Source organism: Flavobacterium sp. KH_035, assembly GCF_057839565.1.
Genome location: NZ_CM174492.1, coordinates 3574418 through 3689760 on the forward strand (window position 1 = coordinate 3574418; position 115343 = coordinate 3689760).

A 115343-nucleotide genomic window follows, 5' to 3' on the forward strand; every position below is an offset into this window, starting at 1 on the left:
ACGGTCATAAATAACAGGTCTGTTGGCCTCTAAGCCAATTAAGATAGGAGTGAAGTTTCGGTTGTTTTTCTTCTGATTTAAAAAAGAAGAGTAGGGCTTTTGAGTTCCGATACACACTTCGGTAAAACGCATCATTCTTTGTGGATTTTGAAGCGTTTGTGGGTTTTCTATAGTCAGCCTCTGATAATAATCGGGATCAAGGTTTTTTAATTGATCCTGCAAATAAGTAATACCCAGCTTTTCGTAGTTGGCGTTTATTTCAAAACGTACTTCAGGATCAATTTCCGGAAATTCATCGAATCCTTTTAGAATGGCATCAACATATAGTCCTGAACCGCCAATTAGAATAGCGAAGTCATTCTTTGCAAACAATTCCTCTAATTTTAAAAGTGCTTCTTTTTCGTAATCCCCAACAGTGTAATTTTCAAAAATAGATTTATTCTGTATAAAATGATGTACAGCAGATTGCAGTTCTTCCTGAGTTGGGACTGCCGTACCAATTGTCATTTCTTTAAAAAACTGACGACTGTCGCAAGAGATTATCTCACAATTAAAATGTTGCGCCAAAGCAATGCTCAAAGCTGTTTTGCCTATTGCTGTTGGTCCGACGATGGTAATTAGATATTTCATATTTGGGAGTCTTTACGGTTGCAAAAACCTTAGACTTGTATGGATTAAAGTAAGGATTGTGGTACCCTTTCTGAATTAATTGTTAGGTAATTTTGTTCCGCATTCAAAACAATATTGAGCATGATCAAAATGTACCTGTGAGTTGCACTTTTTACATGTTTTTTTGCTGCTTACGACACTGTTTTTTAGACTACTTTTTGCAAACTCAGCTGTTACGATTCCGGTTGGAACAGCTATAATTCCATAACCCAGAATCATAACAAAAGCAGCAATAAATTGTCCGAGTGGTGTCTGAGGAGAAATATCACCATAACCCACTGTGGTTAAAGTAACAATTGTCCAGTAAATACTCATAGGAATACTTGTGAAACCGGATTCTTTACCTTCGACTAAGTACATGACAGAACCAATTATTATGGTGCTAATAAGAACGAAATAGATAAAAACAAGAATTTTTTCCTTACTGGCTTCAATGGCTTCCCGAAGTTGAATAGACTGATGGGATATTTGCGGAATATGGAGGATTTTGAATAATCTGAAAAAACGCAGGGCTCTTATGATCGACAGTACACTTGCTCCCGGGAAAAAGATGGATAAATACATGGGTAATACTGCCATAAGATCAATAATACCGTAAAAACTAAAAACATATCTGATAGGTTTTTGAATTGAAATTATTCGCAGTACATATTCAATGGTAAAAAACACAGTGATAATCCATTCGCAAATAATAAGCTGAGAGTGGTATTTTTGATTGATTCCCTGAACGGTTTCCATCATAATCAAAATAACACTTAGCAAAATTAATCCAAGAAGCACCAGATCAAACATTCTTCCCAAAAACGTATCCGTTCCATAAAGGATGATTTTGATTCTTTCCCGGAAGATGTCGTATTTGGATTTTGTTTTTTTCATCTCCACGAAGATAATGAAAGTTTAGCAGTGTTAAAAATGAAGGGTCTTCAGCGATTTGCTTTTTCGAATATAATTTTGAATTATATTTTTGACATCGCGATTGTGCTGCATTGGAATTAAGATATTTTTCAGAATTTCAATATTGGTAATCTGGTAGTTCAAATCGTAGAAGGCATAACCTTTGTAAAGACCATTTTCGATTAAAATAGCACTTCTTTCATTTACATTTCGACCTCTGTCGAGTAAAATGATGCTTTTATTTTCGAAACTGTTTTCAGTAATAAACTGCTGTACACGGGCATTGTAAATCTCAGGAGTTACTTCTTCAATACAGGCACCGTCACACTCTTTAATTTTGTATTGAAAACATTCTTTTTTGGTTTGATACAGTCCTGTTAGTTTTTGGCATAAATGATATTTTGCTGTAAACCTGAAAAGAGCGTTTTTACCTTCCTGCAAAGTAGCAAATGAGGTGATCTCTTTTTTACGGCCATCGGCTTTTTCGAGCTTTAAATTCAGGTAGCCATTTGTATCTTTCTCTGCATACAAAGCATATTGAAAGATGGTTTTTCGTTGGGAGCGATTGTATCTCGGACGGTTTATTTTTATTTCTTCGCTTTCTTTTAAAAGAGCAATTAATTCGCTTCCGGTTTCATCATAAGTTATGGTGAAAACTTCTGCCTGTATTTTTTTACTTTTGGTAGTAATTCCTGTAAAATGCTGATTGACTCTTTTTTTTATATTTTGGCTTTTTCCAATATATATAAGAGTTCCGCCTTCATTGTAAATATAATAGACACCCGTTTTTGCAGGCATTTGAGCTAGTATATCCAGAAACTTTGGAGCAATTCCTTTTTCTACCTCGAGTTTTATAAAATCTTTTACAATGGTTTTTTCCAGATCTTTTTCTAGAAGCATCTTGAATAGCTTGGTTGTTGCCATTGCGTCACCGCTGGCTCGATGTCTGTCTGCCATTGGAATCCCGAGTGCTCTCACCAGTTTTCCTAAACTATAGGAAGGCTGGTCGGGAATTAATTTTTTGGCAAGTTCAACTGTACAAAGGGTTTTGGCTTCGAAATTGTAACCTAATCGTCTGAATTCCGTGCGCAGAATTCGGTAATCAAAAGAGGCGTTATGCGCTACAATAATACAATCAGTGGTGATTTCGATAATTCGTTTCGCAACTTCAAAAAATTTCGGAGCAGAGCGCAACATAGCATTATTGATTCCGGTTAATTTCACCACGAAGGGTTGAATCGGAATTTCAGGATTAACCAGACTAATGAACTGGTCAATTACCTCATGCCCATCAAATTTATAAATGGCGATTTCGGTAATTCCTTCTTCATTAAACTGGCCTCCAGTGGTTTCTATGTCTAGTATTGCGTACATTTTCAATGTCAATATCAATTTCAAAAATCAATGTCAATGCTAAAAATCAATTTTAAAAATTGAAATTTGCAATTGCTATTGTAATTGTCATTGAAAAATTATCTTTTATTTATTATCATTTTTGATGAAATTGCGATAAGTTGTTCAACTTCAATCAGAAGTTTGTCCCTTTTGTCATTATCACCTTCTTTTATATAATCTAAAATTTTTAGCGAATTTCTGGATTCCTTCAATTCTTTTACAACTAAAGAAAGTTTAAAAATAAAATCTTTGTTTGTTATTGTACCTTGAGCTTCTCCAAAATTTAAAGAAGCACTTCCGGATGATCTAATCAATTGATTTTTGTAATATTCATTTTCGAATGACTTCTCTAATTGTCTTGTAAAGAAAATACATTCTCCGGCAAAACGAATTAATCGATCCTCAAAATTGAATATTTTTTCCATTTATATAATTGATTTTTGAAATTGCGATTGATATTGAGAACTTATCTTCCTCCAAAAATGCTGCTTCCAATGCGAACCATTGTGCTTCCGCATTCTATGGCTAATTTGTAATCTCCAGACATTCCCATAGAGATTGTTTTTAGATCGCAGTTTTCAGTTTTTAGCTCTTTAATCGAATCAAAAATATATTTTAAATGTATAAATTCTTTTTTAATTTGGTTGTAATCTTCTGTAAATGTTGCCATTCCCATTAATCCTAAGATACGAATGTTTTTCATTTCTTTAAACTCTGGTGAAGATAGTAATTCATTTAACTCGTTTTCATCTAAACCAAATTTAGATTCTTCTTCGGCGATAAATATCTGAAGTAAACAATTGATAATTCTATTGTTTTTTAAAGCTTGTTTGTTGATTTCCTGCAATAATTTCAAACTGTCAACACCATGAATCAAACTTACAAAAGGCGCCATAAATTTGACTTTATTCGACTGTACATGACCAATCATGTGCCATTGAATGTCTTTAGGCATCTGTTCGTATTTGTCAACCATTTCCTGGATTTTGTTTTCTCCAAAAATACGCTGACCGGCATCATAAGCCTGCATTAAATCGGAGACAGGTTTGGTCTTAGAAACGGCAACTAAAGTTACATTTTCAGGCAAACTTGCCTTGATTGTATTTAAATTCGATGCTATCGACATGGTATTTTTTTATTTTATTAGGAAAGAATAAATTGCTTAGAGATTTTTTCTGCTTTTTTACTTTCGCTATAGTCGTAAAAACCTTCACCAGATTTTACGCCCAATTTTCCGGCTCTTACCATATTGACTAATAGAGGACAAGGTGCATATTTTGGGTTTTTGAAACCGTCGTACATTACATTCAAAATGGCAAGGCAAACATCAAGACCGATAAAATCAGCCAATTGAAGAGGTCCCATAGGGTGTCCCATTCCTAACTTCATTACAGTATCAATTTCGTAAACTCCGGCAACTTTGTTGTATAACGTTTCGATAGCTTCGTTTAACATAGGCATTAAAATTCGGTTTGCTACAAAACCAGGGTAGTCGTTTACTTCAACAGGAACTTTACCTAGTTTTACAGATAAGTCCATGATAGTTTTGGTAACTTCATCGCTGGTGTTGTATCCGCGGATGATTTCGACCAATTTCATAATTGGCACCGGATTCATAAAGTGCATACCAATAACTCTTTCAGGATGTGCTACAACAGCTCCAATTTGAGTAATAGAAATTGAAGAAGTATTGGTCGCCAGAATAGTATTATGGGAACAAGCTTCGTTTAATTGTTTGAAAATATTAAGTTTTAACTCTACGTTTTCAGTAGCGGCTTCAACTACTAAATCCACACCAACAACGCCGTCTTTAATATCAGTATACGTAATAATGTTAGTGATCGTTTTGGTAACTTCTTCCTGAGTGATGGTTCCTTTAGAAAGCATTCGATCTAAATTGGCAGCAATAGTTGCCATTCCTTTGTCTAATGATTTTTCTGAAACGTCAATTAGTTTTACAGTAAAACCACTTTGTGCAAATGTATGAGCAATTCCGTTACCCATTGTTCCTGCACCAATTACAGCTATAGTCTTCATTTAAATTTGATGTTATATTTATGATTTTAGCCACGAGTTCTCAAATTAATTGATGAACTCGTGGCTAATTTATTTTTAAAAGTTTTCAATTATTTATCGAAGCAATCAATTATCTGATAAGCCACTCTCAAGGCGTCTGTTGCCTGTTCCAACGTTACAACTGGTGTTGTGTCAGTTTTTATAGCATTGGCAAATGATTCCAGTTCGTCTAAGATTGCGTTGTTTTGTTCGACATCAGGATTTGTAAAATAGATTTGTTTTTTTACGCCTTCTGCATTTTGCAAAATCATATCAAAGTCACCCGGAATTTCCGGAGCGTCTTTCATACGAACGACTTCGCATTTTTTCTCCAGAAAATCCACAGAAATGTAGGCATCTTTTTGAAAAAATCTCGTTTTACGCATATTTTTCATTGAAATTCTGCTCGCCGTTAAATTGGCTACGCATCCATTTTCGAATTCAATTCTCGCATTGGCAATGTCCGGAGTTTCACTAATTACAGAAACACCGCTTGCATTGATGTTTTTTACTTTTGAATTCACAACGCTTAAAATGGCATCAATATCATGTATCATTAAATCGAGAACTACAGGAACATCTGTACCACGCGGATTAAATTCAGCCAAACGATGTGTTTCTATAAACATTGGATTTTCAATCATGTTTTTTGTAGCAATAAACGCAGGGTTGAAGCGCTCAACATGACCTACCTGACCTTTTACATTGTGTTCTTTGGCTAAAGCAATAATTTCTTCGGCTTCTTCAACAGTATTGGCAATAGGTTTCTCTATAAAGATATGTTTTCCGGATTTGATGGCTACTTTAGCACATTTATAGTGTGAAAGAGTTGGGGTTACGATATCGATAACATCCACAGCGTGGATTAATTTTGCAATGGTATTGAAGTTTTTATAGCCAAACTCTTTTGAGATTCTTTCGGCATTTTCCTGATTTTCGTCGTAAAATCCAACTAATTCGTATTGGTCAGATTGTTGTAATAAGCGTAAATGTATTTTACCAAGATGACCTGCACCTAAAACTCCTACTTTTAACATGAGAATGTATTTTAAACAAAAATATAATTTATTTGTTGAAAGTAAAAGTTTAGTTATGACAAAGTCGAAATTATTTGAACAATTTTAAATGTATTTACATACTTAACTTTTCTTTGAAGTTATTGGTCTGTCTTCGCGATATTTCGACTTTTACTTCTTTTGGAAGCTGTACGAGCAAGTTACCACTAAACCAAGGGTCAATTTTGAGTATATATTCTATATTGATAATTTGGTTTCGATTGGCCCGGAAGAAATAATCATCAGGAAGTTTTTCTTCAATGTTGTTTAATGATTTATTAAGTACAGCTTTTTCATCCTGAAAGAATATTTTGGTGTAATTGCCATCAACTTCAAATAGAAAGATATCAGCAATTTTTACGAGCCAGCATTTTTCGCCATCGCGAATAAAAATCTGATTGTTTAGTGTCAGTTTCTTACTGCTTTTTTCTTCTTTTTCAATTAGATTTTGACTTGCTTTTTCGATGGAATGAGCAAATCTTTTTGGATTTATCGGTTTTAGTAAATAATCTAAGGCGTTGTATTCGAAAGATTTAATGGCGTATTCGTCAAATGCTGTTGTAAAAATCGTAATAGGAACTTTGTCTAGCATTTCTAACAGCTCAAAACCGTCTTTTTCGGGCATATTGATATCCAGAAAAAGTAGATCCGGTTGGGTTTCCTGTATCAGTTTAAAGCCTGAATCTACATTTTCTGCTTCTCCGATAATTTCAATTTCAGGGTGATTTTTAATTAATTCTTTAAGCTCATTTCTGGCCAGACGGGAATCTTCAACAATAACAGCTTTTATTTTTTTCATACTTAAAGTATTGGAATAATTATTTTTGCAATTACTTTATTTTCTATTTCCTGCAATTTAAAATTAGCTTTTTCACCATAGATTAAATGCAATCTTTTTTCGATATTTTTAATTCCTAATTGTGTAGAATCTTTTTCAATGGTAAGCATTCCAGTATTCGAAACCAGAATGGTTAAATTGTTATTTTCCAGCTTGGTTTCTAATGATATTTGCCCTCCGTCTTTTAATTTTGCAATTCCATGTTTAACCGCATTTTCGATCAACATTTGGATGATCATAGGAGGGATTTGCATGTTTAAAGTGTTTTGGTCTATTTGAGAAATAAAATTCAAACGTTCTTCCATTTGAATTTTTGAAATTTCAATGAAGTTTTCTACCATTTCAATTTCTTCTTCCAATGCAATTGTTGTAATCTCGTTTTTGGTCAGGGAATACCGAAGCATTTCGGACAATCGGGTTATCATTTCTCTTGATTTTTCAGGATTTTCCAGAATTAATCCGCGAATATTATTTAAGCTGTTAAACATAAAATGGGGATTAATTTGTCCCTTTAAAGCGTTCAATTGAGAATCTTTTAAAGTGTTTTCAATTTCCATTCGATCCATTTTATTATTCTTGATTTGCAGGGTTGTTCTGTAAATGGTATAAATAACTATCCAAAGAAAGAAAAGAAATCCCATCACAAAAATAAAGGCGATTTGGTTTTTTTGAGATTGAGATGGATGGTCAAGAACTTCAGGTCTTTGATAAACGTAATGAAGCATTAGATAATTGTAAGCCATTAGCACCCCATAATAAAAAAGTGCCGCTGCGAAAATTAAAAAAAGCATTTTAATAATCTCCCAAAGTTTAAAATCATCCAGTTTTATGTATGGGTCATATAAATATTTTAAACTTATTGAGAGTAAAGTAAGCAGACATACACTAAAACAATAGTCCAGTAAAAGTTGCCAATTTTTATATCCTAAAAAATTTAGTTCCGGAATGATAATCTGAGGAATAAAAATTATTCCTGAATAGATAGTCCATATGATGATCTGAACTAAAATGAAAACGTGATTCTTTTTTTGAAACATTTTTATAAGTTATTTTGTCTTCAGCGGTGCGTGATACCCATAATACATTCCTGCGATAAAAGCGCCTACAAGGAGCAGGCAGATTACAACAATTATAGTCATTAGAATTTTTGTGGTTAATTTCATTAAGATAAAATTTTAAATAACAAATGGCTTATTTCAATAGTCAAAGCTATAATTATTTTGATCATAATTTTAAGTTTTAAAAACTTTGGCAATGTTGACATTGCCAAAGTTACATTTTAAATAATTAATTTTTAGGTTGAAAATCAGGGTGGCCTACTTGCCATAGTGCAAAGCTTAAAACATCAGCAACTTCTTCATACGATTTCGCTTTTGAAGCTCCGCCAAAATGACCTGCTTCATAATCTACTTTTAATAAAGTTGGTTTTTTAGACGCATTTACCTCAAGCAATCTAGCGGCAAATTTAGCAGGAGACCAAACAATGATTCTAGGGTCGTTGAATCCTGCTGTTGTTAAGGTTGCGGGATAGTTAATACCTTCTTTAAGTTGTAAATAAGAATCCATTTCTATGAGAGCTTTGGCTTCATCTTCTATTTTTACGGTTCCAAATTCAGGTGTATTTGCAGGTCCGTTTGGTGCATTTTCACCTCTAACGGTATTCATGCTTCCTACTCCGGGAATGGCTACTGCATATAAATCGGGTCTTTCTGTAATGGCTCTTCCTACCAGAATTCCCCCAGCGCTTCTGCTGTAGATTGCCGTTTTTGTCGGATTTGTATATCCTTCCTTAATCATATATTCGGTGCAGGCAATTACGTCTTTCCAGGTATTTTGTTTTTTACTTTTTTGACCATCCAGATGCCATTTTTCGCCTAATTCTCCACCGCCTCTTACGTGAGCAACAGCAAGTATTCCGCCTCTTTCTACCCATAAAAGTAAACTTGGATTAAAACTAGGAGACATAGACATTCCGTAGGCACCGTAACCATAGAATAAAACGGGATTCTTTGTGTCTTTTTTAATTCCTTTTTTATAAATAATTGATAGTGGAACTTCAACACCATCATACGATTTTACCATTAATTCTTCAATTTCAAAATTTTCAAATTCTGGATATTCAGTAATAGTAGAGAGCTCTTCTCTGATAAAATTGTTTTTCTTTACATCGTATTTATAGCGTTCTCCTTTGGTTGTCCAGCCAGTTGTTCGAACCCATAAGTCTGAAAATTTGCTTCCTCTTGAAGTTAAAACAATGGTAGCAGATTTTTTTGGGGTTTTAATTTCCTTGTGGTTTTTTCCTTCAAAATCAGTGAAGAATAATTTACTTTCGATTCCGTTTTTTGTTTTGGTATAAAAAATCCCGTCTTTGGTAATCGTAATAGGGTTTAGATTGGCTTCCTTGTCTTCAGGGATTACAAGTGTTGCGGTTGCTAAATTTGGGTTGGCAATACTAGTTTTTGTTACTTTAAATTTTGGAGCATTAAGACTTGTGAAAAAATAAATGTCTTTATCGCTAAAAGCGAAATTTTTAATTTCATCTTTCCTGTCTGTCAATAATTTCCAGCTAATTTTGGCACTATTCAAATCAGAGCCTTTGGCAATAAACATTTTCATGTTCGGATTTACAGAATAAGGCATCAGAAAAAGCATCTTACTGTCTACGTCATAGCCCATAATAGGAATTTCTTCATCTGCAATTTTTAATTCAGGATACATGACTTTCGAAAAAATTACTTTATCCTTTGTAATATCATTGCCTACAATGTGCAATTTGGTTACAATATTTAATTGCGCTTTTGCATCATGGATATCGGCTGTTGGTGATTGTGCATACAAAAATGATTTGTCATCGTTTAACCAATTCGCATTTCCAAATCTTAACTTATCGATTTTATCTGCCAAAATTTTATTATCTGATACATTTATTAAAAGCATTTCGCTCATTTCGCCGCCATTTTTCGAAATATTTATAGCAATTAGTTTTCCGCTCTTATTTGGAGAAAAAGAGCTAATAGTAAAGATATCTTTTGCTTCGCCTTTTAGGGTTTGTGGATCAAAGATTAACGTTTCTTTTCCTTTTAAGCCAGCTCTTTTATACAGTTTTGCAACCTGATCTTTTGGAGTTGTTTTTTGATAAAAGTAAGTTCCATCTTCCATAATTTGTGTTCCACTGATTGCTTCAGTGACTCTGTCATTTATAGAAGTTAATTCATCAATAAGCGTTTGTTTTCCCGGAATTGAGTTTAAAATATTGTTTGTATAATCTGCCTGAGCCTTTAACCAGCTTAGTGTTTGTTCATTTTTTAAATCCTCAAGGTTTCTGTATTTGTCTTCCACTGTAATTCCAAAATAAATATCTGTAGCGGGAACAGAGGGTGCTTTTTCGGGTTTGTTTTGTGCAAATAAATTTCCTGTAGAAATAATTCCAAGAGATAGAAAAGCGATCTTTTTAAATGTATTGGTTTTCATGATTAATGTTTTTTGATTGAGGATTAGATTAATTGAATACGATTACGGTGATAAATTTATAAAGCGCAAATCCGATTATAAATCCTACTATAAATGACTTAGTAATTTTGTAAACATTTACTTCTTTTTTAGTTTCCATGATTTTTAGGTTTAATGATTTGTTAATTTTAATAATTAATTAATTGATTGATTGATTGATTGATTTTTTACAAGTGAATTAAAAAACTAATAATATTGGTAATAAGTCCGATTGCGAAACCAATAGCCAGTGGTTTTAGAATTTTGGTCGGAGTTTTAAAATTTATTGTGTTCATAATTTTGGTTTTTAAATTATTATTTCCTGTTTGATGTTTCAAAAGTAGCAACACATCAGCTGAAAATTTTTAAAAAAATGACGAACGGTTGATACAAGCATTTGAATGGTAAATGGTTCGGATTATATTAATTTGAAAGAAGTTTCTGATTTGAAAACATTCTGTATGAAAGCATTTAAAATTGATTTACTTTCCTATTTTTGCAAAAATAAAACCAACCTATTTTGAAAGATACTGCCAAACATCAAGGACTTCGTAATCAATTAGTAAGCACTTTAGAACAAAAAGGGATTACTGATAAAGCAGTTTTAGATGCGATAAAAAAAATCCCGAGACACCTTTTTTTAAATTCAAGTTTTGAAGATTATGCGTACCAGGATAAGGCATTTCCTATAGGAGCGGGGCAAACGATTTCTCAGCCTTACACAGTTGCGTTTCAATCACAATTATTAGAGGTTAAAAAAGACCACAAGATTTTAGAAATTGGTACAGGATCAGGGTACCAAACAGCGGTTTTGTTTATGTTGGGAGCAAAAGTGTATAGTGTGGAAAGACAGAGTGAGTTGTTTAGAACAACTTCTAATTTATTTCCGAAATTAAACATTCGTCCAAAGCATTTGTCTTTCGGAGATGGCTATAAAGGATTACCAAGTTATGCACCCTTTGATAGTATTATCGTTACAGCAGGAGCTCCATTTATTCCGCAGCCTTTAATGGCACAGCTTAAAATAGGAGGAAGGTTGGTTATTCCGTTAGGAGAAGATGTTCAGATTATGACTTTATTAATTCGAAAGAACGAAACACAATTTGAAAAACATGAGTTTGGAGAATTTCGATTTGTTCCTTTATTAGAAGATAAAAATTAAAGCGAGAGCCCACTATGTATAGCGGGCTCTGGTTTTTTATTGCCCTATAATACTAATATAGCGCTCCAGGCTTTCTTTTTCAATTCTGGCGATAAAGAATAAAAAATCTTCTTTATCTTTTTTTGTTTGAGCGGTTTCCAGAGATTGATAGTATTGCATTCTGTTTTCATAATCTCCTTTTATATTGGCGATCAGATAGCCTTTTTGCATTAGAATTAAATTCATGACTAATCTGGAGGTTCTGCCGTTTCCATCAATAAAAGGGTGAATAGTAACTAGTCTTTCGTGCATTTCGGCTGCAAGAATAACCGGATGTAATTTATTTTTGTTGATTTCATACCAAATAAAATACTCTTCCATTTCCTTTGCAACTAAAAAAGGCTGTGGAGGCATGTGATTGCTTCCCTGAATCATGATCTGTACTTTTCGATAACGGCCTGCATCTTCAGGAATTATACCTCTTAAAATTAAATTATGTATAGATAAAAGATCGCGTTCATTTAAGCTGTTGTTTTTTTGCATTAAATCTTTTATAAAACCTATCGCTTCCTGATGATTAATGGTTTCAAGATGTTCTCTCATACTTTTCCCTGAAATGGTCAAACCTTCGTTGATGACCATGTCTGTCTCGCGAAGCGTCATGGTATTTCCTTCAATTCGATTGCTTTCAAAAGTATATTCGAGTTCAAGTGCCTGACTGATTTTATAGCTATCAAACTGTCTGTAAGTATCCAGTTTTTCTTTTAAAACATCTATTTCACTAAGGATTTTTTCTAAAGTGGTTGATAATTTTAATTTGGAGACTGTTTTATTGTATTTGATTTCTTTCTCTGCAACTTCAAGCGCTTTTAGAGCAAATTCATCATCACCAATTTCATGTAGAATTTTTTCTTTCAGCCATGCGATCATTAAAGTCTCATAGTCTATTCCTAGAAGTTGAGATAGCTTAACAATTTGATCTTTGGTTGGTTTTCGCGAACCGCTTTCAAATTTGCTTATTAAAGCTTGATCGATGCCAAGTAGTTGTGCTACTTCGCGGGTTTTTAGACCTTTTTGTTCTCTTGCATTTTTAAGGAGCGATTTCATTTCTACTTTATTTAAATTGTCTTGACAAATTTAGTCATAAATTTTAATAGAAAAAAGCAATATCAAAATATTGCTTTTCAAAATACTATTTAGGAGGAAGTGAGCCGTCTTTTCTCATTTCTTTTACAACAGTTTGCATAATTGCATCAACTGTTTGGCCAAGATCTGTAACATATTCGGATTTGGTAGTTCCTGTCCAGATCAGTTTATTGTCCTTTAATGAAAAAACATTGGTTTCTACCATATAAGCAGTGGTTTCCTGATAATATCCGGGATCATAGAAATAGGGCGAGTACATTCCGTACCAGTTTCCAAAGCCATAACCATACATTCCGCTATATAAGCCATCGAATCCGCCGTAGTACATTCCTGTATAAGTTCCGGGAACATAATTGGTTTCTTTTTCTTTGCTTACTAGTCGCATTGTGATAACGCCATCAAAATTTTCGTCCTGCAAAATTTTTAATTTCTGCTCTTTGGTTAGTTGTGTAGTAGTTTCGTTTAAATATTGGTAAGAAGTTTTGAAAATAGGATTACCAGTGGCAATTCTATTTTCGACGGTTCTTCTTGAAGCCTCATCTTTTACTAAAGCGACAACTAAAACTTTTTTAAAATGCTCCTGAGCTACGGTTATATGAGGGTCTCTCCAACTGCTAACAATAGATGTATTGCTGCCACAACTTGAAAATATCACAACAGTCATGAATAAAATTAAGTACTTTTTCATATTCTAAGGTTAAATTGTTTGTAGTAAAAATAACGATAAAATATAAGTAAAAATCTCTTTATGAGTGATTTGGAAATATATTTTTTAGTTGTATGCTTTTTTTATCCGATCTAAATCGCGTTTGGTATCCTGTTCTTTCAGAGATTCGCGTTTGTCGTAGTTTTTCTTTCCTTTACAAAGGCCTATTTGAAGTTTTGCAAGTCCTTTTTCGTTGGTGAATAATTTCAACGGAACAATAGTAAGTCCTTTGGCCTGAACATTTTTATGCAATGTTTTAAGCTCCTTTTTATTTAAAAGTAATTTTCTCTCACTTCTGGATTTGTGATTGAATTGATTACCAAAAGAATACTCTTCAATATAAGTATTGATGGCAAAGAGCTCCATATTGTTAAATTCGCAGAAGCTTTCGGTAATATTTGCTTTACCCAGGCGTATAGATTTGATCTCGGTTCCTGATAAAACAATTCCGGCAGTATAAGTATCGATTATCTCATAATCAAACCGGGCTCTTTTATTAAGTATATTGACTGTTTTTAACATAGTGTACAAATGTAAAACAAAAATGAAAAACTTTAATAGAATCTGAAAGAATTAAACTTTTTTTTTAATCTATGATTTTAATCATATTTAAAGAAAAAGCTTACATATAAGTTTGTTGAATAATTTAAAACAAACTAAAACATGAAAAAGATTTTAACACTAGTAAGTATTGCATTTATTGGCTTAACAGCAAAAGCTCAGGATACAAACCAGGGTTTAAAAGGAACCTGGTTTGCAACATCGCAATTTGGTTACCAACAAACTAAAACAGGAGATGTTAAAAGCACAAACCTAACTGTATTGCCAGTTGTTGGAACATTTGTAACGCCTTCTGTTGCAGTAGGAGCGGGATTTGGTATTATTAATATAAAATCTGAGGAAAAAGCCGGAACCGTAGCAAAAGCAGATTTGCTTGTTATTCAGCCATTAGCCAGAAAATATTGGAATGTGGCGAGTTCGTTGTATTTCTTTGGACAGTTGGCAGCTCCTATTATTACAGGAAAAGAGAAGGAAAGTGATTTAAAGATTAGTCAATACGGGCTATCAGTTTCGGGTGGATTTGATTATTTTATTAGTAAAAATTTCTCAGTTGAGTTCTCTTATAATCTGGCAAACTTTACATCTACCACATTAGATCCAAAAAATGGAGAGAAAACCACAGTAACTAATTTTGGACTGGCTCATGTCGCAAATGTTGAGCCTTTTTACAATACAGCTTTAGGGGGAAGTGCACCAAATTTGACTTCTCCGCTTTCTTTCGGATTTAAATTTTTATTTTAATAAACATCATAGAGAAGACTTTTATTGGCAGAAAGTTCATAAGAATTGAATAAAAAAAGATTTTATGACTTTTTTGTTTTTTTAATTGTAGTCTCTAGAGTTAGAATAATTGTAGTTTAATTTACTAGTTTTGTAAAAAAAAAGAAAGACCGTGCTTTTAAAGTACGGTCTTTTAGTATAATTATTTTAAAAATATAAAATGCAAAATAAATCGAAAGATCCTTTACATGGTATAACGCTTCAGAAAATAGTAGAAGCATTAGTAGAACACTATGGCTTCGATACTCTGGCAGAATTAATTCCGATTAAGTGTTTTATTTCAAATCCAAGTGTAAAATCAAGCTTGACTTTTTTAAGAAAAACCGATTGGGCACGTAAAAAAGTGGAAGATTTATACATAAAATCACTGCCTAAATTGGCGAAGTAATTTATAATTTATAAGAAATCATAACACCTCCGCGGTAGGGAAGCCATTCACCACTTTTGTTCCAGTTTTGTGCTTTTTCGTATCTACCAGGAGTTCCATCATTGTAATAACCGTGATAAAAACCTTGATGCCAGCCACCTCCAGCGAAAATATCCAATAAAAATTTATCGCTTAATTTGATATTGTATCCAACAGTAACTCCTAAGCGATAACCAAAACCATGTTCATAATGGTTAGAGCCCCAGTAGTTCCATTTCTGAATTTCATAAACGTCTGGTCCTGCGTGACCACCTACATAAAAACCGTTATAATTTTCTTTAAAATGATAACGAAGTTCAGGTGTTAGCGTGTAGAATTTCATCGGACTATGTCCGTTAAAGGACTCCCAAAATGACGCCATTACGTCAACACTAAAAGTTAGATTTTTTCCGATACTGGTTTCAATTCCAACATTTGGTACAGCTAATAAAGCGGTTGCAGCATTGAATTTAATAAAAGTCTGGCTTTGAGACTGAACCGAAAAGAAAAGAACAAGGGCAATAAAAAAATTTTTCATAAAATAGGCTTTCGTGATGTCGAAATAAGCTCTTTTTTCTTATTTCGACTGCAAATATAACGCAAACCAATAGTTACTATTATCCAGAACTATTAATTTAACAGGAATATTTTTTTACCAAAAAGGTTAAGGCTTCTTATTGTTTAATAATGAGTAGATTACGCTGTCTAGATACTTACCGTCATAAAATTCACATTCTTTAAAATGTCCTTCTTTGATAAAGCCGCATTTTTGTAATACTTTTTCTGAAGCATAGTTTTCGGGGTCAATCACCGCTTCAATCGAGTGTAATTTTAATTCGTCAAATCCGTAAGTAATAAGTCGGTTGACAGATTCCGGAATGATTCCTTTTCCGTGAAATTCCGGTAGCAAGATATATCCAATTTCGGCGCGATGATGCTCGGGTTGCATTCTGTAATATCCTATAATACCTAGTAGTTTAGGATTGTCTTTTAAAGTAATTCCCCAATTGATTCCTTCATTGGCCACAATTTTGTCTTCAATCATTGCAATATGTTCTAAAGCTTCTTCAGAATTTTTGACTAAGGGACGTGGAATGAATTTCATCGTTTCAGGATTTGAACGCAATTCGAAAACTTCATTTACATCGTCATTTGTTATTCTTCGTAAAAGCAAACGTTCTGTTTCAATTACGGGGAATGGAGTAAAATTAAATTCCAGCATTTATTTGTAGATTATAATATTGATATACTAAATTTTGAATTAAAGGTTTGAAAGGATTCTAAAATTAAAACACCTTCTTTTTTGAATAAATCTCCTGAATTTTCAGCAGTATCCGAGTAGCCCAGCCAAGGTTCGATACAAATAAAAGGAGCTTGTGTTTTTGTCCAGATGCCTAAACTCGGAAAGTCTTCAAACTCAACCTTAATATAGGGTTTGGAGTTTTGAAGGAGGGTTAATGAATTTGATTCTAAGGTTTTAAAAATCAATGCGTCGTTTTTAAATAATTCGTAGTGTAGAGGAATTAGACTATTTTGACTTTCCAGGACTTTTGTTTTGTTGGAAATTAGATCATTTTCCAGAAGGTAATATTCGAGAACTTCCTGCTTTTCGAATTGGAATGCATAATTTTCAAAATTTTGAGGCAAAGCAATCGCGGGGTGAGCTCCTATAGAAAAAGGCATTTTATTCTTACCTGTGTTAATTACTTTGTATTCAATGCTTAATGTTGTATTTTCAATAGTGTAAATAAGCTGCAGTTCAAATTCAAAAGGATATTTTTGTAATGTTTCGGGATCTGATTTTAAAGAGAAAATGGCCTTGCTTTCTGTTTTGTCTATTAATTGAAAATCCATATCACGTGCAAAACCGTGTCTCGGCAATTGGTACTCCTTTCCATCAATCGTATAAGTATTGTTTTTCAGAGTACCTACGATAGGGAAAAGTACAGGAGAATGTTTGCTCCAGAAGCTTGGATTACCTTCCCATATGTATTCATTATTTTGATTGTCTTTTAATGAAAATAATTCCGCTCCGAAATGTTTTATTGAGACGCTTAGTGCTGAATTGTAGATAGATGTATTCAAAGTGCTTAAAAATGAAAAGAGTTAGTTTTATGTTGATGTAAATATATTTTATAAATTTTAGTTTTTTAAGAAAATGGCTTAAAATATTTTTGAATAAAATTTAATTTTCATTTCAGGATTTCTATTTAAATAGCTTTTTTTTTCATTAATTTGCTATATAAACAGCTAAAAAATATGAAAATACAATCCTCAAAAGCCTTATTAACTATGGCTTTGTTTGTTGGAATTTCCTCTGGTTGGGCACAGCAAACGCCTGCAACAACAGTAGCAAATCCCGTTAATAACTACAACTATCACGATGCATTTGGACCAAATTTTTATACCAAAAACGGTACGCCAACACGTTCTGCAAATGGCCAGCCAGGAGTTGAATATTGGCAAAACAGAGCCGATTATCAGATAACTGCAAAATTAAACGGAACTACAAATGAGATTATCGGTACAGATGAAATTACCTATACCAATAATAGCCCGGATAAAATGTCATTTGTATGGTTGAATTTAGATCAAAATTTATTCAAAAGCGATTCAAGAGGAAATGCGGTAGTGCCAGTTTCTGGAAGCCGTAATGGGGCTCAGGGACAGGTTTTTGATGGAGGAAATAAAATTAAATCGGTTAAAGTAATTTCAGGTGGAAAGAAAAAGACCGAAATCGAGGCAAAATACGTAATTACAGACACCAGAATGCAAATATTCCTTCCGGAAACACTGGCATCAAAAGGAGGAGCTGTAAAAATTAAAATCGAGTTTTCGTTCATTGCACCTTTTGAAGGCTCAGACAGAATGGGAGTTTTAGAAACTAAAAACGGTAAAATTTTCACTATTGCACAATGGTATCCGCGTATGTGTGTGTACGATGATGTAAAGGGATGGAATACTGCACCTTACCTGGGAGCTTCTGAGTTTTACCTGGAATACGGTAATTTTGATGTTAAACTTACGGTTCCGGCAAACCATTTTGTTGTAGGTTCAGGAGAATTGTTGAATGGATCTGAAGTGTTGCCAGCTGAGCAGTTTAAACGTTACAAGGAAGCTTCTTTAAGTGATAGAACAGTTTCGATCCGTACTGCTGAAGAGGTTGTGTCAACAGCAAATTTGAATGCTTCGGGACAGAAAACATGGCATTATCAAATAAAAAATGCTCGTGATTTTTCTTGGGCATCCTCTGCAGCTTTTATTTTGGATGGAGCAAAAATTAATTTACCTAGTGGTAAAAAAGCATTGGCTTTATCAGCTTATCCAGTAGAAAGTGCAGGACAAGATGCTTACGGACGTTCAACGGAATATGTAAAAGCATCGATTGAAAATTACTCTAAAAGATGGTTTGAATATCCTTATCCGGTAGCGACAAACGTTGCAGGAAATGAAGGTGGAATGGAATATCCGGGAATTGTTTTTTGTGGTTGGGAGTCAAAAGGACAAGATTTATGGGGGGTAACAGATCATGAATTTGGACATATCTGGTTTCCTATGATTGTGGGTTCGAACGAAAGATTGTTCGGCTGGATGGATGAAGGTTTTAATACTTTTATCAATTCATTGAGTACAGCAGATTTTAATAAAGGAGAGTATGTTGAAAAACCAACAGACTTGCATAAAGGGGCAGAGTCTTTTACAAGACCTGACTTAGAAACGGTGATGAGTTCTCCTGACAATATGAAAGAGGCAAATATTGGTATGTTATGTTATTTCAAGCCAAGTATAGCTTTAATAATATTGAGAGAACAAGTATTAGGAAAAGAACGTTTTGATACTGCTTTCCGTACTTATATTGAACGTTGGGCTTACAAACATCCACAACCGGATGACTTTTTCAGATCGATGGAAAATGTTGCAGGTGAAGATTTAAGTTGGTTTTGGAGAAGCTGGTTTGTGAACAACTGGCGTTTTAATCAAGGGATTAATTCAATTAAGTACATAAAAAATGATCCGGCAAAAGGAGTTGCCATTACAGTTGAGAATTTCGATAAAATGGCAATGCCAGTTGTTTTGGATGTGAAAACAAAGAGTGGAAAAGTTTCAAGAGTAAAACTACCTGTAGAAATTTGGCAACGTAATAATGTTTGGACTTTCAAACACGATTCTACTGAAGAAATAGATAGTATAACACTTGATCCTGATCATGTTTTCCCAGATAATAATGAAACAAATAATGTTTGGACAGCTGCAAATGGTAAAATAGAAAAAGATGTAGTTTTAGATGGTTATTTAGGAACATACTCAACTTCAAGAGCACCTTTGAAAATTGATTTTACAGAAAAGAATAATGCATTGAATGTTCTGATAACAAACTATCCGAAGTTTACTGTAAAGGCTGTAGAAAATGAAAAAGATGTCTTTCAATCAGCTGAAGCCGGATTAAAATTCAAATTTAACGAGGCTAAAACAGGTTTTGATATGATTATTTTAAGTAGTGGTGATGCAATACCGTTTACTAAAAATTAGAAATATAAAAAGTAAATGCTTAAGAACCCGATAGTTATTTGTAATTATCGGGTTTTTTATTGTCCAATTCTAACATTTCATTAAAAAAATGTTAGAATTTTATTTTTTTGTTTCATAAATAAAAAATTAGTGTACTTTTGCAGTCGATGAATAAAATAAGTTTACATATAACTTCTTTGTCACGGACAAAATCACCTGTAACTTCTCCCGAAGTACGGACACTATCTCTATAGTATCCACAGAGTTTTTCGCCGCGTATTTATTTATATTCATTTTTCATTTTGAAATCACATCATTTGTCCATTGGACAAACATATCCTAAAAGTATATCTTATTTTTTGAATTTTCTTGGTCAAGTTTTTGATTTTGAGAATCTTACTGCTATTTTGTTTATTTTTATTGGATTGAATTCAGGATTTCAAACTAAACATTACGTTTTAATTTTTAACTCTAACTTCAACTATTGAAATGAAAATCTCTATTGTTGTTACTCAGGAAGAACACTTCAAATTCGCACAGGAAATTTGCGATACAATAGAATCATCTGCCTTATTAAGAGGTACTGGGATTGCTAAAAGAACTCCTGAATACATTCAGAAAAAAATGTCGAACGGTGATGCGATGATTGCTTTGGCAGATGGGAAGTTTGCAGGTTTTTGTTACATCGAAAGTTGGCAGCACGGAAAATTCGTGGCGCATTCCGGCTTAATTGTGCATCCGGATTACAGAAGTTTAGGTTTAGCCAAAAAAATCAAGTCAAAAGTTTTCGATTATTCTCTTGAAAGATACCCGGATGCCAAGATATTTGGTATTACAACTGGTTTGGCAGTAATGAAGATAAACTCTGATTTAGGATATAAGCCTGTTCCGTTTTCTGAACTAACTACCGATCCAAGTTTTTGGGCGGGTTGTAAAACCTGTACAAATTATGAAATACTAAAAAGCAAGGAAAACAAAATGTGCCTTTGTACAGGGATGTTGTACGACCCAAAGGACAAACAAAAAGAACCGCCGAAACACCCTTTTAACGTGGCTGTTTTAAGCAGGTTAAAAAAAATTAAACAGGCTTTGTTTCTGAATAAAACCTTGTTTTTCGGGTTCTTATCTTAAGAATCAAACTAAAAATGAAATCTCAAACTTGCTATATACGAAAGTATTAGCCTAAATTATAAAAAAATGAAAAAAGTTGTATTAGCTTATAGTGGAGGATTAGATACCTCGTATTGTTTGAAATATTTAAAAAATGAAAAAGGATACGAAGTTCACACTGTTCTTGTAGATACAGGAGGATTTGATGAAGAAGAATTATCAGCTATCGAAAAAAGAGCTTATGAGCTAGGGAGTGCACAACATGCTAACCTTACAATAGTTGACAAATATTATGATAAAGCTATAAAGTACTTGATTTTTGGAAACGTATTAAAGAATAATACATATCCTTTATCAGTGAGTGCTGAGCGTGTTTTTCAGGCAATCGAAGCGATTAAATATGCTAAAAAAGTAGGGGCAAATGCGATTGCACACGGGAGTACAGGTGCGGGGAATGATCAGATTCGTTTTGATTTGATTTTTCAAACTATTGCTCCTGAAATTGAAATTATTACACCAATAAGAGATTTAAAACTTTCCAGACAGGAAGAAGTAGATTATTTGTCTAAAAATGGTGTTCATTATTCTTGGGAAAAAGCACAATATTCGATCAATAAAGGACTTTGGGGTACCAGCGTTGGAGGTAAAGAAACTCTAACATCAAGTGAGCCGTTGCCAAGTGAAGCTTATCCTTCTCAATTGCAAAAAGAAGGAGAAGAAAAGGTGACGTTGCATTTTGAGCAGGGAGAACTGGTGGCATTAAATGGAAAGAAAGATGTTCCTGAGAAAAATATTGTCAAACTTGAAAAACTGGCAAATGCTTATGCTATTGGAAGAGATATTCACGTAGGGGATACTATTATCGGAATTAAAGGAAGAGTTGGTTTTGAGGCTGCTGCACCGTTAATTATCATCAAAGCACATCATTTACTGGAGAAACATACGCTTGGTAAATGGCAGCAATACTGGAAAGAACAATTAGGAAACTGGTACGGAATGTTGTTTCACGAAGGTCAGTTTTTGGATCCGGTGATGCGTAACATCGAAACCTTTTTGCAGGATACTCAAAAAACAGTTAATGGAACTGTAACAGTTTCATTGAAACCCTATCATTTTTCACTTGACGGTATTGAATCTAATAACGATTTAATGAATACAGGCTTTGGTCAATATGGGGAAATGAATAATGCGTGGACATCTGACGATGCAAAAGGATTTATTAAGATTTTAGGTAATGCTCAAAACATATTTTCATCTGTAAACCATTTAGATCATGATTAATGTTGGAATAATTGGTGGTTCGGGCTATACAGCCGGAGAACTCATTAGAATTTTAATGTATCACCCCAATGTAAACATAGATTTCGTTTACAGTACTACAAATGCCGGAAAACCACTTTCTGTGGCACATCACGATTTGATGGGAGATATTGCAATGAACTTTACGGATGTTGTAAATCCAAATGTAAATGTGGTGTTTTTGTGTCTTGGACATGGAAAATCTATTTCATTTCTAAAGGAAAATCAATTTGCAAGCCACACGAAAATCATTGATTTAGGAAATGATTTCAGATTAAACAAAGATGCTCATTTTGAAGGAAAAGATTTTATATACGGCTTGCCGGAATTAAATAAAGCAGCGATCAAAAAAGCAAATTACATTGCAAATCCAGGTTGTTTTGCTACAGCGATCCAATTGGCTTTGCTGCCTTTAGCAAAAAGCAATCTGCTGCTTAATGATGTACATATTAATGCAACAACCGGAAGTACCGGAGCGGGTGTAGGGCTTTCAGAAACCTCACATTTTAGCTGGAGAAACAATAATATGTCTCATTATAAGGCTTTTGAACATCAGCATTTAGGTGAAATTGGAAAGAGTCTGGTTCAGTTGCAGGAAGATTTTGAGAGTGAATTGCTTTTTATTCCGAACAGAGGAGATTTTCCAAGAGGAATTTTCGCTACTTTATATACAATTTCTGATGAGAGTCTGGAGCAAACAGTTGCTAAATACGAAGAGTTCTATAAAAATGAACCTTTTGTTACCGTGACAACGACAAACATCAATATGAAACAAGTCGTTCAAACGAACAAATGTATCATTAGTTTATTGAAAAAAGGAAACCGGATTTTGATCACTTCAATTATTGATAATTTAACCAAAGGTGCTTCTGGACAAGCTATTCAAAATATGAATTTAATGTTCGGATTAGAAGAAACCACCGGTTTACATTTGAAACCAAGCGGATTTTAGAGAAAATTGAAAGATTAAATAATTACAAGATTGAAAAATTAATCTTATAATTTATTTAATGCAGAAATCTTTAAATTCTTCGATTTTTAAATCTTTTAATAATAAACAAAAATGAACTTATTCAACGTATACCCACTTTACGATATAACCCCTGTAAAAGCAGTAGATTGTACCATTACAGATAATAACGGAGTAGAATATTTAGACTTATATAGCGGACATGGAGTGATCTCGATTGGACATACACAACCGGATTATGTAGCCAAATTAAAAGATCAATTAGATCATTTAGGATTTTATTCCAACGCTATTCAGAATCCATTACAGGTAGAACTGGCTCAGAAATTAGGAAAGCTTTCAGGATTAGAAGATTATGAATTGTTTTTATGCAGTTCTGGTGCTGAAGCCAATGAAAACGCTTTAAAATTAGCTTCTTTTCATAACGGAAAATCAAGAGTTGTTGCTTTTGATAATTCTTTCCACGGAAGAACTTCTGCGGCAGTTGCAGTTACCGATAATAAGAAGATCATAGCGCCAATTAATGCACAGCAGGAAGTTACTTTTTTACCATTAAATCAAATCGAATTAGTTGAAGCAGAACTGGCCAAAGGTGATGTTACAGCGGTAATTATTGAAGGAATTCAGGGAGTTGGAGGTTTAGACGAGGGGACAACCGATTTTTTTCAGGCTTTAGAAAAAACGTGTAAAAAACATGATGTGGTCTTGATTTTAGACGAAGTGCAATCAGGATACGGAAGAAGTGGAAAATTCTTCGCGTTCCAGCATCACGGAATCAACGCTGATATTATTTCGGTAGCAAAAGGAATGGGGAACGGATTTCCGATAGGGGCTATTTTAATCTCGCCAAAATTTGAAGCAAGTTTTGGATTATTAGGAACTACTTTCGGAGGAAGCCATTTATCTTGTGCTGCGGGAATTGCGGTTTTAGATGTAATTGAAAAACTAGATTTACAGAAAAATGTGAACGAAGTTTATGAATATTTCTTAGAAAAAATTAAAGAAGTAGAAGGCATCAAACAAGTAAAAGGAAAAGGTTTAATGCTTGGAGTAGAGTTTGATTTTGATGTTGCGGCTTTAAGAAAAAAACTAATCATCGAAAAACACATTTTTACAGGAAGCGCCAACAACAAAAATCTACTTAGAATTTTACCACCGCTTACAGTAAAGAAAGCTGATATTGATACGTTTGTAAAAGCTTTAAAAGAAAGTTTAGAAGAATTAAAAAACTAATTCTCATCAAATAAAAACCTGTCGGGTTTAGAGCTCTCAATTTGAGTTTGAAAACAAACCAAAAACAACCAACCCACTATAAATTATGAATCCATTATCAATTGAAAAACGCAATTTGGTTTTGCGGTCTATGGCAAAGCTGGTTGAGCTAGAACGGAATCAGATTATCTTGACCAATCAGGAAGATCTTGCTGACTACGACGGTTCAGATTTAGCGATGGAAGAACGACTGAAAGTAGATGATAAAAAAGTAGATGAGATGATTTTATCTCTCAACCAACTGGCTTCGCAAGAAGATCCTGTTGGAGTAGAGCGCTTTCATTTTGTTCATGATAATGGTATAAAAGTGATTAATAAAACAGCCGCTTTCGGAACGATCTTAATCATTTACGAATCCCGCCCGGATGTTACAATTGAAGCTGGAGGAATTGCATTTAAATCCGGAAATAAGATTTTATTAAAAGGAGGAAAAGAAGCTTTAGAATCGAATTTGAAAATTGTGAATTTGTGGCACCAGGCTTTAGAAGATAATGGAGTTTCGAAAGAATGGGTGGAGTATTTGAATTTTAATCGTACAGAAACTCAGGCTTTTTTAGAAAAACCAACTCAAAAAGTAGATTTAATTGTTCCCCGAGGAGGAGAAAAACTAATAGAGTTTGTAAAAGCTCATGCTACTTGCCCGGTTATTGTAAGCGGACGAGGAAATAACTTTGTTTACGTTCATGAAAAAGCAGATACGGATTTGGCTTTGAAAATAATTTTAAATGCCAAAACCTCTAAAATATCGGCTTGTAATGCGGTCGATAAGGTTTTAATAGATTCTAAGTTGCCCAATTTTGAAGGTTTTACAGCTATTTTGATCGAGACTTTAAAAGAATCTAATGTAGAAGTAATCGTCGATGAATCTTTAAAAAGCTTTGAAGATACAGAAACACTTCAAAACGAAGATATCTGGTACGAAGAATTTCTGGATTATAAAATAGTAATAGGTTCCATCGATTCTGAAGAAAATGCAATTGAGAAAATAAATAAATATTGTGGAGGGCATTCGGCAGTAATTATTACGAGAGACGACAAAGCAGCGCAGGAATTTATGGATGCTGTTGATACCGCCGCTGTTTATCAAAATGCTTCAACCCGTTTTACAGATGGAGGACAATTTGGTTTAGGAGGAGAATTAGCGATAAGCACCGATAAATTGCACCAAAGAGGGCCTATTGGTTTACAACATTTGGTAACCAACAAATGGTACGTGTACGGAGAAGGACAAATACGATAATTTTAGATTTTAGAGTTCTGATTTTAGATTTTTGGAATTTGGATTTTATAAAATTGGAATTTATAGAAAGATAGCTTTGCGAACTTAGCGTTTGTAAACACAAACAATATAAAAAACCTTGCGCCCTTTGCGGTAAAAAAAATACAGCATGTCAAAAAAGCGGATTTTATTAAAAATTGGAAGTAATACCTTAACCAAAGAAACCAATCATATTTCGCGGGGAAAGATTGAAGACCTCGGGATGCAGATTGCTGCTTTAAACAAAAATTACGAGTTTGTAATTGTGAGTTCCGGAGCAATCGCGGCAGCAAAGCAGTTTGTAAAGCTTGAAAGTAAAGGAAAAGAAATTGTAGTTAAACAAGCACTAGCTTCAATTGGTCAACCCCATTTAATGCGGATTTTCCATGAAAACTTCAGCGATTTAGGTTTATTGACTTCACAATGTTTATTGTCCTATTCTGATTTCGAAAAAGAACAGTCTAAAGTCAATATAGTCAATACCATAAACGTTTTAGTCGAGAATAACTATATTCCGATTATTAATGAAAATGATACCGTTGCTACAGATGAGATACAGTTTGGAGATAACGATAAGCTGGCAGCATTAACAGCAGTGTTGCTAAATGTTGATATTCTGATTATTGCCACTAATACAAACGGAATCTATACGAAAGATTCTATTCACAATGAAAATCCTGAAACGATTACATTAGTACATGATTTAAAAGTATTAGAAAAAGAAATTGGAGAATCAAAATCATCGCATGGAACAGGAGGAATGCAGTCAAAAATAGAAGCGGCCGCAATTGCAAAAGCAGCCAATATTGAAACCTGGATCGTAAACGGATTAAATGATAATTTTATTCTGCGGGCATTAAAAGATGAAATTCCTTTTACGAAAATCGTGTAGTGGAACGCAGATGACGCGGATTCGCTTTGCGAAAATGCGGTTTTAGTAGTGGAAGATTTAATTATTTTAGAATTAAAAGCAGCTGATTATATCGCAGTGGAGTTTGAAAATCAGATCTTAAACTATTTAAAAGGCACAGACTGCGAAGTAGGTTTACTTCTAAATTTTGAAACAAAACCAGAATTTAGACGAAAAATATTTGAGAATAATAGAAAATTAAGAATATAAAAAATCCGCGTTAATCTGTGTCTTCGCGAAGCGAATCAGTTTAATCCGCGTCTAATTTTAGACAACAAATAAAAATCAAAAAGACATGAATTATATTTCAATACAAGATATCGACTCATTATCAAAATGGGTAAAAAGTGCGCTAAAAATCAAAAAGAACCCACTTAAAAATCAAAACTTAGGGAAGAATAAAACCTTAGGAATGTTATTTTTTAATCCGAGTTTAAGAACGCGTTTGAGTACTCAAAAAGCGGCTTTAAACTTAGGAATGAATGTTATGGTAATGAATTTTACCAACGAGGGCTGGACCTTAGAGTTTGAAGATGGGGCTGTTATGAATTCCGGTGCTTCAGAACACATCAAAGAAGCTGCCGAAGTAGTATCTCAATATTGTGATATTATTGCCATTCGTGCTTTTGCCGGTTTGGAAGATAAAGAAAAAGATTATGCCGAAACAGTAATTTCGGGCTTTTTAAAGCATGCAACAGTGCCAATCGTGAATATGGAAAGCGCTGTTCGCCATCCAATGCAGTCTTTGGCGGATGCCATTACAATGGAAGAATACAAAACTAAACATAAACCAAAAGTAGTACTTTCATGGGCGCCTCATCCGAAAGCATTGCCTCAGGCTGTTGCTAATTCCTTTGTAGAAATGATGCAGATGCAAAAAGATATGGATTTTGTAATCACACACCCTGAAGGTTATGAGTTAAGTCCTGAAATTACAAAAGACTGTAAAATCGAATACGATCAGGATAAAGCGTTTGAAAACGCCGATTTCGTTTACGTGAAAAACTGGAGTAACTTCAACGACTACGGAAAAGTAACCAACATAGATCCAAATTGGACCGTTACGGCCGAAAAAATGGCTTTAACGAACAATGGAAAATTCATGCATTGTCTTCCGGTTCGTCGTAACGTAATTGTAAGTGACGAAGTTTTAGACGGAGAAAATTCAATCGTAATTCAGCAAGCAAATAACAGAACTTATTCGGCACAATTAGTTTTACAGAAGATTCTTAAAAAAATATAATTTTTTTGAGGCACTAAGGTTCTAAGTTTCTAAGATGCTGAGAAACTGTTGAACAAAAATCTTAGTTCCTTAGTACCTTAGCAACTTAGAACCTCATGGAAAAAGTTTCAGTAATAAAAATTGGTGGAAACATCATCGATAATCCACACGAATTAGAGCAATTCTTAACCGATTTTTCTAAAATCGAAGGACATAAAGTTTTAGTTCATGGTGGCGGAAAATCGGCTACAAAAATGGCACAGAGTATTGGTTTGGTGCCGCAAATGATTGATGGACGCCGAATTACAGATGCTCCGATGCTTGATGTTGTGGTAATGATCTACGCAGGTCAAATCAACAAGCACATTGTAGCGCAATTGCAAGCCAAAGATAATAATGCAATTGGTTTTTCTGGAGCCGACGGGAATCTGATACAATCGGTGAAACGAAATCATCCTACGATCGATTATGGTTTCGTAGGCGATGTAAAAGGGGTTAACACCAAATTGTTGACTACCTTATTAGAAACCGGAATTGTTCCTGTTTTTTGCGCGATAACACACGACAAAAACGGACAATTGTTGAACACTAATGCCGATACCATTGCAAGCGAATTGTCCATTGCCTTGTCTGAAGTTTTTGATGTTACACTAACCTATTGTTTCGAAAAACAAGGAGTTTTACAAGATTCAGAAGATGATTCATCTGTAATAACCGAAATCAATGAAGCATTATATAATAAGCTAAAAGCTGAAAAAGTAATCCATTCCGGAATGATTCCAAAACTGGATAATTGCTTCAACAGTTTATCAAGAGGCGTACAGAAAATCAAAATTGGGCATCATAAAATGCTTCAAAATCCTAATGTTCTGCACACCACCATTACGTTATAAAAGTTATAGCCACAGATTAACGGATTAAAAGGATGAAAATCTGTGAAAATTCTGTTAATCTGTGACAAAAAAAGAACACCGCGCAAAGCATTTTAAATATTAATTTAAGAAATTTGCGCAAACTAAAAATGTCACAGATTCAATTAAAAACTTTGTGACTTCGAGCCTTCACGGCAAAGAAACCATAACTATGAAAAATATTGCAACGCTTACCCAGGAAGCAATTAATTTATTAAAAAGCCTTATCGAAACTCCTTCCTTTTCAAGTGAAGAAGACCAAACAGCCCTTTTAATCGAAAATTGGTTCAATCAAAACGAGATTCCATTTCAAAGAGAAAACAATAATGTGTGGGCTTTCAACAAGTATTTCGACGAAAACAAACCAACACTTTTATTAAACTCACACCATGATACCGTAAAACCCAATCAGGCTTATACAAATGATCCGTTTAAAGCCATCGAAAAAGAGGGGAAATTGTTTGGTTTAGGAAGTAATGATGCCGGAGGATGCTTGGTTTCATTACTGGCCACATTTGTGTATTTTTACGAAAATCAAAACTTATCACATAATATTGTTGTTGTAGCTTCTGCTGAAGAAGAAAGTAGCGGAAAAAATGGTTTAAACAGTGTTTTAAAGCATTTGCCGGAATTAGATTGCGCTATCGTTGGTGAGCCTACTTTAATGCAATTAGCTGTTGCCGAAAAAGGGTTGCTGGTTCTAGATGTAAAAGTCAAAGGAACCGCAAGCCATGCTGCACATCAAAACGATGATAATTCCATCTACAAATCAATTCCTGTAATGGAATGGTTTAAAAACTATAAATTCGATAAAATCTCTGATGTTTTAGGTCCCGTAAAAATGACTGTAACACAAATCAGCGCAGGAAAACAGCACAACGTAGTACCGTCTGAATGTGATTTAGTGGTTGATATCCGCGTAACCGACTGTTATTCGAATACGGAGATTCTGGAAGTGGTGAAAGCCAACATAAATGCTGAAGTAACACCAAGATCCATGCATCTTAACGCTTCATCAATTCCGATTGCACATGGCTTGGTGCAAGCCGGAATCGCTTTAGGAAGAACGACTTATGGTTCGCCAACACTTTCAGATCAATCTGTTTTGAGTTGTCAGTCCTTAAAACTAGGGCCTGGAGAAACACTACGTTCACATTCAGCTGACGAATTTATTTTTGTAAATGAAATCGAAGAAGGAGTCGATTTGTATATCAAAATACTAACTGATTTCTTTAAATTATAATATTAATTAGGAGCTATTTCCCGCTATCCGTTCCAAACGAAGTTCACTGAACTCCGATTAAAATGAGAATTAAGTGAAGTAATCTTTTATTTTTTTAAAGGAAAAAAATAAAAGGATTTCCACTACTATCGGGGCTATGGCAATCAGGAAATAAGAAACATACAATAAAACAAGAACTTTGTGAATCTCAGAGACTCTTTGAGTAGCTCTGTGAAACAAAAAACATACATCTTATGAAACTTTGGGAAAAAGGAATACCAACAGACAAACAAATCGAACAATTCACTGTAGGAAACGACCGTGAACTGGATTTAGTTTTAGCAAAATATGATGCTTTAGGTTCAATTGCCCATGCCAAAATGCTCGGTCAAATTGGTTTATTAACTCAGGAAGAAACCACTTCTTTGGTTGATGCGTTAAATGAAATCATCGCAGATATTGCAATTGGAAAATTCGAAATAGAAGATAGTTTTGAAGATGTACACTCCAAAATAGAGTATTTACTCACCATAAAACTGGGCGATGCCGGGAAGAAAATCCATACGGCACGTTCGCGAAACGATCAGGTTTTAGTGGATGTACATTTGTATTTAAAAGACGAAGTAAAAGTAATAAAAGAACAGGTAAAAACACTATTTGATTTGTTGATGGAATCGGCAGAGAAACATCAAAATGTTTTATTACCGGGATACACACATTTGCAGATCGCAATGCCATCGTCATTCGGAATGTGGTTTTCTGCTTATGCTGAAAGTTTAATTGATGATATCACGATGTTAAATGCAGCCTCAAAAGTGGTAGATCAGAATCCGTTGGGATCAGCTGCAGGATATGGAAGTTCGTTTCCTATCAACAGAACCTTTACGACTCAGGAGCTAGGATTTGAAACATTAAAATACAATGCCGTAGCAGCTCAAATGAGCCGTGGTAAAGCAGAGAAAACTGTAGCTTTTGCTATGACAAGCGTTGCGGGTACATTATCAAAATTTGCAATGGATGTTTGTTTGTATATGAGTCAGAACTTTGACTTTATTGGTCTTCCGGCACATCTTACAACAGGTTCCAGTATCATGCCTCACAAGAAAAACCCGGATGTATTCGAATTAATCAGAGGAAAGTGTAACAAGATTCAGGCACTTCCGTATGAAATTACGTTAATTACCAATAACTTGCCAAGTGGCTATCACAGAGATTTACAACTTTTAAAAGAAGGTTTATTTCCTGCAATTCAAAACTTAAAAGCGTGTTTGGATATTGCTATTTTTTCTGTAAAAGACATTACCGTAAAAGACAACATACTAAAAGACAAAAAATACGATTATTTGTTCACAGTAGACACTTTAAATGAAATGGTAGTGGCAGGTATGCCTTTCAGAGACGCTTACAAAGCAGTTGCCGAGCAGTTGGAAGCAGGAACCTACCAATCTCCTAAAGAGACCAAACACACACACGAAGGCAGTATCAATAATTTGTGTTTAGATGCTATCAAAGTTAAAATGAAAGCAGCTTATTAATTGTTAAATGTGAGATGTAAAATGTTGATTGTAAAATGTTGATTGTAAAATGTGAAAAGTAAAATATCTCAATTACTATAGATAAAAAACGAGATCCCGAATTTTTTAAATTCGGGATTTCGTTTTTTAGCTCACATCCAGCATTTCACATTTTACAATAATCATCTTACAAATAAAAGAAAAACACTATTTTTGATTTACAGTTTTATAAAAGTAACTATGAATAAGTTTGATGATCAAGCCACTAAAGCGCTTTTAGAAAGAAATTTAGTAAGCGAAAAGCAGTATCAGGAAATAACTTCCTATCGGAGTTTGACTATTTTTTCGCTAAATGCGGAACTAAAGCTATTTCTGTACTTGTCTGTACTATCATTTACTTCAGGAATCGGAATTTTAATTTACAACAATATAGATACAATCGGACATATTGCGATTCTGTCCTTACTATTGATTGTTATAGGTGTTTGTTTTTACTTTTGCTTTAAAAACGCAAAAGGATTTCAAAAAACAGAAACGGTTTTTGAGCATCCGGTTTTAGAATACTTAGTTTTGGCGGCCAATATACTTACCTGTATCTTTATTGGTTATTTGCAATTTCAATACAAGCCTTTCGGAACACATTACGGTCTGGCTACCTTGATTCCAACCCTGGTTAGTTTCTTTTGTGCCTATTACTTCGATAATAAAAGTGTTTTAACAATCGGAATTACTGGTTTGGCGGCTTATGTCGGGCTTTCGGTTACGCCACGGGATTTATTCAACAATAGTAATTTCTATGCTGATCAAAATTTGAGTTATTCAGCAATTCTGCTGGGTATTCTGCTTGTTTTGTGGACCGTTTATAGTTCGAGAATTCAGTTAAAAACACACTTCAGTATCATCTATCTTACCTTTGCTTTGCATATCACAAGTATTGCACTAATTCATAATCTGACAGGTTATTATGAGGATGGTATCTGGTTGCTTTTTGCAGTGTTATTGGCCGGTTCTTCCTACTATTTTTACAAGGTCAGTTATCAGTTTAAAGCAATTTCGCTGTATGTTTTTACAATCGTCTACGCCTATATTGGTCTTAATATAATTCTGTTTAGAATTTTTGAGCATATTGACTTTTCGGACGTTTGGGAATTACTTATTTTACTTCTACCATTGTATTTTATTGGCTCCATCATAATGTTCATTAAACTGATTAAGAAATTCAATAAAGAAATTACAGCATGATAGTATACGATAAAAGCGCATTAGATAATTTAGCTTTAATTGAGGAAGCTGCTTCTCTGCATTCAGCCGGTTTTATAGGCAAGGAACAAAAGGATCAGATTAAAAAAGAATTGACCGTTTTTAAAAGGCAAAAAAACATATTGGTCCGATTGGGATTTTTCCTGCTGGGCTCATTTTTATACCTCTCCATTTGCGGTGCAATTTCGTTATTGGGACTTAGCGGAGAGGATACCTTTTTTAAAATCTGCTGCTATATTTTTGCTTTGGTAGGTTTAGGTGGCGCAGAATTTTTAGCGAATCAAAAGTATTATGGACATGGACTGGATGATGCTTTTATTTTGGGAGCTATTTTAAATACAGGATTCGCTATTGCTATTACAACAGAAGGTTATGAGCTGATGATTGCCATTTTTGTTGCTGTTATCTCGTTCTTGCTTTATAGTAGGTATTTGAATTTGCTGTCGATATTGGTGTTTTGTTTTGCTTCAACTGCTGTTTTGTTTTTTGGGCTATTTGAATTTGGAGATACCGGAAAAGCCATTTTGCCATTTGTTACAATGCTGTTTGCTGTAGGGCTTTATTTTTTTACCAAAAAAGCAATTCAAGATCTAACAAAGAGTTATCATTATAATGGACTTTTGTTGGCCAATAGCTTTTGCTTGATTCTATTTTACCTTTCGTGTAATTATTTGGTGGTAAGAGAGCTTTCTTCAGAACTTTTAGGAACGGATGTTCTTCCGGGACAAGATATTCCGTTTGCTTACTTTTTTTATGCTTTTACTTTTATTATACCAGTTGTTTATTTGTTTCAGGCTTTAAAAAACAAAGACCGAATCATGTTGTGGGTCAGTTTTTTAGCCATCGGTTTTTCGGTTTACACCATTCGGTTTTATTACTCGGTTTTACCAATAGAAGTAGCACTGACACTGGGTGGAGTAGTTTTATTTGTAATAGCCTATTTTTCCATCAGAAAATTGAAAGACAAAGAAAGCGGTTTAACTTTTAAACCGGACAGAATTAATGCATCAAATGCCATTTTAAACGCGGAAACTTTAATTGTTGCTTCTGCTTTTGGATTAAAACCTGAAGTTAAACCAACAGATTCTCCAATGGATTTTGGAGGTGGTGGTTTCAGTGGTGGCGGATCTGAAGGAAATTTCTAATATGTAATATGTGAAATGTGAAAAGTAAAATTTGAATAAGATAGTTTTACTTTTCACACACAAGGACTAAATTTTACTTTTCAACGCCTCTGCATCAATATCGCTGTGCGAAACATCATAAACAGCTTTTCCGTTTCGGATTAAAATTAATTGTGGAGATTCATGATAAACATTGAATCTGCTCGCGATTTCATTCGAAATATCTCTGTGTGCAATTAAATCCAGGAAATAAGCGTCTACCGTATCTTTTAAATCGTATTCACGTTCAAATTGTTTCAAGGCCATACGGCTGATACTGCATCTGGTACTGTGTTTAAAAATAACTACCGGTTTTGCATTGGATATCGCTTCGATTTCCATTAATTGGGCAATATCGGTTAATTCTGTCCAATTTACATTGCTTTTTGGAGCATCTGTTGACTCTGAATTTCCGAAGATTGAATTTAAAAAACTCATATTTGACTTGTTTTATGACTTTTTGACGTTAAAAATAAGCTAAAAACTAATTTTAAGCGACATTTTGTCTGTATTTTTAGTATGGAATATAATTTGAATGTTCTCAAGCAAAGTTAGAGTATTTAAAGTTAAAAAATTAATTCAATAAATAGTAATTTTAAGGACATCAGACTAAATAACTAATAATCAAACCTAAATCGTATACATATGAACATAAATAAATTTACAATTAAATCGCAGGAAGCCATTCAGCTGTCACAGCAATTGGCCCAACGCAACGGACAACAGCAGATAGAAAACGAACACATTTTTAAAGCTATTTTTGAAGTAGATGAAAATGTGGCTCCGTTTATTTTGAAAAAATTAAATGTAAATGTTCCGTTGTTTTTACAAATATTAGACAGTACAATTCAAAGCTTTCCAAAAGTTTTCGGAGGTGATATATTGCTTTCCAGAGACGCAAACAAAACACTGAATGAAGCGGAGATTATAGCACAAAAAATGAACGATGAATATGTTTCTATCGAACATTTAATTTTGGCTATTTTCGATTCAAAAAGCAAAGTTTCTCAGATTTTAAAAGATCAGGGTGTTACTGGAAAAGGCCTTAAAGCGGCTATCGAAGAACTTCGTAAAGGTGAGAGAGTAACATCGGCTTCAGCTGAGGAAACCTATAATTCACTAAACAAATACGCTAAAAATCTGAACGAACTGGCGCGTACCGGAAAACTTGATCCTGTTATCGGTCGTGATGAAGAGATTCGTCGTGTATTACAGATTTTGACGCGCAGAACAAAAAATAACCCAATGCTAATTGGAGAGCCAGGAGTTGGTAAAACGGCTATTGCAGAGGGATTGGCACATAGAATTGTGGACGGTGATGTGCCGGAAAACTTAAAAGATAAGATCGTTTTCTCACTTGATATGGGAGCATTGATTGCAGGTGCTAAATTTAAAGGAGAATTCGAAGAACGTTTGAAAGCGGTAGTAAAAGAAGTTACATCTGCAGAAGGAGATATCGTTTTATTTATTGACGAGATTCACACACTTGTAGGTGCTGGTGGAGGAGAAGGCGCAATGGATGCGGCCAATATCTTAAAACCGGCTTTGGCTCGTGGTGAGTTAAGAGCAATTGGTGCAACAACTCTGGATGAATATCAAAAATATTTTGAGAAAGACAAAGCGCTGGAACGTCGTTTCCAAAAAATCTTAATTGACGAACCGGATACCGAAAGCGCTATTTCGATTTTACGTGGAATTAAAGAAAAGTACGAAACGCATCATAAAGTTCAAATTAAAGACGAGGCGATTATTGCCGCAGTTGAACTATCGCAACGTTACATTACCAATCGTTTCTTACCGGACAAAGCCATTGATTTGATGGACGAAGCAGCTTCAAAACTCCGTATGGAAATCAATTCAAAACCAGAAGAACTGGATGTTTTAGATCGTAAGATCATGCAGTTGGAAATTGAGATTGAAGCGATTAAACGTGAAAAAGAAGAAAGCAAGCTGAAAATTCTACGCATGGATTTGGCGAACTTAAAAGAAGAACGCAACGAAATTTATGCAAAATGGAAATCAGAAAAAGATGTTGTTGACGGAATTCAGGCCGTAAAATTAGAATTAGAAGATTTTAAATATGAAGCTGAACGTGCTGAACGTGACGGTGATTATGGAAAAGTAGCTGAAATTCGTTACGGAAAAGTAAAAGAAGCACAAGGACGTCTGGAAGTTTTGCAAAAACAATTACAGGAATATCAGTCTGGTAACTCCTTGATAAAAGAAGAAGTAACCCGTGAAGATATTGCGGAAGTTGTAGCAAAATGGACAGGAATTCCAGTAATGAAAATGCTTCAGACAGAAAGAGAAAAGTTATTACATCTGGAAGATGAATTGCACAGACGTGTTGTGGGACAGGAAGAAGCAATTGAAGCAGTAAGTGATGCCGTACGCAGAAGCCGTGCCGGTTTGCAGGACATGAAAAAACCTGTTGGAACGTTCTTATTTTTAGGAACTACCGGAGTTGGTAAAACGGAATTGGCAAAAGCTTTGGCTGAGTATCTTTTTGACGACGAAAATGCCATGACGCGTATTGATATGAGTGAATATCAGGAACGTCACAGTGTGAGTCGTTTAGTGGGTGCACCTCCGGGATATGTGGGATATGATGAAGGAGGTCAATTGACCGAAGCGGTTCGTAGAAAACCATATTCCGTAATCTTGTTGGACGAGATTGAAAAAGCACATCCTGATACGTTTAATATCTTGCTTCAGGTTTTAGACGAAGGTCGTTTAACCGATAATAAAGGCCGTTTGGCAGATTTTAAAAACACCATTATCATTATGACTTCTAACATGGGAAGTCAGATTATACAAGATAAGTTTGAAAATTTAAAAGGAAGTATCGAATCAGCGACCGAGGCTGCAAAAGTGGAAGTTTTAGGCTTGCTGAAACAAACCGTTCGTCCGGAATTTATCAACCGTATTGATGAAATAGTGATGTTTACGCCTTTAACAGTTGATAATATCTCTAAAATTGTAGGTTTACAGTTAAAGAGCGTTACAAAAATGTTGGCCTTGCAAGGCATTACGATGGATGCAACACCAGAAGCTATCGCTTATTTATCAGACAAAGGTTATGATCCTCAGTTTGGTGCAAGACCGGTAAAACGTGTGGTTCAAAGGGAAGTACTGAATCAGCTGTCAAAAGAAATTTTGGCCGGAAACATAACAACAGACAGTATCATTTTATTAGATGCTTTTGATGGGCAATTGGTTTTCAGGAACCAGACCCATAAAGAAGAATAATTTATATCAGAGAGATGTAGTACATCTTTATTATTTCAAAAAGACACCAGCAGAAACGCTGGTGTTTTTTTTATGCAATCTCCTCTTAGTAATAATATTCTGTATAAGAATTGTTATATATTTGAATCACTAATCAGTAAATCAACAATATGAAAAAAAATCTACGCACTTTTTTAATTTTATTTATTACAGGTATTTCATTTATAACTAATGGCTATTCACAAGAGAGTGTAGTAGTTTCAGGTGGAAATGCGACTGGGAGTGGAGGTAGCTCGAGTTACTCAGTAGGACAGATCGCCTACACAAGTTTACCTGGAGGAGCTAATGGATTTGTTTTGCAAGGCGTTCAACAGGCTTATGAAATAATCAGCCTTGGGAATGATGAATTTAAAGGTATTACTCTTGCAATGACCGCTTATCCCAACCCAGCCATTGATGTACTTAATTTGGTTGTTTCTACAAATGAGTGGAATGATTTATCATGCCAACTATTTGACAGCACCGGAAAAATGGTATCTAAGAACTTAGAAGTTACCAACCCCGAAACGAGCGTATCCATGCAAGGGTTAAATAGCGGCATTTATTTTCTGACTGTAAGTAACAGCGGTAAAACCGTAAAAACGTTTAAAATTATAAAAAAATAATTTTCTAACAGCAGAAATATATATGAAAAAAATTACTCTGATATTGCTATTATTGAGCTCTTTTACAATTTTATTTGCGCAGGCTCCGCAAAAAATGAGTTACCAATCGGTCATTCGTAAAGCTGACGGAACTTTGGTTGCCGGTACTTTAGTGAGTATCAAAACTAGTATTTTGGCTGGTTCAGCAAGTGGTACAGCTTCTTATGTTGAGACACAAACCACAACGACAAACAGTAATGGATTAGCAACCATAGAAATAGGAGGCGGAGCAGCTGTTACCGGAACTTTTTCCGGAATAAACTGGGGAGCCGGATCTCACTTTATCAAGACCGAAATCGATCCAACAGGAGGAAGTAACTATACCATTAGCGGTACAAGTCAGCTTTTAAGCGTGCCTTACGCCTTATATGCGGGAAGCAGTCAAAGCAAAGGAAAAACCACTATTTTTATAACTGGAAATGTTACGGATGCAGAGGCGGCGGCACAAATATTGGCCGAGTTTGGGCCTCACACAGAGAGGATTTATGTTACTCGTACTACAAACTTGACAACTCTGGATTTAAGCGCATTAAAAAATATATTTTATCTTAATATAAGTTCTAATTCTAAACTAGTTACTGTAAAGTTTGATAATCTTAGTTTAGTTCAGGATGAATTCGAAATAAGATATAATGAAAAATTGAGCTCAATTGTGTTTCCTGTGCTAGAAGCAATACTAGGAGATGATCAGGCTACAATATACGATAATAAGTCATTAACGTCAGTCTCTTTTCCACTACTAACGCAACTTAATAGTTTATACATTAACTCTAATTCGAGCTTGAATACTATTAATATACCTATGTTGTCTCTTACTACTGGAAGACAAATCGGATTTGGTGATAATGCATTACCAAGTTCTCAGGTTAATTCGTTATTAAGTAAACTAAAAGATGTTTTACCTGCTTCAGGAAAATCTATTCAGTTACAAGGACAAAATCCACTCGCTCCACCTACAGGACAAGGGGTAATTGATAAAGCAGCTTTGATAAATACTGGTAATTCTGTTAGTACGGACTAGTTTATTAGTATTCTTTCAAATGAAACTACAAAGAGAATGACGCTACTTCTATTTTAAGTTTCTTAGAATTTCGGTTCCTGGAAGAATATTCAATACTGTCAGTAAAATCAAAAAAAGTAACATTCCAAAATAAAAAAAATATATGAAAAAAATTACTCTGGCCTTACTATTATTGAGTTCTTTTACAATTTTATTTGCGCAGGCTCCGCAAAAAATGAGCTATCAATCGGTTATTCGTAAAACCGATGGGACGTTGGTTGCCGGTACTTTAGTGAGTATCAAAACTAGTATTCTGGTTGGTTCAGCAAGCGGTACGGCTTCGTATGTAGAAACACAAACGACAACGACAAACAGTAATGGATTAGCAACCATAGAAATAGGAGGCGGAACAGCCGTTACCGGAACTTTTGCAGGAATAAATTGGGGTAGCGGATCACACTTTATAAAGACAGAAATCGATCCAACAGGAGGAAGTAACTACACGATTAGTGGCACAAGTCAGCTGTTAAGTGTGCCTTATGCCTTGTATGCCGGAAGCAGTCAAAGCAAAGGAAAAACCAGTATTGTTATATCTGGTAGTGTTACAGATGTACAGGCGGCAGCACAAATAGCAGCTCAGTTTGGGCCTGAAACAGAGAACATTTACGTTACTGGAACGACAAATTTGACAACTCTGGATTTAAGTGTAGTAGAAAAAATAATAAACTTAAATATAAGTTATAACTCAAAATTAGTCACTGTAAAATTTGATAATCTAAGTGAAATTCAAAATGATCTTGATATAAAAAATAACCAAAAATTAAGTGCAATTTTATTTCCTGCTCTAAAAATAGTATTAGGAGATCAAGAGGTTAGTATTTATAAAAATCCATCTTTAGTGTCTCTTTCCTTTCCAATGTTGGCTGAAATTAAGACTTTTTTTCTTAATCAAAATATTACCCTTAGTTCTATAGATTTACCTTCATTAGTTTCATGTAGTTATCTTGATTTTGGTAGTAATGCACTTCCTAGCTCTCAAGTTAATTTATTGCTAAATAAACTATTAAGTATTCCTCCAACTACAGGGAAGTATATTCGATTGTTAGGGCAAAATCCACCTGCTCCTCCTACAGGACAAGGGCTTATAGATAAAGCAACTTTGATAAATACTGGTAATTCTGTTAGTACGGACTAGTTTATTAGTATTCTTTCAAATGAAACTACGTAGAAAATGACGCTGCTTTTATTTTAAGTTTATTAGAATTTCGGTTCCTGGAAGAATATCCAATATTGGCAGTAAAATCAAAAAAGTAACATTCAAAAATCAAAAAAATATATGAAAAAAATTACTCTGGCCTTACTATTATTGAGTTCTTTTACTATTTTATTTGCGCAGGCTCCGCAAAAAATGAGCTACCAATCAGTTATTCGCAAAACCGATGGTACATTGGTTGCCGGTACTTTAGTGAGTATCAAAACGAGTGTTTTAGCAGGATCAGCAAGTGGTACAGCTTCGTATGTAGAAACACAAACGACAACAACAAACAGTAATGGATTGGCGACTATAGAAATAGGTGGCGGAACAGCAGTTACTGGAGCTTTTTCCGGAATAAATTGGGGTAGCGGATCACACTTTATCAAGACAGAAATTGATCCAACAGGAGGAACTAATTACACCATTAGTGGTACAAGTCAATTACTAAGTGTACCTTACGCATTATATGCTGGAAGCAGCCAAAATAAAGGAAAACCAAGTATTGTTATAACTGGTGACATCACAGATGCGCAGGCGGCAGCACAAATTATCGCTGAATTAGGGCCTTATACAGAGAATATTTATGTTAGCAGTACAACAAACTTAACGACTTTAGATTTAAGTGTAATAAAGAGCTTAATAAATTTAAAAATCCAAAATAATTTAAAGTTAGTTAGTGTGAATTTAAGTAACCTTGCTGAGGTATATGACGATTTGGATGTATCAAATAACGACAAACTTACTTCAATTGGGTTTCCTCTTATGAAAACACTGCATGGATACGACACAGGTATTATAAATAATCCATCTTTAACTTCTATTTTATTTCCTTTGTTAAATTCATGTAAAGGGCTTTATTTTAGTAATAATAAGATTCTTACTTCTATCGAACTACCATCATTGGCATTAATTACAGATAAAAACTTATCAATTAATTTTAATAAAAATGCGCTTTCGAGTTCACAAGTTAATCTAATTTTGCACAGATTGCTTAATCTTCCTTCTAACACAGGAAGTTATATTCAGTTACAAGATCAGAATCCTCCAGCTCCTCCTACTGGGCAAGGTATTACCGATAAAGCAACTTTAGTAAGCAGAGGTTATTCTGTAGCAACAGATTAAGTTAACTTATTTCTATAAACAATATTCAAAAAAGACACCAGCAGAAATGTTGGTGTTTTTTGTTTAGATACTGACTCGTAATGCAATAAATGATATAAATTTTTCTGAAAGTAATATAAAATAGTTTGAAATAAAGTCATGATCTTTATGGTAGTGATTTGAAAATCAATTCAAAAGAGAATCAATTTTAAATAAAATGCGATGAACAATATTTTTAGAGGATTAATAGCGGGATACGGTGCGAAAAAATTAGGAGGAGGTTGTTTTGGAACTATTTTCGTTTTTATCATTATTTGGGTGCTTTTAGGGCAATGCAGTTAATTTTTTGATAGAAAAATTAGCAAAAAAGTCTTAGATTCGCGCCAGTAAACAAACCAGAACAGCTGATTAAACAGGATCTTTAAAACCAGTTAATTAAGCAATTCTTAAAAACAAAAAAAAATAATGGCATCAGGTTTTTTCGTACTATTAGACGATATCGCAGCAATTATGGATGATGTTGCAGTAATGAGTAAAGTTGCAGCAAAAAAAACAGCGGGTATTTTAGGTGATGATTTAGCTGTAAATGCTGAGAAAGCTTCCGGATTTGCATCCTCGAGAGAGCTTCCGGTATTATGGGCAATCAGCAAGGGGTCTTTATTGAATAAAGTGATTATTTTACCAATTGCTTTCTTGTTAAGTGCTTTTTTACCAATTGCGATCATTGTGATTTTAGTACTTGGAGGACTTTTTTTAGCCTATGAAGGAGCAGAGAAAATCTACGAATTTATATTTCCGCACAAACACGAAGAATCGGAAGGGATAACAGAAGAAACTTTTACAGAAGAAGAAATTTTAGAGGCTGAAAAAGGAAAAATAAAATCAGCAATCGTAACTGATTTCATTTTGTCGGTAGAAATTGTAATTATAGCACTTGGAACCGTAATTGGTAAACCTCTTGGTCAGCAAATTATAGTAACTTCGATTATTGCCTTGATTGCAACCGTTGGTGTTTATGGCATTGTAGCTTTAATTGTCAGAATGGATGAGGCGGGTTATAAGCTTATTAAGTTCAGTAAAAAAGAAAAAAGTATTTCGAAATTTATAGGGAATATACTAGTAAAGGCACTACCTATGGTAATTAAGAGTTTAACTGTAATTGGTACAATTGCTTTAATTTTAGTAGCAGGGGGAATTTTTGTACACTATATCCCGTTTTTACATCATTTAATGACTGAAATTAATGTTCCGTCTATAATAAAAGAATTTATTACAGGCTTAGTGTTAGGTTTTGTAGTTTTAGTAATTGTAAATGGATTTAAAAAGGTTTTTGCAAAGAAAAATTAAGATACACATCACAAAGAGGTAAACAAAGAAACACTAGTCGAAAGGCTGGTGTTTTTTTTTTGAAGCATTGTAATTCGTTTTAAAAAGAACACTTGTCCCGCTATCCACTATATCTTTTTCCAGCTAAAGAAGCAAGAAAAAGGATGCCGTTTCTATCGGGGCTAAACGATAAAACTTTCTTTTCATAAGAAATTACGTTTTTTTTTTTTTTAAGTATTTTTAGGGGTTAATGTTTTGAATTTCAGGTAGTTATTGATTTTATTGAAAGAATTAACAAATTTAAAAAGCAACCATCGCAACCTAATGACATCTTCATAGTAATTAACAATTAATTATTATTTTATATGAAAAGTTTTAAATTTAAATCAGTTTTTGTAGTATTATTTTTAGCAACAATTTTTGTTTCCTGCAGTAACGATAATGACGCACCAAGTATTCCTGAATCAATTACTAAGGTTGCTTTGGTTACGGAAGTGAAAGGCCCTGCAGCTGGAAAGATTAATGAGGAGTTAAGCTATGATGTGACTTTTGTTGTAGATAACGGTTGTGGGGAATTCAGTAAAATTAGCGAAGTGACCATTGGCGGAGTAAAAGGATTGCAAGTGGAAGCAAAATATCCTTCTAAGATTTGTACACAAGCTACTGAGCTTAGAAAAACAGTTTATAAATTCAAGTCTGCCACCAAAGGAACTTTCGAAATTAAATTCAAAAAATCGGAAACGGAATTCATAACTACAAAAGTGGTTATTGAATAATCAAGTACTGAGTTTATAAAACACATTTGTAGGAAGCCATTTTGCAGGTATTTGATTTTAATTGGATCAGATATCTGTAAAATGGTTCTCTTCTTTACAAGAAGTGGTAGATAACACACTTTGCCATTCCTCTAAAAATTACTATTTTTGCACTCTAAATTTTATGTCATGCCGAAAAGAAAGTATAAAATAGCCGTAATTCAGTTAAATCTGAATGATGTTGCGGAAAATAATCTTAAAAAATGTATCAGCTGGGTAAAAGATGCTGCCAATAAAGGAGCTGAAGTAATCCTGTTGCCTGAATTGTATAGCAGTCATTATTTTTGTCAAAGCGAGGATGTAGATAATTTTGCTTTAGCCGAACCACTTTACAGTACTTCATTTATTGCTTTTAGTGCCCTGGCAAAAGAATTAGGAGTGGTAATTATTGTTCCTTTCTTCGAAAAAAGAATGGCGGGAATTTACCATAATAGTGCTTACATCATTGATACTGATGGAACAGAAGCTGGTTTATACCGCAAAATGCACATCCCGGACGATCCGCATTTCTACGAAAAATTCTATTTCACTCCGGGTGATTTAGGTTTTCAGGCTATTGAAACTAAAAAAGGGAAAGTAGGAACACTTATTTGCTGGGATCAATGGTATCCGGAAGCAGCACGTATTACCGCTTTAAAAGGAGCTGAGGTTTTATTTTACCCAACAGCAATTGGATGGCATCCAAAAGAAAAAGAAGAGTACGGAGACAATCAATATGGAGCATGGATGAACGTGATGAAAGGTCATGCTGTTGCTAATGGAGTTTTTGTAGCAGCTGCAAACCGCATTGGATTAGAAAAATATATTGAAGGAACTGAAGGAATTCAATTTTGGGGAGCTTCGTTTATTGCAGGACCTCAGGGTGAGATTTTAGCGCAGGCTTCTCACGATCAGGAAGAAATTTTAATTGCAGAAGTTGATTTGGATCTACAGGAAAATGTACGTCAGAACTGGCCATTTTTCAGAGACAGAAGAATTGATGCTTTTGGAGATATTACCAAAAGAGCAATCGATTAACTTTAAGGGATATGTATAAAAATAAAAAGGACGAAATGTAAATTTCGTCCTTTTTTTGTGGAGTAAAAATCCACTTCAAAATAAGTTGAAGTGGATCTTTTAAATATATATAGAGATTATTTTACCTGGAAAGTAACTCTTCTTACGATTTGACGGGCTTCTTTAGATTTTTTGTTCACAGAAGTATCTTCACCGTTCGCAACCACATTTAATCTTGAAGCATCAATTCCTGCATTAGTTGCGATTTTTTTCACAGCTTCAGCTCTTTTTCTTGATAATTCAGTATTGTAGCTTGAGTTTCCAATTTCATCTGCATATCCAATAATATCTGCTGATTTACCAGGATTGTTTTTAAGGTATTTCACTAAGAAATCAACACCAGATAGAGAAGTATTGGTTGGTTTAGAAGAATTGAAATCAAAGTATACATTTACATATCCTCCGTTAATTAATTCTTCAACTGTTTTGTTTGTTGGAGCTATTGCTTCGCTGCCTTTTTTAGCATACGTTTTATCTAAATAGCTTTCTAATTCATCCGGAACACCATTTTGATTGGTATCTATAGATTGACCTTTTGTATTTACGGCAACTCCAGAGATTGTGTTAGGCTCTAAATCATACAAATCAGCAACACCATCTTTATCAGTATCAATAAGATTAGTCTCAATAGTAGTAACTCGGTCTTCTAACTTGTTTAGTCTTTCATTGTCTTCAGAATACCAGTCAGCATGTTTTTGGTTTTTACCTAAGTAAAAAGTCAAACCAACAGAAGCGTTTAACATTACACCATCTAATGAACCGGTAGCTGGGACTCCTTTTCCATCAAAATTGTGATTTTGTCTTCCGTTAACAATACCTGTAAGATCTCCTGTTAAAGCAATTCTGTTGCTTAATTTAACTTGACCTGTTAACCCCATAATTCCATGAGCCATGTAATCTTTACCGTCAAAACCTTTATCGCTGCTTAATTGCGAAACACCAAAACCTCCATGTGCCAATAAACCGAAAGTATTAGTCCATGTTTCAAAGTTTAAAGCTCTTCCAAGATTAATAACCCCTTGTAAACTTGCTCTGTAGTATTTACTGTCAAATTCGGGAGTGTCATTGCGTTCCTTAAATTGATCGTATCCAACATCCAGTTTCAAACCAAACTTAGGATTAAACATGTATCTTACCCCTAAATCTGCGTGAAACGGACTAACTGATTCTGTTGAATAACCAGGTGTCATTGCTCTCATAGGCTTATTTAAACCACCATTCAATTCTATAGACCATTTATTGTAAGCGGGTTTGTCAATTGAAGGCTGTGTCGATGTCGTTGCCATGTTTTGTGCGCCGGCAGCGATTGATAGTAGTAAAAGTGATACTGAAGCTAATTTCTTTTTCATGATATCCAAATTTTAATTTAATATGATTATTGAGTTTTAATTTTTAAACTCAGGACAAAATTATACTACGAAATTTAGATAGTGTTCTATTTGCTCTTACATAATTCCCATCTTTTGGGTTTTAATTATGTAAATACGTTAATAGAATCAAAATATTTGGGCAAAAAAAAGGGCAAAATTTAAATTTTGCCCTTTTTTGAATCTGTAAATGTGAAAGTTATTTTAAATCTGGTTGGTATATTTTTACCGTTCCATCTCCCTCACTACTAACGACTAACAGACTTCTTTTTGTTGGACTTTTAGAAGCCGGAATAAAAACCACCCCTTCTGGAGCATCACCCGTTTTCACTGTTTGTAAATATTGTGGAGAATTTGGGTTTGTTACATCATAAGTCATAAAAGCATCTGATCTTTCTAAACCTACAAACAAAATATTTTGAGATCCCATTTTAGCAACAACCACAGCTTCGGGCTCAGAACCCTTGTCGTCACTACGTTTGTCATCGTAAGTTCCAAGTTCGTTTGTTTTTTTATCTGCATCATTTTTACTGTCGTAAACAATTTTTCCTGTGTTTCCGTTCCAGATCGAGAAAGAGCGGCCTCCAAACGCTACCATTTCGTCCAGGTCACCGTCACCATCAGCATCGCCCATATCTGCGATAAGGTTTAGTCTTCCTAAATTAGTTTCTAGTTTTAAGGCGGCGGCATCAGGAAAGGCAGTTGCGTCCAGCTTCATGTCTTTCATTCTTTTTATATCGCTGTAAGCAGTATATTCACGGGCATCACCTTCGTTGGCGGTAACAAAATAAGGGACATTATTGGCAGAAAAGTGACTAATCGCATCCGGCATAAACATTCCTTTTACCTTCCATGGATTAAAAGCAATTTTATCGTCTTTATCACTTACATCGATAGCATTCTCAGCGGTATTGAAATTTTTAAAACCTAAAGGATAAATCGCTGTGATAGTTTTTGAAGTTATATCTACTTTGGCAACACCATTGTTTTCCTGTAAAGTAACCCAGGCTGTTTTAGAATCATCGGATATAGTGATGTATTCAGGTTCAATATCCTGAGCAAAACTCTTTGCAAATTTCGAAATTCTAAAACCATCCTTCTTCAAAGTTTCGGCCTGACTGCTAAACGAACTAAAATCTAAAGTTGTAACAGTGTAAGTCGCTGTTTCGATAATAGAAATTGTTCCGTTTGGATCTTGGGAGTAATCCGTATTTGGTTCTCCTTCATTGGCGGTCATAATGTATTTTCCGTCCGGCGAAAAAGTAATCATATCCGGTAATGCGCCAACGGTAATTTGTTTGATTAAGCTATAATCGTTGGTATTGAAAATAACAACTTTTCCATTTCCCTGTTTGTTTACTGTCGATTCTAAAGCAACAGCGAGTTTACCGTCGTAAACCGCAACACTATTAGAAGCTCCTTGATACGGAGTTAAATCAATTTTACCAATTTTGGTTGGTTTTGTAGGATCGGAAATATCAATTACATCAATTTGATTGGTTCCGCTATTGTTTACTGTAAAAAGTCTTTTTGTTTTTTCGTCGTATGCCGAAATTTCTGCGGCGGCTTCTCCACCAATGGTTATAGAACCAATTTCTTTGAAAGATCCCGGATTTTCGTTTACCACGACTTCAGGTTCCTGGTTGTTTGAAGTTTCATCATTATTACAGCTTGCCATAACAAATAAAGCAGCTAATAATGAAAGGCTTAAATTTTTCATTGTTGTGTTTTTTAGTTTTGCCAAATGTAATTAGCAGATCCTCGTCTTATATTAAGGCTTTATTATTTAATCTTTAACTTAATCTGTTAATTAGATTATTAATTCAATCAGATAATTATCAAATCATTACATGGTCTGATTATCTAATTATCCAATAATCCAATTATCACATTGTCTAATTTTCACATTATCTCATTATCTTTGTACACTTTCAAATTTAGAACCTTTTTATGTCAACAAATAATAGAAGATTTCCAGCGGAATGGGAGAAACAACAAGGAATTGTATTGTGTTTTCCGCATAACGGAAATGACTGGCCGGGAAAATACGAAGCTGTTCAATGGGCTTTTGTAGAATTTATTAAAAAAGTAGCCACTTTTGAAACCGTTTTTTTGGTGGTAGCCGATGAAAAACTAAAAGAAAAAGTAGGCGAAATGCTGGAGAGAGCACGCATAAATTTAGCGAACGTTTCTTTCATTATTCATAAAACCAATAGAAGCTGGATGCGTGATTCCGGGCCAATTATTGTACAAAATGGTTCGAAAAGAGAAGCATTGAATTTTAATTTTAACGGATGGGCTAAGTATAAAAATTACCAACTGGATAAATTTGTTCCTTCTAAGATAGCTGATTTTATTGATGTGCCGCTGACGCAGGTAATGTATAAAGGAAAACCTGTGATTGTAGAAGGTGGTGCAATTGATGTAAACGGAAAAGGAACGTTATTGACTTCAGAGGAATGTCTGATGCATCCTACTATTCAGGTTCGAAATGAAAACTTCACCAAAGAAGATTACGAGGCTGTTTTTAAAGAATATCTGGGAGTTACAAATGTAATATGGTTAGGTGACGGAATAGAGGGGGATGATACGCATGGTCATATTGATGATTTGTGCCGATTTGTAAATGAAGATACAATTGTGACCATTGTAGAAACAGATAAAAACGATTCCAATTATAAACCTTTGCAGGATAACTTGAAACGCTTGCAAAATGCAAAACTAGAGGACGGGAAATCACCAACTATTGTAGCGTTGCCAATGCCAAAACGTGTAGATTTCGAAACTTTAAGATTACCGGCCAGTTATGCTAATTTTCTGATTTTGAATAACTGTGTTTTGGTTCCTACTTTTAATGACAGCAATGACCGTGTTGCTTTAAATATACTTTCAGAGTGTTTTCCTGACAGAGAAGTGATCGGAATAAGTTGTATTGATTTTATATGGGGATTCGGAACGTTACATTGTTTGAGCCAGCAGATTCCTGCTTAATATTGACCACAGATTTAACGGATTCTCACAGATTATAAAAAATCATTTTTAATTCTTTTAATCTGTGGCAGAAAAAAATAAAAAAAACCTTGTTAGCTGTCTAACAAGGTTTTTTGCTTATATATCTTCCGATATGGCAGTTTCTCTTCATTGTCTCACAAAAGGAGGTAACAACTGGCTTGACACTTCTCCAAAACCAATGCGTACTTCGTTGCTTTCACAGAAACCTCTGATGATTACCGTATCTCCATCTTCAATAAATTTACGTTCGCCTCCGTCATTTAATGTGATCGGATTTTTTCCTCCCCAGGTTAGCTCTAACATCGAACCAAAACTGTCAGGAGTTGGACCGGAAATAGTTCCGGAACCCATCATGTCACCGGAGTTAACACGACATCCGTTTGAAGTATGATGTGTTAGCTGCTGGGCCATAGACCAATACATATATTTGAAGTTTGATTTTGAAATTACGGTTTCTTCGTGGTTTTCAGGCTTTAAAGAAACTTCTAAGTGAATGTCAAAAGCTTTTTTTCCTTTGGTTTGTAAATAAGGAAGCGGGGTAGGATCTTGCTTAGGTCCTTTAGTTCTAAAAGGTTCTAAAGCATCCATTGTTACAATCCACGGTGAAATTGAAGTGGCAAAGTTTTTGGCTAAAAAAGGTCCAAGTGGTACATATTCCCATTTTTGCATATCACGTGCACTCCAGTCGTTTAGTAAAACCATTCCGAAAATATAGTCTTCGGCTTCAAAAGTAGAGATGTTTTCTCCCATTATGTTTACGTCTGTAGTGATGAAAGCAGTTTCTAATTCAAAATCTACTAAACGAGAAGCGCCAAATACGGGAGTATCATGTCCGGCAGGTAAAGTTTGTCCCATAGGGCGGTGTACCGGAATTCCAGACGGAACAATTGTTGAGCTTCTTCCGTGATATCCTACCGGAATGTGCAACCAGTTAGGTAATAAAGCGTTTTCTGGATCACGGAACATTTTACCAACGTTCGTTGCATGTTCTTTACTGGAATAGAAATCCGTATAATCACCAATTAACACAGGCAATTGCATTTCGACATCATCAATTTTGAAAATAACGATATCGCGGTCCTTTGCTGAATCTCTAAGTTGTGGATTGGTTTCGTCGAAAATATCAGCGATACGGTTTCGAACGAGTCGCCATGTTTTTTTTCCATCAGAAATAAAATCATTTAGCGTGTCTTGCATGAACATATCGTCAGTTAAATCTATTCCTGCAAAATAGTTTAATTGTTGTAGAGCCCCTAAATCTATAGCATAATCGCCAATTCTTGTTCCTACAGTAACGACATTTTCTTTGGTAAGAAATACACCGAATGGAATATTTTGAATAGGGAAGTCGCTATTTTCTGGTACTTCTAACCATGATTTTCTTTTAGTATCGTTGGCGGTTATTGGCATGTGAATGTTAATTATTTGTTGAAAAATTCTATGTCAAATATATCATAATCTAACAGTTTGACAAACGTTTTTTTGTATTTTTGCAGGAAATTAACGAAAATCAAAAAAATGCAACGCGACGAACAAATTTTTGACCTTATACTAGAGGAACAAGACAGACAAATTCACGGATTAGAACTTATCGCTTCAGAGAATTTTGTAAGTGATGAGGTAATGGAAGCAGCTGGTTCTGTTTTAACTAATAAATATGCTGAGGGATATCCTGGCAAAAGATACTACGGAGGATGCGAAGTAGTAGACGTAATTGAGCAAATTGCAATTGACAGAGCTAAAGAATTATTTGGAGCTGAATATGCAAACGTTCAACCACACTCAGGATCTCAGGCTAATACATCAGTTTACCATGCATGTTTAAATCCTGGAGATACTATTTTAGGTTTCGACTTATCACACGGAGGTCACTTAACGCACGGTTCGCCTGTAAACTTCTCAGGTCGTTTGTACCGTCCTGTTTTTTATGGTGTAGATGCTGAAACCGGTCGTTTAGATTATGATAAAATTCAGGAAATTGCAACGAAAGAACAACCAAAATTAATCATTGCTGGAGCTTCTGCTTATTCACGTGATATGGATTTTGCACGTTTCAGACAAATCGCTGATAGCGTAGGAGCAATCTTATTTGCTGATATTTCTCACCCTGCAGGTCTTATTGCTAAAGGATTAATGAATGACCCAATTCCACATTGTCATATCGTTTCTACTACGACTCATAAAACATTGCGCGGACCACGTGGAGGTTTAATCTTAATGGGAAAAGATTTTGAAAACCCACAAGGATTAAAAACTCCAAAAGGAGAAATCAGAATGATGTCTTCTTTATTAGATCTTGCTGTTTTCCCAGGAAATCAAGGTGGACCTTTAATGCACATCATCGCTGCTAAAGCAGTAGCTTTTGGTGAAGCGCTTAAAGATGAGTTCTTTACTTATGCTATGCAATTGCAGAAAAATGCTAACGCTATGGCTGATGCTTTCGTAAAAAGAGGATACAACATTATTTCTGGGGGTACAGATAACCACATGATGCTTATTGACTTAAGAAACAAAGGTATTTCTGGTAAAGAAGCTGAAAATGCATTAGTAAAAGCAGAAATTACAGTAAATAAAAATATGGTTCCATTTGATGATAAATCACCATTTGTAACCTCAGGAATCCGTGTTGGAACAGCTGCAATCACTACGCGTGGTCTGGTTGAAGAAGATATGGAAACTATTGTAGCTTTAATCGATAAAGTTCTTACAGATCATACAAATGAAGCTGTTATCGAAGAAGTAGCAAACGAAGTAAATGATATGATGAGCGAAAGACCAATTTTCGTATACTAAAAATTAGTCATAAAGTCATAAGGTCGAAGGTCGAAAGTCTTGAAATGGAATGTGAATTTCTATTTTAATTCTTGATCTTCGACTTTTTTGACTTTAGAACTTTATGACTTTTTAACTTTAAGACTTAAAAAATGGGCGTACTAAGATTACAATTGCCAACAGACCCGAGATGGGTAAATATCGTTGAGAAAAATATTGAGGAAATCTTGACAGATCACGCTTGGTGCGAGCAAAAAGCGGCAACAAATGCGATTACTATTATCACCAATAATTCTGAACACCAGGATTTGGTGAAAGATCTATTGGCTTTGGCTAAAGAAGAGATCGATCATTTTGAGCAGGTGCATAACATCATCATTAAAAGAGGATTGAAGCTAGGACGCGAGCGCAAAGACGATTATGTAAACGAACTGTATCAGTATATGAAGAAAAGTGGAGACGGTAGCCGAGTTTCGGGACTAGTTGAAAGGCTGCTTTTTTCGGCGATGATTGAAGCCAGAAGTTGTGAGCGTTTCAAGGTTTTGTCTGAAAATATTCAGGACGAAGAACTGGCTGTTTTTTACAGAGAGTTAATGGAAAGTGAAGCTGGACATTATACCACTTTTATTACTTATGCCAGAAAATATGGTGTGGGAATTGACGTAGAAAAGCGTTGGAGAGAATGGCTTGCCTACGAAGAGTCTATCATTACCAACTACGGAAAAGGAGAGACTATTCATGGGTAAATTTATTGTTTCAGGTTTTTCTTTTGTTTCAGGTTGAGTGAAGTTGAAAATTATAGTGTATAATCTAAAATCTAAAATCTGCAATCTAAAATTCCTTACATTTGAAAGTAACGAAAATTGAAAATCATGAGAATAGAAACTGATCTGAAATTAGGGTTTAAAGATGTAATGATACGACCTAAAAGATCTACACTAAAAAGTAGATCTGAAGTCTCTTTAGAACAAAATTTTAAGTTTTTGCACAGTTCCGCGTCCTGGTTTGGGATTCCGATTATGGCAGCTAATATGGATACTGTAGGGACTTTTGAAATGGCTAAAGTTTTAGCAAAAGAAAAACTTTTTACAGCAATTCACAAACATTATTCTCCGCAGGAATGGAAGGATTTTTTAAAAGATGTTGCTCCGGATTTTTATGATTATATTGCCATTAGTACCGGAACAGGAAAGGAAGATTTTGAGAAGATAAGCCAAATTATTACTGAGAATCCTTTGCTGAAATTCATTTGTATTGATGTAGCAAACGGTTATTCAGAGCATTTTGTGCAGTTTTTAAAACAAACCCGCAAACAGTATCCGGACAAAGTGATTATTGCCGGAAATGTGGTCACCGGAGAAATGGTTGAGGAGCTATTATTAGCAGGCGCTGACATTGTAAAGGTTGGCATTGGACCCGGTTCTGTTTGTACGACTCGTGTGAAAACAGGAGTAGGTTATCCACAGCTTTCTGCAATTATTGAATGTGCCGATGCTGCTCATGGCTTAGGAGGACATATAATTAGTGATGGTGGCTGCAGTACACCGGGAGATGTGGCAAAAGCGTTTGGTGCCGGATCAGATTTTGTAATGTTGGGCGGAATGCTCGCAGGTCACACAGAAAGTGGAGGAGAGATGATCGAAGTAAACGGGAATAAATTCAAACAGTTTTACGGAATGAGCTCCACAACCGCCATGGACAAACATGTTGGAGGTGTGGCAGAATACAGAGCAAGCGAAGGTAAAACAGTACAAGTGCCTTTTAAAGGGCAGGTTATAAATACAATATTGGATATTTTGGGAGGTTTACGAAGTAGTTGTACCTATGTGGGGGCTTCACGACTAAAAGAACTTACCAAACGTACTACTTTTATTAGGGTAAGTGAGCAGGAAAATCAGGTTTTTACAAATTAATAATAGCATTTTAAAATAGAATATGATTACAATTTCAGAAGCTGCAGTAAGCGATATTAAACAAATTCAGAAAATAGTACATATAACATGGCCGATTACATACGGTGAAATCCTGACAAAAGAGCAATTGGCTTACATGCTGGATCTTTTTTACTCTGACGAAGCTTTAACTGGTCAGTTAGTTAAAAAAGAGCAATTGTTTTATATGATTGATGAAGAGGGAATCAATATAGGATTTATCGGAATTGAACATAATTATAAAGGGAAGGCAGTAACTAAAATTCATAAAATCTACCTTTTGCCCGAAACTCAAGGAAAAGGAATCGGTAAAAAAGTTATTGAAGAAATTGAAAAACTTGGATTAGGGAACAATTCTCAGGCATTATCCCTAAATGTTAACCGATTTAATTCGGCTTTGGGTTTTTATAAAAAGTTAGGTTTCGAAATTATCGGAGAGGCAGATCTCGATATTGGAAACGGATATTTGATGGAAGATTATATAATGGAGAAAAAGTTCTAAAATAAAACATAGATACATTTTATGAAGTGAGATCTTTTATGAGAAATGTAAAATGTAAACTGAGACTGTGAACTGAGACTGTAAAAAGTGAGACGCTTTTTTTATACGGTTAACATACAATCACATCATGTTTATATAGTAAACCTTTTAGCTCTTGTAGAGCAAAAACAGCTTTTTTTAGTTTGGTTTTTGAGGGATCGATAGTGTAATTGTAGCTGGTTTTAAAATCAGCTTTGTTTGCAATTGCTTTGTCAAATTCAGAACGATACAGGTCGCAATTGTCGAATAGTACACTTGTGAGGTCAGTAGACATAAAATCGACGGCAATTAAACTGCAATTGGTAAATGTAGTTCCTTTAATCTTTAAGGTGTAAAATTTCGAAAAATCTAAAATGCAATCGTAAAAATGAATTTCAAAGATGAGTTTGTCACACATGGCAAAATTAACTTCTTTAATTTCACAACGATTAAAAGTTGCCGTACGAAAGGCAACATAATTAATTTTTGCTTCACTAAAAACACAATCATTAAAAACACAATCAATAAAAGTAACGGCTAAAAAAGTACAGTCCGAAAAATTACAATTATTGAAAACACAACATTCGAAATCCTTAAAATTGACATCATCTCTACCATAAATAATGGTATTGTATTCTTTATCAAGGAAATATTGAGATTCTTTTTTCAAGGTAATTTTTAGAGATGATTTTGAAGGGGAAAAGATACTAATTATACCTTTAGTATGAAATGGGTATTTCAAATAATTTAGAACGTGTCGTATTGTTTTTATGTGGTAGAAAACAGCAGATTATCATTTTTTATCTTATATAACTGATAGTCTTCTTTTGTGTTGTTTTTTGTGAATTTGATATTTTTTGATTCTTAAAATGACAAGTGTTTAATTTTAGAGTCTAATTTTAAGAAAACCTTAGCAGTATTTGATTTGAAATATTTTCTTTTAAGGGTAATTTAATGTAGCTTTACACTGTTTTTTAACGTTAAACGTAACAATTTATATATATGGGATCAACAAGAAAAGAGCATGATTTTTTAGGGGAATTAGATATTCCAAATCATCTATATTATGGTATCCAAACCTTCAGAGCAGTAGAGAATTTTAATATTACAGGAATTCCTATTTCAAAAGAACCTTTATTCATTAAGGCATTAGGTTATGTAAAAAAAGCAGCTGCTTTAGCAAACAAAGACTGTGGTGCATTAGACGCTAAGATTGCAGAAGCAATTTGTTATGGAAGTGATCAGGTAATTGCTGGTAAATTCGATCAGGAATTTGTAAGTGATTTAATTCAGGGTGGAGCCGGGACTTCAGTGAATATGAATGCTAACGAAGTAATTGCTAATATTGGTTTAGAATATTTAGGACATAAAAAAGGAGATTATAACTTTTTACACCCAAACAATCATGTAAACTGTTCTCAATCTACAAATGACGCTTATCCTTCAGCTTTTAGAATTGCACTTTACCTGAAAATAGAAAGTTTCATTAAAACTTTAGAAGGCCTTGAAGTAGCTTTTGCTGCAAAAGGTGAAGAATTCAAAAGTGTTCTGAAAATGGGAAGAACACAATTGCAGGATGCCGTTCCAATGACTTTGGGTCAGGAGTTTAACTCTTATGCAACCACCATTGGAGAAGACGTCAGAAGATTAAGAGATGCTCAGAGTTTGGTTTTAGAGATCAATATGGGAGCGACAGCTATTGGAACAAGAGTAAACGCACCAGAAGGTTATCCTGAAATTTGCGTGAATTACTTAGCAAAAGAAGTTGGAATTCCATTAACACTTTCTCCGGATTTAATTGAAGCTACAGTAGATACAGGTGCTTATGTTCAAATTATGGGAACATTGAAAAGAACCGCAGTTAAAATTTCTAAAATCTGTAACGATTTACGATTATTGAGCTCAGGGCCAAGAACAGGTTTCAATGAAATCAATTTGCCGGCACGTCAGCCAGGATCGTCTATTATGCCTGGAAAAGTAAATCCGGTAATTCCGGAGGTAGTAAACCAGACTTGTTTTTATGTAATTGGACAGGATTTAACCGTAACGATGGCTGCTGAAGCAGGACAATTGCAATTAAATGTGATGGAGCCAGTAATTGCTTTTGCAATGTTTACTTCATTAGATTATCTTTCAAACGCAATTCAGACTTTAATTGATAAGTGTATTGTTGGAATCACTGCAAATGAGGCTCACTGCTATAATATGGTAATGAACAGTATTGGTATTGTAACACAATTGAACCCAATTTTAGGGTATGAAGAAAGTGCAAGTATTGCAGGTGAAGCTTTGAAATTGAATAAAAGTGTACATCAGATTGCGGTGATTGAAAGAAAATTAATCACACAGGAAAAATGGGACGAAATTTATTCCTTGGATAATTTAATAAACCCAAAATTCATTACGAAATAAGAGAATTACTCTTCGTTTATACAAAGCCGACATTGTTTTAATGTCGGCTTTTTTTATGGAGTAAATATTAGCTTTGTTATTCTCTGTAAATTAGATTGAGAGCAATATTTAACCTTAATTTTAAGAACCGGCACAGCAACCTTTAAAAAGCATTTCTATAGAAAAGCAATTCTTCGAAGTTGCTTTTTTTTGAGGAAAATATAACCTATTGTTCATAATTAAATCATAATTTATAACTATTGTGATTTATATTTTTAAAGTCAATCCCTATTTTTGCTGTTCATACCTGAACTAAGATGAAATTACTTATAGTAGAAGACGAACCAAATCTTTTGTCCATTTTAAGAAAAGGATTTGCTGAAAACAATAATGAAGTAAGTGTGGCTCTAGATGGGAGAACTGCTCTGGAAATGATCCATAATTACAATTTTGATGTTGTTGTTTTAGACGTAATGCTTCCCGATATTAACGGAATTGAGATTTGCAGAAGACTTCGCGCAAGTAAAAATTTTGTTCCGGTATTGTTATTAACCGCTCTTGGAACTTCGGAGAATATTGTTACCGGGCTTAATGCTGGTGCTGACGATTATTTGGTAAAACCATTTAAATTTGGAGAACTTGATGCCAGAGTAAATGCGCTGCACCGTAGAGCTCATCAGGACACCGAAAAGGTAGACACCATAACAATTGGCGATTTAGAAATAAATGGCCGTGCTAAGACCGTGAAAAGAGAAGGAGAATCGATCATTCTAACAGCAAAGGAATTTAAATTGTTGTATTATCTGGCTAAGAACAGCGGACGCATCGTTTCGCGGGACCAGATTTTAGATAATGTCTGGGATATTAATTTTGATATGAATACCAATGTTGTCGATGTTTACATTACTTATTTAAGAAAAAAAATCGATAAACCTTTTGAAACCAAACTTATCCACACCATGAAAGGTTTGGGGTACGTTATACAGCCATAAAATGGATATAAGAAAAAAAATAACATACACTTACGTAGCCCTGTCAAGCTTTAGTACATTACTTCTATGTATTGTTGTTTTTGTTCTATTCAGAGAAAATAATCGTTACCATTTCTTAAAAAGATTGGAAGACAGAGCTAAGATTGTAGCATCTATTCATTTTCAGAATGATCCTGAGAAGATAAAGTACTACAGTAATCTTAAAAAAAATGGATTGGAGGAGCTGATTGAAGAAGAAGAATTTGTTCTTAAAATAAACAGCGCCAATAGTTTTGATTACAATACCAAGCTGAATTTACCGAATGAATTTTACACTAATATTTTAAATACCGGAAGGGACTATTTTGAGGTAGACAACAAGTATTATTTAGGACAGGTTTTTACAGAGAACAATCAAAAATACATCGTAATTGTTGGTGCCCGTGACCGAAAAGGCCCTACAACGACAATTTATATCATAAAAATCATGCTGTTCGGAGGTATAGGATTTATATTCCTGGCTTTCTTTTTAGGTCGTTTTTTAGCAAAAAGAGTTATTAATCCGGTGGCGAGAATTACCAAAGAAGTCAACAGAATTAGTGCATCCAATCTCCATAACCGCTTGCCGGAAGTCAAAAACTCAGATGAGATCTCGGATCTTACGGAAACCTTCAATGATATGTTGGACCGTTTGGAAACGTCATTCGAAATACAGGCCAATTTTATCAATAATGCGTCGCACGAGTTAAAAACACCTATTACAACAATTATTGCGGAGTCGGAAATTATGCTTTTTAAAGAAAGAGAAGTTCCGGAATACATTCAGTCTTTAGAGAACATTTACAGTCAGGCTTCGCGATTAGGAAATCTGACCGAAAGTTTGTTAAAGCTTACCCAGACAGGTTACGACGGTAAAAAGCAGGTTTTGGATATTGCCAGAATCGACGAAGTTCTCATGGATGTAAAGTCGGATCTGGATAAAATTTATCCGGACAACCGCGTCAGCATCAAGCTGAACTTTGCCCCTAAAGATTCTAATTTGCTTTTAATTCCTTGTAATAAACCGCTTTTAGAGCTTGCTATTAACAACATTATTACCAATGGTGTAAAGTATTCTGATAACAATGAGGTTTTTGTAACGCTTTCTGCAAATCAGGACTGGATTAAAGTAGCGATCAACGATATAGGGATTGGTATTCCTCCTGAAGACATTCCGCATTTGTATGAGCCTTTCTTTAGAGGTAAAATTGCAACCAAATACATTGGCTATGGTTTGGGGCTTCCATTGGCTTCAAAAATCATTCGCATGCATGACGGTGAGATTCAGGTGCAATCGGAGCAAAATAAAGGTACTATTGTAACTATCATCTTCAATAAGACTAACACGAAGAAAATTAACATTAAAGGTTCTAATGTTGAATCTTAGAAAATTCTAATTCCAGATTAAGACCCTTCTAATTTGCCGGGAGTTATTTTGTATGTATAAACTAAAAGAGTATACTTATGAAAAATTTCCTTATACCTACGACTTTAAAAGACGATACAATTTGTGCTGTAAAATCAGCTATTGGTCAGGCAAAAGATTCAGACTGTGAAATTATTCTGATGTTGGTTTCAGAAACTCCTGACGCCTATTCGTCCTCTAATTTTTTACGTGAAATGCGTACCGGACTTACAGCAAGTCAGGAAGAAGTTTTAGAAACGTGCCGATATATTATCGAGCACGCACCCAATTGCAAAATAAAAGTACACAATCAATACGGACTTTCTTCTCCAATTTTTAAGCGCATTATTGATGTTTTTGCTATAAAACTGGTAGTCCTTACTAATTCTTATAAACAAGAAACCAAACGAATTCATCAATACCTTGTACAATTAGCCGGAAACCAAAAATGTCCTATTTTACATTTAGGTTCAGAGCAGTACAAAGAAGATTTTAATAAAGCACTTTATATCGAAAACGGACGTGCCAATATGCATGTTAAAGATGTTCAGCAATTTTTGAACAATAATTTTTCGTTTGAGATTGTAAGCCAGACTTCCAAATTTGAAGACGACTACGAGAATTTTGCTCCCTATTTATCAGAAGCGATTTCGAAATACGATATCGATTTACTGGTAGAAACCCGCAAAGGAGAGAAAATTCAATTCAAAAAGAATAAAAAAGAAAATATAAACGATAAACTGGGACTTCCGGTACTGTCGCTGTACGAAGAATTGGTATAAAACCGGGTTTCTTCCCAAAAAAAATAGAAGTTTAATTTAAACTGAAAAATATGTTATTAAAGAAAAGAATTCCAATGAGGTACGTTCTCGGGAAAATTAAAGTGGAATTGGGCCTTGTAATGACTTACACCATTTTATTTGAAATTTTTCACCATTATTTCATCAACGTTGCTATCGAAATACCAATCGCAATTCCAACAATGGTAGGTACCATTATATCCTTATTACTGGCTTTTAAATCAAATCAGGCCTACGACAGATGGTGGGAAGCTCGTATCATTTGGGGATCAATCGTAAATGAGTCCAGAACTTTGGTGCGACAAATGCTAACTTTTTATAAAGATCCGGGGTTTTCGGTTGAAGCAAATGAATTCAAAGAAAACTTTACCAAAAGACAAATAGCTTGGTGTTACAGCTTAGGGCAGGCGCTGCGTAATAAAGATGCCATAAAGCCAATTAAAGATTTGATCAGTGAAGAGGAACTGAATTTTGTGAAAAATCATCAGAATATTCCAAATGCCATATTATTGCTTCACGGTAGAGATCTTAGAATTGCTAAAAAGGAAAAACGATTAAACGCTTACCAACAAGTAGAAATTGACAATACCTTGTCAAGATTATGTGATGCGATGGGGAAATGCGAACGTATTAAGAATACTATTTTTCCAACCACTTACAGCATGTACATCAGAATGACTTTGTGTTTGTTTATACTGCTGTTACCATTTGGACTGATCAGTTTGTTAAGCTGGTTTGCTGTTCCGTTAATTACTATTATCGGAGGAACGTTCTTTTTGATTGAAAAAATGGCAATCCATTTACAGGATCCGTTCGAAAATAGACCAACAGATACTCCTGTTACGGCAATATCGAATACAATTGAAAAGAATCTGATGCAAATGTTAAACGAGTATCAAAGCGAATTTGATATTATCAAAGAGTTTGATCTTAAACCCGATTTAAAGAAAGCGGAAAACAACGCTTATTTTGTTTTATAATAAAAATTGATTTTGGTTTCTCAATTTGTTAACTGGACAACGCTTTGTTAATGCGGCTGTCCAGTTTTTTTATGTATTTTAACCTGTTGGGTGTAAGAAAAAAATGAGTGTGAAATGTGAAATGTGACTGTAAACTGCGACTGTAAAATCTCAAAAGTGAGACGCTTTAATATTTTAGTTCTACTGATCAATCAATTTGCCTAAGGTTTGAATGGAGGTTCTTAGTTCATTGCTCCACGGCAGACCAAAGCTCAATCGCATGCAATTTGAAAATTGATTCTGAAAAGTAAAAATTCGTCCCGGTGCAAAACTAATCTTGTGCTGCATGGCCAAATGATAAAATGCAGCCGTATCGACATTTTTATCGAGCTCAATCCAAAGAAAAAAACCTCCTTGTGGCTGACTTACTTTTGTTCCTTTTGGGAAAGACTCTAAAACCGTATTGATATAATTGCTACAATTATGATTCAGTATCTGACGTATTTTTCGAAGATGATTTTCGTATCTGCCATTTTTTAAAAAGTCACCAACCACTTGATGTGTAATGGTAGGAGTGGAGAGGGTATGATAGATTTTATTGCGCAGAATTTCTTTTTTGAATTTACCCGGTGAAACCCAGCCCACACGATATCCCGGTGCAAGCGTTTTTGAAACCGAACTGCAGCACAGCACAATTCCGCTTTCGTCATAGGTTTTGCAGTTTGTTGGACGACTGGAACCAAAGTACAAATCGCCGTGTATATCGTCCTCAATCAGCGGAATGTTATAAAACTCCATTAATCGAACTACTTCCTTTTTATGCTCGGTGGGCATCATGCTTCCGGAAGGATTGCTAAAATTGCTCATCAGCAAACAGAGTTTTACTTTTTTAGAAGAAAGTGCTTTTTTTAAAGCTTCCAATTCTATTCCCGTGGTCATATTGGTCGGCAGCTCCATAATATACAATCCCAAAGATTTTGCAAGCTGCAGGATGCCAAAATAAGCAGGACTTTCTGTAATAATGGTGTCGCCTGGTTTGGTCAGCGTCATTAAACAATGTGAGATGGCACTCGTACAGCCCGGCATAGTAATGATATCCCTTTCCGTTAAAGAACCACCCCAGGTAAAAGACCAGCGTGCAATTTCTTTTCTCAAATTAAGATTGCCCTGTACCTGCTCATAACTTGTACCACTGTTAGGGAGCTGTCGCATGGCCTGAAGCATTCCTTTGTTTAATTTAGCAATAGGAAGCAGTTCGTTTGAAGGAAAACCTAAAGAAAGCATGGTAATACTAGGATCAGTCATATTACGATACACCTGATCGATCAAATCCTCTCTGTCAATATTTACACATTTTAAAATAGGGCTGCTGGGAGAAGGTTCCGGAATGGTTCTGGCTGAAGTATTACTCACATAATAACCGGATTGTGGCCTAGATTCAATAAGAGACCGGCTTTCAACTTCATAATAAGCTTTGCTTACGGTGCTCATGCTGTAACCCGTTTCGGCACAGACTTCGCGTATCGATGGCAATTTATCACCAACACTTAAAACGCCCGATTTTATTTGCTTTTCAATTCGGTCTGCAAACTGCAGATACAAGTAATTTGAATTTTTCATAAAAAAAAAACTGTTATGGTGCAATTTACAAAAACTGTATCTGTATTGCTGTTTTATTTTTTAGAAATTTGCTTTATTCAATAACGAACCTAAAAAGAATAACTTGTGAAAACAACAAAATATTATCTAGCGGCCATTACTTGTTTCGTCATCTGGGGATTTTTTAGCTTGGCATTAAAACCCATTCACGAGTATCCTTCTTTAGATATTTTATTCTATCGTGTTTTTAGCTGTAGCATTCTGATGTTGCTGATTGCCCTTACTTTTAAAAGAAAAAGAATCAAAGAAACAATCAATACCTTCAAATCATTACCTGCTTTGGAGAGACGCAGATCACTTTTGCTGAATATTGGAGGAAGTGTTTTTTTAATGGCAAACTGGTTTACATTCATTTACGTAATGAACCATGTTAGCGTAAAAGCGACCTCATTGGCCTATTTGGTTTGCCCGATTTTAACCACCTTACTGGCTTATTTTATTCTGAATGAAAAATTAAGTAAAACACAATGGATGGCTGTGGGGTTAAGCGTTTCGGGTTGTTTGCTTTTATCTTACGCCAATATTATGGACATGGTTTTTAGTATCGTGATCGGTTCTACTTATGCTTCCTATTTAGTAAGTCAGCGTATCAATAAGGGGTTTGATAAGTTTATTGTACTCACCTTCCATATTACGTTGGCTGCATTATTTTTACTGCCATTTTACCCTGCTTACAGCGGACCGGTTCCAACGGAATTTAAGTTTTATTTCTGTATCGAAACCATTGCAATTTTGTTTACCATTTTTCCTTTGTTCTTAAATTTATATGCACTTTCGGGAATCAATTCATCAACCGTGGGAATGCTTTTAAATATCAATCCTATGATTGCATTTTTGTTGGCTATTTTCGTCTATCATGAGCCAATCGGAAGTATACAAATCGTAGCTTATAGTATTGTTTTTCTTGCTGTATTGGTTTTTAATTCACATCATCTCTTTGCTATTAGGCAAAAGATACTGCAATATCCAAAGGTTCTGAAATAACATCAGGTACTTTATGTTTTTTATTGGTTTAAAATCTAAAGTATCCGAACCTTAACTGGATGTGTAAACAGGAATGAAGAATATTCATTCCTGTTTTTTTTTAGAATATGCACTCTTTTTTGTTTGCTTTTGCCCTTTCAGGGCGTAAACGATCATTTCTATCATTCATAGTGCTTCGCACTATGCTATGGCTAAAGCTCTTTCAGAGCGGCGATTTTCGAAAACTTGCTCCTTTGTGATGATTCACATTTGTGTATCAGTGTCCGAAATGAGTAAAAGAGGGCTGAAGGCCCAATAGCACAAGCATAGTGCAACGCACTATGATCTAAGTTATAGGGAAGTATTGCCCTGAAAGGGCAAAAGCCTAATTCCAAAGAAAAACAATTCTCTTATTCTGTATTGCAATTTTCCAAAACAAAGTTAAAATTACCACAATCTTAACAAGATATGTAAATAGGAATGAGTATTTTCATTTCTGCTTTTTTATGCAAAATACTGTGTGAAAAAGAGATTACACATTTTGTACTGATTGTAGGAATCGAAACTGATAGAAAAAGAGATTTACTGTGGTGTAATTTGTGGTAAAAAATGCACTTAACGGCACCTAAAACCCTATATTTTTATGAAAAATACCAAACTGCAAGCCTTTATCCCGTTGTTTTATTTAGTATGGTCTGATGATTTACTGACTCAAAAAGAGTTTGTCACCATTCAGAAATTTATCGATAACCTTATATGGCTTTCGCCGGAAGAGAAGCAAGAATTACTTTCAAGAGTTGATATTTCAAATCCGCCTTCGCGAAATGAACTCACACAATGGAAATTAGATATCGAGAAAGGCATTCAGAACAAAGAAGATATAAGATCGATTTTTGATATTGCTGTTGCTCTTTCCGAAAAGGACTTGGATATTTCCAGCTTAAAAACAAGTTTTGTCCAATTAGAAAATGACCTTGGAATTTTAGGCGAAGAAGCACTTCAAAACTTTAAGACAAAAGCAGGTTCTTTTACTGCAAACTCTCAGACCAACAGCGAGTTTGATGTTCAAAAAATTACAGCGCTTCTAAATGGTAAGGAAGCTGCTATCATCAATCGGGTAAAATCGCTCATTTCAAGACCTGAATTCGCTTACGAAACTTCGACAGATATTCACATTTATCGTCAGACGGTGTACAACTGGTGCAAGATACTGGCAGGAGAGAATCTGGGTAATATGGCATACCCCAAGCAATATGGCGGTGGAGAAAACATAGCCGATTATTTTGCGATTATGGAAACCCTAAGTTACCATGATTTGAGTTTAGTTATCAAATTTGGCGTTCAGTTTGGGCTTTGGGGCATGAGTGTTCAGTCATTAGGTACCGAAAAACATTATGCTAAATACTTAAAAGATATTGGAACGCTAAAAATACCGGGGTGTTTTGCCATGACCGAAACACATCACGGTTCTAACGTAAAAGGGTTAGAAACAACAGCAACTTACAATCATAATGATCAGACTTTTACCATTCACACCCCAAACAAAAATGCTCAAAAAGAGTATATCGGTAATGCCGCCGTCCACGGTCAGATGGCGACCGTGTTCGCAAAATTAATTATCGATGATCACGATTATGGTGTAAATGCATTTATCGTTCCATTAAGAGATACCGCCGGAATGACTTTAAAAGGAGTTACGATAGGAGATTGCGGACATAAAATGGGCTTAAACGGGGTAGATAACGGAACTATTAGCTTTGATGAGGTAGTGATTCCAAAAGAAAATATGCTGGATCGTTTTGCTTCCGTCAATGATAAAGGGGAATTTGAAAGTCCGATTCCAAGTGACAACAGACGATTTTTTACCATGCTGGGGACTTTGGTGGGTGGTCGAATTGGGATTCCTCGTTCTGCTTTGGCTGCGGCCAAATCCGGACTGACAATTGCCATTAGATACAGCGATCAGCGTCGACAGTTTGGTCCCGAAGGCGGATCGGAAGTTCCGATTTTGAATTATAGAATGCACCAGCGTCGATTGATTCCGCACTTGGCAAAAACATATGCTGTACATTTTGCCTTGCAGTATCTTACCAATCGTTTTCTAAACAGAACTGAGGCCGAAATGCAGGAAATCGAAGCGCTGGCAGCAGGTATGAAATCATATTCGACCTGGAGTACAAGAGATATACTGCAGGAATGCCGTGAAGCTTGTGGTGGAAAAGGATATTTGTCTGAGAACCGAATTGATGCTTTGAAAAATGACACTGAAATTTATACCACTTTTGAAGGGGATAATACCGTTCTAATGCAACTGGTAGCTAAAAACCGACTTTCTGAATTCAGAAAAGCTTTTGGAGAAATGGGGTCGTTGGGCATAATCAATTACGTGTATGAGAACGCCAAAACGGCTCTTACAGAGAAAAACCCAATTGCCACCAGAAAAACGGATGAGGAACATTTGTTGGACGCAGACTTTCATTTGCAGGCCTTTATTCACAGAGAAAAAACAATTCTGGCCTCAGCGGCACGTCGTATCAAAAAGCTTGTTGACGGAGGTTTAGAACCTTATGATGCTTTTAATGTAGTACAACACCAAATGATCGATGTTGCTCAGGCTTATTTAGAGCGAGTAGTACTGGAACAATTCCAATTGGCAATTCAATCCATAGAAGATACTAAGACAAAAGAAATATTAATCAAACTCAATCAGTTGTACGCACTGGCACAATTAGAAAAAAACAGAGCCTGGTATCTTGAAGACGGGTACATGGAAGCCGTTAAAACCAAAGCAATCCGTAAAATAGTCAATCAGCTTTGTTGGGATATCCGACCAGATGCAGTGGCTTTGGTTAATGCTTTTGATATTCCGGAGGGTTGTCTGGCAGCACCAATTGCAGTTTAGTTGTGTTTTTTAGGGTGAGATGTTGAATGTGGAGATGTAAAATGTAAAAAGTGTACAATAAATAGCCACAAATTCACGAATTTTTAGAGGAAACAGATTAGAAAAAATTCGTGAATTTGTGGCTGCCTTTTTTTAAAATTATAGTTTTTAAAAGTGTTAAATGGTTGTTTTGTTGATGATTAGGTATTTGTTTTTGCAACAACAAAAAAGTGTTTGTTATTAGTTTGGTTATATCATAAAGTACCTGAAATTGTTTTTTAAACCATAGCTTTATTGACATAACTGGCTTTTTCAAAATCCATAATATTGATGGAGATAATAGGAATTTCAGGAAGTATTTCGTTTAGTTTAGTGACAATTCCTTTTGACAAGGCTGCTTTTTGATCGGTATTTCGGCCTTCCAGAATGTAGCCGAAGACGTGGATAAAATCGTCTGAAGAATTTCCATTGTTGTAATAGGTGAAGGGATTGATACGAACCTTAATATCAGTAGGAACAAAAAGATTAGTAGCTAAGGCTGTATGGTAAACCTCTTGCATAATATCGTCTGCAGATTTTAGTCGAATTACATTTTCTGAGCAATCAATAACAAAGTGTGGCATTGGTGTATTATTTAAGTTAGAAAAAATGAAGTGCAAACAAATTTACGAAAATCCAATCGAGAATGGGTGCGGGTGTTTTTTTTGCCCCCCTCTTTTTTAACATAAAAGCTAAAGTTTAGGACTTCTAAATAATTCATTTTTCTATTTACACTTTCTTATATTTGCAAGTCTCATTATATTCCAAATCGGTTTGAAAAATTATCTATTGTTTTTTCTGTTCGTTCTTTTAGGAAGTCCCGTTTATTCATCGGACAGTACAGATGGTATTATCGAAAAGCTGAATGAAGCTTTAAAAAACAAAGGATATTATGTTCGTCTCAGAGAAGAACGCATTCAAAATTTCAAAAAAATCAAATCCGATGATTTAACGAAAGAGCAGGAGTATAATTACAACAAAAGTTTGTACAGTCAATACTTAAAATTCAATTCCGATTCGGCTATTTTATATGTCAAAAAGAACATAAAGATTGCCAAAGAACTTCAAAATGCCGATTTACTAAATCTGGCCAATCTGCAATTGGTAACCCTGTATTCTTCATCGGGAAAATATCGCGAATCTGAAGCCATTTTGAAAAGCATTCCTAAAAAGGAATTGCCAAAAAAACTGATTCCTAACTATTATATTGCGTATCGCGAGTTTTTGGAACATTATGCTGCCAATAGCTATGATATAAAATACATTGAGCAAATTATAAAATACCGTGATTCGCTGCTTACCGTTTTGGATCCTTCTACATTAAACTATCAGATTACCAGAATTCAGCAGAATATGTCGGAGAGAAAGTTTGCTGTAGCTGAAAAACAGCTGTTGGATTTGCTTAAAAATGCAAAGGAAGACCATCCGCAATATGCTATGATGACTTATCTTTTGGCAACGATCTATAAAAAAACGCAGCGGCTGGAGCTCCGAAAAAAATACTACGCCCTTTCGGCCACTGCCGATTTAAAAACCGCAAACAAGGACAATGCTTCACTTCAGGAACTGGCTTTAATTTTTTATGAAGCCGACGACGTTGATATGGCTTACAAATTAACCCAATCGGCTATTGAAGACACTTTGTATTGCAACGTTCAGTTTCGCACACTGTTAATGTCCGAACTCTATTCGATTATCAATACCGTTTACTTGGAGAAAGAGGCCAAAAGAAAAACAGAACTTCAATTGTATCTTTTATGCATCAGCCTGTTGTCAGTATTTTTGATTGTTGCGGTCATTTATGTCTACAAACAAATGAAAAAAGTATCGCGAATCAGGGGTGAACTTTATATTACAAGTCAAAAATTAGCGGAATTAAATAAAGATATTACGGAAACCAACAATCAGTTGCAGGAACGAAATGCTCAATTATCGGAATCCAACCATGTTAAAGAGGAATATATTGCACATTTTTTCAGTCTTTGTTCAACGTACATCAATAAACTAGAAAATTACCGAATTACTTTAAATAAAAAAGCAACAGCCAAGCAATTCGACGAAATCTATAAAATATTAAAATCAACCACCCTGGTCGATAACGAACTGGAAGAACTATACAAGAACTTCGATATGATCTTTCTGAATTTGTATCCCACTTTCGTAAAAGATTTTAACGCGCTTTTAATTCAGGAAGAACAGATCGTTTTAAAGCAAGGTGAACTCATGAATACAGAACTTCGAATTTTTGCTTTGATTCGCTTGGGGATTACCGACAGTGTAAAAATTGCAGCATTTTTGCGTTACTCTTTGAGCACGATTTACAATTACCGAACCAGAGCACGAAATAAAGCCGCAGTTTCCCGAAACGATTTTGAAGAAATGGTCATGAAAATTGGCTTAATATCATTGAAACTTTAAAAAATACATTTAAAGCTACTACTTTTTTTTGCTTTTTGTTTTTGTTAACTATTTGTTTTGTAGGTGTTTAGTTTTTTATTTCACTACTTTTTTTCATTTAAAAATCCAACACGAACTATAACGTTTTAGCTTTACAGTATTCTTAAAAAGAGAGATACTACTTCTACTTTCTTTAGATTGTAAATTAAATGCTTTAATAAATTTATAGTTATGTTTAAAAACGTTAAAACAATTGTTGTTTTACTATTGTTGGGTGCTGTCGGTGCAAGTGCACAGCATAAAATTCCGGTTTATTTAGATGATAAAAAATCGATTAATGAGCGTGTAGAGGATGCGCTTGCGAGAATGACAATTGATGAAAAAATTGCCATGATACATGCGCAGTCAAAATTCAGTTCACCGGGTGTACCTCGTTTGGGAATTCCAGAAAATTGGATGACTGACGGACCACACGGAATTCGTACCGAGGTTTTATGGGACGAGTGGGATCAGGCAGGATGGACCAATGATTCCTGTATTGCTTTTCCGGCTCTAACCGCACTTTCTGCCACATGGAACAAAGAGTTATCTTCGTTGTACGGGAAATCAATAGGAGAAGAAGCACGTTACCGTAACAAAAATGTACTATTAGGGCCAGGAGTTAACATCTACAGATCACCATTAAACGGCCGAAACTTCGAATACATGGGAGAGGATCCTTTCCTAACTTCAAAAATGGTTGTTCCTTACATTAAAGGAGTACAAGCAAACGGAGTGGCAGCCTGCGTCAAACATTTTGCCTTAAATAATCAGGAAACAGGACGTAATTCGGTTAACGTAATTGTTGACGATCGCGCTTTATACGAAATTTATTTACCGGCTTTTAAAGCTGCAGTTCAGGAAGGAGATGCCTGGGCAATAATGGGTTCTTACAATAAATATAAAGGACAACACTGCTGCCATAACGAATTTTTACTAAACGATATCCTTCGCAAAGAATGGGGATTCAAAGGAGTTGTAGTGTCTGATTGGGGAGGAGTTCATGATACCAAACAGGCGATTTACAATGGTTTGGATATGGAATTTGGTTCCTGGACAAACGGACTTTCGTGGGGAACCAGCAATGCCTATGACAATTACTTCTTGGCAAAACCCTATTCAACTATGATTGCAAAAGGCGAAGTAGGGACAAAAGAATTAGACGAAAAGGTACGCCGTATTTTACGTTTGTCATTTTTAACCACAATGGATAAAAACAGACCTTTTGGTTCTTTTGGAACAGAAGAACACGCCAAAGCAGGTTTAAAAATTGCCGAAGAAGGAATAGTGTTGCTTCAAAACAACAATAACATTTTACCAATCAATCTTTCTAAAACAAAGAAAATTGCAGTAATTGGAGAAAATGCGATCAAAATGATGACCGTTGGAGGAGGAAGTTCTTCATTAAAAGCGAGATACGAAATCACTCCTCTTGAAGGATTGAAGAAAAGAATTGGGAATCAGGCAGATATCGTTTATGCTCGCGGATATGTTGGTGATCCAACAAGTAACTATAATGGAGTAATAGCAAAAGTAAGTCTTGAAGACAAACGCTCTCCTGCCGAGTTAACCGCTGAGGCTTTAAAAGTAGCTGCAACTGCCGATGTAGTTCTTTTTATAGGAGGTACAAATAAAAGTGACAAACAAGATGCTGAAGGTTACGACCGTCTGGATTTAGGTCTATCTTATGGTCAGGATCAGTTGATAGCAGAATTGATTAAAGTAAATAAAAATATCATTTTTGTAAATATTTCAGGAAATGCAGTGGCAATGCCATGGGTAAAAGAAGTTCCTGGAATTGTACAAGGTTGGTTCTTAGGTACAGAAGCCGGAAATGCTTTAGCGGCTGTTTTGGTAGGAGATGTCAATCCTTCAGGGAAGTTATCGTTTACTTTTCCGGTAAAATTATCAGATAACGGAGCTCATGCATTAGGTGAATTTCCGGGCGGTGATGACGTAACGTACAAAGAAAGCATTTTTGTAGGCTACCGTTGGGCCGACAAACAAAAGGCAAAACCATTATTCTCTTTTGGTCATGGTTTGAGTTATACTACTTTTCAATATGGAAAAGTAACAGCCGATAAAAAACAAATGGGAGTCGGAGATCAGATCACTTTTTCGGTAAAAGTTAAAAACACCGGAACAAGGGAAGGTTCAGAAGTAGTTCAGCTTTACATCAGCGATTTAAAATCTTCATTACCGCGTCCGATTAAGGAATTAAAAGGCTTCGAGAAAATTTCGCTTCAGGCGGGAGAAGAGAAAACAGTGACTTTTACCATTGATAAAACAGCACTTAGCTTTTTTGACGATAAAAAACACGACTGGGTGGCTGAACCGGGAGCTTTTGAAGCCATCATCGGAGCATCTTCTACGGCTATAAAATCTAAAGTGAGTTTTTCACTTCAATAATTTCATGTTTCTAAAAATGGTTGGTTGTAAAGCTGCAAGTGTAAAAATTTGCAGCTTTACTTTTAGGAATACTGTTGGGTGTAATTATTAAAAAAATAACACATAGAAACATAGTTTTTAGCTGTACGAAGAATGAAAAAATAGAAACATATTTCTTTCACATAGAAAAACTAGGTGTATTTAAATGAAGTGAAACGCCTTTTTACCGGATAGAGAATCTATGTCACTATGTGTTAAAAATGAGTTTTACCCAATAAGTTAAATAAAAAATCTATTACTTAAAATACTACTATGAAAAAAGTTATACTAGGTGCCATCACTTTGTTTTTAGCGCAAAATCTTTCGGCACAAAGCCTGAACAAAATGCAATGGTTTAACGAACCTGAAAAATGGGAAATTAAAAACAATACTTTGATTATGAATGTCACGGCAAATAGTGATTATTGGCGCATTTCGCATTATGGTTTTACCGTTGACGACGCACCATTTTATTATGCTACCTACGGAGGAGAGTTTGAAGCCAAAGTAAAGTTAACCGGCAATTACATCGCCCGTTTTGACCAAATGGGACTCATGCTTCGTATAGATGAAAAAAATTACATCAAAACCGGAGTTGAATTTGTAGATGGAAAATTTAATATCAGCACTGTTGTCACACACGATAAAAGTGACTGGAGCGTGACCACTTTAGAGAAAGCACCACCATTTGTATGGATAAAAGTTGTGAGAAGACTGGACGCCGTTGAAGTCTTCTTTTCATATGATGATAAAAACTATATTTTGACCAGAAATGCGCCTTTGCAGGACAATACTCCGGTTATGGTAGGACTGATGGCTGCATCACCTGACGGAAAAGGTTTTGAAGCCAAATTCGAAAATTTTAAAGTAACCCATTTACCGGACCAACGCAGACTGGAATGGCTTAAAAAGCACCAGGAATAGTAGCGTTAAAAACCAATTTTCTAAGAGTTCAAATTCCAAATTTCAGCTGGAAATGAATGAAGAAAGGATTTTTCTTATCCTATTAGGATTTGCTGTAACTATTGTAACAAATAACCAGACTTTCTTTAGGATTACAAGCTTCAATCCGCCAGCCTGTTAGGGAAATATTGCTATTTTAGCTTCCACCAAAAAATTATCTAACCTTTTAACAACCAAAACTATTTTATGAATTCAAGTTCAATGGAAATTAAACCCAAAAAACATTATGAAATTTTAGACGGCTTACGTGGGGTAGCCGCAATTTTAGTCGTTATTTTTCACGCCTTCGAAGCTTTTAATGAAGGAAGCCGATTTAAACAGCTTATGAATCATGGTTACCTGGCTGTCGATTTCTTTTTTCTTTTGTCAGGATTTGTAGTAGCTTATGCATACGACGATCGCTGGGAGAAAATGTCGCAATGGGAATTTTATAAACGACGTTTAATCCGCTTACAGCCCATGGTTATTATGGGAATGGTCATTGGAGCACTGCTGTATTACCTTCAGGCCTCAAATGTCGCTTTTCCTCAAATTGCCACAATGCCAGTCTGGAAATTAATTTTGGTGATGCTGGCCGGTTTTGTACTGATACCGCTTCCGCCATCAATGGAAATTAGAGGTTGGGGCGAAACATTTCCGCTTAACGGGCCGGCATGGTCCCTTTTCTTTGAGTATATTGCCAATATCCTATATGCGTTATTCTTTCGTAAATTTTCAAATAAAGTGCAGGGCTTTTTAGTGTTGGTTTTTGCCGGAATGCTCGTTCATTATACCGTTTTCGGCCCTAAAGGGGATGTTATTGGCGGTTGGTCTCTAACGATGCAGGAATTATATGTTGGATTTACCCGTTTGTTGTATCCTTTCTTTGCCGGAGTTTTACTTTCCCGTTTGGGAAAACTGATTCATATCAAAGGTGCCTTTTGGGTTTGCAGCGTTTTGATTATAGTTATTTTTAGCATCCCGAGGCTTGGTGATGAAAACAGTTTGTGGATGAATGGCTTGTATGAGTCAGTTTGTATCATTTTGCTGTTTCCGTTAATCGTGGCTATAGGAGCAGGAGGGGAGATTAAAAATCCACTTTCGCTTAAAATCTGTAAAGCTTTAGGGGACATTTCGTATCCAATTTACATTATACACTATCCGCTGATTTATTGTTATATGGCTTGGGTATTTGAAAATAAAATCCCGTTAAAGGATGGTTATGTGGTCGGAATTGGTGTTTTAATTTCGAGCATTGTAATCGCTTACCTGTGTCTGAAATTTTATGACGAGCCTGTTCGCAACTGGCTTCAGAATAAGTTTCAAAAAAGAAAAGTTTCTTAAAAAGAGGTTCAGAGTTGCAAAGGTTCAAAGGGACAGAGGTAAAACCTTTGAACCTTTGTCGCTTTGAACCTAACCAAAAGGGACGAAAACAGTACTGTTTTCATCCCTTTTGGTTTTTATAATAATTCATAGAAATTTCTCTTTCCGATTTTGATTTTTGTTTCTTTTTGCAACGAAATTATTTCAAATGGGTTTTGAATTTTTTCATGATTAATCTGAACTGCACCGCTTTCAATCAATCTTCTGTTTGCGGATTTTGTAATATCATTTTTAATTAAAGAGCAAAGATCAATTAAGGTTATTTGACTCGACTCCGTTTTTAAAGAAGATATTATAACCGGGACAAATGATTTCGCTTCAAAATTCTTATTTTGAAATTGATTAATGAAGAATTCTTCAGCTTGTTCAGCGCTATTTTTATTATGGTATTGCGTGATAATGTTTTTCGCAATCAACTTTTTAATATTCATTGGATTATCATTTCCATTCTTTTCTTGATTTCTAGCTTTTCTTCTGGTGAAAAATCGGTTGTTAATTCCAAGAACTCTAAAATAAGAGCATCAGGAATCGACATCGTTTTGCCAAATATTTCGTTTGGTTTATCAGTTAATCCAATTGTATTGTGCAATGATTTACTCATTTTTTCTTTTCCATCAAGACCTTTTAACAATGGCATGCACATTACGATTTGTCCGGGCATTTTAAAATTTTCCTGTAATTGTCTTCCCATAGTACAATTGAATAACTGATCTGTGCCTCCGATTTCGATGTCAGCATTGATTTTTACGGAGTCAAAACCTTGTAAAATTGGGTAAACCAATTCATGCATTGCAATTGGTGTGTTCTCTGTAAATCTTTTGTTGAAATCATTTCTATGCATCAGTTGAGCAACCGTAACATTCGACATAATCTGAATTATTTCAGAGAAAGATAATTCGTCCAGCCATTCTGAATTAAAAACGATTTTTGCTTTTTCGACTTCAATAATTTTCGCCAATTGCAAAATGTAAGTTTCGGCGTTGTGCTTTACTTCTTCAATACTTAATGGTTTTCGGCTTTTGTTTTTTCCAGTAGGGTCACCAATTCGGGCAGTAAAGCTTCCTACTACAATAACAATTTGATGTCCTAAGTCCTGAAATTGTTTTAGTTTTTTTAAAACAACAGCATGTCCCAAATGCAGATCAGGAGCGGTTGGATCAAAACCGAGTTTGATAATTAATTTTCGGTTTTCTTTTTCAGCAAGATTTAGTTTTTCTTTTAAGCCATTTTCAGGAAGAAAGATTGCGGTGTTTTCTTTTAGTTTTTGAATTGTTTTCATTTTTTTTAAATAAAAAAGCCCGGACAAAAATGCCCGGGCTTAAAGGTTGATATATAATTTATTCTTTAATTTATAATCGCGAATACGTTGAATTATATGCATAGCCTCTCCGAGCAAGTATTATTGCATAATAATAAGTGCTGAAAAAAGGAAGGCGTAATATGCTGTTCAATGATTTCATTCGACTGCAAATATAATTTTTTAATTAATAACTTTTAAATTTATTCTAAAACCAATTGTCCTAACGCTTCTTTGCTAAAACCTTTTAATTGATCAGTATGGCCTGCTTTGATTTTTGCAACCCAGTTAGGATCAGATAAAAGAGGTCTTCCTACTGCAACCAAATCAAAATCGCCTCTGTCGAAACGTCTGTTTAATTCTTCTAAAGAAGTTGGTTCAGAACTTTCTCCTGCAAAAGCGCCAAAGAAATCGCTTGAAAGTCCAACAGAACCTACTGTAATAGTTGGTGCTCCGGTAACTTTTTTAGCCCAGCCTGCAAAATTTAAATCAGACTCTTCAAATTCAGGTTCCCAGAAACGACGTTGAGAACAGTGTAAAATATCTACTCCGGCATCCACTATAGGGTTAAGCCAGGCCTCTAATTCCTGTGGGTTTTTAGCCAGTTTATAATTGTAATCAGAAGGTTTAAACTGAGAGAATCTCATGATCACAGCAAAATCGTTACCGACTTGTCTTCTGATTTCTTTTACAACTTCAATAGCAAAGCGGCTGCGTTCCGGTAGTGTTTTTCCACCGTAAAGATCAGTACGTAAATTGGTTTCGGTTCTGAAGAACTGGTCAATTAAATAACCGTGTGCCCCATGAATTTCGATGGTATCAAAACCAAGTCTTTTGGCGTCGGCAGCTGCTTTTCCAAAAGCAATAATGGTATCTTCGATGTCTTTTTCCGACATGGTGTTTCCGTTGCTGAATCCAGGTCGGTTTAAGCCTGATGGACCTTCAAAAGGTACTGGTGGAACCCAGCCTGAATGATGATTGTCCATAATTCCCATATGCCAGATTTGCGGTCCCATCTGACCACCGGCCGTATGCACTTCTTCGATTACTTTTTTCCATCCGTTTAAGGCTCCATCGCCATAAAAATGAGGAACATTTGCGTCGTTTGAAGACGAAGGTCTGTCAATAACAGTTCCTTCGGATAATATTAACCCAACTTCACCTTCAGCTCTTTTTTGGTAGTAAGAAGCTACTTCGTCAGTTGGAACTCCGTTTGGAGAAAATGAGCGCGTCATAGGCGCCATTACGATTCGGTTTTTAAGATTTAACGTTTTTAAGTTAAATGGCGAAAACAGGTTGTTTGTACTCATAGTAATTTACAAATTAGATTGAATTAATTTACTAAGTGCTTCAAAGGCACCTTCGTTGCGTTTATAATAAGTCCATTGTCCAACGCGTTTTGCCTCGATAAATCCGACGCGTTGTAAAATAGACAAGTATTCGGATACTGTGGATTGCGTAAGCCCGGCTTTGGCCTGTATTTGGCCCACACAAACTCCATGTTCAAATCCTGAGTGCTGGAGCTGATCCGGAAAGTTAATTTCGGGTTCTTTTAGCCATTCCAACATTTGTAATCTGGACTTGTTTGACAAGGCTTTAAAGATTTCTATAGATTCCATAGGGCAAATATATCGACTTTTCCCGATATACCAATTTAAAGAAAGTTATTTAGCATAATTTTAAGAGCAGGGGAGATAATTTGTAGCAGAAGTATTTATATTTGTTTTTACTTTCTTGGCTCAGGTTGCAGAATTTTTAGAAGGAAATATTCTGTGATTCTTTGGTTTTTGAGAGACTTTTTAAAGATAATAACCCCAAATTTATCCATAATGATTATGAAAAAAACACTACTTATTTTGGGCTTCCTATGCTGTGCCGTCACGAGTTCGAAAGCTCAGGTGGTAGGAACCGACATTGGCGACATTGCTCCCGAAATTGACCTGCCGGATCCAAAAGGAAATAATATCCCACTTTCTTCCTTAAGAGGAGAGCTTGTTTTAGTTGACTTTTGGGCATCGTGGTGCGGTCCCTGCATAAAAGAGCAGCCTGAATTGATAAAACTTTATAACACTTATTCCGGTAAGTTTTCTATTTACAGTGTTTCAATGGATACGAAAAAAGCGCTTTGGTTAGGAGCTATTGCAAAGCAAAAATTGGCATGGACACAGGTGAGTGACTTAAAATACTGGAATTCACCTGCTGCAAGCGATTACATGCTTCAATCGGTTCCTTTAAACTTTCTGATAGATAAAAACGGAATCATACTGGCAAAAAACATTCACGGAAATGCGTTGAATGAAATGCTGAAAAGTTTACTTACTGCTCAGTAAAAATAGAAACTTTGAGAATGGTATTGTTTTAAGAAAGAGTGTATGCGGAAAGAATATAAAATGGATTGAATGGAATCAAAATTAAGTATAGCTGAATTTAGAGCAAGATTAAAAAACAATACCGAAATTGGTTCTTTGAAAATAAAATTCAGCCACTTGAGAATATTTCCGAGATTTGGCGAATTAAAGCCTTTTTATGGTCTTTTTGATGATAAAAGTTTTCGTTTGACCATAAATTCGGCAACATCTCCCACCTGTTTTGTTGTAAAAGGAAGCTACAAAAATGTTGATAACAGACTTAAAGTAGATTATACGATTGAGCCAAATAGTAAAATTCAATTGTTCTGGGTGAAATATTCACCTATAGTTACTATAATTGCAATTAACTTGTTTTTTGTTCTATTTGCAAAAGGGCTTAGGAGAGCTTCTACTATTGTGAATTTGTTTTTACTTTTTACCATTTTCTATTCCAGATGGAAAGAAGAAAGAAAGCGGAAGAAATTAGAGAAAAAGTTTCTCAGGATTTTTGAAATAAAAAGAGACTGGTAATACAGTTCTGAAAACGAAACCTTTGTCAAAACATAGAATTGACAAAGGTTTTATTACTTAGATGATGACTTGAAGCTGAAATGAATTTATTTACTTAATTCAATTTGTCCGCGTGATTTCGAACCCCGCCAAAGTTATTTTTTAAAAATTCTCTGACTTGAAATTGTGTTTTGTTTTGGGTGATTTTTTTCCATTCATTGAAATCAAAAATATGAATTTCAGTAGCATTTGGATTGGTTACAAATGAAAGCCTAGCGATAGAATATTTATAATACTTTAATTCGTGAGAAATATGTCGGTCAGGAACAACTATAAGAATTGTTTCCCATTCCAGGAAATTTTTAGGCACATCTGCTCTTTCAGTTAACCCAAGAGCTTCAAAAAAGGCAATAATCTTTTGATCATTAAGCTTGTCGATTTTCTGATCAACGCGCTTAATGGTGCTAATAAGCTTATTTTCATCTTTAATAACACTCATAACTATTAGCTGTGTTTTATGTTAAGGTTAATTTCAATATAAAATTACACCAAAACAAAGTGATTTGTTAAAAGAGAGGCAATAGAATGATTCTAAATTTTATAGAATGATTTTACCGGCTTGTTTATCAGAAAGAAAGCTCTGCCTAGTGATCGGAGAGCATAAGATCGGTTTTTCTCTTTTTCGATTTATTCATTACAAACAAAAGCAAGGGCAGGGTTACCACAAAGAACAATCCAACAAGGAAAAAAGCATCTCGATAGCTCAATAAAGAAGACTGTCTTAAAACAACATTTTCCATAAGTCTGAGTGCTTTAAATTTAGCTTCGTTATACGCAAAACCTTTGCTTTGAAAATATTTGATGTAAGCATTTATCCGATCCATTGCAATCGTATTGTCTGGGGTAACAGTAGAAATTAGTTCGTTTCGGTGTGCTGCAAATCGATGAGCTACATAAGTATTGATAATCGAAACGCCAAAAGAACCGCCCAATTGCCGCATCATATTATTCAAAGCTGCTCCCTGACCAACATCTTTGTCTTCTAAAGAAGAGACAGCCAGCATGGTAAGCGGAACAGTAAGTAGAGCCATTCCTAATGCACGAAAAATCAAAGAAGTTGCCACTTCCGCAGCGCTGGTGTTTAAAGTGATTCCGGACATTCTCCAGTTAAAGTAAATAAACAAAAGAAATCCGGCTGCGATAATAAGTACCGGTGAAACGCCTTTTTGGAGTAAGGTTCCGCACATTTTTAAGGCCAGTAGTGCAAACAGCGCTCCGGGCAACAAAAGCAATCCGGTTTGATAAGGTGAAAAACTCAATAAACGCTGTGCAACAACCGGGCTAATGTAGATGGAAATAAACATACCAAATCCGGTTACAAAAGTTAGGACTGCAGCAATACTTAAAGATTTACTTTTGAGTACCCGAAGGTTTACCACGGGTTTTTCGACTGTAAGCTCCCAATAGATAAACAGGAGCAGGGTTGTAACGGCAATAAAGGTAAGCACAACAATATAGCGGGTTTCAAACCAATCTTCGACTTCGCCTCTTTCGAGAACCGTTTGCAAAGTACCAACTCCTATGGCCAGTAAAGCAATACCAGTCCAGTCGACCTTAGTAATTTCCGGTTTTACAGGAGGTTCCTGTAGTAGAAAGTAACAGGAAATCATAACGAGAATTCCAATCGGAACATTGATGAGGAATATCCAGGGCCAATCGTAATTTTCGGTAATATAACCACCTAGTGTAGGGCCAATAGTGGGGCCAATGAAGATTCCGACTCCAAATATAGCTCCGGCTGCAGATTGTTTGTCTTTGGGGAAAAGCTCAAAAACCACAACTTGTGAGATGGATAACAAGGCACCGCCTCCAATTCCCTGAAAGAATCTGAAAAAGACGAGCATCCAGATGTTAGACGAATGCCCGCACATAAAAGAGCAGAACGTAAACAAAATCACAGAACCAATATAATAATTACGTCGACCGAGATTGGCGCTTAGAAAGCTCGTAATGGGTATTATAATCACATTGGCAATGGCATAAGCTGTAATCACCCAGGATGTGTCTTCAAGTGTAGCGCCCAGATTTCCGCTCATGTGAGAAAGTGCAACATTTACAATCGATATGTCGATTAGTTCCATAATGGCAGCTAGTATGACGGTCAGAATGAGTAATTTTCGGTTTAAAGATGTCATGAAAAGAATATTTTATACCGATCGGTATATTTTTGATTAAAAAAAAGGACTGTTGTTTTTATTGACTTTACTCTAAGTCATCGATTATCTTTTTCAGTGAAAGCATAATAGTAGATAAATTCGACAGGTCGCCCGTTATTTTAGAAATCATAACGGCACCCTCGATAATAGCAATGATGGTTAGGGCGGTTTTTTCCGGATCTATGGATTCAGCTTTAAATTCTCCGGCCGCAATACCCTGTTTGATGAAATAGACCAGTTTTTCTTTCCATGCCAGAATTATACTTTCAACCTTTTTTCGAAGTACCGGATGCGTATCGTCAGCTTCGGTGGCAGTATTGATGATAGGGCATCCACCCTGAGTGATTCTTAACTCATAATAATCGGAGTAGAGTCTTGGATAAACGAGTAATTTGTTTTTAAAAGTAGTTTGCTTTTCGATTTCCTGTGTAAAAGTATCCTGAAGTTTCTTTACATTGAATTTAAAAGCCGCCAGGGCTACTTCGTCTTTGTTTTCAAAGTTACCGTAAATGCTTCCTTTTGTAAGTCCCGTTGCTTCGGTAATATCACTCATAGAAGTGCCGCTGTACCCTTTCATATTAAAAATGGGAGCAGTTTTTTCTATAATAAATTGTTTGGTTTTTTCGGCTTTACTCATGAGAATTGAAAATAAGAATACAAATATATACCGATTGGTATAAAATAGCAAGCTTTTTTTATGAAAAATAAATGCGTGATGGTTGAGATTTGATTATGAAATAAGAAACAGCAGTTTTTTTAAGCAGCGAGCTAACAAAATTGAACTTTAGCAATTTTACAACAAAATTGGTTTCAACCTGAAACTTGAAACAAAAAAACAACTTCAATAATGTTTGTTTGATTTTCATAACTTTGCAACATGAAAGAGCAACTAGAAGAACAGGGTTCAGAACTTGGTATTAGTGATTTAAAGCTAAAAGGTTTTAAAGTATATGAAGTAAATGGGGATGTGAGCAAGATTCCGACTTACAATCGCAGGGATTTTTATAAGATTTGCATTAATACCAGCAAGAGTTTTATTCATTATGCAGACAGGGGAATCGAGACGGACGGGACGATATTGTTTTTCGGAAATCCTCATATTCCATACTCCTGGGAAATCATTTCGCCTTCTTATGAAGGGTATGCCTGTGTTTTTACCGAAGATTTTCTGAAGGTAAAAGACCGTTCGGAAAGCCTTCATGAATCGCCTCTGTTTAAAATTGGAGGTACGCCTATTTTTTCGTTATCTGCTGATCAAAAGCTGTTTATCGATTCTTTATTTCAGAAGATGATCGAAGAACAAGAGACAGATTATATCTTCAAAGATGATTTAATACGCAATTACATCAATTTGATTTTGCATGAATCGATGAAAATGCAGCCTTCTGAGAATTTCTTTAAACCTAGAAATGCTTCTTCCAGAATTACTTCGTTGTTTTTAGAGTTATTGGAAAGACAGTTTCCCATAGAAACCAAAAATGAGCCATTGGTACTAAAAACACCACAGGACTACGCACAAAGCCTTGCTGTTCATGTTAATCATTTGAATCGTTCGGTAAAAGAAGTTACGGGAAAGCCTACAACGGCTCATATTTCAGAGCGAATTGTGGGTGAGGCCAAAGCTTTGCTGCAGCATACAGACTGGAGTATTTCGGATATCGGATATTCGCTGGGATTTGAATATCCAAGTTATTTTAATAACTACTTTAAAAGAATTACAGGAACAATTCCAAAATCACTTAGAGTGTAAATTGTTTCATATTCTTAATTTTTTGTTTGATTATTGTTATCGCTCTGTGTCTTTACCACTGTAAATTTGCATTGAAATAATTAGTATTAATCATTAATCAGTTTTCGATAAGCTAAATAATACTTCACAAAGCACATTCCCGCTTTCATGATTTAGTTTAAACTGGTGGTAAAAAACAAATAATTATGAATACTTCAGAAAATCAATTTGTTAAAACCATTTTTCCTAAAGGAGATTTAGCTTCAGCGGATTACTTTACAGGAAAGGCGTGGGTCGGAATGCTGGTTCCAAGTGATCCGGTTTTGAATACTGCGGTTGGTAACGTGGTTTTTGAAGCCGGAGCGCGCAATAATTGGCATACGCATCCCGGTGGACAAATTTTGATCGTCACCCAAGGTAAAGGCTTTTATCAGGAAGAAGGGAAATCAATTCAATTGCTACAGGAGGGAGATGTTGTGAATATTCAGCCAGGAATAAAACATTGGCATGGAGCTTCTCCGGAGGGTGAATTTACTCATATAGCAATTAGTACCAATATTGAAAAAGGCATTGTAGACTGGCTTGAACCGGTCACTGATGAACAGTACAACAGCTTTAAGTGATTTTAAGTGCAAGTGTTGCGTTGTCCTGCAATTCAAGGGAGCGACTTTTGTCGGATCATGTTAGCTAATAAATCAATCTCAAAAACACAATTTTTATGTCAACACTTTATACTTCTGTTATTGAAGAGGGTAAAATCCCTAATACTTATATGACTGGTGATGTTTCGTATAAAAAACAAACCAGTACTATTCATCCTGATAATACGGTTATTAAAGAGGTTTCTTTTGAACCCGGATCAAGATGCAATTGGCACGTGAATCCAACGCTGCAACTATTTATTGCTACAAACGGAATCGGTTATTTTCAGGAAAAAGGCAGTGCTATTCGATTGCTTCATAAAGACGAAGTGGTTACTATCCTACCGGGAATCGAACATTGGTACGGGGCGACACCATTTAGTTCGTTTTCGCACATTGCTATTATTACTGAAATTGACAAAGGAACCGGAATCTGGCTCGATAGCGTAACCGATGAGGAGTATTACAGTTATGGGAAATAATTTAATTAGAAAATTCTGAATGGGAAGACTTGTGTTTTGATAATGTGAAACTTGAAACTTAAAACAAATAAAACTAAAAAAAACAACAAAAAATGGAAGTAAAAAACATAAAAGCCTTTGGGACGGCGGCGGCAGACGCGCTGTTGCAAACATTAGATATTCAAAGAAGAGCGGTATTGGCTCATGATGTTGAAATAGAAATTTTATACTGCGGAATTTGTCATTCCGATCTGCATTCGGCCAGAAATGAATGGCATGGTACGATTTATCCAATAGTTCCGGGTCATGAGATTGTGGGAAGAGTGACAAAAGTAGGGGATCATGTGAAAAACTTCAAGGTTGGCGACTTGGCCGGAGTAGGTTGCATGGTTGACTCTTGTAGAGAATGTGAACATTGTAAAGGTGATTTAGAGCAATTTTGTGATGCAGGCAGCACTTTGACCTTTAATTCTCCGGATAGTCATTTAGGGGGACAAACGTTTGGCGGGTACTCTCAAAGTATAGTGGTGGATGAAAATTATGTACTGCATATTTCTGATAAATTAGATCTTGCGGGAGTTGCTCCCTTACTTTGTGCGGGTATCACAACGTATTCACCATTAAAACACTGGAATGTTGGTCCTGGACAGAAGGTAGGGATTGTAGGAATTGGTGGTTTGGGACATATGGGAATCAAATTAGCGAAAGCTATGGGGGCACATGTAGTGGTTTTTACAACTTCATTGTCTAAAACTGAAGATGCAAAACGTCTGGGTGCAGATGAAGTAGTGTTGTCTACAGATCCGGAGCAAATGGCGCAACATGCAAAAAGCCTGAATTTTATTCTGGATTGTGTATCGGCAGAGCATAATATCGATGCATATCTAAATTTGCTAAAAGTTGATGGGACTTTGACTCTGGTTGGTGCGCCAATGGAGCCTCTTCCGGTAACTTCGTTCAGTCTTATTTTAGGAAGAAGAAGTTTTGCGGGTTCTGCAATTGGCGGAATAAAAGAAACTCAGGAAATGCTTGATTTTTGCGCCGAACATAATATTACTGCTGATATTGAACTGATTGGTGTGAACGAAGTAAATGATGCCTATGAAAGATTGCTAAAAGGGGATATTAAGTATCGTTTTGTAATTGATATGGCTTCTTTATAGCGGCAAAGGAGCAAAGTTAAAGAGTTGCAAAGGTTTTGTGCTTTGTATCTCTGGATTTTTATGGTAAAAGAAACTCTTAAGAAAATTAATTCTTAAGAGTTTTTTTTTTGTTACCGATATCTTACTCCTAGCGGAGTATCACGTTGAGGTTTCATTTCTGAGTGCGTCGGCATTTTATTCATTACATAAGAAGTGGATGTGTGCGAGTGTTACCGATATCTTACTCCTAGCGGAGTATCCCGCTAAAGTTTCGTCAGTAAATGCATCAGTATTTTGCTTACAGCAAAAATATCCTGGAGAGATCCCGTCTTGAAGGTATTGCTTATGTTGGGTTTGGATATAGTTGTTTAGCTTTTACAGGGCAAGGAAGTGGGTGGGTGTGAGAGGTAGCGATATCTTATATCTAGCGGAGTATCCCACTAAAGTTTCGTCAGTAAATGCGTCGGCATTTTGCTAACAGCAAAAATATCTCGGAGAGATTACATATTGGTAGTTGTTTAATACAAGATAAAATATCCCGGAGGGATTATATATTGATGGCATTATATAAAGATGTCGATGTCGAATAAAACATTTCAGAGTGAATTACATTTCGGGGAAAAAATATCGGCAAATATTGAACAAAAAGGCTGATTTTAAGCCTGACACATTGTCTTGTTTGTTATTGTTGTGTTTTTATTTCCAGTGTTTTAGCTATTGTTATATAAAATAAAACTTCTGTAGGTTTTAGAAGACGATATTGTTTTTGAAAAATATAGAAAAACAGGGCTAAATTTTAAATTTCAGAGAAAAGTGTCTCTCAAAAAGTGTGTTTGTCAAAAAAAGCATGTAAAAGGCTAATCTTTGATTTAATCGTTGTGTTTAGATGAAAAATACACTTTCAAATTATTTAGTTTTTTAGAGGGAAATTGTTGTGGTTTTAACGTTAGAATTTGCTTTGATATCATCAGCTGAATTATTTGTAAAGTGATCTTTTTTGTTTGAATTTTATTTTAAATTATTGCTTTATATGAAATGTGTAATTATCTTTAAATTAATTTATTAAGTTTTTGTTTTAGAGTGTTTTTTGTAACTGATTTTAAATAGAATTGAATTTGGATTTTTTGCGATTGTACTTTATTTAAGTTCATGTTACTTGTTCAAATTTAGATCAATTGGGTTTGCTGTGTGATTTCTGTTTTGTGGATAAAGCAAGAGTTAAAATAAGTGATCTAATGTTTTAAAAATTAGTTTAGTAAAGGTTGGTGGTATTCATTTTTCGTGCAGTATGCTTTAAAAACAAAAAAAAGCATAAATTAAGGAGTCTGGTGATTATTTTTTGGGTTTTGGTTCTTCATCTTCGGGAAGAATGATTTTATTCAGTTCTGCTTCTTTTGCGGCTCTTTTTTGTGCTGCTTTTCCTTTTCCAATAGATAGTTTGACTGTTAGGTATAACGATCTGTTGGATACATTTGGACTGTCTTTTAACAGTTGATTTTTTCCTCCTGCAATTTTATTGCTGTTTATTTGTGAGAAAATTTAGATATTTAAAAATAAGAAAGAGACTGATACTAGTAATTTATTTCTCCTTGATTTTCATACTTATTAATGTTAATGAATAAAATGGCATCAAATAAATTAAGAACTAGTGTGTTTTTACGGGAATTAAGCGTTTTATGTCTTTGTTTTACAGGTGTATAGGTGTTTTTTGTTTTGAAATAACGAACCTGAAAAAAATGTTAATTATTGTTAAGGTTAATTAAAATTTGTAATCGCCGATACTATTTTTTTAAGAAAGTATGTTTTGAAGGAAAGGGGATTTTTGCTGTTTTTTCTGACTCATTTGTCTTTTTTAGAAACATCAAATTCAATTATTTAGATTTTGGAATCGAAATAAATACTATTTTTGCAATGTGAAATGGATAACAATCATATTGTCGATTTATTTACTGGCACTTTCCAATATGCCCTGTGCAGATATGGAAATAAACAGTGCTGCTCACAAAACAGCTCAGTTTTCTTCTGAAGCAAATCACTCACACGATAAAGACAATGATTTGTGCTCGCCCTTTTGTGTGTGCAATTGTTGTGGTGCACAGGTTTTAAGTTATCAGACTTTTGTAAGTTTTGATTTCCCTGTCACACATTCTATTATCTCAAGTCCGTTACCTAATTACATTTCTGTTTTTGCTTCCAATTTCTATGGAAGTATCTGGCAGCCCCCTCAAATAGTATAATGATGCCCGCCCCGGAAAATCGGGATTCGGGTAAGAGCGTTTGCGATTATTCCGCAACAGTAAAATAGGCAATACTTTGCCTCATTTCTCACGTCATTATACCATTAAAATGTTAGATAAAATCATACAGTTTAGTATAAAGAACAAATTCGTTATACTACTTTTTACCCTAGTATTAATAGCTTGGGGAAGCTATTCACTCAAACAATTGCCCCTAGACGCGCTGCCTGATGTAACCAATAATCAAGTGCAGATTATTACTACAGCACCAACTTTGGCAAGTCAGGAAGTCGAGCAATTAATTACATATCCATTAGAACAGGCTGTAAAGACCGTTCCGGATATCATAGAACTCCGTAGTATTTCGCGTTTCGGATTATCGGTGGTTACCGTAGTTTTTGAGGACGATGTCGATATCTACTGGGCCAGAGAGCAAATATTTCAGCGACTCAAACAAGCTGAGGAGAATATTCCTGCTTATGCAGGTTCACCCGAGCTGGCACCTATCAGCACCGGTTTAGGAGAAATTTACCAATACGACGTATATGCCAAAAAGGGCTATGAAGATAAGTACGATGCTATAAAGCTGCGTACCATCCAGGATTGGATCATCATTCCGCAATTGCAGGGTATCAAAGGCGTAGCCGATGTAAGTACCTGGGGTGGAAAACTGAAACAATATGAAATTGCTGTAAATCCAAATACGCTAAATAGCCTTGGAGTTACAATTACAGAAATTTTTGATGCACTTGAAAAAAACAATCAAAATACGGGAGGTGCTTATATCGAAAAAGACCAGTTTGCGTACTTCATCCGTGGTGTTGGTATGGCAAAGGGAACGAAAGACCTAGGAAACGTAGTGGTTAAAAACCGAAATGGTTCACCCGTTCTGGTTCGTGATGTGGCCGAAGTTCGTGAAGGTGTTGCCTTGCGTTACGGAGCTTCAACCAAAGATGGAAAAGGTGAAATTGTTTCCGGAATGGTTTTGATGCTAAAAGGAGAAAATTCCAGCGCAGTGGTCAACAGAATACACGAGAGAATGATTCAGATCAATAAAAGTCTGCCGGAAGGTGTAGTTGCCGAAGCTTTTATCGACAGAGGAAAATTAGTTGATAATGCTATTGGAACAGTTACAAAAAACTTATTGGAAGGAGCTCTGATCGTTATTTTTGTACTGATCTTATTTCTGGGGAATCTCCGTGCGGGCTTAATTGTCGCTTCTGTGATCCCACTGGCCATGCTTTTTGCCATTATTTTAATGAATGCCTTTGGCGTGAGCGGGAATTTGATGAGCCTTGGCGCGATCGATTTTGGAATCATCGTGGACGGAGCTGTGATTATTGTTGAAGCTACGATGCATCACTTGCAGAAACTCAAACGTAAAAAAGAACTATCGCAAAACGAAATGGATGCTGAAGTTTACAATTCGGCTTCCAAAATCAGGAACAGTGCTGCTTTTGGAGAAATTATCATCCTGATCGTGTACCTGCCTATTCTGGCTTTAGTAGGAACAGAAGGTAAGATGTTCAAGCCTATGGCAATGACAGTAGGGTTTGCCGTTGCCGGAGCCTTTATTCTTTCTTTGACTTATGTGCCTATGATGAGTGCTTTATTTTTATCAAAGAGCACAGAACACAAAGAAAATTTCAGCGACAGAATGATGGCCTGGCTGGAATCGATTTACACACCGTTTTTAAAGAAAGCATTACAGTTTAAAAAGACAGTTTTAGGAGTGTCACTGGGTTTATTTGCACTAGGATTAGTCATTTTTAATTCAATGGGAGGGGAATTTATCCCTACCATCGAAGAAGGTGATTTGGCTATAAATGCGACCATCATGACCGGAAGTTCGTTGACGCAGATGGTGGAAACAACCACTAAATACGAGCAGATCTTAAAAGCCAAGTTCCCGGAGATCAAAACCATCGTAACCAAAATAGGAAGCGGGGAAATTCCAACCGATCCGATGCCTATCGAAAGTGGGGATTTGATCATAGTTTTGAAGGACAAGAAAGAATGGAAAGGAAAGTACGATAACTGGGAAGATTTAGCGAATGCCATGAAGGCGGAGATGGAAGTTATTCCGGGAGCTAACATCGAGATCTCTCAGCCTATTCAGATGCGATTTAACGAATTAATGACAGGAAGCCGTAGTGATATCGCCATTAAGATTTTTGGAGACGATCTGGAGATCCTGGATGCTAAAGCGACAGAGTTAATCTCAAAAATTAAGAGTATTGAAGGAATTGGCGACCTAAAAGCCGATAAAGTAACGGGTTTACCGCAAATTACGGTGAAATACGATTACAATAAAATTGCTTTGTACGGATTGAATATTTCAGACATCAATCAGATTATACGTTCGTCTTTTGCCGGTGAAAGCGCTGGAAAGATTTACGACGAAAGCAAAAGGTTTGATGTAGTCGTGCGAATGAATGAAAACAATCGCGCCGATATTACAGACGTGAGCAATTTGTTTATTCCACTTCCTAACGGACAGCAGGTGCCGCTTTCGCAAGTTGCCACAGTAGAGTACGAACAAGGCCCGGTGCAGGTAATTCGTGAAAACGGAAAACGTAGAATTACCGTCGGATTAAACGTTCGTGGCCGAGACATAAAAAGTGTGGTGGAGGAAATTCAGCAAAAATTGGATAAGGATTACAAACTTCCGGCAGGATATTATGTAACCTATGGCGGTCAGTTCGAAAATTTAATAGAAGCCACTAAACGACTTTCGGTAGCGCTTCCAATCGCATTGGGATTAATACTGGTCCTGCTTTATTTTACTTTTAAAAGTTTCAAACAGGCCGGATTGATTTTTACAGCCATTCCGTTATCGGCAATTGGAGGAGTCTTCGCGCTTTGGATGCGCGGAATGCCATTTAGTATTTCGGCAGGTATTGGTTTTATAGCCTTGTTTGGTATTGCAGTTTTAAACGGAATTGTATTGATTTCGTATTTCAATCAACTTAAAACAGAGGGAGTTATCGATCCGCTGCAAAGAGTTTTAATTGGTACCAAAACCAGATTACGACCGGTTTTAATGACTGCAGCTGTTGCTTCATTAGGATTTTTACCAATGGCATTGTCAACAAGTGGTGGAGCAGAGGTACAAAAACCTTTGGCAACCGTTGTAATTGGAGGATTAGTTTCAGCAACTTTACTGACGTTAATCGTTTTACCGATTCTGTATTTGTTGTTAGAGAAGAAATTTAATAATAAAGAGGCAAAGTCTTAAAGCTTTCGGTCACCTATCAAAAGGACTAATAGGATTTTTTTTACGCAGATTGCTTCGCCTGTTCGCTATCGCTCGGGTCTGTAGATTTTAGCAGATTTAATTTAAAAAATAACTTTAATAATCTGCGTGAAAAAAAACTTAAGCCAAAGAAATTTAAAAATATAAAAATGAAAAATATACTAAAGCATATAAACACAAGCTCCTTTGCGCACCTTGCGAAAGATGCATTGCGTACTTTGCGGTTAAACAAGCTGGTACTAGCACTCTTGTTTGCAACGACATTAACAACAGCACAGCAAAAAATCAGTTTGGAAAAAGCAATCGAATTAGCAAAATCAAACAATATCGACTTAAAAATAGCCGATAAGGAAATTGAGAAACAAACGATTTTAAAAAAGACAGCATTTCAGGCCGATCCACTTCAGGTGCAGTACCAGGGCGGACAGTTTAATAGTGCTGATTACGACCATAATATTTCGATTCAGCAGTTTTTCCCGTTGGGAAATATCACAAAAGCCAATCGACAACTACAGGAAGAACTGGCGAAGCTGGCAGAAAAACGAAAAGCCTTATCCTCTTATGAAGTAGAAAAGGCAGTAACGCTTGCCTATTATCAATACCTGTATGGGGTTTCGATTCAGAAACTAAACTCGGAACTTAATGAGATTTATACCAAGTTTTTGAAGAATGCAGAACTACGTTTTAAAACAGGAGAAAGCGGGAACATTGAAGTTATTAGTGCCAAAGCCAAAGTTAAAGAGATTGAAACTCAAAAGGCACAATTAGGATATGATTTGGCGATTTACCAAAAGCAGCTACAGTTTTTTATTCAAACTGATGAGAGTATCATTCCGGACGATCAAACCACATTGCAATATGCAATTGTGAAAGAAGAAGGTACCTCGAAAGTGGAGACTTTAATGACAGATTTTTACCAGCAGCAAATTTCGGTGTACCAGAAAGAGGCCAATACGCATAAAGCCATGCGAACGCCAAAAGTAGGATTGGGTTATTTTGCACAAACAATCAATACCGAATCTTTGTTTCAGGGCTTTACGGCGGGATTGCAAATTCCGTTGTTTGGAGGGGTAAATACTGCAAAAGCAAAAGCTTCGGCAGTAAGTATTTCCCAGTCGCAACTGGCTTTGGATAAGAACAGGCTAACGCTGAATCTGCAAAAATCGGAGTTACAAAACAACTTTGAGAAACAGCAGAAAGCAATGGACTATTATCAGAAAGAAGGATTGCAATATGCTGATCAGATCATTAGTACCGCCCAAAAAAGTTATGCCAATGGTGATATGAGTTACTGGTCGTACATCAGTTTCTTAAATCAGGCAATTGATATTAAAAAACAATACACAGAGGCTACGCATAACTTTAATCAAAGTGCAATCGAATTGCAATTTCCAACCATCAAAAACAATTAAAATGAAACAGACATATCATAATTCAACAGTAAAATTTGCAGCAGTTTTATCGCAAAGGAAGCTAGGTAGTTGGGCATTACTTATAGCCTCTATCGTCGTTTTAACTTCGTGTGGTCAAAAGAAAACAGAAGAAACAAAAGAAGAAGAAAAATCACAAAATGAAGTTGCTTTAAACGAATCTCAATATAAAACAGTTGGAATTGAAACAGGTTTAGTCGAAAATAGAAACCTCAATAAAGTGATAAAAGCCAACGGTTACACCACAGTTCCGCCACAAAATTCAGCAGAAGTTTCGACTTTAATAGGTGGAACGGTTAAGGATATTTTTGTTTTGGAAGGAACGTACGTTAACAAAGGAAAAGTACTGGCGACCATTCAAAATCTGGAAGTGATTGAAATGCAGGAAGAATACCATTCGGCTACAGCCAATATCGAATATCTGCAATTGGAATACAACCGTCAGAAAACCCTGAGTGATGAAAATGTAAATCCAAGGAAAACATTTCAGGAAGTAAAATCAAAATTAGCTGCAGAAAGAGCCCGTGCACAGGCTGCTAAGAACAAACTTGAAGCGCTGCATGTAAGCACCAAGGGAAGTACTTCGCTGGTTCCGGTTGTAGCGCCAATAAACGGTTATGTAGGGAAAATAAGTATCGCAAAAGGTGCTTATGCCCAAACAGGTGTTGTTTTGTTTGAAGTGGTCGATAACAGTCAGATGCACCTGGATTTGAACGTGTATGAAAAAGACCTGGGGTCTATTTCGATTGGTCAGGTCATTGATTTTGTTTTAACCAATCAGTCGAACAAATCAATTAAAGGGAAAATTTTCGGAATCAATAAGTCTTTTTCTAACGAAAGTAAAACCGTTGCAGTACACGCCAAAATCGAATCGGCTGATGCCAAAGGACTGATTCCGGGAATGTACGTTTCGGCAAACATCAACATCACAAACACCACTGTTCCTGCATTACCAAAGGATGCTGTGGTTCGAAATGCCGATAAATATTTTGTATATGTGGAAGAAGAAGCACATGAAGAAAAGAAAGCACCAGCAGAAGGGAATCATGAAAAAGAGGTTCATTTTAGAGCAGTTGAGGTCATTCCGGGTACTACAGATCTGGGTTTTACGGAAGTGAAATTTGTAGATAAAGTTGCTCCTAATGCAAAAATTGTAACCAAAGGAGCTTTTTATTTGCTTTCGGCGATGAAAGGCGGAGGAGAGCACGATCATTAGCCTTTTGTAAAGGCTCATAGGCTCATAGGTTCATAGGAGCGAAGGGACAAAGGGACAAAGTTTTTTTGTAGGGACGCATAACAGTGAGTTCCTGAATAGCCTTCTAGCTTTGATCCAATGTCATAAAGTTAAGTGATTTAAGATATTTGATTAACGATTTTTGATTTAAGATGTATGAAATCTAGAGATAGATAATATTACTAGTGACCAATACAACAATCGTTAATCTTCAATCTAAAATCTTAGATCTCTTTTCTGCGCCTTTGCGAGATTAATTTGTAGTACCTAAAAACTATTAAGACAAAATCCGTAAATTTAGAACATTATTGAAACAAAGTTTAAACTTGAAACTTTGAAACCTAAAACTTTAAATTTCTCATGGAACATCTACATAAAGAAGAAAAGATTAAAAAGAAAAAAACAAACCAACCGTCCTGTAGCTGTGCACATGATGAACCGGTTCATTCTGATGATGACGGACACGATCACGGTAATAATGACGACAGTAGTTTGTTTAAAATGTTTTTGCCGGCCATTATTTCCTTTAGTTTACTGCTGATCGGAATTGGATTTGATAACTATTTTGAACAAAATTGGTTTTCAGGTTATGTTAGAATTGCCTGGTATGTTATCGCCTATTTACCAGTTGGGTTTCCTGTTTTAAAAGAAGCCTACGAAAGCATTAGAAAAGGGGATGTTTTTTCTGAGTTTTTCCTGATGAGTATTGCGACCCTGGGAGCGTTTGCCATCGGAGAATATCCTGAAGGCGTTGCTGTGATGCTGTTTTATACCATTGGAGAGAATTTTCAGGGATTAGCAGTTAGTCGTGCCAAATCAAATATCAAGAGCCTGTTGGATCAGCGCCCGGATGAGGTGAATGTGCTGGAAAACAATATTTCTACCAAAGTCAAAGCTACCGATGTTGCTATTGGAGCGATAGTTCAGCTGAAAGCGGGTGAAAAACTGGGGCTGGACGGCGAATTGCTTTCAGATTCGGCTTCCTTTAACACCGCAGCGCTTACGGGCGAAAGCAAACCCGATACAAAAGTAAAAGGAGAAGCTGTTTTAGCCGGAATGATTAACGGAAGTACCATTGCGCTGGTAAAAGTTACAGCAGCGTATAACGACAGTAAACTGTCTAAAATTTTAGAAATGGTACAAAATGCCGTTACTAAAAAAGCTCCTGCGGAATTGTTTATTCGCAAATTTGCCAAAATTTACACGCCAATTGTAGTTTATCTGGCGATTGCCATTTGCTTGCTGCCCATGCTTTTTGTCTCTAACTATGTGTTTAGCGAGTGGTTGTACAGAGCCTTAGTTTTTCTGGTAATTTCATGTCCTTGTGCCTTAGTGATCAGTATTCCGTTGGGATATTTTGGCGGAATCGGAGCAGCCAGTAAAAACGGAATCCTGTTTAAAGGAAGTAACTTTTTAGATAGTATTTCAACCATTCAGAACGTTGTGATGGACAAAACAGGTACCATGACCGAGGGTGTCTTTAAAGTTCAGGAAGTGATTATTCAGGGAGGTTTTGATAAAGACGAAATTTTAAAACTCGTAAACGTACTGGAAAGTCAGAGTACGCATCCTGTCGCTACCGCGATCCACAATCATGTGGGGCAGATTGACGCTTCAATAGTATTGAAAAATGTAGAAGAGATTTCGGGACACGGGTTAAAAGCAGAAATAAACGGAAAGGAACTACATGTAGGGAATTTCAAATTGATGGATAAATTCAACATCAATTACGATGTTGATCCCAATGCCGTTGTTTATACGACTATTGCCATAGCTTACGACAAAAAGTTTGCGGGTTATTTAACGATTGCCGATGAAATTAAAGCAGATGCACAAGAAGCGGTAACGAAGTTAAAAGAGTTAGGTGTTAAAGTGACCATGCTAAGTGGTGACAAAACCAATGTCGTACAGTTTGTTGCGAAAACTCTGGGAATTACAAATGCTTTTGGCGATTTATTGCCCGAAGATAAAGTCAGTAAACTAAACGAAATTAAAGCCAAAAATGAAACCGTAGCTTTTGTAGGCGATGGTGTAAATGATGCTCCGGTAATTGCTTTAAGTACAGTTGGGATTGCGATGGGAGGTTTAGGAAGTGATGCCACGATCGAAACCGCTGATGTTGTCATTCAGGACGATAAACCAAGCAAAATTCCGATGGCAATAAACATTGGGAAACAAACCAAGAAAATTGTCTGGCAGAATATCACTTTGGCTTTTGTGGTTAAAGCTATTGTTCTTATTCTGGGGGCCGGTGGACTGGCAACGATGTGGGAAGCCGTTTTTGCTGATGTTGGAGTAGCTTTACTGGCAATATTGAATGCCGTGAGGATTCAGAAGATGAAATTTTAATATAAAGAAACCGTTTCAGAACTTAACCTGAAACGGTTTTGTTTTTATGCTTTATTCTCATCCGGAATAACCAGAGAGTTATAAAGACTGTGCTATAAAAATTTATTTTTTTAAATGTGTTGGCTTCTGAATTTCTCCGTTACCAAAGGACCAGTTTTCCAGACCGTTATTTTCTAATAAAACAATAATAACGTTATTAATTAGAATCTCTGTTGTTGCGGCAATTCTTGTAGCAATTAGGTGATATAATTTCTTTTTTTGTTCTACTGTCCGACCTTGCCCTGCGGTGATCTGAACATATACAATTTCTTCAGAATGTGAAACACCAAGATAACTTTCGGGATATTTTATCTGATGCTGTTCTAATTCTTCAATTACATGAAAATAATCAGCACTTGGAATATGAAATTCTGCTATTAAAGATTGATGAATCGCTTCTGAAATATTGTTTTTGGTTTCTAATGAAAGTTTCTTAGGCAAACTGATTCGTACAAATGGCATTTTTTAGATTTTGAGTTTTGTATAAAATTAAAAAAAATAGAAGAGGAGCGGATAAATCTTTAGGAAAACTTCAATTCAATCTGAGCTCCGTTATTTTCTATGCGAACTTCGGTTGAATTGCTTGTAGAAGGCGTTTTCGTAGGATACCAATTTCGACCCGGACGTACCATAATTAGCAGGCCTTCATCATTTCCAACGGCAGCAAAAAGCTCGTCATTGTCATTTTTACCGAATAGTTCCAAACCGTGTTGGGCTATTAACTGTTTTGCTAAATCTAGAGGTTTTTCGTTGACGATTCCAATTTCACTAATGTTTAGTATCGATTTAGAACTAAAGGATTCCGCTTGGGCATTGTCGAGATCATATCGGGCAATGAATTCCAATATATTGCCATTGTTGTCATAAAAATAAACAGCGTTGGCATTCCAGTTCTCAAAATTGGCGATTACATTCGCGTCTTCGATAACAATTAGGTCCAGTTTGTTTGTGGTCCATTCAATTGCCTCTTGTAGTTTGTTTTTGGGTATATTAAAAGCAAAATGATAGATAGAATCAAATTGCGGATTTTCGATAAACTTTAAGACCGATTCACCCGCCTGAATGCTAATCGAGTTGGAATCTTTTTTCAGGATTGGGAGATGGAGAACATTTTGATAGAATGCTGCTGTTTTGTGAATATCGTTTGTTTGAATCTGAAGGTGTTGTAATTTCATGATGATCGTCTTTTACAAAGAAATAAAGCTTCTTTTCGTTTCAAACAAATTTAAAAAAGGATTACTGCATTATGATAGTAATATCATTTTATACTTCAATAAAGGAATAACAAATTATGATGAGAAGTAGGGTAGTGGTATTTTTTTTTAACACATAGAAACATAGATTTATATTCTAAAAATAGAGGGCAAAAGAGAAATTCATTTCTTTCGCATAGTAATGCGTTTTATTTGAGGTGAAACGACTTTTTCAGTATTTAGAACTATGTTTCTATGTGTTAAGATATAGGTTCCGATGATTGGAGCGCTAAAATTTTGAAACATATAAAAACATAGATCCGTATTTAATAGTCTGTGTTAATAGTTTTTGCAAACGAACTGCAATATTCTTTGATCATTTGTCTTACGGTACGAAACTCCTGCATTATTCCTTCATCTGTTCCTGTTGCTTTTGCGGGATCCGGAAAATTGTGGTGCAATTTTAACGCGTTAGAAGGAAAGAAAGGACATTGCTCTTTGGCATTATCACAAACTGTAAGTACAACATCAAAAACAATGTTTTGATATTCGTCAATATGATTAGAGGTGTGTTTTGCAATATCAATGCCGTCTTCTTTCATAGTAGTGATGGCTTTGGGATTTACGCCGTGAGTTTCAATACCGGCACTGTAAACATGAGCTTTGTTGCCCAGAAAATGGCGCAAATAGCCTTCGGCAATTTGACTTCGGCAGCTATTTCCTGTGCAAAGCACGAGAATATTTTTTGTCATAGTTTTAAACGAGTAACCAAATGATATTGATAATGCAAAATTTAGGCTCAAAGCCATAAATCAGTTGCAGCACAATAACAGCTGTAGTGATTATAATTGGTTTTTTGTATTTAAAGAAGAAAGTGCTCATGGCTTAGCAGCAACCTGAATTTGGAGAACAGGAATTTGCTTTGTCTTTGTTTAATTCGATAAAGCCGGATGGTGATGGAATTCCGCATGCATCCTGTGCGAGACAAGCTGTAACCTTGTTTTTCAATACAAAATGATTTCCATTAAACTCTAAATCATATCGGCCAATAGTTTCGTTTTGATATTCGACTTCGACGTTCAGGTCTTCGATATTTAGTTGCTCTTCTGAAAGGTTAATGATGTGCAATAGTTTGCCGGGTTTCAAGCGATGTTCATAATCATCTGCATTCCAAAGTTGAAAGTTTACGCTTTTTTCCTGACGAATTACACCGCCACAATCAATAAAATTCTTAGTAATCATTCCTACTTCGGTAACGTGAAAATGCTCCGGAACAAAAGTTCCATTTTCCAGTTGAAATTCTACATTTTCAAGAGTAGGCAAAACGTTTTTAATGTCTGATAGTTTCATCTTTTTTGTTTTATAGTTATAATGCAATATTGCGATATAGTGAGCTAAAAAAAGCCTTTAACAGCATTTTTGATTTTTTGTAACCGCAATAATAGCGGAAAAATAGGTATTTAGAATATCAAAAGTTTCTTCGTTGATACAGTAACAGATTGCATTTCCTTCAATGTTTCCCTTGATAAGTCCTGCATTTTTTAGTTCTTTCAGGTGTTGTGAAACGGTGGGCTGCGCAAGTGGCAATTCGTTTACAATATCTCCGCAAATACATTCGTTTACTTTAAGCAAATATTCAATAATAGCAATTCTCGCCGGATGTCCCAGTGCTTTGGCGATAGTAGCAATCTGATTTTGTTTGTCGGTAAAATGTTCCGTTTTAGAAGCTCCCATGTGATTTTAAATATAATATTGCAATATTACGATATTAATTTTGAAATTGAAAAAATATTTTAGAATTTTTAAATAGGGTAAATTGAAGTATTGGTTCCTATGTTGGAAGACTAAAATTATGAAACACATAGAAACATAGATTTATATGACTAAAAGAGGATACAAAAGAGAAATACATTTCTTTCGCATAGTTATGCGTTTTATTTGAAGTGAAACGCCTTTTTTCGTATTTAGAACTATGTTTCTATGTGTTAAAATAATCTTCTCCAACTTATTTTAAGTTGAGACAATCCCCTTTAAAAGGTTTTTTTTCTGTTGTTTTTGAAATTCATCCAGCCCAAACCGATTAGTAACAGATTGAAAAACAGTAAAGGTAAAAAAGCGCTCACGTAATTAGTTTTAGAGGGATCTGTAAAAGTTTCTACCTTAAATTTCGACCAGTTTTCTTTAATTACAGGAGCATTATCAAATATTTTTGGATAAAAATACAACCTCATTTTTTCATGAAAATGTTTGGTTTCCTTCAAAAATAAAAGTTGGTTTCCTAAATCGGACTTTGCAATTTCATTCAGTTGAAGCTGTGCATGTAAAGTAGGAAGGAACTGTGCGATAAACTGACTCGATTTGTTGCGCTGCTCTAATTTAGATTGCAATTCTTGAGACTGTTGTGCCGAATCGTCGTCACCCGCCTGCTGCATGGCATAATACCAAAGCCAGTTGAATTCTGTATTTGGCAAAGGATAACGTTTGAATTGCGGATAATGCTGATAGAATTTGTCCATTGTAATTTTCTTATCCATATCCCATTTTTCATGATAGGCATTGCGTTGCTTTACCGTTAACTCCAAAGCTTCGGGAATCGGATATTTATTCACGATATACGTATTGATTACTGCTGGCAGAACGATAATGAGAAACAGCCAGATCGTGAGTAAAATAACCGCATTGAAGTTGGAGTTTTTTTGCAGGGAAACGATAAAAAAGCAGGCTGCAAACCAAAACAAGAGGTATAAAACACCCAGTATGTAAAAGGTGAGAAGCGAGGCATCAAATGGAATCCCTAAGATTAAAACTGCTAAAAGAATTAAAAAAGTCAATAATGCCATAAGATTTAAAATTCGGATGTAAAACAGCTTCAGGATGTATAAAAATGTATTTTCACTTTGTGTAGACACAATTTTCCAGGTTCCGCTTTCTTTTTCTTCCGAAACCAGGTTGTAAGAGAACGCAATAATTAAAAGTGGAAAAAGGTAAATCAGTACAAAACTAAAATCGATATTTCCGGATAACAAATTGTTCGGATTATTTAGCTCCGAGTCGTATTTCTGACCTTCCAAACCTCGAATCGTGACGCTTTGAATCGATGGATTTACATCGCGCTGACCAATCGCCAGACTGTTAACAGGCAATGTTTTATTGATTAGCGAAAACTTGATGTAATAGAGCAGTAGTCCCATTTCGTCTTTATGAAAAGCGGCATTTCGCGCAATATGTTCTTTTTGATATAATGCAGCTTCTGCAATATTATTCTGCTGCTTTTGTTGAAATTGCTTTCCAATTAAAAGACTGATGAATCCGATGAGGAGCAGGAAAACCAATCCAATTTTGGTACCTTTTGATCGTATGAAATTTTTAAAAAGTAATGCTAGCATATTAGAGGGCTTTAAGGTTTTTAGCTGCAATTCGTATAAGAACAAAAAGTAGGATAATCCAAAGAAAAATAGAAACTACAGAGAGTATTTCGGATTTTAAAATAGCCGGGACTTCTTTTGGCTCATAATGAAATTCTTCCAGATCAGCCCAGTATTCTTTGCTGATGGATAAAGGTTTGTCGTTTGGTCCCGGCTTTTTATTGCTGATGTATTTAACCTGCAAAGCATTCATTTTTTGCGCCATGGTATAGCGATAATTCTCGGCTTGTTTCTGAAAATCGACATACGAACCATAATCGGTATTGGATAAACCCATTGACAGGTTTCGGATCGCGATGTACGGATTCAGGAAAGAAACGGCTTTGGAGAAGCTATTTTGCTGGTCGTAAACTTTTAGCAGCTCTTCTAAGTGTTGGTTGTAAATCTTCGAACTGATTTTCTCTCCTTCGGTCATGATAAATCCCGAATAATTAAACGGCAGTTTCTGTACCGAATCGACTTTGTAAACGCTTAACAAGGAATCTTTGATGGCCTTGTAATGCAAATCGTTAGGATTATGGCTGTCACCTTGTTTCAGGATGTCCTTTTCGATAGCACTGTTGAATTGTATTTTCGAGGGTGCTTCGTAAAGATATGCTCCGATTGCCTGAGTAGTTCGGGGTAAAATAATGGTAAGAACTAGCCAGATTCCGATTAAGGAAATCAAGGCTTTTTTGGAGGTTTTGCTTGCCGCAGAAATCAGCACAGCAATCACGCAAAAGAAAATCAGGTAGATAAAATGAAACAGAATAAACAGCAGCATTTTGATGGTTTCATCTGTTGAAATTGTAAAATCCTGAAGCAGCAACCATAGAAATACAAGAACCAGTATGGTAGGAATAAAAAGCAACAGGATTACATTTACAATTCCTGCTATCTTTCCGGTTAAGAGCTGTTTCCAGCTAATTCCTTGGCTTAAAAGTAGTTTTAGAGTTCCATTTTCTCTTTCGGCTGCGACCGCATTAAATCCTAGGAAAAAAATCAACAGAGGAAGTAAGATCTGTAAAACCATGGCAATGCTAATCTCTCCAAAACGAAGCATACTGTTGGAGAATCCCGCTTCAGAAAAATTGGCACTATTTTGTTTGTGCGCTTCAAGAAATATAGCATTCCCGAAGAAGGGTTCCATTCCAAATTCAAAAACACTCAAAGGAGTACTTTTTCGAAAGGCAAAATTTCCGTAATGTGCCATTCGGTGCGGGTTTTTATCCGGATTGTTAAGCCAGTCTTCGCGTGATTCATGCTGGTATTTTTCGCTCGTTTGGTTCTGGTTGTTGTAATTTTCCCAACCTGAAAAAGCAGCATAAAGCAGTATGATACCAATAAAGAGCGTGATGATATAGACGGCCGTATTTTTAAAAACAGCATTTTTAAGATGTCTGGCAATTAAAATTTCGATGTGTAATGACATGATACAGTTTAAAATTTGTAAGTTACGGTAAGAGTAAAGTTTCGCGGTGCTCCGGGAAATAGTCTTAGATAATTCTGAGCACCCAACCAGTACGTTTTATTGAATAAATTACCTGCATTCAGGGCAATCTGCATATTACTTTTGTTTGGTTTGTAGTACAAAGCTGCATCAAAAGCAGTAAAGTCAGGCAGTGTAAAAGCTCTTGTAAACCAAGGCACTTTGCTGCTTTGATATTGCATTCCGAAACCAATGCCCAAATCTTTTAGAGCCGAATCAGAATTGAAATTGTAGCGTGTCCATAAATTGGCGCTGTTTTTTGGCGTATTTTGTTTTCGGGCTCCAATTAATAAGGGATCACGATCATTGGTAATTTCGGCATCGATATAACTATAGGAAGCGTTTATTTGCCAGTCTGCTGTAATAAAACCTGCTACATCACATTCAAAACCACGACTTCTCTCAGCACCTCTGGTCACCAGCAAATCGGGATTTACAGGATCGTTGGCATTCATTAGAATATTACGCTGGTTGATTTCATAAAGAGCAGCATTGAAACTTACGGAATTGTTGAAAAAAGCAGCTTTTAATCCAATCTCTTTCAAGTTACTTTTTAGCGGATTAAACAAACTTCCGGCTGGTAAACTTCCTGTTTGAGGCATTAAAGACACCGTATTCGATTGTGGCTGGTAACCTTCAAGATAAGTTGTGTAAACGTTTATTTGATTGTTTACGGCATAAGTCACTCCAATACGCGGCAGTAAGGCCGACTTTTTCACAGTCAGTTCATTGTTTGATTTGTAGTTTGTGATGTCTTTAAACCATTCTTGACGCAAACCCAGTAAAACGGTAAATCTTTCCCATTGTATCTGATCCTGAATATAAATTGCGTTGGTACTGGTTAATGCAGATGGCAAAGCAGTACGAACATTGAGTGTATAATCGTCAGGACTTGTTAGGGTATAATTGGGATTGTTCAGATTAAAATAATTTACATTTGGTTTTGGTAAAACCACCCCGTCAACTGTTATGGTTTGATAATTGGCAGCATTGGCAGCAACAAATGAACTGGCTACCGTTCCGTCTTTCAATAAATAACCTCTGGCAGCATTTTGTCCGCCACCTTTGGTTTTGTTCCAGCTGTTTAAATCGTAACCAGCCAATAATTTATGTTTGACTTTTCCTGTATTTAAATCAAAGTTGAAATAAGCACTCAGGTTATCAACGTCCCAATATTGTTGACGCTGCACAAATTGCATCATGGCCAGACTACTGACAGGTTTATTGTTCATGTCGACTGCAAAAGCATTTGTAGTTCTGTGTTCCTGAAGATCTTCTGTCCAGGTTTGTTTCATGTACGATGCATTAAAACCTATTTTAGAGTTGAACTTATGAACGAAATTGGTAGTCAAAATCATTTCTTTTGATTTATAGAAATCACTAGGAGCACCTAAATTTAAGCTAATCGGAGTTTTATTTAGACTGGTAACTCCCGCAACGGCGCCAAAAATAGGCTGTCCGCGATCCAGAACTCCCGTCATATTGCTTAAAATCAATTCGGTATTGATGGCTGTTTTTTCATTCGGAATGTAGCTGAAGGAAGGCGAAATCAAAAATGATTTGTTACGAACCAGATCCCGAAACGATTTGGCTTCCTGATACGCACCGTTTACGCGGTACAAAAGGGTTTTTGATTCGTTCAATGGACCGGTAAAATCCAAAGTTCCACGCAATGTGCTAAAGCTTCCTGCACTCAGACTTATCTCTTTTCGGTCAATAGCCAGTGGTTTTTTAGTAACCATATTGATGCTTCCACCTGGATCGACTGAAGAGAATGTGGCACTGGAAGGTCCTTTAATTACTTCAACTCGCTCAATATTGGTCGTTAAAGGTTGTAAAAAGTAATGTTGATGCGTTCGCATGCCGTTTATGATCTGGCCTTCTTCATTTTGACTTATTCCACGAATCGTATATTGATTGTAATAACTTGCCGGAATAACACCACTAGCCATTTTAACAGCATCGGCCAGGTAAATGGCGCCTTTATCTGCAATTAGCTCTTTGGTGATCGTTGCTATAGATTGTGGAATATCTTTGTTGAGGGCGGCCGTTTTTGTTGCTGCAAAAGAATAATCACTGTTATATTTTTTGGTTGAACGGCCTATGATTTCAACGGTTTGCAGTTCGGTGCGTTCGGTTTTGTTAGATATGGTATCGGATGCTTTTTTATTAACGGTTTGCGATTGTGCAAACTGACTAATAATTATTAAAAACAGTGAGAGAATAAAATGTTTCATTTTTTTGGATTGGTTTGGAAAAATGTAATTTCCTTTTATACAGTTTGTAAATACAAATCTTCCAGTTCATTTGCCGATATTTTATCGGCTTCGATAACGGTAACAAGATTTCCCTGTCTCATAATGCCAATATGAGAGGCAACTTCTCTAGCTCTGAAAATGTCGTGCGTAGCCATCAGTATGGCCGTTCCGTCTGCAGAAAGCTCTTTTAATATTTGAGAAAACTCGTTGGAAGCTTTAGGATCTAAACCACTGGTAGGTTCGTCCAATAAGAGAACCTTGGCTTTCTTGGCGATTGCGATTGCGATTCCAACTTTTTGACGCATTCCTTTCGAATAACCGCCTAAGTTTTGATAGTGCGCTTTAAGCTGCAGTCCTGCCTTTGAAAGGAAATAGGTGAGTTCTCCTTCTGAATATTTGAATCCCGCCAGAGACGAAAAGAACTTTAAATTTTCTAAACCGGTAAGATTTGGGTACAACATCACTGTTTCCGGAATATAAGCGACATACTTTTTTGTTTCCTGCGCATTTTCGATAACCGAGATATCGTTGATTTTCAGTTCTCCGTCTGTTGGAGCGATAAAACCTAGAAACAAATTGATGGTGGTTGTTTTTCCGGCACCGTTTTGTCCCAGTAAAGCAAAGATTTCGCCTTCGTTAATTGTTAAATTCAGTTTGTTTAAAGCAATATGATCGCCATATTTCTTTGTCAGATTTTCAGCTATAAGCATAGTTATTATGTATTTGGATGATTTTTAACAGGAGTCTTTACTGCCAATCATAGCCAAAGTCCAACCTACTGGTTTACAGCTAAGGCATCTTTGCAATGAAGGAAGTAAGGGGAATGGTGTTTACGACGATTGAAATCCAAAAAAACAGTTGTATTGGATAAGTGAGAATAGCCTTTCGGGTTTTATTGGTCACCATTTTTTTGAAAAAGGCAGCAGATAAAACTACAAATGCGTTTTGCCTGACTTTTAAAAAGACAAGCAAGTGATATTCTTAGTTTTTTGGATAAAAACGCAGTAAACTAACGAATTGAAGGTGGTGCCCTAAGAGCAAAAAGACTGCCTTTGAAAAAGACAGGAGCATTTTTCAGATAAAAGAACGCACAAAAAGTTTCAATACTTACTTTAAGAAAGGAGTAAGACTGAAATGTGTCCGGAATAAAAGTACTAAATGCAAAATGACAAATCTGGCAATTGGCATCAGCAGTATGGCTGTGCGTAATTTGCTTTTGTCCCTCAATATAAATATGGTCGCAATGTTTGCTGGTAAGCTGCTTGTAAACATGCTCGTAAGAATGTAGCGTCTGAAACAGCATTGCAAACAATACGGTAACAGACATAAAAAGATTAATTAACACAATTTTCTTTTTCATTCTTGATGGAGAAAGCCCTGTTTCTAGCGGACTTTATAGCTTTTAAACTAACGCAACGTTGTTGCAAATATAGATATCTTATTTAAAAATGCACCAGGATCGACAATTATTTTATTGGAAAACAAATTCTGCAATTTCTTTTTAAGTCTAATTATGCTTAAAAATACGGCTAAAGTAATCTTTTTCAAAGAATCGTTCAAAAAGCATTTTTGCACTTTCATAAAAATATTTTCACAGTAGTATTCCTGTTAACGTGTTTATTTATTGTTAGTTATGTGAGTTTGTACTAGTAATCTCATAATATAATCTCTATTTTTACTAGAAGAGGATAATTATCAACTTAGATAATAATTGAATTTTTGATTTGACATGAACTTCAAAAAAGTGTCAATTTTATAAACGGGCGATCTGCTCACTAAAAAAGTAAATTATGAAAATAGGATTAATAGGATTCGGAAAGACAGGAAAATCAGTAGCTTCTGTACTGCTGGAAAACAATAAATTTTGTCTGGAGTGGGTTTTAAGACAAAGCACTGTTTTAGAACACAGATCAGTTTCAGAATTTCTTGGCATTCCTTCAAAAGAACCGGGGTTAATTTACTCGCGTTCTAAAACGACAATGGAAGAATTACTGGACAAGCATCCGGTTGATGTAATTATTGATTTTTCTTCCAGTGAAGGTATTTATACTTATGGTGAAATTGCCGCAAAGCGAAAGGTCAAGATTATCTCGGCAATTTCTCATTACAAAGAAAAGGAATTGCAATTATTAAAGAAACTGGCACATAAAACGACGGTATTTTGGTCGCCAAACATTACGCTTGGTGTGAATTATCTGCTTTTTGCTGCTAAATTTTTAAAGAAGATTGCTCCTTGGGTTGATATTGAAGTGAATGAAGAGCATTTTAAAAAGAAAGTAGGAACTTCGGGAACCGCGGTAAAAATTGCAGAAGCCTTGGATATCGATAAAGGCAATATCAATTCGGTCAGGGCAGGAGGAATAGTTGGTAAACATGAAGTTATATTTGGGTTTCCTTATCAAACGGTACGTTTAATTCATGAATCAATTTCGAGGGAAGCATTTGGAAACGGAGTTGTTTTTGTTGCCGAAAATTTAGAAAGCAAACCCAAAGGGCTGTATAATTTTGAAGACATTTTAACGCCTTATTTTGCGGTATGATACTTTATAGCAAATTCGACAGGTTTTTAAAACTTGTCGGTTTTATTTTTTAATAACACATAGAAACACAGACATTGTAGGGGCAAAAAGGCTTCGAAAAAGAAATACATTTCCTCGGCATAGTTTGTAAACTTATGAAATGGTATTCCTGAGTTTGAAATTCCATGTTTCTATGTGTTTAATCCATTCGTTGTTCTATTTTTTAAAAATTAAAGCTTTGGTATATTCCGCATTCATTTTTGCGATGGAGAGAATCGAAATACCTTGTGGACATTCGATTTCACAGGCTCTGGTATCTGAGCAGTTTCCAAAACCTTCGGCATCCATTTGGTTAACCATGGTCAAAACTCTTTTTGAAGCCTCGACTTGTCCTTGTGGTAATAGGGCCAGATGTGTGATTTTGGCACCTGTAAACAAGGCCGCGCTGGCATTTTTACAAGTTGCTACGCAGGCACCGCAACCAATGCAGGCTGCGGCATCAAAAGACGCTTCGGCAGTTTCGTAAGATATCGGAATCGTGTTGGCTTCAGGCGCCTGACCGGTGGAAACTCCTATAAAACCACCAGATTCAATAATGGCATCAAAAGCCGAGCGGTCGATTTTTAAATCTCTCAGTACAGGAAAAGCTTTTGCTCGAAAAGGTTCGATATAAATGGTATCTCCGTCTTTAAAACTTCTCATATGAAGCTGACAGGTAGTGGTGTTTTTTAAGGGGCCGTGTGCTCTTCCGTCAATCATAACGCCACATTGCCCGCAAATTCCTTCGCGGCAATCATGATCAAACTCAATAACACGTTCTTTTTTCTGAATTAAAGACTCATTTAAAAGATCAAGCATTTCCAGAAATGACATATGTTCTGAAACTTCATCGATTTCATAATCTACCATTTTTCCTTTAGAAGAAGTATCAGACTGTCGCCATATTTTAAGATATAGTTTCATATTGCTTTAACTTTTGATTATTTATAACTTCTTACAGCAAGTTCAACCGACTCAAATACAAGAGGTTCCTTATGCAATTCGGGCTGTTTCGCTGGACCTTTCCATTCCCAGGCCGAGACATAACAGAAATCGGTATCATTTCGAACTGCTTCACCATCGGCAGTTTGAAATTCTTCCCGAAAGTGGGCACCACAGGATTCTTCTCTTTGTAAAGCATCGTAACACATTAATTCGGCCAACTCAATGTAATCGGCAATTCGGCCGGCTTTTTCGAGTTCACTGTTTAAAGTGTCATCTCCGGTAATCAGTAAATCCTTTTCAAAAGAAGCTTTTAAGGCTTTGATATCCTCAAGTGCCTCTTCGAGCTTTTCTTTGCTTCTTGAGAGGCCGCATTTTTCATAAAGTAACCTTCCAATTTTTTTATGAAAGTGATCGGTAGAAAGTGTGCCTTTACTGTTTAAAAAACGATCCAGCTGTGCCCGAACGACTTTTTCGGCTTCGTCAAAAGCAGGATGGTTGATCGTTGCTTTGGGTGCATTTAATTCTCCTGCCAAAAAATTAGGAATGGTATAAGGAGCTATAAAATAACCATCTACACAAGCCTGAAGCAAGGAATTAGCTCCCAGTCTGTTTGCACCATGATCGGCAAAATTGGCTTCTCCCAAAGCAAATAATCCGGGAATACTGGTCATTAGTTCATAATCTACCCAAAGTCCGCCCATCGTAAAGTGTGCAGCTGGGGAGATAAGCATGGGTTCTTTGTAAGCATTGATTCCGGTGATTTTTTCATACATGGCAAAAAGATTGCTGTATTTTGCTTCAATTTTATCTTTTCCCTGTGCTTTTATAGCATCTGAGAAGTCCAGATAAATGGCGTTTTTCATGGGACCTACACCATGTCCGGCATCAATTCGCTCTTTTGCAGCCCGTGACGAAATATCACGTGGTGCGAGATTTCCAAAAGAAGGATAACGGCGTTCCAGATAATAATCTCGTTCTTCTTCGGGAATTGTATTGGCATTTCGCTCGTCTTCGGCCTTTTTTGGAACCCAGATTCTTCCGTCGTTCCGCAAAGATTCCGACATTAAGGTGAGTTTGGACTGATTGGCTCCGTGCTGTGGAAGGGAAGTCGGGTGAAACTGGATCCAGCTTACTCCCGCCATATAAGCACCTTTTTTATGAGCTCTCCAAATGGCCGAACTATTACAGCCCATCGCCAGTGTAGAAAGATAATATACTTTTCCGTAGCCTCCGGAAGCCAGTACAACAGCATCGGCAACATGACGCTCCAAAGCTCCTGTTTCCAGATTTCGGGCAATAATGCCTTTTGCTTTTCCATCAATAACAACTAATTCCAGCATCTCATGACGGGTATGCATCGTTACTTTTCCTAAGGAAACCTGACGTAATAATCCCTGATAAGCGCCTAGTAAAAGCTGCTGTCCAGTTTGTCCGCGTGCATAAAAGGTTCTTGAAACCTGAACGCCACCAAAAGAGCGGTTGTTTAGGTAACCTGCATATTCTCTGGCAAAAGGAACGCCTTGTGCTACGGCATGATCTATTAAATGTGCAGAGCATTCGGCCAAACGGTATACATTGGCTTCACGGGATCTGAAATCACCGCCTTTGATGGTATCATAAAACATTCTGAAGGTACTGTCGCCATCGTTTTTGTAGTTTTTGGCAGCATTAACACCTCCTTGTGCTGCAACAGAATGGGCACGTCTGGCAGAATCCTGAAAACAAAACGACTGGATATTATAACCTTGTTCAGCCAGAGATGCTGCGCAGGAAGCACCCGCAAGACCGGTTCCGACCACGATAACGTTTAGTTTTTTTCTGTTGGCAGGATTTACGAGCTTCGCTTTTGCTTTGTAATTATTCCACTTATCAGCTAGTGGGCCTTCGGGTATTTTTGAGTCAATCATTTTTATTTTAGTTTAAAATGAATTTATATACCAATTCTATAAGTGACTTAAATTTTTAGAAGGCCTAATTTACTATAAAAAAATGGTTTTTTGTAAAGAAAACGCTATTATTTGAACTGTTTATTGTAATTCAAAATAAGAATTAATAGATAAATTAGAGCTATTAGATTGATCCACATTAACTGTAATTATTTTTTAACACATAGAAACATAGCTCAAAATGCTTGTAAAAGGCATTTCACTCAAAATAAACCGCATACCGCTATGTGAAAGAAATGTATTTCTTTTCGACTCTCTTTATTGCACTTAAAATCTATGCTTCTATGTATTAAATGTTTTTCACGCAGATTTTGCAGATTTGCTTTCTCAGTTCGCCATCACTCAGGTTGCAGCTTTTTTTTGATTTTTTATTAAAAAAAACTTTGCGATTTTGCGCATTTGCGAGATTAGAAATAGTAGAATGCAGATCTAAAATTACGATTTAGAAAAACACAAGTTTTTTCAGCTAAGTCTTATTTGATGAATTTTTCGACATTTGGAATTTTCTCCAAGGCCTTTGTATTTTCAGCCAGAAGTTTAGCTGCAGCTTCATTTATTTTACCGGCCGGAATTGCTTTCCATTTATTGATATCTTTTTCGAAGTCGTTCTTAAAAAAAACTCTGGATAAATCTCTTACGACACAATAGGCCGCTATGGAATGGCCGTTATCACTATCATAGTTTCCGGTATTGATAAAAAACTGTATTCGTTTCATTAGTCCTTCTTCGGAGTAAAGAGACAACTCGGTTAGTTTTCCTCTGTATTCCAGATCGGCAGAACCAACACCTTTTAATTTCGGAAACAACTTATAATCGGCAAAGTGTCTGCCTTCGTGACCAATGTAGCTCACTCTGAAATTTTCCGATTTTAAATCATAAGCCTTTTTTACACAAAACAAAGCCTCTTTAGTTGCCCAGCCTGCAGGATAGTAACGTCCCAAAGTGGCGTATTCGCTCCAGCCCAGCGTTATGAAATCATCCATAAAAAAGATTTTGATTGGCGTTTCTTTTCCGTCATAACTGACTTTATAAATGGTGTCTTTCTCTGTTTTCCAAACCAATAGATCGTACAAACCTCCGGTTTTTCCAAATCCTGTGGTATGATAGCCTAAACTGGCGATGTACTTTTTTTGGTACACATTGATGCTGTCTTCATTAAGCGGTAAGTTTTTGGCAGCAGGAAAATTCGTTTTAAGAAAATTGGAAACGTTTTTTATGATCAGTGAATCTGTTTTCTTTTCCTTGTTCAAGAAAGAGAAGCGCCAGTAATCTCTGTAAATTTTTAACAGTTGATCTATTTTTGATTTTCTGGTTTCCAGAAAATCACTTTTGTCCTCTTCAAACTTAAAGCGGTTTTCAAAGTTGGTTTTGAATTTCAAGTCCTTTTCCGCTATTTTTTTGGTTGGATCAGCGTCCAGTAGAGGCAAGGCCAATTTTGGATTTCCATCCAAAGCAAGAGAATAGATTTTGGTATAATCCAGTTTTATACTGTCATTTTGAATGGACTGCGCGTTTATTTTCGAAAACGAAAAAAGACTGAAAATAAGTAAGGTAACAAGTTTTAAGGTTCTCATATAAAAATGTTTGGGTTAATTTGTTAACGGCTTTTTATACTATAGAGACTTTTTTTTTGCTAATGTTACAGTTTTAATTCTTTTATTTCTATTTCAATTGTAACCCCGAATTTTCAATTGCTTTTGTATCCTTATCCGGATGTCCAATGATTTTGTTTCTGTGTAAGGATCCCCATTCATGTAAGGCTCCAATAACATTATATAAAGTATGGCTGTGTTCTGTTCTTGCATATTCAACTGTGGGTGGAAACGTGTCATAAACCGTTCTGGTAACCAGTTGGTTAATCTCAAGATCTTTAAGCTCTTTCGAAAGCATTTTATCTGTAATTCCGTTGATATCTTTAGAAATTTCTTTGAATCGTTTAGGCCTGTTCGATAATGCGATCAAAATAGGCAATTTCCATCTGCCGCTTAAAACTTCCAGAGCATCTCTTACCGGTAATAATGCAGCCAGGCATTCCTCTGCTCCAGAGCACATTTCTTTAGTTAGTTCATTTTTTGTTTTCATATTTATACTGTTACTATCCTTAAGGATAGCGCTATCCTTGAGGATAGTACTAAAAAAGGTATAGCAAATGTAGATAAGTTTGTATTGCAAAACAAAATAATAATAAACATGAGTAAAAAGATTCTGAATATAGTAACCAGCATCAAAGGAGATGCTTCCTTTAGTAATAAATTATCAAATGCCGTTTTGGAGAAGCTTGCAAAAGAATATCCTCAAAGTACGATACAAACTTTTGATCTTTCTAAAACACCATTGCCTTATCTTGATGAATTGCAGCTTAGTGCATTTTATACTCCTGCGGATGCCTATTCTGAAAGTCAATCAGAATCGATTAAGCTTTCTGATGACGCTGTAAATGATTTGTTGGAAGCTGATATTATAGTTATTGGGGTTCCAATTTATAATTTTGGGATTCCTGCCTTATTAAAAGGGTGGATTGATCAGGTGGCCAGAGCCGGCAAAACCTTTAGTTATGATGAAAATGGACCAAAAGGTTTAGTAACCGGTAAAAAAGTATTTTTGTCTGTTGCGTCAGGCGCTGTATTTTCTGAAGGGCCTTATAAAAGTTACGATTTTGCAGAACCATATTTGCGAGTTGTTTTGGGTTTTCTGGGAATTACCGATGTAACGACTTTTCGTGTAGAAGGAACTTCAATTCCTGATTTTGCTGAGAATGCACTGCCAAAAGCTTTAACTGATGTTGCGGAGTTTGCTTTTTAAGCGGAGAATAAATTGCGAGAGTTGAACATTTCGTGAGTAGTAAACCGGACAAGTTTTTAAAGGCTGTCCGGTTTTTCTTTTTTTATTTTTCGATAATCATTGTAACGCCTTGTCCTCCAGCAGCACAAATAGAAATTAGTCCTCGCCCTGATCCTTTTTCATTTAATAATTTGGCCATTACACCGATGATACGGCCTCCTGTGGCGGCAAAGGGGTGTGCGGCTGCGAGACTGCTTCCTTTCACGTTTAGTTTTTCGCGGTCAATGGCACCGAGGGTTTTAGAAAGCCCGATCTGAGCGCTTAATTCTGGGCTTTCCCAGATTTTTAAAGTGGCTAAAACCTGCGCGGCAAAAGCTTCGTGAATTTCATAATAATCAAAATCCTGTAAAGTTAAACCAGCTTTGTCGAGCATATTGCTGACCGCAAACAAAGGAGCCAACAAAAGGTTTTGCTGATTTTTGACATATTCGATGGCAGCAATTTCTGCAAAAGTGATGTAGGCTAAAATTGGAAGTCCCTGTTCTTTGGCCCATTCTTCACTGGCTAAAAGTATGCAGGACGCCCCATCAGTTAATGGTGTTGAGTTTCCGGCGGTTAGGGTTCCGTTGGTTTTGTCAAAGGCCGGTTTTAATTTGGCAAGCTTTTCAAGTGTACTGTCTTTTCGCAGATTATTGTCTTTAAAAAGTCCGTTGAATGGCGTTATCATATCATCAAAAAAACCTTCGTCGTAGGCTTTTGCCATATTGAGATGACTTTTAAGCGCGAGATTATCCTGGTCTTCACGGGAAATTTTATAATGTTTGGCTGTGATTTCGGTATGTCCGCCCATCGAGAGTCCGGTTTGAACTTCTTCATTTCGGGGAACAAGCGGTGCCAAATCTTTGGGACGAATTTTTAAAAATTGTTTTAGTTTTTCACCCAGTGATTTTGCATTTCTGGCGTTGAGCAGAATCTTTCTAAGCTTGTCGCTTACTGCCATCGGAATATCGCTAATAGAATCAACCCCTCCGGCAATTCCGCATTCTATTTGACCTAAGGCTATTTTGTTGGCAATATAAATAGCACTTTCAATTCCGGTATCACAGGCTTGCTGTAAATCACAGGCAGGTGTTGCGGGATCAAGTGCCGTTTTCAAAACACATTCTCTAATTAGGTTATTATCATAGGTATGTTTGATCACAGCACCTCCGGCAACTTCTCCTAATAATTTCCCTTTCAAATTGTATTTGTGTACAAGACCATCAAGAGCAGCAATCATCATTTGCTGATTTCCAACTTCGGCGTAGGCCGTATTAGCTCTTGCAAACGGAATACGGTTGTATCCAACAATAGCTACTTTTTTGATTGTGTTCGTGTGATTCATATCTGAAGTAATGTTTTTAGATTTTTTTCAGATTAAAGGTAAGCAGAGTTATTTGTTATTGAATGATTTGGTGCGCAAAATGTTTCGCTTTTTGAGTTTAGTGGCGAATTCTTTATTTCTTGAATTATATTTATTTAGAATGATTAAAAATAATTTGGAAAACAGAGTTTTAGCCATTACTTTTGCCAGCGAAATGAAAACCAAATAATAATAAATATCATGAGTTTAAAAAAAGTTTTATTTTCCTTGATTTTCCTAAGTTCATTGTCTATGACGAGTCAGGAACTGGGAAAAGTAACCGGAAAGGTTTCCTTATCGGGAAATGTACCGGCAGAAAATGTTTCTGTTGCGCTTAAAGGAACGAAGTATAGTGCCGTTACGAACGAACACGGACAGTACGAAATAAAGAATGTTAAGGCAGCCAGTTATACTATTAGCATTAGCGCAGTAGGAATTCGTCCGGTTGAAGACAGAATTACAGTTGCAGCTAAGCAAACGATTACTAAAAACTTCATGCTTTCGGAGAGTCAGGAAGACCTGGATGAAGTTGTGATTACGAAAAATAAATACAAGCAGGACAAGCCTTCTTTATCTTTACGTCTTCAAACTCCTGTGCTTGAAATTCCGCAGAATATTCAGATTGTGAGCGGTCAGACTTTAAAGGATCAACAGATTGTAAGTATGAGTGACGGTGTGATCAGAAACGTGAGTGGTGCAGTACGTTCAGAGCATTGGGGAGATTTGTATACCAACATAAAAATGCGTGGTTCTCAGGTTCAGGCGTTCCGAAATGGGTTTAACGTAGTTTCTTCTTCATGGGGACCACTTACTGAAGACATGAGTTTTGTAGACCATATTGAGTTTGTAAAAGGACCGGCAGGATTTATGCTTTCCAGTGGTGATCCAAGCGGATTGTATAACGTAGTAACTAAGAAGCCAACCGGAATTACAAAAGGAGAAGCTAGTGTAATGGCGGGAAGTTATGATTTTTACAGAGCCAGTATTGATCTTGACGGAAAATTGGATAAAAAAGGAAAGTTATTGTATCGTTTTAATGCGGCGGCACAAAAGAGAGGTTCGCATCGTCCATTTGAGCACAATGACCGTTATGTAATTGCTCCGGTAATTACGTATCAGGTTGATGATAAAACAAAAATTACCGCTGAATATAACTTTCAGTATGCCAACATGACGGAAGTAGGTTCTTATTATGTATTTGGACCTAACTCTGATGGATATGGAACTTTACCGATTGGATTTACGCTGACACAACCAGGTTTGCCTGATACAAACATTCAGGATCATAGCGGATATTTTATGTTTGAGCATAAGTTTGATGATAATTGGAAACTTACAGCGCAAACTTCTTATTTCAAATACATTCAGCAAGGTTACAGTTCATGGCCGAATACAGTTGGTTCAAGTGAGAACGCTCTTGGAAAAGGGAATATTATCAGAAATGTAGGGATCTGGGATGCAGAAAGTAATATGTATTTAGGTCAGATATTCGTAAACGGGAAGTTCAGTACAGGACAAGTTACACATAAAATATTAGGTGGTGTAGATTTAGGTAACAAAGATTATATGGCAGATTGGGGACAATCTCATAATCTTGATACGGCTGCTAATCCGTTTAATGTTTACAATCCAAATTACGGTACACCTTCTAACGGCTTCCCAAGTTTCGATCGTACAACACCACTTTCTATTAGAGCTGGAGTTGGTGGTAGACTTGGGCAAAAGTATGCGGCAGGTTATATTCAGGATGAGCTTGGTTTCTTTGAAAACAAATTGAGGCTGACTCTTGCGGCACGATATACCTGGATTAGCCAAACAAGTTGGGGAGCAACTGATGCCGATAGTCATATCACACCACGTGTGGGAGTTAGTTATTCGGTGACAGATAATCTTGCCGTTTACGGTTTATACGATCAGGCTTTTATACCTCAATCAGGAATTATTAAGCTTGGAGGTAAAGTAAAACCACTTACAGGAAATAATCTAGAATTTGGAGTTAAGAAAGATTGGTTTGACGGATCATGGAGCACTACATTAGCGGCTTATCGTATCGTAAAACAAAATGAACTTACTTCTGATCCTAAGAATGGGCCAGACGATGTTTATAAAATTGTTTTGGGAGAGAAAAGAGCGCAAGGTATTGAATTTGACGTAAGAGGAAAATTATTCGATGGACTTAATCTTATTGCCAATTATGCTTTTACAGAATCGATTGTAACGAGCTCTGCTATTACATCTATAAACGTTGGTTCTGTTGTACCGGGCTTCGCTAAACATACTGCAAATGCATGGTTGAATTACAGCATCCAAACCGGCAAGCTAAAAGGATTAGGAGCTTCGATAGGAGGTACTTATCTGGCAGACCGTCAAACAGACAGCTGGAGTGTTGGAGGGGTAAGATTGCCAAACTATTTTAAATTGGATGGAGGTTTATCTTATGAAACAGGTAAATTTAAAATTACAGCTAACGTGTTTAATATTCTGGACAAATACCTATACAGCGGATCTTATTATGAGTGGCTTACGGCTTATTACTGGCAAACAGAAGCTCCAAGAAACTTTAGAGTTGGGGTAACATATAAGTTTTAATTTTTAGGCTCAAAGGTACTAAGGTTCTGAGGGTTATTTTAAAGTAAGCCCGACAGGTTTTTGAAACCTGTCGGGTTTGTTTGTTATGGTGAAGTAAGAAATTCTTTTTAATCTTTATAATCCGTGATAAAAAAGCTACCCTTTTTGAACGAGCGAAATGACCTTTGTACCAATAAGTTCTATTGCATTCATTAGTTGTTTGTGGGTCAGGCCTGCATTATCCATTTGAAATGTAAATCTTGAAATTCCGCCAAGAGATTCACTGTGTCGCAAGATTTTATCGGCAATGCGCTCAGGATCACCTACAACCAGAACACCCAGATCGTCAATTAAATCGTCAAATTTGGCTCTGGTAACTGGTGGCCAGCCGCGTTCTAAGCCTAATTTTGTCCAAAGTTCAGCATAACCCGGATAATATTCTTCGATGGCTTTTGCGGTAGTGCTTGCTGCAAACCCAGGTGAATGTAAGCCTACCTGAAGTTCTTCGGGCTGGAAACCGGCAGCTTTTCCTGCTTCACGATACAAATCTACTAACGGACGGAAACGATGTGTCTGACCTCCAATAACGGCTACCATTAAAGGCAAACCTAAGGATCCTGCTCTTATAAAAGATTCAGGAGTTCCGCCAACGCCCAACCAAACTGGTAGTTTTTCCTGTAAAGCCCTCGGATAAACCGGAAGATTATTCAAAGCGGGACGAAATTTCCCCGACCAGGTTACAAATTCATTGTCTCTGATTTGAAGTAAAAGCT

101 protein-coding genes (2 of these 101 running past the window's edge) are annotated in these 115343 nt (G+C 35.8%); 55 read left to right on the forward strand and 46 right to left on the reverse strand.

Features of this window, described 5'->3' with window-relative positions; all coding sequences use genetic code 11:
* The 10 genes from miaA to AC3IS6_RS14740 form a co-directional block, all read right to left on the reverse strand.
* Positions 1 to 630, reverse strand: partial view of a tRNA (adenosine(37)-N6)-dimethylallyltransferase MiaA gene (gene miaA / locus AC3IS6_RS14695; protein WP_489160393.1) — the 5' portion only. 291 nt of this gene lie to the left of the window's left edge; 630 of the gene's 921 nt are visible here — the first part of the coding sequence; it begins with the start codon at positions 628 to 630; the stop codon falls past the left edge of the window.
* A gap of 75 nt (positions 631 to 705) precedes the next feature.
* Positions 706 to 1545 carry an ion transporter gene (locus tag AC3IS6_RS14700; RefSeq protein WP_489160395.1) on the reverse strand — a complete coding sequence of 280 codons (840 nt, stop codon included), beginning with the start codon at positions 1543 to 1545 and terminating at the stop codon, positions 706 to 708.
* Positions 1546 to 1575: 30 nt separating this feature from the next.
* Entirely contained in the window at positions 1576 to 2937 is a 1362-nt protein-coding gene (locus AC3IS6_RS14705; protein ID WP_489160396.1) for an exonuclease domain-containing protein, read from the reverse strand.
* Positions 2938 to 3035: 98 nt separating this feature from the next.
* On the reverse strand, positions 3036 to 3383 hold the full coding sequence (locus AC3IS6_RS14710; RefSeq protein WP_489160398.1) for a four helix bundle protein: 348 nt from the start codon (positions 3381 to 3383) through the stop codon (positions 3036 to 3038).
* Positions 3384 to 3424: 41 nt separating this feature from the next.
* A complete protein-coding gene (locus AC3IS6_RS14715; protein WP_489160399.1) occupies positions 3425 to 4084 on the reverse strand; it encodes a YggS family pyridoxal phosphate-dependent enzyme in 660 nt (219 codons plus the stop codon).
* A 17-nt stretch (positions 4085 to 4101) separates the two neighbouring features.
* Positions 4102 to 4995: a 3-hydroxyacyl-CoA dehydrogenase family protein gene (locus AC3IS6_RS14720; RefSeq protein ID WP_263360579.1), complete on the reverse strand. Its 894-nt coding sequence runs from the start codon at positions 4993 to 4995 to the stop codon at positions 4102 to 4104.
* 89 nt (positions 4996 to 5084) lie between these two features.
* Complete coding sequence (locus AC3IS6_RS14725) at positions 5085 to 6050, reverse strand: Gfo/Idh/MocA family protein (RefSeq protein WP_489160401.1); 966 nt, start codon at positions 6048 to 6050, stop codon at positions 5085 to 5087.
* A gap of 94 nt (positions 6051 to 6144) precedes the next feature.
* Complete coding sequence (locus AC3IS6_RS14730; protein WP_489160403.1) at positions 6145 to 6867, reverse strand: LytR/AlgR family response regulator transcription factor; 723 nt, start codon at positions 6865 to 6867, stop codon at positions 6145 to 6147.
* A gap of 2 nt (positions 6868 to 6869) precedes the next feature.
* Positions 6870 to 7943: a sensor histidine kinase gene (locus AC3IS6_RS14735; protein ID WP_489160405.1), complete on the reverse strand. Its 1074-nt coding sequence runs from the start codon at positions 7941 to 7943 to the stop codon at positions 6870 to 6872.
* A 250-nt stretch (positions 7944 to 8193) separates the two neighbouring features.
* Complete coding sequence (locus AC3IS6_RS14740) at positions 8194 to 10377, reverse strand: prolyl oligopeptidase family serine peptidase (protein WP_489160406.1); 2184 nt, start codon at positions 10375 to 10377, stop codon at positions 8194 to 8196.
* A gap of 538 nt (positions 10378 to 10915) precedes the next feature.
* Between AC3IS6_RS14740 and AC3IS6_RS14745 the strand changes: the two genes are divergently transcribed.
* Positions 10916 to 11557 carry a protein-L-isoaspartate(D-aspartate) O-methyltransferase gene (locus tag AC3IS6_RS14745; RefSeq protein ID WP_017497113.1) on the forward strand — a complete coding sequence of 214 codons (642 nt, stop codon included), beginning with the start codon at positions 10916 to 10918 and terminating at the stop codon, positions 11555 to 11557.
* A gap of 36 nt (positions 11558 to 11593) precedes the next feature.
* Here AC3IS6_RS14745 and AC3IS6_RS14750 read toward each other — a convergent pair whose 3' ends face one another.
* The 3 genes from AC3IS6_RS14750 to smpB form a co-directional block, all read right to left on the reverse strand.
* Positions 11594 to 12643 carry a Fic family protein gene (locus AC3IS6_RS14750; protein ID WP_489160408.1) on the reverse strand — a complete coding sequence of 350 codons (1050 nt, stop codon included), beginning with the start codon at positions 12641 to 12643 and terminating at the stop codon, positions 11594 to 11596.
* An 85-nt stretch (positions 12644 to 12728) separates the two neighbouring features.
* Positions 12729 to 13370 (reverse strand): hypothetical protein, encoded by a 642-nt coding sequence (locus AC3IS6_RS14755; RefSeq protein ID WP_489160409.1) that lies wholly within the window; start codon positions 13368 to 13370, stop codon positions 12729 to 12731.
* A gap of 84 nt (positions 13371 to 13454) precedes the next feature.
* Positions 13455 to 13910: an SsrA-binding protein SmpB gene (gene smpB / locus AC3IS6_RS14760; protein ID WP_017497111.1), complete on the reverse strand. Its 456-nt coding sequence runs from the start codon at positions 13908 to 13910 to the stop codon at positions 13455 to 13457.
* A gap of 141 nt (positions 13911 to 14051) precedes the next feature.
* On the opposite strand from smpB, the gene AC3IS6_RS14765 reads away from it, so the two are divergent.
* Complete coding sequence (locus AC3IS6_RS14765; RefSeq protein WP_489160411.1) at positions 14052 to 14690, forward strand: hypothetical protein; 639 nt, start codon at positions 14052 to 14054, stop codon at positions 14688 to 14690.
* Positions 14691 to 14889: 199 nt separating this feature from the next.
* The gene (locus tag AC3IS6_RS14770; RefSeq protein WP_489160413.1) at positions 14890 to 15117 is read left to right on the forward strand and encodes a VF530 family protein; all 228 of its coding nucleotides are present in this window, start codon (positions 14890 to 14892) and stop codon (positions 15115 to 15117) included.
* A gap of 1 nt (position 15118) precedes the next feature.
* Here the strand turns inward: AC3IS6_RS14770 and AC3IS6_RS14775 are convergent, their stop codons facing one another.
* The 3 genes from AC3IS6_RS14775 to AC3IS6_RS14785 form a co-directional block, all read right to left on the reverse strand.
* Positions 15119 to 15673, reverse strand: a complete 555-nt coding sequence (locus AC3IS6_RS14775) for a DUF3575 domain-containing protein (protein WP_489160415.1) — start codon at positions 15671 to 15673, stop codon at positions 15119 to 15121.
* Positions 15674 to 15799: 126 nt separating this feature from the next.
* Positions 15800 to 16357: a GNAT family N-acetyltransferase gene (locus AC3IS6_RS14780; RefSeq protein WP_173968216.1), complete on the reverse strand. Its 558-nt coding sequence runs from the start codon at positions 16355 to 16357 to the stop codon at positions 15800 to 15802.
* Between the two features lie 11 nt (positions 16358 to 16368).
* Positions 16369 to 17220, reverse strand: coding sequence for an aldose 1-epimerase family protein (locus AC3IS6_RS14785; RefSeq protein ID WP_489160418.1), 852 nt, complete (start codon positions 17218 to 17220; stop codon positions 16369 to 16371).
* Positions 17221 to 17394: 174 nt separating this feature from the next.
* Here AC3IS6_RS14785 and AC3IS6_RS14790 point away from each other — a divergent pair, with 174 nt between their 5' ends.
* From AC3IS6_RS14790 to AC3IS6_RS14855, 14 genes are all read left to right on the forward strand, one after another.
* Positions 17395 to 19665: a M1 family metallopeptidase gene (locus tag AC3IS6_RS14790; RefSeq protein ID WP_489160420.1), complete on the forward strand. Its 2271-nt coding sequence runs from the start codon at positions 17395 to 17397 to the stop codon at positions 19663 to 19665.
* A gap of 468 nt (positions 19666 to 20133) precedes the next feature.
* Positions 20134 to 20775 carry a GNAT family N-acetyltransferase gene (locus AC3IS6_RS14795; protein ID WP_173968213.1) on the forward strand — a complete coding sequence of 214 codons (642 nt, stop codon included), beginning with the start codon at positions 20134 to 20136 and terminating at the stop codon, positions 20773 to 20775.
* Positions 20776 to 20841: 66 nt separating this feature from the next.
* Positions 20842 to 22035, forward strand: a complete 1194-nt coding sequence (locus tag AC3IS6_RS14800) for an argininosuccinate synthase (RefSeq protein WP_173968212.1) — start codon at positions 20842 to 20844, stop codon at positions 22033 to 22035.
* A complete protein-coding gene (gene argC, locus AC3IS6_RS14805; protein ID WP_489160422.1) occupies positions 22028 to 23005 on the forward strand; it encodes an N-acetyl-gamma-glutamyl-phosphate reductase in 978 nt (325 codons plus the stop codon). The genes AC3IS6_RS14800 and argC overlap by 8 nt, the downstream gene beginning before the upstream one ends.
* A 111-nt stretch (positions 23006 to 23116) precedes the next feature.
* Complete coding sequence (locus tag AC3IS6_RS14810; RefSeq protein WP_489160424.1) at positions 23117 to 24256, forward strand: aspartate aminotransferase family protein; 1140 nt, start codon at positions 23117 to 23119, stop codon at positions 24254 to 24256.
* An 85-nt stretch (positions 24257 to 24341) separates the two neighbouring features.
* On the forward strand, positions 24342 to 25535 hold the full coding sequence (locus AC3IS6_RS14815; protein WP_489160425.1) for a glutamate-5-semialdehyde dehydrogenase: 1194 nt from the start codon (positions 24342 to 24344) through the stop codon (positions 25533 to 25535).
* A gap of 148 nt (positions 25536 to 25683) precedes the next feature.
* Positions 25684 to 26445, forward strand: a complete 762-nt coding sequence (gene proB / locus AC3IS6_RS14820; protein WP_489160427.1) for a glutamate 5-kinase — start codon at positions 25684 to 25686, stop codon at positions 26443 to 26445.
* Between the two features lie 48 nt (positions 26446 to 26493).
* Positions 26494 to 26673 (forward strand): GxxExxY protein, encoded by a 180-nt coding sequence (locus tag AC3IS6_RS14825; protein ID WP_489160429.1) that lies wholly within the window; start codon positions 26494 to 26496, stop codon positions 26671 to 26673.
* 85 nt (positions 26674 to 26758) lie between these two features.
* Positions 26759 to 27706, forward strand: coding sequence for an N-acetylornithine carbamoyltransferase (locus tag AC3IS6_RS14830; protein WP_489160431.1), 948 nt, complete (start codon positions 26759 to 26761; stop codon positions 27704 to 27706).
* A gap of 95 nt (positions 27707 to 27801) precedes the next feature.
* Entirely contained in the window at positions 27802 to 28578 is a 777-nt protein-coding gene (gene argB, locus AC3IS6_RS14835) for an acetylglutamate kinase (RefSeq protein WP_489160433.1), read from the forward strand.
* A 190-nt stretch (positions 28579 to 28768) separates the two neighbouring features.
* Positions 28769 to 29839, forward strand: a complete 1071-nt coding sequence (locus tag AC3IS6_RS14840) for a M20 family metallo-hydrolase (RefSeq protein WP_489160435.1) — start codon at positions 28769 to 28771, stop codon at positions 29837 to 29839.
* 233 nt (positions 29840 to 30072) lie between these two features.
* Positions 30073 to 31353 (forward strand): argininosuccinate lyase, encoded by a 1281-nt coding sequence (gene argH / locus AC3IS6_RS14845; RefSeq protein WP_489160437.1) that lies wholly within the window; start codon positions 30073 to 30075, stop codon positions 31351 to 31353.
* A gap of 219 nt (positions 31354 to 31572) precedes the next feature.
* Positions 31573 to 32574 carry a DUF2157 domain-containing protein gene (locus AC3IS6_RS14850; RefSeq protein ID WP_489160439.1) on the forward strand — a complete coding sequence of 334 codons (1002 nt, stop codon included), beginning with the start codon at positions 31573 to 31575 and terminating at the stop codon, positions 32572 to 32574.
* On the forward strand, positions 32571 to 33737 hold the full coding sequence (locus AC3IS6_RS14855) for a hypothetical protein (RefSeq protein ID WP_489160441.1): 1167 nt from the start codon (positions 32571 to 32573) through the stop codon (positions 33735 to 33737). Before AC3IS6_RS14850 ends, AC3IS6_RS14855 begins: the two co-directional genes overlap by 4 nt.
* A gap of 66 nt (positions 33738 to 33803) precedes the next feature.
* Here AC3IS6_RS14855 and ytxJ read toward each other — a convergent pair whose 3' ends face one another.
* Positions 33804 to 34193 carry a bacillithiol system redox-active protein YtxJ gene (ytxJ, locus tag AC3IS6_RS14860; protein ID WP_489160443.1) on the reverse strand — a complete coding sequence of 130 codons (390 nt, stop codon included), beginning with the start codon at positions 34191 to 34193 and terminating at the stop codon, positions 33804 to 33806.
* Between the two features lie 207 nt (positions 34194 to 34400).
* Here ytxJ and clpB point away from each other — a divergent pair, with 207 nt between their 5' ends.
* The 8 genes from clpB (at position 34401) to AC3IS6_RS14900 (ending at position 44201) form a co-directional block, all read left to right on the forward strand.
* Positions 34401 to 37004, forward strand: a complete 2604-nt coding sequence (clpB, locus tag AC3IS6_RS14865) for an ATP-dependent chaperone ClpB (protein WP_489160445.1) — start codon at positions 34401 to 34403, stop codon at positions 37002 to 37004.
* Between the two features lie 149 nt (positions 37005 to 37153).
* Positions 37154 to 37648, forward strand: coding sequence for a T9SS type A sorting domain-containing protein (locus tag AC3IS6_RS14870; RefSeq protein WP_489160447.1), 495 nt, complete (start codon positions 37154 to 37156; stop codon positions 37646 to 37648).
* A gap of 22 nt (positions 37649 to 37670) precedes the next feature.
* On the forward strand, positions 37671 to 38708 hold the full coding sequence (locus AC3IS6_RS14875) for a DUF8740 domain-containing protein (RefSeq protein WP_489160448.1): 1038 nt from the start codon (positions 37671 to 37673) through the stop codon (positions 38706 to 38708).
* Positions 38709 to 38850: 142 nt separating this feature from the next.
* Complete coding sequence (locus tag AC3IS6_RS14880) at positions 38851 to 39882, forward strand: DUF8740 domain-containing protein (protein WP_489160450.1); 1032 nt, start codon at positions 38851 to 38853, stop codon at positions 39880 to 39882.
* Positions 39883 to 40023: 141 nt separating this feature from the next.
* Positions 40024 to 41064, forward strand: a complete 1041-nt coding sequence (locus tag AC3IS6_RS14885) for a DUF8740 domain-containing protein (protein ID WP_489160452.1) — start codon at positions 40024 to 40026, stop codon at positions 41062 to 41064.
* 444 nt (positions 41065 to 41508) lie between these two features.
* Complete coding sequence (locus tag AC3IS6_RS14890) at positions 41509 to 42390, forward strand: DUF808 domain-containing protein (protein WP_489160454.1); 882 nt, start codon at positions 41509 to 41511, stop codon at positions 42388 to 42390.
* A gap of 344 nt (positions 42391 to 42734) precedes the next feature.
* Positions 42735 to 43145: a hypothetical protein gene (locus AC3IS6_RS14895; protein ID WP_489160456.1), complete on the forward strand. Its 411-nt coding sequence runs from the start codon at positions 42735 to 42737 to the stop codon at positions 43143 to 43145.
* A gap of 168 nt (positions 43146 to 43313) precedes the next feature.
* Complete coding sequence (locus AC3IS6_RS14900) at positions 43314 to 44201, forward strand: carbon-nitrogen hydrolase (protein WP_489160458.1); 888 nt, start codon at positions 43314 to 43316, stop codon at positions 44199 to 44201.
* A 116-nt stretch (positions 44202 to 44317) separates the two neighbouring features.
* On the opposite strand, the gene AC3IS6_RS14905 is transcribed toward AC3IS6_RS14900, so the two are convergent.
* A complete protein-coding gene (locus AC3IS6_RS14905) occupies positions 44318 to 45589 on the reverse strand; it encodes an OmpA family protein (RefSeq protein ID WP_489160460.1) in 1272 nt (423 codons plus the stop codon).
* Between the two features lie 217 nt (positions 45590 to 45806).
* Positions 45807 to 47327: a choice-of-anchor I family protein gene (locus AC3IS6_RS14910; RefSeq protein ID WP_489160462.1), complete on the reverse strand. Its 1521-nt coding sequence runs from the start codon at positions 47325 to 47327 to the stop codon at positions 45807 to 45809.
* Positions 47328 to 47557: 230 nt separating this feature from the next.
* On the opposite strand from AC3IS6_RS14910, the gene AC3IS6_RS14915 reads away from it, so the two are divergent.
* The gene (locus AC3IS6_RS14915) at positions 47558 to 48598 is read left to right on the forward strand and encodes an agmatine deiminase family protein (protein WP_489160463.1); all 1041 of its coding nucleotides are present in this window, start codon (positions 47558 to 47560) and stop codon (positions 48596 to 48598) included.
* A gap of 147 nt (positions 48599 to 48745) precedes the next feature.
* Here AC3IS6_RS14915 and fahA read toward each other — a convergent pair whose 3' ends face one another.
* Positions 48746 to 50029, reverse strand: coding sequence for a fumarylacetoacetase (fahA, locus tag AC3IS6_RS14920; RefSeq protein ID WP_489160465.1), 1284 nt, complete (start codon positions 50027 to 50029; stop codon positions 48746 to 48748).
* A gap of 108 nt (positions 50030 to 50137) precedes the next feature.
* Here fahA and glyA point away from each other — a divergent pair, with 108 nt between their 5' ends.
* The 4 genes from glyA to AC3IS6_RS14940 all read left to right on the forward strand — a co-directional run bounded on the left by glyA (position 50138) and on the right by AC3IS6_RS14940 (position 53824).
* Positions 50138 to 51412 carry a serine hydroxymethyltransferase gene (glyA, locus tag AC3IS6_RS14925; protein WP_489160467.1) on the forward strand — a complete coding sequence of 425 codons (1275 nt, stop codon included), beginning with the start codon at positions 50138 to 50140 and terminating at the stop codon, positions 51410 to 51412.
* A 131-nt stretch (positions 51413 to 51543) separates the two neighbouring features.
* Positions 51544 to 52137: a MiaE family protein gene (locus AC3IS6_RS14930; RefSeq protein ID WP_489160468.1), complete on the forward strand. Its 594-nt coding sequence runs from the start codon at positions 51544 to 51546 to the stop codon at positions 52135 to 52137.
* A 126-nt stretch (positions 52138 to 52263) separates the two neighbouring features.
* Positions 52264 to 53304, forward strand: a complete 1041-nt coding sequence (locus tag AC3IS6_RS14935) for a GMP reductase (protein WP_489160470.1) — start codon at positions 52264 to 52266, stop codon at positions 53302 to 53304.
* Between the two features lie 22 nt (positions 53305 to 53326).
* The gene (locus tag AC3IS6_RS14940; protein WP_489160472.1) at positions 53327 to 53824 is read left to right on the forward strand and encodes a GNAT family N-acetyltransferase; all 498 of its coding nucleotides are present in this window, start codon (positions 53327 to 53329) and stop codon (positions 53822 to 53824) included.
* A 109-nt stretch (positions 53825 to 53933) separates the two neighbouring features.
* Here the strand turns inward: AC3IS6_RS14940 and AC3IS6_RS14945 are convergent, their stop codons facing one another.
* Positions 53934 to 54512: a pentapeptide repeat-containing protein gene (locus tag AC3IS6_RS14945; protein WP_489160474.1), complete on the reverse strand. Its 579-nt coding sequence runs from the start codon at positions 54510 to 54512 to the stop codon at positions 53934 to 53936.
* A 332-nt stretch (positions 54513 to 54844) separates the two neighbouring features.
* On the opposite strand from AC3IS6_RS14945, the gene aspA reads away from it, so the two are divergent.
* The 5 genes from aspA (at position 54845) to AC3IS6_RS14970 (ending at position 60428) form a co-directional block, all read left to right on the forward strand.
* Positions 54845 to 56254, forward strand: a complete 1410-nt coding sequence (gene aspA / locus AC3IS6_RS14950) for an aspartate ammonia-lyase (protein ID WP_173965658.1) — start codon at positions 54845 to 54847, stop codon at positions 56252 to 56254.
* 296 nt (positions 56255 to 56550) lie between these two features.
* Positions 56551 to 57225: a response regulator transcription factor gene (locus AC3IS6_RS14955; RefSeq protein WP_017497070.1), complete on the forward strand. Its 675-nt coding sequence runs from the start codon at positions 56551 to 56553 to the stop codon at positions 57223 to 57225.
* 1 nt (position 57226) lies between these two features.
* Positions 57227 to 58630: a sensor histidine kinase gene (locus tag AC3IS6_RS14960; protein ID WP_489160477.1), complete on the forward strand. Its 1404-nt coding sequence runs from the start codon at positions 57227 to 57229 to the stop codon at positions 58628 to 58630.
* Positions 58631 to 58707: 77 nt separating this feature from the next.
* Positions 58708 to 59430, forward strand: a complete 723-nt coding sequence (locus tag AC3IS6_RS14965) for an adenine nucleotide alpha hydrolase family protein (RefSeq protein WP_489160479.1) — start codon at positions 58708 to 58710, stop codon at positions 59428 to 59430.
* A 50-nt stretch (positions 59431 to 59480) separates the two neighbouring features.
* Positions 59481 to 60428 carry a bestrophin family protein gene (locus tag AC3IS6_RS14970; RefSeq protein ID WP_489160481.1) on the forward strand — a complete coding sequence of 316 codons (948 nt, stop codon included), beginning with the start codon at positions 59481 to 59483 and terminating at the stop codon, positions 60426 to 60428.
* Positions 60429 to 60608: 180 nt separating this feature from the next.
* Here the strand turns inward: AC3IS6_RS14970 and AC3IS6_RS14975 are convergent, their stop codons facing one another.
* Complete coding sequence (locus tag AC3IS6_RS14975; RefSeq protein WP_173965650.1) at positions 60609 to 62027, reverse strand: aminotransferase-like domain-containing protein; 1419 nt, start codon at positions 62025 to 62027, stop codon at positions 60609 to 60611.
* Positions 62028 to 62132: 105 nt separating this feature from the next.
* Between AC3IS6_RS14975 and AC3IS6_RS14980 the strand changes: the two genes are divergently transcribed.
* Positions 62133 to 63050: an EamA family transporter gene (locus AC3IS6_RS14980; RefSeq protein ID WP_489160483.1), complete on the forward strand. Its 918-nt coding sequence runs from the start codon at positions 62133 to 62135 to the stop codon at positions 63048 to 63050.
* 622 nt (positions 63051 to 63672) lie between these two features.
* Entirely contained in the window at positions 63673 to 65931 is a 2259-nt protein-coding gene (locus tag AC3IS6_RS14985; RefSeq protein ID WP_489160485.1) for an acyl-CoA dehydrogenase family protein, read from the forward strand.
* A gap of 257 nt (positions 65932 to 66188) precedes the next feature.
* On the opposite strand, the gene AC3IS6_RS14990 is transcribed toward AC3IS6_RS14985, so the two are convergent.
* Positions 66189 to 66533 (reverse strand): 5-carboxymethyl-2-hydroxymuconate Delta-isomerase, encoded by a 345-nt coding sequence (locus AC3IS6_RS14990; protein WP_489160487.1) that lies wholly within the window; start codon positions 66531 to 66533, stop codon positions 66189 to 66191.
* A gap of 190 nt (positions 66534 to 66723) precedes the next feature.
* On the opposite strand from AC3IS6_RS14990, the gene susR reads away from it, so the two are divergent.
* The 4 genes from susR (at position 66724) to AC3IS6_RS15010 (ending at position 73098) form a co-directional block, all read left to right on the forward strand.
* Positions 66724 to 68367 (forward strand): SusR family glycan utilization regulator, encoded by a 1644-nt coding sequence (gene susR / locus AC3IS6_RS14995; RefSeq protein ID WP_489160488.1) that lies wholly within the window; start codon positions 66724 to 66726, stop codon positions 68365 to 68367.
* Positions 68368 to 68577: 210 nt separating this feature from the next.
* A complete protein-coding gene (locus AC3IS6_RS15000) occupies positions 68578 to 70794 on the forward strand; it encodes a glycoside hydrolase family 3 C-terminal domain-containing protein (protein ID WP_489160490.1) in 2217 nt (738 codons plus the stop codon).
* A gap of 291 nt (positions 70795 to 71085) precedes the next feature.
* A complete protein-coding gene (locus AC3IS6_RS15005; RefSeq protein ID WP_489160492.1) occupies positions 71086 to 71736 on the forward strand; it encodes a DUF1349 domain-containing protein in 651 nt (216 codons plus the stop codon).
* 225 nt (positions 71737 to 71961) lie between these two features.
* Positions 71962 to 73098, forward strand: a complete 1137-nt coding sequence (locus AC3IS6_RS15010) for an acyltransferase family protein (RefSeq protein ID WP_489160493.1) — start codon at positions 71962 to 71964, stop codon at positions 73096 to 73098.
* A 116-nt stretch (positions 73099 to 73214) separates the two neighbouring features.
* Here the strand turns inward: AC3IS6_RS15010 and AC3IS6_RS15015 are convergent, their stop codons facing one another.
* The 4 genes from AC3IS6_RS15015 to AC3IS6_RS15030 all read right to left on the reverse strand — a co-directional run bounded on the left by AC3IS6_RS15015 (position 73215) and on the right by AC3IS6_RS15030 (position 76053).
* Positions 73215 to 73568 carry a hypothetical protein gene (locus tag AC3IS6_RS15015; protein WP_489160494.1) on the reverse strand — a complete coding sequence of 118 codons (354 nt, stop codon included), beginning with the start codon at positions 73566 to 73568 and terminating at the stop codon, positions 73215 to 73217.
* Positions 73565 to 74416: a tyrosine--tRNA ligase gene (tyrS, locus tag AC3IS6_RS15020; RefSeq protein WP_489160496.1), complete on the reverse strand. Its 852-nt coding sequence runs from the start codon at positions 74414 to 74416 to the stop codon at positions 73565 to 73567. Before tyrS ends, AC3IS6_RS15015 begins: the two co-directional genes overlap by 4 nt.
* A 221-nt stretch (positions 74417 to 74637) precedes the next feature.
* Positions 74638 to 75744, reverse strand: coding sequence for an NADH:flavin oxidoreductase (locus AC3IS6_RS15025; RefSeq protein ID WP_489160498.1), 1107 nt, complete (start codon positions 75742 to 75744; stop codon positions 74638 to 74640).
* Positions 75745 to 75750: 6 nt separating this feature from the next.
* Entirely contained in the window at positions 75751 to 76053 is a 303-nt protein-coding gene (locus AC3IS6_RS15030; protein ID WP_489160500.1) for an ArsR/SmtB family transcription factor, read from the reverse strand.
* Between the two features lie 216 nt (positions 76054 to 76269).
* On the opposite strand from AC3IS6_RS15030, the gene AC3IS6_RS15035 reads away from it, so the two are divergent.
* Together AC3IS6_RS15035 and AC3IS6_RS15040 are read left to right on the forward strand one after the other, a co-directional pair.
* Positions 76270 to 76764 (forward strand): TlpA family protein disulfide reductase, encoded by a 495-nt coding sequence (locus AC3IS6_RS15035; RefSeq protein ID WP_489160502.1) that lies wholly within the window; start codon positions 76270 to 76272, stop codon positions 76762 to 76764.
* Positions 76765 to 76833: 69 nt separating this feature from the next.
* Positions 76834 to 77313 (forward strand): hypothetical protein, encoded by a 480-nt coding sequence (locus AC3IS6_RS15040; protein ID WP_489160504.1) that lies wholly within the window; start codon positions 76834 to 76836, stop codon positions 77311 to 77313.
* Positions 77314 to 77407: 94 nt separating this feature from the next.
* Here AC3IS6_RS15040 and AC3IS6_RS15045 read toward each other — a convergent pair whose 3' ends face one another.
* The 3 genes from AC3IS6_RS15045 to AC3IS6_RS15055 all read right to left on the reverse strand — a co-directional run bounded on the left by AC3IS6_RS15045 (position 77408) and on the right by AC3IS6_RS15055 (position 80145).
* On the reverse strand, positions 77408 to 77791 hold the full coding sequence (locus AC3IS6_RS15045; protein ID WP_489160506.1) for a hypothetical protein: 384 nt from the start codon (positions 77789 to 77791) through the stop codon (positions 77408 to 77410).
* Positions 77792 to 77936: 145 nt separating this feature from the next.
* Complete coding sequence (locus tag AC3IS6_RS15050) at positions 77937 to 79487, reverse strand: DHA2 family efflux MFS transporter permease subunit (RefSeq protein WP_489160507.1); 1551 nt, start codon at positions 79485 to 79487, stop codon at positions 77937 to 77939.
* Between the two features lie 67 nt (positions 79488 to 79554).
* Positions 79555 to 80145, reverse strand: coding sequence for a TetR/AcrR family transcriptional regulator (locus AC3IS6_RS15055; RefSeq protein ID WP_489160508.1), 591 nt, complete (start codon positions 80143 to 80145; stop codon positions 79555 to 79557).
* 240 nt (positions 80146 to 80385) lie between these two features.
* Here AC3IS6_RS15055 and AC3IS6_RS15060 point away from each other — a divergent pair, with 240 nt between their 5' ends.
* From AC3IS6_RS15060 to AC3IS6_RS15100, 9 genes are all read left to right on the forward strand, one after another.
* Positions 80386 to 81258 carry a helix-turn-helix domain-containing protein gene (locus AC3IS6_RS15060; RefSeq protein WP_489160510.1) on the forward strand — a complete coding sequence of 291 codons (873 nt, stop codon included), beginning with the start codon at positions 80386 to 80388 and terminating at the stop codon, positions 81256 to 81258.
* Between the two features lie 185 nt (positions 81259 to 81443).
* Positions 81444 to 81860, forward strand: a complete 417-nt coding sequence (locus AC3IS6_RS15065; protein WP_489160512.1) for a (R)-mandelonitrile lyase — start codon at positions 81444 to 81446, stop codon at positions 81858 to 81860.
* Positions 81861 to 81955: 95 nt separating this feature from the next.
* Positions 81956 to 82360, forward strand: coding sequence for a cupin domain-containing protein (locus tag AC3IS6_RS15070; protein WP_489160514.1), 405 nt, complete (start codon positions 81956 to 81958; stop codon positions 82358 to 82360).
* 92 nt (positions 82361 to 82452) lie between these two features.
* A complete protein-coding gene (locus AC3IS6_RS15075) occupies positions 82453 to 83502 on the forward strand; it encodes an NAD(P)-dependent alcohol dehydrogenase (protein ID WP_489160516.1) in 1050 nt (349 codons plus the stop codon).
* 1892 nt (positions 83503 to 85394) lie between these two features.
* Complete coding sequence (locus AC3IS6_RS15080) at positions 85395 to 85718, forward strand: DUF6660 family protein (RefSeq protein ID WP_489160518.1); 324 nt, start codon at positions 85395 to 85397, stop codon at positions 85716 to 85718.
* A 109-nt stretch (positions 85719 to 85827) separates the two neighbouring features.
* Entirely contained in the window at positions 85828 to 88956 is a 3129-nt protein-coding gene (locus AC3IS6_RS15085; RefSeq protein WP_489160520.1) for an efflux RND transporter permease subunit, read from the forward strand.
* 167 nt (positions 88957 to 89123) lie between these two features.
* On the forward strand, positions 89124 to 90386 hold the full coding sequence (locus AC3IS6_RS15090) for a TolC family protein (protein WP_489160521.1): 1263 nt from the start codon (positions 89124 to 89126) through the stop codon (positions 90384 to 90386).
* Position 90387: 1 nt separating this feature from the next.
* Entirely contained in the window at positions 90388 to 91620 is a 1233-nt protein-coding gene (locus AC3IS6_RS15095) for an efflux RND transporter periplasmic adaptor subunit (protein WP_489160523.1), read from the forward strand.
* Positions 91621 to 91998: 378 nt separating this feature from the next.
* Entirely contained in the window at positions 91999 to 93987 is a 1989-nt protein-coding gene (locus tag AC3IS6_RS15100; protein ID WP_489160525.1) for a heavy metal translocating P-type ATPase, read from the forward strand.
* A 102-nt stretch (positions 93988 to 94089) separates the two neighbouring features.
* Here AC3IS6_RS15100 and AC3IS6_RS15105 read toward each other — a convergent pair whose 3' ends face one another.
* The 10 genes from AC3IS6_RS15105 to AC3IS6_RS15150 all read right to left on the reverse strand — a co-directional run bounded on the left by AC3IS6_RS15105 (position 94090) and on the right by AC3IS6_RS15150 (position 103730).
* Positions 94090 to 94488, reverse strand: a complete 399-nt coding sequence (locus AC3IS6_RS15105) for a tautomerase family protein (RefSeq protein ID WP_489160527.1) — start codon at positions 94486 to 94488, stop codon at positions 94090 to 94092.
* Positions 94489 to 94547: 59 nt separating this feature from the next.
* Positions 94548 to 95201, reverse strand: coding sequence for a VOC family protein (locus tag AC3IS6_RS15110; protein WP_489160528.1), 654 nt, complete (start codon positions 95199 to 95201; stop codon positions 94548 to 94550).
* Between the two features lie 344 nt (positions 95202 to 95545).
* Entirely contained in the window at positions 95546 to 95971 is a 426-nt protein-coding gene (locus AC3IS6_RS15115) for an arsenate reductase ArsC (protein WP_489160530.1), read from the reverse strand.
* A gap of 133 nt (positions 95972 to 96104) precedes the next feature.
* Complete coding sequence (locus AC3IS6_RS15120) at positions 96105 to 96569, reverse strand: DUF6428 family protein (protein ID WP_489160532.1); 465 nt, start codon at positions 96567 to 96569, stop codon at positions 96105 to 96107.
* Positions 96570 to 96626: 57 nt separating this feature from the next.
* A complete protein-coding gene (locus AC3IS6_RS15125; RefSeq protein ID WP_263360639.1) occupies positions 96627 to 96953 on the reverse strand; it encodes an ArsR/SmtB family transcription factor in 327 nt (108 codons plus the stop codon).
* Positions 96954 to 97249: 296 nt separating this feature from the next.
* On the reverse strand, positions 97250 to 98605 hold the full coding sequence (locus AC3IS6_RS15130; RefSeq protein ID WP_489160534.1) for a DUF3526 domain-containing protein: 1356 nt from the start codon (positions 98603 to 98605) through the stop codon (positions 97250 to 97252).
* 1 nt (position 98606) lies between these two features.
* Entirely contained in the window at positions 98607 to 100055 is a 1449-nt protein-coding gene (locus AC3IS6_RS15135) for an ABC transporter permease (RefSeq protein ID WP_489160536.1), read from the reverse strand.
* Between the two features lie 8 nt (positions 100056 to 100063).
* A complete protein-coding gene (locus tag AC3IS6_RS15140; RefSeq protein WP_489160538.1) occupies positions 100064 to 102349 on the reverse strand; it encodes a TonB-dependent siderophore receptor in 2286 nt (761 codons plus the stop codon).
* A 35-nt stretch (positions 102350 to 102384) separates the two neighbouring features.
* Complete coding sequence (locus AC3IS6_RS15145) at positions 102385 to 103080, reverse strand: ABC transporter ATP-binding protein (RefSeq protein WP_489160540.1); 696 nt, start codon at positions 103078 to 103080, stop codon at positions 102385 to 102387.
* 299 nt (positions 103081 to 103379) lie between these two features.
* Positions 103380 to 103730 (reverse strand): hypothetical protein, encoded by a 351-nt coding sequence (locus tag AC3IS6_RS15150; RefSeq protein ID WP_489160541.1) that lies wholly within the window; start codon positions 103728 to 103730, stop codon positions 103380 to 103382.
* A 430-nt stretch (positions 103731 to 104160) separates the two neighbouring features.
* Here AC3IS6_RS15150 and AC3IS6_RS15155 point away from each other — a divergent pair, with 430 nt between their 5' ends.
* A complete protein-coding gene (locus AC3IS6_RS15155; RefSeq protein WP_489160543.1) occupies positions 104161 to 104910 on the forward strand; it encodes a 4-hydroxy-tetrahydrodipicolinate reductase in 750 nt (249 codons plus the stop codon).
* A 195-nt stretch (positions 104911 to 105105) separates the two neighbouring features.
* Here AC3IS6_RS15155 and AC3IS6_RS15160 read toward each other — a convergent pair whose 3' ends face one another.
* The 4 genes from AC3IS6_RS15160 to AC3IS6_RS15175 all read right to left on the reverse strand — a co-directional run bounded on the left by AC3IS6_RS15160 (position 105106) and on the right by AC3IS6_RS15175 (position 109901).
* Positions 105106 to 105852, reverse strand: a complete 747-nt coding sequence (locus AC3IS6_RS15160; protein ID WP_489160544.1) for a succinate dehydrogenase/fumarate reductase iron-sulfur subunit — start codon at positions 105850 to 105852, stop codon at positions 105106 to 105108.
* 17 nt (positions 105853 to 105869) lie between these two features.
* Complete coding sequence (locus AC3IS6_RS15165; protein ID WP_489160546.1) at positions 105870 to 107780, reverse strand: fumarate reductase/succinate dehydrogenase flavoprotein subunit; 1911 nt, start codon at positions 107778 to 107780, stop codon at positions 105870 to 105872.
* A gap of 512 nt (positions 107781 to 108292) precedes the next feature.
* Positions 108293 to 109393: a hypothetical protein gene (locus AC3IS6_RS15170; RefSeq protein ID WP_489160548.1), complete on the reverse strand. Its 1101-nt coding sequence runs from the start codon at positions 109391 to 109393 to the stop codon at positions 108293 to 108295.
* An 88-nt stretch (positions 109394 to 109481) separates the two neighbouring features.
* Positions 109482 to 109901 carry a winged helix-turn-helix transcriptional regulator gene (locus AC3IS6_RS15175; protein ID WP_489160550.1) on the reverse strand — a complete coding sequence of 140 codons (420 nt, stop codon included), beginning with the start codon at positions 109899 to 109901 and terminating at the stop codon, positions 109482 to 109484.
* Between the two features lie 108 nt (positions 109902 to 110009).
* Between AC3IS6_RS15175 and AC3IS6_RS15180 the strand changes: the two genes are divergently transcribed.
* On the forward strand, positions 110010 to 110621 hold the full coding sequence (locus tag AC3IS6_RS15180) for an FMN-dependent NADH-azoreductase (protein WP_489160552.1): 612 nt from the start codon (positions 110010 to 110012) through the stop codon (positions 110619 to 110621).
* 82 nt (positions 110622 to 110703) lie between these two features.
* On the opposite strand, the gene AC3IS6_RS15185 is transcribed toward AC3IS6_RS15180, so the two are convergent.
* Positions 110704 to 111984: an acetyl-CoA C-acetyltransferase gene (locus tag AC3IS6_RS15185; protein WP_489160554.1), complete on the reverse strand. Its 1281-nt coding sequence runs from the start codon at positions 111982 to 111984 to the stop codon at positions 110704 to 110706.
* A 219-nt stretch (positions 111985 to 112203) separates the two neighbouring features.
* Between AC3IS6_RS15185 and AC3IS6_RS15190 the strand changes: the two genes are divergently transcribed.
* Positions 112204 to 114591 carry a TonB-dependent siderophore receptor gene (locus AC3IS6_RS15190; RefSeq protein ID WP_489160556.1) on the forward strand — a complete coding sequence of 796 codons (2388 nt, stop codon included), beginning with the start codon at positions 112204 to 112206 and terminating at the stop codon, positions 114589 to 114591.
* 135 nt (positions 114592 to 114726) lie between these two features.
* Here AC3IS6_RS15190 and AC3IS6_RS15195 read toward each other — a convergent pair whose 3' ends face one another.
* Positions 114727 to 115343, reverse strand: the 3' portion of a protein-coding gene (locus AC3IS6_RS15195) for an Atu2307/SP_0267 family LLM class monooxygenase (RefSeq protein WP_489160558.1). It continues 406 nt past the right edge of the window; only the last 617 of its 1023 coding nucleotides appear in the window; its start codon lies off the right edge, out of view; the stop codon is at positions 114727 to 114729.

Coding starts and splice junctions, on each gene's coding strand:
- AC3IS6_RS14930 (WP_489160468.1), top strand. CDS start 51,544: ATGGGCGTACTAAGATTACAATTGCCAACAGACCCGAGATGGGTAAAT.
- AC3IS6_RS15090 (WP_489160521.1), top strand. CDS start 89,124: ATGAAAAATATACTAAAGCATATAAACACAAGCTCCTTTGCGCACCTT.
- AC3IS6_RS14720 (WP_263360579.1), bottom strand. CDS start 4,995: ATGAAGACTATAGCTGTAATTGGTGCAGGAACAATGGGTAACGGAATT.
- AC3IS6_RS15100 (WP_489160525.1), top strand. CDS start 91,999: ATGGAACATCTACATAAAGAAGAAAAGATTAAAAAGAAAAAAACAAAC.
- AC3IS6_RS14885 (WP_489160452.1), top strand. CDS start 40,024: ATGAAAAAAATTACTCTGGCCTTACTATTATTGAGTTCTTTTACTATT.
- AC3IS6_RS15045 (WP_489160506.1), bottom strand. CDS start 77,791: ATGAGTGTTATTAAAGATGAAAATAAGCTTATTAGCACCATTAAGCGC.
- argB (WP_489160433.1), top strand. CDS start 27,802: ATGGAAAAAGTTTCAGTAATAAAAATTGGTGGAAACATCATCGATAAT.
- AC3IS6_RS14910 (WP_489160462.1), bottom strand. CDS start 47,327: ATGAAAAATTTAAGCCTTTCATTATTAGCTGCTTTATTTGTTATGGCA.
- AC3IS6_RS15130 (WP_489160534.1), bottom strand. CDS start 98,605: ATGCTAGCATTACTTTTTAAAAATTTCATACGATCAAAAGGTACCAAA.
- AC3IS6_RS15180 (WP_489160552.1), top strand. CDS start 110,010: ATGAGTAAAAAGATTCTGAATATAGTAACCAGCATCAAAGGAGATGCT.
- AC3IS6_RS15000 (WP_489160490.1), top strand. CDS start 68,578: ATGTTTAAAAACGTTAAAACAATTGTTGTTTTACTATTGTTGGGTGCT.
- AC3IS6_RS14780 (WP_173968216.1), bottom strand. CDS start 16,357: ATGCTGGAATTTAATTTTACTCCATTCCCCGTAATTGAAACAGAACGT.
- AC3IS6_RS14890 (WP_489160454.1), top strand. CDS start 41,509: ATGGCATCAGGTTTTTTCGTACTATTAGACGATATCGCAGCAATTATG.
- AC3IS6_RS14990 (WP_489160487.1), bottom strand. CDS start 66,533: ATGCCACACTTTGTTATTGATTGCTCAGAAAATGTAATTCGACTAAAA.
- AC3IS6_RS14710 (WP_489160398.1), bottom strand. CDS start 3,383: ATGGAAAAAATATTCAATTTTGAGGATCGATTAATTCGTTTTGCCGGA.
- AC3IS6_RS14870 (WP_489160447.1), top strand. CDS start 37,154: ATGAAAAAAAATCTACGCACTTTTTTAATTTTATTTATTACAGGTATT.
- AC3IS6_RS15150 (WP_489160541.1), bottom strand. CDS start 103,730: ATGAAAAAGAAAATTGTGTTAATTAATCTTTTTATGTCTGTTACCGTA.
- AC3IS6_RS14955 (WP_017497070.1), top strand. CDS start 56,551: ATGAAATTACTTATAGTAGAAGACGAACCAAATCTTTTGTCCATTTTA.
- AC3IS6_RS15035 (WP_489160502.1), top strand. CDS start 76,270: ATGAAAAAAACACTACTTATTTTGGGCTTCCTATGCTGTGCCGTCACG.
- AC3IS6_RS15040 (WP_489160504.1), top strand. CDS start 76,834: ATGGAATCAAAATTAAGTATAGCTGAATTTAGAGCAAGATTAAAAAAC.
- AC3IS6_RS15120 (WP_489160532.1), bottom strand. CDS start 96,569: ATGAAACTATCAGACATTAAAAACGTTTTGCCTACTCTTGAAAATGTA.
- AC3IS6_RS14735 (WP_489160405.1), bottom strand. CDS start 7,943: ATGTTTCAAAAAAAGAATCACGTTTTCATTTTAGTTCAGATCATCATA.
- AC3IS6_RS14855 (WP_489160441.1), top strand. CDS start 32,571: ATGATAGTATACGATAAAAGCGCATTAGATAATTTAGCTTTAATTGAG.
- AC3IS6_RS14725 (WP_489160401.1), bottom strand. CDS start 6,050: ATGTTAAAAGTAGGAGTTTTAGGTGCAGGTCATCTTGGTAAAATACAT.
- AC3IS6_RS15010 (WP_489160493.1), top strand. CDS start 71,962: ATGAATTCAAGTTCAATGGAAATTAAACCCAAAAAACATTATGAAATT.
- AC3IS6_RS15030 (WP_489160500.1), bottom strand. CDS start 76,053: ATGGAATCTATAGAAATCTTTAAAGCCTTGTCAAACAAGTCCAGATTA.
- AC3IS6_RS14935 (WP_489160470.1), top strand. CDS start 52,264: ATGAGAATAGAAACTGATCTGAAATTAGGGTTTAAAGATGTAATGATA.
- argC (WP_489160422.1), top strand. CDS start 22,028: ATGATTAATGTTGGAATAATTGGTGGTTCGGGCTATACAGCCGGAGAA.
- AC3IS6_RS15005 (WP_489160492.1), top strand. CDS start 71,086: ATGAAAAAAGTTATACTAGGTGCCATCACTTTGTTTTTAGCGCAAAAT.
- AC3IS6_RS15165 (WP_489160546.1), bottom strand. CDS start 107,780: ATGATTGACTCAAAAATACCCGAAGGCCCACTAGCTGATAAGTGGAAT.
- argH (WP_489160437.1), top strand. CDS start 30,073: ATGAAACTTTGGGAAAAAGGAATACCAACAGACAAACAAATCGAACAA.
- glyA (WP_489160467.1), top strand. CDS start 50,138: ATGCAACGCGACGAACAAATTTTTGACCTTATACTAGAGGAACAAGAC.
- AC3IS6_RS15185 (WP_489160554.1), bottom strand. CDS start 111,984: ATGAATCACACGAACACAATCAAAAAAGTAGCTATTGTTGGATACAAC.
- AC3IS6_RS14900 (WP_489160458.1), top strand. CDS start 43,314: ATGCCGAAAAGAAAGTATAAAATAGCCGTAATTCAGTTAAATCTGAAT.
- AC3IS6_RS15160 (WP_489160544.1), bottom strand. CDS start 105,852: ATGAAACTATATCTTAAAATATGGCGACAGTCTGATACTTCTTCTAAA.
- AC3IS6_RS15065 (WP_489160512.1), top strand. CDS start 81,444: ATGAATACTTCAGAAAATCAATTTGTTAAAACCATTTTTCCTAAAGGA.
- AC3IS6_RS14800 (WP_173968212.1), top strand. CDS start 20,842: ATGAAAAAAGTTGTATTAGCTTATAGTGGAGGATTAGATACCTCGTAT.
- AC3IS6_RS14985 (WP_489160485.1), top strand. CDS start 63,673: ATGAAAAATACCAAACTGCAAGCCTTTATCCCGTTGTTTTATTTAGTA.
- AC3IS6_RS14915 (WP_489160463.1), top strand. CDS start 47,558: ATGTCAACAAATAATAGAAGATTTCCAGCGGAATGGGAGAAACAACAA.
- AC3IS6_RS15015 (WP_489160494.1), bottom strand. CDS start 73,568: ATGAATATTAAAAAGTTGATTGCGAAAAACATTATCACGCAATACCAT.
- fahA (WP_489160465.1), bottom strand. CDS start 50,029: ATGCCAATAACCGCCAACGATACTAAAAGAAAATCATGGTTAGAAGTA.
- AC3IS6_RS14790 (WP_489160420.1), top strand. CDS start 17,395: ATGAAAATACAATCCTCAAAAGCCTTATTAACTATGGCTTTGTTTGTT.
- tyrS (WP_489160496.1), bottom strand. CDS start 74,416: ATGAAAACAATTCAAAAACTAAAAGAAAACACCGCAATCTTTCTTCCT.
- AC3IS6_RS14975 (WP_173965650.1), bottom strand. CDS start 62,027: ATGAAAAATTCAAATTACTTGTATCTGCAGTTTGCAGACCGAATTGAA.
- AC3IS6_RS14875 (WP_489160448.1), top strand. CDS start 37,671: ATGAAAAAAATTACTCTGATATTGCTATTATTGAGCTCTTTTACAATT.
- AC3IS6_RS14840 (WP_489160435.1), top strand. CDS start 28,769: ATGAAAAATATTGCAACGCTTACCCAGGAAGCAATTAATTTATTAAAA.
- AC3IS6_RS15085 (WP_489160520.1), top strand. CDS start 85,828: ATGTTAGATAAAATCATACAGTTTAGTATAAAGAACAAATTCGTTATA.
- AC3IS6_RS15070 (WP_489160514.1), top strand. CDS start 81,956: ATGTCAACACTTTATACTTCTGTTATTGAAGAGGGTAAAATCCCTAAT.
- AC3IS6_RS14700 (WP_489160395.1), bottom strand. CDS start 1,545: ATGAAAAAAACAAAATCCAAATACGACATCTTCCGGGAAAGAATCAAA.
- AC3IS6_RS14775 (WP_489160415.1), bottom strand. CDS start 15,673: ATGAAAAATTTTTTTATTGCCCTTGTTCTTTTCTTTTCGGTTCAGTCT.
- clpB (WP_489160445.1), top strand. CDS start 34,401: ATGAACATAAATAAATTTACAATTAAATCGCAGGAAGCCATTCAGCTG.
- AC3IS6_RS14730 (WP_489160403.1), bottom strand. CDS start 6,867: ATGAAAAAAATAAAAGCTGTTATTGTTGAAGATTCCCGTCTGGCCAGA.
- AC3IS6_RS15170 (WP_489160548.1), bottom strand. CDS start 109,393: ATGAGAACCTTAAAACTTGTTACCTTACTTATTTTCAGTCTTTTTTCG.
- AC3IS6_RS14830 (WP_489160431.1), top strand. CDS start 26,759: ATGAATTATATTTCAATACAAGATATCGACTCATTATCAAAATGGGTA.
- AC3IS6_RS15155 (WP_489160543.1), top strand. CDS start 104,161: ATGAAAATAGGATTAATAGGATTCGGAAAGACAGGAAAATCAGTAGCT.
- AC3IS6_RS14740 (WP_489160406.1), bottom strand. CDS start 10,377: ATGAAAACCAATACATTTAAAAAGATCGCTTTTCTATCTCTTGGAATT.
- smpB (WP_017497111.1), bottom strand. CDS start 13,910: ATGTTAAAAACAGTCAATATACTTAATAAAAGAGCCCGGTTTGATTAT.
- AC3IS6_RS14905 (WP_489160460.1), bottom strand. CDS start 45,589: ATGAAAAAGAAATTAGCTTCAGTATCACTTTTACTACTATCAATCGCT.
- AC3IS6_RS14815 (WP_489160425.1), top strand. CDS start 24,342: ATGAATCCATTATCAATTGAAAAACGCAATTTGGTTTTGCGGTCTATG.
- aspA (WP_173965658.1), top strand. CDS start 54,845: ATGGGATCAACAAGAAAAGAGCATGATTTTTTAGGGGAATTAGATATT.
- AC3IS6_RS15140 (WP_489160538.1), bottom strand. CDS start 102,349: ATGAAACATTTTATTCTCTCACTGTTTTTAATAATTATTAGTCAGTTT.
- AC3IS6_RS15095 (WP_489160523.1), top strand. CDS start 90,388: ATGAAACAGACATATCATAATTCAACAGTAAAATTTGCAGCAGTTTTA.
- AC3IS6_RS15145 (WP_489160540.1), bottom strand. CDS start 103,080: ATGCTTATAGCTGAAAATCTGACAAAGAAATATGGCGATCATATTGCT.
- AC3IS6_RS15050 (WP_489160507.1), bottom strand. CDS start 79,487: ATGACATCTTTAAACCGAAAATTACTCATTCTGACCGTCATACTAGCT.
- AC3IS6_RS15175 (WP_489160550.1), bottom strand. CDS start 109,901: ATGAAAACAAAAAATGAACTAACTAAAGAAATGTGCTCTGGAGCAGAG.
- AC3IS6_RS14965 (WP_489160479.1), top strand. CDS start 58,708: ATGAAAAATTTCCTTATACCTACGACTTTAAAAGACGATACAATTTGT.
- AC3IS6_RS14940 (WP_489160472.1), top strand. CDS start 53,327: ATGATTACAATTTCAGAAGCTGCAGTAAGCGATATTAAACAAATTCAG.
- AC3IS6_RS14715 (WP_489160399.1), bottom strand. CDS start 4,084: ATGTCGATAGCATCGAATTTAAATACAATCAAGGCAAGTTTGCCTGAA.
- AC3IS6_RS15135 (WP_489160536.1), bottom strand. CDS start 100,055: ATGTCATTACACATCGAAATTTTAATTGCCAGACATCTTAAAAATGCT.
- AC3IS6_RS14795 (WP_173968213.1), top strand. CDS start 20,134: ATGAAAATCTCTATTGTTGTTACTCAGGAAGAACACTTCAAATTCGCA.
- AC3IS6_RS14970 (WP_489160481.1), top strand. CDS start 59,481: ATGTTATTAAAGAAAAGAATTCCAATGAGGTACGTTCTCGGGAAAATT.
- AC3IS6_RS15115 (WP_489160530.1), bottom strand. CDS start 95,971: ATGACAAAAAATATTCTCGTGCTTTGCACAGGAAATAGCTGCCGAAGT.
- AC3IS6_RS14750 (WP_489160408.1), bottom strand. CDS start 12,643: ATGAAATCGCTCCTTAAAAATGCAAGAGAACAAAAAGGTCTAAAAACC.
- AC3IS6_RS15060 (WP_489160510.1), top strand. CDS start 80,386: ATGAAAGAGCAACTAGAAGAACAGGGTTCAGAACTTGGTATTAGTGAT.
- AC3IS6_RS15105 (WP_489160527.1), bottom strand. CDS start 94,488: ATGCCATTTGTACGAATCAGTTTGCCTAAGAAACTTTCATTAGAAACC.
- AC3IS6_RS14880 (WP_489160450.1), top strand. CDS start 38,851: ATGAAAAAAATTACTCTGGCCTTACTATTATTGAGTTCTTTTACAATT.
- AC3IS6_RS15190 (WP_489160556.1), top strand. CDS start 112,204: ATGAGTTTAAAAAAAGTTTTATTTTCCTTGATTTTCCTAAGTTCATTG.
- AC3IS6_RS15025 (WP_489160498.1), bottom strand. CDS start 75,744: ATGAGTACAAACAACCTGTTTTCGCCATTTAACTTAAAAACGTTAAAT.
- AC3IS6_RS14850 (WP_489160439.1), top strand. CDS start 31,573: ATGAATAAGTTTGATGATCAAGCCACTAAAGCGCTTTTAGAAAGAAAT.
- AC3IS6_RS14765 (WP_489160411.1), top strand. CDS start 14,052: ATGAAAAAGATTTTAACACTAGTAAGTATTGCATTTATTGGCTTAACA.
- AC3IS6_RS14960 (WP_489160477.1), top strand. CDS start 57,227: ATGGATATAAGAAAAAAAATAACATACACTTACGTAGCCCTGTCAAGC.
- AC3IS6_RS14810 (WP_489160424.1), top strand. CDS start 23,117: ATGAACTTATTCAACGTATACCCACTTTACGATATAACCCCTGTAAAA.
- proB (WP_489160427.1), top strand. CDS start 25,684: ATGTCAAAAAAGCGGATTTTATTAAAAATTGGAAGTAATACCTTAACC.
- AC3IS6_RS14895 (WP_489160456.1), top strand. CDS start 42,735: ATGAAAAGTTTTAAATTTAAATCAGTTTTTGTAGTATTATTTTTAGCA.
- AC3IS6_RS14755 (WP_489160409.1), bottom strand. CDS start 13,370: ATGAAAAAGTACTTAATTTTATTCATGACTGTTGTGATATTTTCAAGT.
- AC3IS6_RS15075 (WP_489160516.1), top strand. CDS start 82,453: ATGGAAGTAAAAAACATAAAAGCCTTTGGGACGGCGGCGGCAGACGCG.
- AC3IS6_RS15055 (WP_489160508.1), bottom strand. CDS start 80,145: ATGAGTAAAGCCGAAAAAACCAAACAATTTATTATAGAAAAAACTGCT.
- AC3IS6_RS15110 (WP_489160528.1), bottom strand. CDS start 95,201: ATGAAATTACAACACCTTCAGATTCAAACAAACGATATTCACAAAACA.
- AC3IS6_RS15125 (WP_263360639.1), bottom strand. CDS start 96,953: ATGGGAGCTTCTAAAACGGAACATTTTACCGACAAACAAAATCAGATT.
- AC3IS6_RS14770 (WP_489160413.1), top strand. CDS start 14,890: ATGCAAAATAAATCGAAAGATCCTTTACATGGTATAACGCTTCAGAAA.
- ytxJ (WP_489160443.1), bottom strand. CDS start 34,193: ATGAGTTTTTTAAATTCAATCTTCGGAAATTCAGAGTCAACAGATGCT.
- AC3IS6_RS14705 (WP_489160396.1), bottom strand. CDS start 2,937: ATGTACGCAATACTAGACATAGAAACCACTGGAGGCCAGTTTAATGAA.